This window comes from Streptomyces sp. CNQ329 (assembly GCF_000482585.1).
Genome location: NZ_AXVU01000022.1, coordinates 1 through 115,343 on the forward strand (window position 1 = coordinate 1; position 115,343 = coordinate 115,343).

Genomic DNA, 115,343 nt, shown 5'->3' on the forward strand with positions numbered 1-115,343 from the left:
CAGGCCGAGGAAGACGCCCACGTCGCCGATGGCGTACATCGTGCTCCCAACTGCTTCGGTGCGGTGCTGGCCAGGGAGTTGGCGCCGTACGCGCGCATCCACGTTATGCAGACCTGCCGCCCGCGAACGGCCGGGCATTGCGCTCGGCGAGGCGGTGGTCGGACCTCTCATCAGCGTCTCCAACGGCACCCCTCGGGCCCGGTGACACCACCCCCCAGGTCATCCGTTCGACAGGGGGGAACAGTCATGCCGGGCCCGGAGGCCAGCGGCCCTCTTGCAGGACCGCGAAAAACATAACGGGGGCGTCGCCGTACGAGGGTGCCCGAGCCCCGCGCGACCCCCGTACCCGGTGCCTGACGCCGACCGCCCGGGGCCGTACGGCGTCGTGCTCCGTCAGCCCGCGACCTCGGCCGCGAAGTGGTCCACCATCTCCATCGACTGATCGGCGTTGAGCCGGGGGTCGCACGGCGGCGCCGGGTGACCGTCGGCGGCCGTGGCGACGCTCTCGTGGCATTCGCACACGTCATACGGGGTGACTTCGAGGTGCAGCCCACCCGGGTGGTGCCCGGCCCGCCGCAGACTGCGGACGAACGTCGTGACCTCGGAGCGCAGATCGGGCAGCAGCCGGAACTTGGAGTTGCCGAGTTTCCGCGTGTTGCCGTGCATCGGATCGCACTGCCAGAGCACCGGTGAACTGGCCTCCGTCACCGCCTTGATGGCCGGGTCGATATGGTCCGCCGCGCCCTCGGCGCCCATGCGGAGAATGACACTGAGTCGCCCGTGCTCGCCTTCCGGATTGAGGGTGCGGACGACGTCGAATACGTCGTACGGAGTCGCGGAAGGGCCGAACTTCACGCCCACCGGATTCGCGATGGAACGCGCCCACTGGATATGCCAGTTCCATAGTCTGCGGGTGCGTTCCCCGATCCACACCAGGTGTCCGGTGGTGGCATAAAGCGTGTCGCGGCCCCGGGTCATCGGCTCCTCGTAATCACGGAGGAGAGCTTCGTGGGAAACGAATACCCGGTGTTTTCCCTGCGGTTCCTGGCGGAGGAGTTCCAGAGTTTCCGCCGAGGCGTGATAACTCTCCAGCAGACGCCACGGATCGGGCTTTCTGGCGTCGGCTTCCGGCGTGCGCCGGTTGACCGCGTCGCCGCGGTAGACGGCCAGCTCTTCGCCGCTGGGCAGCACTTCGGTGGGGCTGCTGCGCGGTTTGGCGTGCTGGCCGGCCATACGGGCGAGCAGGACGGCTTCCTTTCCGGTGCGTTCGGCGAGCCGGTCCGCCATGCGCTGGTAGAGCCGCAGCCGCTCCCCGACGTATTCCGGTTCGGCCATGTCGAACAGCTCTGCGCATTCGCCCACGTGCAGGAGGTGGGCGTCCCCGGCCTCCACACGGGCCAGGAGGCCGCGCAGCGCGAGCACGTCCGGCTGCTCGACGAGGGCGGGCTTGACGCCGAGTTCGGCGCGTGCCTGGCCGAGTTCCGGGTCGTATTCCCACGACGGTTGCTGGGCCGCGACAAGGCGGCTCCACGCGTCGAGGTGGGCCCGGTATGCGCTCTGTGCGCCGCCGGGCACCGACGTTTCGGCTAAAGAGGTGTCCTGATGGTCCATGAGACGGGGTTCCCCCACCGTGAGTCAGATGCCGGAGTGTTGGATTCCCCTCACTTTAACCGGGAGTCGGTGGTGTGCAAGTGAAGGCGAGATGGGGGGCGGATAACGGATCCAACCGCTGGCAGGAACCTGTTAACCAGGCCGCATTGTGATCAAGGGATGCCGTCCGCATACCCTGATCAGGAACTGTTTGCCGAGTCGATCGGACGGCTCGATAAGTGGGGGCAGCGGACAGTTGAGGAGCGTACTGAAGATCCCATGTGGGGAGCGGTTCGTATGACCGAAAGTGTCGTCGGACAAGCCGGTCGGTTACGGGAAGTGCGCAGCAGGAAAACGCGGTCCGAACTCGATGAACTCGAACCTGTAACGGGCAGTGCCGCAGCCCTGGCGGTGCATCTCGAAAATCACCCGACCGTCATTATGCCCATCGACTCGCTGATCCTCGGGAATACGCCGCGGCAGTCCGAGGAAAACGCCGAGCACATCCGGGTGCTCGCCGAGGCGGTGGACCGGCTGCCGCCGATCACGGTCCACCGGCCCACGATGCGGGTCATCGACGGGATGCACCGGGTCCGGGCCGCCCAGTCGAAGGGCTGGGAGGCGATCGAGGCCCGGCTGATCGACTGCGACGACGACACCGCGTACCTGATCGCGGTGCACGCCAACGTCACCCACGGCCTTCCGCTCACGCTGGCGGACCGGAAGGCCGCGGCCCGGCACATCGTCGGTATCCACCCGGAGTGGTCCGACCGGGCCATCGCCGCGGCGGCCGGGATCTCGCACAAGACCGTCGGCACCATCCGGGCCCGTACGACTGGGGAGATTCCCCACCTGGACACCCGGCTCGGCAAGGACGGCCGGATGCACTCGGTGAACACCGCGGCCAAGCGCCGCCAGGCTGCGGCGCTGATGCGGGCCGACCCGGCGGCGGGGCTGCGCACAATCGCACGGGCGACGGGGTTGTCCCCGTCCACGGTCCGTGACGTGGTGCAGCGGACGGGCCGGGGCGAGGACCCGGTGCCGGCCAGGTACAGAGACCCGGGCGCGGAGGCCGCGGCCGAGCGCTGCGAGGGGGACGACCCCGTCCGGGCGGACGGGGACCCGGGGACGCGGGTGCCGGTGCGGTCCGCCGGCGTGGACCGGGGCGCCGTGCTGGAGAAGCTGAGCAACGACCCGTCGGTCCGGTTCAGCGACTCCGGCCGCCAGGCCATCCGCTGGCTCCAGCGGCACGCGGTCGCCCCGGAGGCGATGCGCGACGTCGGCTCCAGCCTGCCCAAACACTGGGCGCCGGTGGTCGCCGACCTCGCCCGGAGCTGCGCCGCCGCCTGGGCGGTGCTGGCCGAGGAGCTGGAGCACCGCGTGCGAACCGACGCCGGCTGAGCCTGGTTGGACAGCGCCGCCGCGGCATAGAGTTCGCAAATCAAGCGTAATCACGCACTTCCTTTCTTTTCGGTTGTCAACCGAGCATGTCCGCAAACTCGTTGAGAGCTGGGTCGCATGCAGGGGAACGACGTTTTTCTCGCTGGCATAGGAACGGCCGCCACCGAAAGCGTGGCGACCGCAGAGGCGGTACGTCAGGGCTGGTACGACGCGGACGAGCGGGAGCGCGGCGGCCTGGAGTCCGTCACCGTCGCCGGCTCCGCCCCGGCGCCCGATCTCGCCGTGGAGGCCCCCAGAGTGGCGCTGGGCCGGTCAGGGCACTCCGCGGCCGACATCGGCGCCGCCTTCCACGCCCACATCCACTCGCCGGGTCCGGGGCGCTGGTCCGCGCAGCACTACATCAACCGCCACGCCGTCGAGCCGCGCCGGATGATCTCCGTCGAGGTCCGCAACGGGTGCGTCGGCTTCTTCTCCGGTCTGCGCCTGGCCATGAGCCACCTCCTGGCCGAGCCGGAGCAGCCGGCCGCGTTGCTCACCTGCGCCGACAACTTCGGCGCGCCGTCGGTGCACCGCTGGCGCGCGTGCGAGCAGTTCGTGCTGGCCGACGGCGGCGGCGCCGTGGTGCTCTCGCGCCGGCGCGGGTTCGCCCGGGTGGTGGCCATCGAGTTCGCCTCCGGCACCGGGCCGGCGCCGCGGCGGCGCGGCGCGCTCGGCTTCCGGGAGCGGATGGAGTACTTCGCCAAGAAGTCGTGGAACGGCGACGGCTCCCGGCCCGCAGAACCCGGCGCGGTGCTCGAAGACGCCGCGGAGCGGGCGCTGCAGAGCGCCGGGGCCGTCATGGACGACATCGCCCGGGTCGTCCACGACGGGTTCACCCGGCAGGGACTGCACGAGGTGGTCCTCGGCCCGCTGGGCATCGAGGAGGAGCGCAGCACCTGGGAGTTCACCCGGCGCGTCGGGCACGCGGGGCCGGTCGACCAGATACGCGGCCTGGCGCACGTATGGGAGGGCGGCGAAGTCGGAAAGGGGGACCGCGTGCTGCTGCTGAGCTGCGTTCCCGGAAGGGAAGCGGCATGCGCCGTGGTCGAGATTCTTGAGTCGGCTGACAGGTGAAGAGGGGTTGTCTCTAGTGCGAAAGCGGGGGAGCGTCACCTACCCGAGTACATTCATCGGCGATGCGATATACGCAACTGAACTCCCGGCGGATCTGCTGGGATCGCTCTTCGCCTCGTTACCGCGGGCGGATCAGCGCCGCAAGGGCATCGAATACGTCACGGGCCTGCTGCACACCCCGGGACGGAAATCGGCGCGGAACATGGCCAGCCGGATCGGCGGCCGGGCGGCGGACCAGAGCCTGCACCACTTCATCAACCAGTCCACCTGGGCGTGGCGGCCGGTGCGCCAGGCGCTCGCCCACTACCTCCTCCCGCGCTTTCCCGTCGACGCCTGGGTGGTGCGCAGGGCCCTGGTGCAGAAGGTCGGCGAGCACTCCGTCGGCGTCGCCCGCCGGTTCGTCCCGGCGGTGGGCCGGGTGCTCAACGCCCAGCAGGCCGTGGGCGTGTGGGCCGCGTCCGGGGAGCGCAGCACCCCCCTCGACTGGGAGCTGCACCTGCCGCAGGGCTGGCTCGACGACCCCGTGAGGCGACGGCGCGCGGCGATACCCGACGACGCCGTCCCGGAGAGCTACGCGGACCAGATCACCCGGCTCTGCCTCGGCCTGGTACACGACTGGGACCTGCCGATACGCCCCGTGGTGCTGGACGCCCGCGGGCTGAACGTGGGGACGATCGTCGGCGGGCTCGGCCGGGCCGGCATCCCCGTCATGGCCCGCGTGGACGAGTCGGTGCCGCTGATGGTCGCGGACCGCGCGCTCACCGGGCACCGGGTGTCCTCGCGGATCCCGGCGGGCGAGCTGATGCGCGCCTCCCGGGGCGCGCGGCGGCCGGTGCGGTGGTGGGACCACATGGCGGGCGGCGTACGCATGGGCCAACTGGCGGGCGTCACCGTCGGACTGGTCGACCGCGCCACCGGGTCGGCCCTGCCGCGCGGCGGGGGCAGCCTCACGCTGATGGGACTGACGGAGCGCGGCAAGCGCGAGACGCCGCAGCTCTGGCTCACCGACCTGCCGGCGGCGCAGCCCGCCCCGCTGCTCCGGCTGTGCACGCTGCTGAAGCGGGTCGATCACGACTACGCCGGCACCGCGAAAAGCGTCGGCATAGAAGACTATGTAGGCCGTTCATTCTGCGGCTGGCACCGGCACATGACACTTGCGTCGGTCGCCCACGCCGTTTCTCTGCTGCTGTCCGGAAACCGTGACATGGCACTGGCCGTGCCGTCCTGAACACGGCCGCCACCACCTGACGAAGTACGCCGGGGTGCGTTGCCGTGCAACCACCCGGCGCCACAGGATCACGCATGCCGCGTTCTCGCGGAAGGAGGACCGACACATGGAGGAAAAAGTCGCATTGGTCACTGGAGCGGCCGGGGGAATAGGTGCCGCGGTGGCCGCGGCACTGGGTGAACGCGGCGTACGCGTCGCCGCGGTGGACCTCGACGCCCGCCGCCTCTCCCAGACGGTGGAGAAGCTCGCCGCGGACGGCATGGCCGCGGAGGCGTTCCCCGCCGACGTCACCGACCCGGCGGACGTCGAGGACGTCGTCGGGTCGGTGGAGGACCGCCTGGGCCCCCTGGACTTTCTCGTGAACACCGCCGGCGTGCTGCGCCTCGGCGCGGTCTGCGAACTCACCGACCAGGACTGGTACACCACCTTCTCGGTGAACACCACCGGCGTCTTTCTGATGTCGCGCGCCGCCGTCGTCCGCATGGTGCCCCGCCGTCGCGGTGCGATCGTCACCGTGGCCTCGAACGCCGCGGGCACGGCCCGTACCGAGATGGCCGCCTACTCCGCTTCCAAGGCCGCCGCGACGATGTTCACGCGGTGCCTGGGGCTGGAGGTCGCCCGGTACGGCATCCGCTGCAACGTGGTGGCGCCCGGCTCGACCGACACCCCGATGCTCAGCTCCATGGGCGGCGGGGAGGTCGACCGCCACGGCCTGGTCGCCGGCCACCCGGAGGACTACAAGGTCGGCATCCCGCTCGGCAAGCTCGCCCAGCCGTCCGACGTCGCCGACGCCGTCGCGTTCCTGCTCTCCGACGGCGCGGGGCACATCACCATGCACAGCCTCACCGTCGACGGCGGCGCCACCCTCGGCGTGTAGCCGGGGCGTACCGGGGCGCAGCACACGGGGCCGGGGGCTCCACGCGGCCACCCGCACCGGGCGGGAGCCGACAGCACGTCACCAGCAACCGACGGCTCCCAGCGGGGGCCGGTCGACAACCACGGGAGCACCATGGCCGGCATTCCCACCACGGAGCCGTACGCGATGCCGAGCGCATACGACCTGCCCGAGAACATCGCCTCGTGGACCGTGCAGCCCGATCGCGCGGTGCTGCTCATCCACGACATGCAGCGCTTCTTCCTCAGGGCGCTGCCGGACTCGCCGCGGGACGAACTGCTCGCCAACGCCGCCCGGTTACGCGGGCACTTCACCACCCGGGGCGCCCCGGTGGCGTACACCGCCCAGCCCGGCGGCATGACCGCGCAACAACGCGGTCTGCTCAAGGAGTTCTGGGGCCCCGGCATGGACAGCTCCCCGGAGCACCGGGAGATCGTGCCGTGGCTGGCGCCCGCGGGCGGCGACTGGGTGTTCACCAAATGGCGCTACAGCGCCTTCTTCGCCTCCGACCTGCTCGCGCGGATGCGGGCGCAGGGGCGCGACCAACTCGTCGTCTGCGGCGTTTACGCACACATCGGGGTGCTGATGACCGCGGTGGAGGCGTTCAGCAACGACATCGAGACGTTCCTGGTCGCGGACGCCGTCGCCGACTTCACCGCCGACCGTCACCGGCAGGCGCTGGAGTACGCGGCCCGGTGCTGCGCCGTCGTGACCACCGTCAAGGAGGTCGTCTCATGACCCCGGACCCGCTCGGTCCCGTACTGGCGGCGCAGCCACCGCCGTTCGCCCTGCTCTACCGGCCCGAGTCGGGCGGCCCGGAGCGACTCGACGTGCTCGTCGGGCGGATGTCCGCCGCCGGCACCCTCGCCGGCGTCCCGCTGCCGCCCGCCGCCCCCTACCCGGGCGGCGCGCGGCACGACGCGCTGGTACTCGTGCCGTACCGGCAGATCGCCGAGCGCGGGTACGCCTGCGTGGACGACGGCGAGCCGCTGCTGACGATGACCGTGACCCGGCAGGACACCATGCCCCTGGCCGACGCGCTGCGCCGGCTGCCCGACGTGCCGACCGAGCTGACAGGCGGGCACTTCACGCCGGACGACGAGTCGTACGCGGCCACCGTGCGGGACGTCGTCGCGGACGAGATCGGCATGGGAGAGGGCGCGAACTTCGTCGTCAAGCGCTCCTACCAGGCCCGGATCCGGGACTACTCGACGCGGTGCGCACTGTCCTTCTTCCGCAGCCTGGTGGGCAAGGAGACCGGCGCGTACTGGGTCTACCTGGTGCACACCGGCACCCGCACGTTCGTCGGCGCCTCGCCCGAGCGGCACGTCAGCCTCGGCGACGGTGTGGCCGTGATGAACCCGATCAGCGGCACGTACCGCTACCCGCCCTCCGGGCCGGCGCTGGGCGAGTTGCTGGAGTTCCTCGCGGACCGCAAGGAGACCGACGAGCTGTACATGGTCCTCGACGAGGAACTGAAGATGATGTCGCGCATCTGCGACGGTGGTTCGCGGGCCGTCGGCCCGTACCTGAAGGAGATGGCGCGGCTCGCGCACACCGAGTACCTCATCGAGGGACGCAGCAGCCGCGACCCCCGCGACATCCTGCACGAGACGCTGTTCGCCCCCACCGTCACCGGCAGCCCGCTGGAGAGCGCCTGCAGGGTGATCGAGAAGTACGAGCCCGCAGGGCGCGGCTACTACAGCGGCGTCGTCGCCCTCATCGGCCGCGACGGGAGGGGTGCCCGCACCATGGACTCCTCCATCCTCATCCGCACGGCGGACATCGACGCCGAGGGGCGCATCGACATCGGCGTCGGCGCCACCCTGGTCCGGCACTCCGACCCCCTCTCGGAGGTGGCGGAGACCAAGGCCAAGGCGGGCGGCCTGCTGGCCGCGCTGGAGGGCGGGCGGCAGCCGTCGCTCGCCGACCACCCCAGCGTGCGCGAGGCCCTGGCCGGGCGCAACGCGACCATCTCCGGTTTCTGGCTGGCCGGCGGCGCCGCGGACGGCGCCGCGCCGCCGGCGCCGGCGCTCGCGGGGCTGAAGGTGGGCGTCGTCGACGCCGAGGACACCTTCACCTCGATGCTCGACGAGCAACTCCGCTCCCTCGGGCTGTCGGTGCGGGTGACGCGCTACGACGAGGACCACTCGTTCGCCGACCACGACCTCGTCGTCATGGGCCCCGGCCCCGGCGACCCGCGGGACGGCGGGCACCCGAAGATCGCCTTCCTGCGCGCGGCCGTCGACGCCCTGCTCGACGGGGGCCGCCCGTTTCTCGCCGTCTGCCTGAGCCACCAGGTCCTCAGCTCCCTGCTGGGCCTGGACCTGGTGCGCCGCGAGGTCCCCAACCAGGGGACGCAGCGGGAGATCGACCTCTTCGGCGAGCGGGAGACCGTCGGGTTCTACAACACGTTCGCCGCCCGGTGCCACGAGGACAAGGCCGAACTGCCCCGCGCCGGGCTGGTGGAGGTGAGCCGGGACCGGCACACCGGGGAGGTGCACGCGCTGCGTGCGCGCCGCTTCGCATCCGTCCAGTTCCACGCCGAGTCCGTCCTCACCCGCAACGGCCCGCGGATCCTCTCGCGGCTGCTGACCGACCTGCTCGGCGCATGAGGTGATGCCGTGTTCTTCCGCACGCTGGTCAAGCGCGTCCTGGTCGACGGGCTGCTAGGGCAGACGTGGGCCGCCCTCGTGGCCCTGGGCTCGTTCCACCTCATGGGCGCGATGAGGTGCGGCGCCGCTGAGCTCGTCCCCCCTCACGGGCGCGCTGAGGGACGGCGCCGCCGAGCGGAGCGGGGTCCGGCCGTACGCGCACGCGCCCGGAATTCCCGTGCGCTGAAGGTGCCGCGCCTTTCCGAGCCGCCGCCGGGACACCCCGAGCGGCTTCTTCCCGACGCCGCGCTGACTGAGCAGGAGGAATTGCTCCTGCGTCAAATGCGGCGGCGCCGGCCGTGATCCGGGATCCGCAGGTGCAGGCTTTTCGCGCTGACTTGACGGACCCCGCGGGCGACCGTTGACCGTGTTCCCTTTCCCTCGCGAAGCTGCTCGTTATGACTGATATCCCGATGGGGGAAGGCCCCCTCTTCGAAGTCCGCGCCGAGACCCGCGTCGCCGCCTCGGCGGCGGAGCTGTACGCGACCGTCAGTGACCTCCCGCGCAGCGGTGCGTGGAGCCCCGAGTGCCGGGGCGGCGAGTGGATCACCGGCGAGCCCGCGACCGTGGGCGCCGTCTTCCGTGGCCGGAACTACCGCAGCAAAGACGTCGTGGCCTGGGCGCCCGTCGTCCGCGGCGAGTGGGCCACCGAGTCCGAGGTCGTCGCCGCCGTGCCGGGGCGCCGGTTCGGCTGGTCGATGCGCAACCGCGCCGGACAGCGCCAGGAGAGCATCTGGTCGTACGAGATCAAGCCCGCCGGCGACGGCGCCGTCCTGGTGCACAGCTTCTGGATGGGAAAGGCCACCGAGGGCATCCGCGGCATTATCGCGAACATGTCGGAGACGGAAAAGAAGGAGTTCTTCGCCGACTGGGCGGTGAAGCTCAAGAGCGACATGGAGGCCACGGTCCAGCGCATCAAGGACGTCGTGGAGAAGAACTGAAGAACGGCTTCGGCGGCGCTTCCGCGCCGCCGGGTTCCCGAGGTATTCGCAGCCTTTTGCGCGAGAGGGCGGATGGAAATGCTGCTGCAACGCATAGGGAACAACGGTCTCCGGCTCGGGACGCTCTTCGAGCGCGCGGCGTCACGCTGTCCGGCGAACGTGCTGATCCTCGACCACGACCTGGACATCGCCCCCGGCCTCGGCCGGCGGGCCACCGTCGCGGAGGTGGCCGACCTGGTGGCGGACTACGCCTCCCGGCTGCGGGCCGCCGGTATCCGTCCGGGGGAGCGGGTGGTGGTCTACAAGTCCGACGGCTTCGACATCATGCTGCTCGCCTGTGCGGCCAACCGCATCGGCGCGGTGCCGGTGCTGCTCTCGCCGAAGCTCGACGGCGCGACCACCACCGAACTGGTCCGCCGCACCGACCGGCCCCACCTGCTCACCGATCAGGCCAAGCTCGACGACGAACTGCCCGAGGAGGTCTTCGGGCTGGCCGAGAGCGTGCTCCTGACCACCGGTCACCACCCGGACGCGGGGAAGCTCGCCGACCTGGCCGGCAGCCCCCGGGTGCCGGCGATCGCCATGCCGGCCGACCACCCGATGCTCATCACGCACACCTCCGGCACCACCGGCGTCCCCAAGCTCGCCGTGCACACGGCACGCACCATGCAGGCCCGGTACCGGCCGCAGCGGATGTCGATCCTGCCCTTCATCCGCCGGCGCGAGACGATCGCGATCCACGTCTCGTTCGTCCACTCGCGACTGGTCACCGCCCTGGCCATCTCCCTGCTGAACAGCTTCCCCGTGGTGGTGCTCCGCGACGGCGAACCGGAGCCGACGGCGGACCTGTTCACGCGGTTGCGCCCGGGCATCCTGGAGGCGCATCCCAACTCGTACATGAGCTGGGAGCCGCTGGCCGACGACCCGCGCGGGCCGCTTGCCAACGTGAAGCTCTTCAGCAGCACCTTCGACGCGATCCACCCGCGCACCGTGCACCGGCTGCTGCACGCCTCGAAGCGGCGGGCACCGCTGTTCGGGCAGATCTACGGGCAGAGCGAGATCGGCCCGGCGATGGTACGGGCGTTCACCAAGCGGCGCGCGCTGGACGCCGACGGCCGCTGCGTCGGCACCCCCGTACCCGGCATGACCGACGCCCGCGTCGTCAGCCGGGACGGCCGGCCGCCGTCGCGGGAGAACCCCGGGTTCATCGAGGTGCGCAGCGACGGGCGGATCAAGACCTACCTCGGCGAGCCGGAGCGCTACGCGCAGCAGCTCGACGACGGCTGGTGGCGGATGGGCGACGTGGGCTACCGGACGAAGTGGGGCTGTGTCCACCTGCTCGACCGCGAGGTCGACCTGATCCCCGGTTTCGGCAGCACCCTGGCCGCCGAGGACGCCCTGTTCGCGAAGCTCGACGCGCTCGCCGAGGTCGTCATCGTGCCCGGCGCCGACGGCACCGCCGTACCCGTCGTGTGCACCAAGGACGGCCGGCCGCTGGACCCGGAGACCTGGCGGAGCGCGGCGGCCGAGCTGCCGGCGATGGCCGACCCGGTGTACTACCGGCTGGCAGACCTGCCGCAGACCGCGACGAAGAAGATCAAACGACTGGAGCTGGCGCGGCAGCTGACCGCCGCCGGCTCGCCCGAGTAGGGGGCGTCCCATGGCGAGGATAGTTGTCGTCGGCGGCGGCATCGGCGGCCTGGCCACGGCCCTCAGCGTCGCAGGCCGCGGGCACCGCGTCGTCGTACTGGAGCGCAGCGACGAGTTCGCCGAACTGGGCGCCGGCATCCAGCTCGCACCGAACGGGATCCACGCGCTCGACCGCCTGGGACTCGGCGAACGGGTGCGCGCGGGCGCGGTGCACATCGACGAACTGCGGTTCATGGACGGCGTCAGCGGTGCGCACGTGAACAGCCTGCCGCTGAAGGGCGCGTACCGGCGCCGGTTCGGCAACCCGTACGTCGTCGTCCACCGCGGCGAGCTGTACCGGCTGCTGCTGGCCGCCTGCCGCGACTCGGACGCCGTCGAGCTGCGCGCCCGCGCCGATGTCACCGGCTACCGCCAGGACGAGTCCCGCGCCACCGTGCTGCTCGACACCGGCGAGCGGGTCACCGGCGAGGTGGTGATCGGGGCCGACGGCATCCACTCGGCGATCCGCCGGCAGCTCGTCGGCGACGGCGCGCCGCGCGTCTCGGGCATCACCGTGTACCGCACCATCATCCCGATGGAGCGGGTCCCGGAGGAGCTGCGCTGGAACGCCGTCACCTGGTGGGCGGGCCCCGGCTGCCACTTCGTGCACTACGCCATCGCCGGCGGGCGCTATCTCAACCTCGCGCCCAGCGTGGAGAACGGGGCCACGGAGGCGTTCGCCGGCATCCCCGCGCGCAAGGCCGACGTCCTGGCGGCCTTCGCCCCGCTCAGCGGCGTCGCGCAGCGGCTGCTGGAGCTGGGGGAGGAGTGGAAGTCCTGGGTGCTGATCGACCGGGACCCGGTGGACACCTGGACCGACGGCCGGGTGGCGCTGCTCGGCGACGCCGCCCACCCGATGCTCCACTACGCCGCCCAGGGCGCCTGCCAGGCGCTGGAGGACGCGGTGCGCCTCGGCGACCTGCTCGACGGCGGCGACGACGCCGTCGCCGAGCGGCTCCGGAAGTACAACGCGGAACGCCGCGAGCGTACGGCCGCGATCACCCGCCTCGCCCGGGACAGCACCCGGCTGTGGCACCCGGCCGGAGCCGCCGCCGCCGAGCGCAACGCGGCGCTGTCGCGGCTGTCGCCGACGGAGCTGCACGACTACGTGGCGTGGATGCACGGGCCGCGGGAGTTCGGCCGGGCCGCCGTGCCCGCCCTGCCCCGGACCTGACAGACGCGCGCCGGCCCGGCGGACGAACCCCTGACGGAGCACCAGAATCGGGACTCATGCTTGCTGCTTACCTGAACGAGTGCGGCCCCCCGGACGTCATACGCTTCGGTGAGGTGCCCGAACCGCGGCCGGGAGCCGCGGACGTACTGGTCGACGTCGACGTCACCACCGTCAACGTCGTCGACGCCCTCGTGCGCTCGGGGGCCTTCCCCGTACCGATGGACGTCCCCTTCGTCATCGGGCGCGACCTGGTCGGCAGGGTGGCCGGGGGCACCCCCGCCGGCACCGGGTTCGTGCCCGGTGAGTGGGTGTGGTGCAACAGCCTCGGCCACGGCGGGCGCCAGGGCGCCGCGGCCGAGCGGGCCGTCGTGCCCGCCCACCGGCTCTACCGGCTGCCCGACGGGGTGGACCCCGTGCACGCCGTCGCGCTGCTGCACCCGGCGGCCACGGCGTACCTCGGGCTGTTCATCCACGGCCGGCTGCGCGTCGGCGAGACGGTGGTGGTCGTCGGCGGCGGCGGGAACGTGGGCAGCGCGATGGTCGTGATGGCCGCGCACGCCGGCGCCCGGGTCGTCACCACGGCGAGCGCCCGGGACGCGGAGCGCTGCCGCGCCCTGGGCGCCGACGAGGTGATCGACTACCGCGATCCGGAGGCACAGAAGGCGCTACGGGCCGCCTGCCCGGCCGGCGCCGACCTCTACGCCGACACCTCCGGCCTCAACGACCTGGACACCGCCGTCGACCTGCTGGCGCGGCGCGGCCGGGCGGTCCTGCTCGCCGGCTACGAGACCCGGCCGACGCTGCCGGCCGGGGCGCTGTACGGGGTGGACCGCTCCCTCGTCGGCTTCGCCATCTCCAACGCCACGTCGGGGGAGCTGGCCGAGGCCGCCGCCACCATCAACCGGCTGATGGCGCGCGGAGCGCTGCACCCGCCCGGCACCGAGATCGTGCCCCTGAACGAGGCCGCCGAGTCGCACCGCCGGGTCGAGTCCGGTGACGTACGCGGCAAGCTCGTCCTGCGCGTACCCGGGCGCCGGCCGTCGCAGCGGACGGCGGGGCCGGAGCCCCGGCGTACCTGAGGGCGGTCGCTTCACCGATGTGCGGCGCGCGCCGGCGGATCTCCGCCGGCGCCCGCGACGCGTCCGGCCCGCGGCAACCGGAGGGTCCTGAACGTCGCGGCGGCTTCCGGACGTACGGCGAAAGCCGCGGCCGGGACGGGGAGCGATCCCCGTCCCGGCCGCGGCTCACCCCCGTGTCCGGCGGGGGCGGAGACCTACATCCGCAGGGCGGCGTCCAGGCGGAGGGACGCGCCGTTGATCATCGTGTTGCCGATGACGTGCTCGGCGAGCGCCGCGAACTCGTCGATCTCGCCGAACCGCTTGGGGTGCGGAAGCTGGGTCCGCAGCGCCGCCAGGGTCCGCTCCGACACGTCGTCGAGCACCGCCGTGTCGAAGAGGCCGGGAGCGATGGTGACCACGCGGATGGCGTGCTCGGCCAGCTCCCGGGCCAGCGGCAGCGTCATCCCCGCGACCGCCGCCTTGGAGGCGGCGTACGCGGAGAGCCCGATCTGCCCGTCCCAGGCGGTGATCGAGGAGGTGGTGATGATGACGCCGCGGTCCTCCTCGACCAGCGGGTGGGCGGTCATCCGCGGAACCGCGTGCCGGATGGTGTTGAACGTGCCGACCAGGTTGGTCTGGATGACCGACTGGAACTCCTCCAGGCCCATCGGCCGGCTGCCCATGATGCGCTTGGTGTAGATGCCGCCGGCGCAGCAGACGAGGGTGCGCAGCTCGCCCATCTCCGCCGCCGTGTCCATGAGCCGGACGATGGCGTCGTCGTCGTTGACGTCGCCCGCGACGAACGCCGCCCGTGGGCCCAGCTCGTCGGCGGCGGCCTTGCCGGACGCCTCGGAGCGCCCCATCACCACCACCCGCGCACCGGCCTTCACCAGCCGCCGTGCGGTCGCCAGCCCCATGCCCGTGGTGCCGCCGGTTATCACCGCCACCGTGTCTTTGACCTGCACAGCACTCTCCTCCGTCCGGAGTTGTGGGATTCCTCGGTCAGGAGTCTTTCGGCTCGTACCAGCGCACGACCGCCGCACCGGCGCTCATCCCGGCGCCCACGGACAGCACGGCGAGCAGGTCGCCGTCGCGGAACGGGCGCTCCTCGTGCGCCAGTGAGAGGGCCAGCGGGGCAGAGGAGGTGGCCGTGTTGCCCGTGAACCGGCCGTAGGTCGGCATCACGTCGGAGTCCACCCCCAGGGACTCGCTCAGCCAGGTCACCAGCTTGGGGTTGGCCTGGTGGACGAGGACCCGGTTGAGCTGCTCCAGCCGCACGCCGGCCTTGGCCAGCGCGGAGTTGAGGAGCTTCGGGCCCATCTCCATGACGACGTTCTTCACGCCGCGGCCGTTCATCCGGAAGTACTCGCCGTGCTCCGGCGTGTACGCGTACTCGGCCTTCGAGCCGTCGGCCCACAGGTCGAGGGCGAGGATGCCGTAGCCGTCGGGGACCTCGCCGAGCTGCACGGCCGCCGCGCCGTCACCGAAGAGCGGCGCCGTCTTGCGGTCCGCCGGGTCGATGCACCGGGAGAAGGTGTCGGCGCCGATCACGACCGGGCGCGCCACGATGCCCGCGCCGAACATCCCGGTGGCGGAGGCCAGCGCGGACAGGAACCCGGAGCAGCTGGAGTTGACGTCGAAGGCGGGCACGCCGGTCAGGCCCAGATTGTCCTGTACGTACGACGCGGTCGCCGGGGCCGGGCTGTCGGGGCTGCCGGTGCCCAGGACGATCAGGTCCGGCGGCAGGCCGGCCGGAGCGCTCGCAATCGCCCGGCGGGCGGCCTCCGTTGCGAGATCGGACGTCTTCATCTCCGGCGGCGCGTAGTGCCGGCTCTGGATGCCGGTCCGCGAGGTGATCCAGTCGATGTCGACGCCCGCGGTCGCGGCCACCGTCTCGTTGGTCACGGGCTCGCCGGGCAGATAGTGGCCGATGCCTAGTATTCCCACTGATTTCGTGGACCGGTTGATTGCCATGAAGGCTCCTTCATTTCTTTTCTGGGCAGGGCGGACTGGCACACGCGCAGCCGGGGATCAAAAAACAGCGGACCGGTTGCCCGGATACGGGCGAACGTGCGGTCGGCCTACCTGTCCTGAATCATCTTGCGTACGACGCTGAAGCGTTCGAACTGCCCGAGGGTGTCGCGTGCCGCCGGGGCCAGCATGAATTCGTCGACGCCGGCGTCGAGCAGTTCCGTCAACTGCTCGGCCGTTTCCTCTTCGTCGCCGACGACGGCGTACTTCATCAACCGCGGGCCGTTCTCCACGCCGAACTGGCCGCGGAAGAACTGCTCGGCCTCCCTTCGGCCCGCCACCCGGTCGTGCGTGACATGGGTGAAGACGACGAGCTTGGTGAGCGGCACCCGCGCCCCCTTTTCGGTGGCGTACCGGGCGATCGTCTCCTTCGCCCGGACCACGCCGCCCGGGCTGAGCCACATGGCGAGCCAGTCCGCGTCCCAGCGCACCGCCCGGCGGATCGCGGCCTCGGACCTGCCGCCGACGAACATCGGCGGCGGTGCCGCCGGCACCGGGGCGATCGGCGGCGAGGTGATCCCGGCCGCGTTGTGCGCGGCGTCGACGGACTCGCCGCGGAGCAGCGCGTGGACGACCTCAAGTGCGTCGTCAACCCGCTTGCCGCGGCCCTCCATCGGGATGCCGGCGGCCTTGAACTCCTTGGGGTTCTCCCCGCCGACGCCGACGCCGAGCACCAGCCGGTCGCCCGAGAGCACGGCGAGGGAGGCGATCTGCTTGGCGGCCCACACGGGCTGGCGCAGCCCCAGCAGCATGACGCCGTAGGCCACGCGCAGGCGCTCGGTGGTGGCGATCGCGGCCGCCAGCGAGATGCTCGATTCGAGCAGCGGGGTGTGGAAGGTCAGATGGTCGCCGACGAAGCCGAGCGAGAACTCCAGCTCCTCGGCCAGCCGGGCGCCGCGCAACAGCTGCGGCGCACCGGTACGGAACGGATCGAAACTGGGAAGCATGACTCCTAAATTGAAATCGGAGTGTGTTCCCGCTGCCGTGACCACGTCGAGCTCCTCTCACGGACCTGTGTGTCCTGGACGTGCGAAACCCACACTGAAAAGGACACCGCGAGAGAGGGAAAGAGTCCAACAGGGCCGGACGGGTCTGTCAGGTCATGCACATGGGCGTCAGCCGCCGGATGCGACCTGTGCTTCGATCCCGTCGAGCGCGTAGTTGAGCCCCAGATGGAAATTCGCTTCCCACCCGTACGCGAGCAGCTTGTGCTCGACGATGGTGGGGTACTGTTCCTTGCGGAGGTCCAGTTGCTCTTGGAACGCGGCGATTTCCTCGTCGCTCCACTGAATGCTGGACTGGCTCGTGGTGGCGCCCTGGACATGGTGCAGCAGGAGCCAGAAGGCGGCCGACACGTGCTGGCCCTTCAGCCCGCCGCGCACCAGCATCGCCTGCACGGCCTCCATCCACGCCAGGAAGTTCGGCCCGATCGCCGGCCGCATCGGCAGCGCCGAGGACCACGGGTGCCTCAGCAGCATGTGCCGGCACCCGGCGAGGGCGGCGACCACGTCCTCCCGCCAGCTGGCGCCGGGCTCCGCGGGGAGGGGGGCCTCCTCGAAGATGGCGTCGATGGCGAGGTCGAAGACGTCGTCCTTGGTGTCGATGTGCCAGTAGAGCGTCGTCGCGCCGACGCCGAGGCGTTCGGCCAGCCGCCGCATGGTGAGCCGGTCCATGCCCTCGTCGTCGAGGAGGGCGATGGCCCCCTCGGTGATCCGCTCACGCGACAGCGGGGGATCTTGACGAGCGGCCGACGGACGGCGCATCCAGATGCTTCGAGCCGCGCCGGTGTCCGCGTCCGGACTCCCCGGAGGCTTGCCAACGATGATCTCCACCGCCCTTCCTGACTCGACGTGCGACGGGCGACTCATCGTACAGTGATCGGCACCGTAGCCGTCGGGTGAGAACAGGTCGTGACCAGCGGCACCCCGCGCCGTCCGGGGACTGCGCGGGATGCCTGCGGATCACGTCGACGTGGTGTGCGCTCCGGCCTCAGTGCTCCAGCTTGACCTTCGGAAGGATCCGCTCCAGCGGCGCCGGCAGCCACCAGGCCCAGCGGCCCAGCAACTGCATGACGGCGGGGACGATCAGGCAGCGGATGATGACTGCGTCGACGAAGATCGCGACCGCCATGCCGAAGCCGATCTGCTGGAGGAGCACCTGGTCGCTGAACATGAACGAGCCGAACACCACGATCATGATGGCGCCCGCCGCGGTGATGACGGAGCCGGTGTGCGCCAGTCCCTCACGTACGGCCAGGGCGGTGTCCTTCGTCCGGACCCACTCCTCGTGGATGCGCGAGACCAGGAAGATCTCGTAGTCCATGGAGAGGCCGAAGACCACGGCGAAGATGAAGATCGGGATGTACGGCCCGATCGGTGTCGACTCCCCGAACACCCCGCCCTGGAACACCAGAACGGTGGCCCCGAGCGCGGCTCCGATGCTGATGAGGTTGAGCAGCGCCGCCTTGAGCGGGATCAGCACCGACCGGAAGACCACCAGCAACAGCAGCAGCGACAGCCCGACGACGACCGCGATGAACAGGGGCATCCGGCCGCCGACCTTGGTCGAGTAGTCCTCGGCGGACGCCGTGGAGCCGCCGACCAGGTACGTGGCGTCGGTGTCCGCCGCCACCCCGGGCAGCACGTCGGAGCGCAGGTGCTTCAGCAGGTCGGTGGTCTCCGAGTCCTGCGGGGCGGACTCCGGGTAGACCATCACGATGGCGGCCTTGCCGTCCTCCGTGGGCAGCGGCGGTGCGGCGGTGGCGACGCCCTCGGTGTCGGCGACGGCCGACACGGCGGTCGTGGCGGCCTGTTCGGGACCGCCCTCGCCGCCCTCGACCACGAGGAGCAGCGGGCCGTTGAAGCCGTCACCGAAGCCGTCGGCGAGGAGGTCGTACGCCTTGCGGGTGGTGGTGTCGGCCGCGTCGGTGCCCGCGTCGGCGAAGGCGAGCCGCATCTGGAAGACCGGCACGCAGAGCGCAGCCACGACCACCACGGCGGTCAGCAGCGCCGCGACGGGGCGCCGCTGGGCGCCGGCGGCCAGCTTGCGCCAGGCCGTGCCCTCGGTGCTCTTGCCCCTGGCCACGCGCTTGGCGGCCCGGGCGGTGAACTGGCGGGCGAAGCGATTGCCGAAGATGCCGAGCAGGGCCGGCAGCAGTGTCAGCGAGGCGATCATCGTCAGCAGTACGGTCATCGCGAGGGCCAGTGCCACGCCGCGCAGCGAGCCGAGGCCGAGGGTGACCAGGCCGAGCAGCGCCACGATGACCGTGCAGCCGGCGAAGAAGACCGACCGGCCCGCCGTGTCCAGCGAGTCCCTGGCGGCCTTGTCCGGCTCGACGCCCTCGGCCAGCTCGTGGCGGTACCGGGCGAAGATCAGCAGGGCGTAGTCGATGCCGACGCCGAGGCCGACCAGGACGATGACGTACTGGATCCACTCGGCGATGGTGAACGCCTGCGAGGCGAGCATGATGCCGCCGACCGCGGATCCGACGGCGAAGACCGCGGTGATCAGCGGCAGCCCCGCGGACAGGAGCGTGCCGAACATGAAGACGAGGATGACCAGGGCGGCGAGCAGGCCCAGCAGCTCGGCGGTGTACTCCTGCGACTCGGCCAGCTTCCGCGCCGCCTGGCCGCCGACCTCGACCTGGAGTCCGTCTCCCCCGGCCACCTGCGAGGCGTCGTAGATCGCCTCGGCGTCCTCCTTGGTGAACTCCTCGGCGGGGACGGTCAGCGCCACCGTCGCGTAGCCGACGGTGCCGTCCTCGGAGATGCCGGTCCCGTCCGCGTACGGGCTGTGGACGAAGGCGACCGTCTCCTCCTTCGCGACGCCGTCGAGCATGCTCTCGATGCGCTGCTCGACCTCGCCGCCGGCGAGCCCTTCCTCGTGGTGCAGGACGATCTGGATCGTGTCGCCCACCTCGCCCCCGCTGTGCCTGGCCAGGGTCTCCGCGGCCTGCTGGGACTCGGTGCCGGGCAGTGAGAAGTCCTCGCGGTAGTCGTCACCGAGCGCCGACGCGCCTGCCAGGATCCCCACGACCAGGAGCACCCAGACGCCCACCACCAGCCACTTTCTGCGAAGTGACGCGCCGGCGATACGTCCGATGACCCCTTCCTTGCGTTCGATGCGGGTGAGCTCTTCGGTGGCTGTCATGGTCTCCTCGGATTCCTTCGCTCGCATCTGGTCCGGCACGGAAAAAAAGCCGTGCCCCTGCCTGGAGCGGCAGAGGCACGGCTTGATGGACGCGTCACCGGTCGACCGCCCTGGTGCACGTCGCTGAACGATGCTCCAGTACTAGAACGTTGTACGAGGTACCGGAACAGTGTACCAGGGGGGCGGTCGGCACACAGGATGGGGCGTGTCGTTCGGGGAAACGGACAGGTCAGACGTCCATGGACATGTCGGAGAAGTTGTCGAGCACGTCCTGGACGGAGGCGTACTCGATCTTCGACTCGGTCTGCTGGAGCCCGAGCTGGAGAGCGGTGGTCACCTCCAGCACGCGCTGGGTCTGGAACTCCATCAGCGCGAGGTTGTCCTCGTGGACATGCTCTATCTTGTGCCGCGAGATGCTGCACGTCCCGTAGGGCGAGCCGTTCTCGGGCGAAAGCTGGAGCTTGACGCTCGCGCCGGTCGGGACGATGACGCAGCCCCAGTGGGCCAGCATGTTGTAGAGCTGGATCAGCGTGGTCTGCGCGCCGGAGTGCGAGGCGGAGCCCGACGCGAACACGCTCGCGGTCGTGGTCATCAGGTGCCCCGGCACCGCGATCGGCGCGGTGTGGTCGAAGAAGTGGACGATCTCCGGAGCCGGGCCGCCGAAGTGGACGGGGGAGCCGATCATGATGGAGTCCGCCCAGATCAGGTCCTCGTCCTGGACGAAGCCGTTCTCCTTCGTCTCCTCCGCCAGCTGCGCGTAGGCGTCCTTCGCCACCACCATCGTCTGGGGCAGCTCGGGGAACCGGCGCAGCCGAACCTCGGCGCCGGCCTTCTCGGCGTAGGCCGCGGCGGTGGTCGCGAGCTTGTGGACGTTCAGGCTCCGGGAGTGGTAGAGGATCGCAATCTTGACCATGAGACATTCCTCCTAGGCCGCCGCACATTCGAGTGCACCACTGCGCAGCGCTCGTCGATGCTATTGCTGGGAGAATCGACACGTTTCCGGTCGGGCCATAAGCATCGTCGGCGCCCGGCGGAGGCGTCCAGGTGAGCGCCGAATAGTTCGTCAGGTACGCGTTCCGGGACGGTGTCGGTATGGTAGCCGGGACCTGCGCAAACGGGTTCCTTCGCAGATGCACGGGGGCGTCGGCGGGCGACCTGACAGACTCACCGGAACGCCGTTGAGCAGCCCGTCCCGAGCGACTTCTACTGGACGTATGTCGAATTCTCACGGAAATGGAAAGTACGAACTGCCGCGCACACCGCGGGAACTCATCGAGGTGTGCGAGAAGGCATGGAACGACGGTAACTTCGAAGAACTCGACCACCTGTGGGAGCCGGGCGCCGTGCTCGTCGAACTCCCCGGGAAGACGCAGTCGATCCAGGAACTGCGGTCGTCGGGCGAGAAGTTGCACGTACGGTCCCTGTCCGCCGAGATGAACGTGCAGCAGGTCTACGAGGTCGGTGACCTCGCGCTCGTCATCACGGACTACGTGCACGAGGGCAAGGGGCCCGACGGCCGGCACATGCGGCTGGCGGGCACCGCGACCGACATCGTGCGGCGCGGCGGTGACGGCGTCTGGCGCTGCGTCATCAGCAACCCCGCCGGCATCGGGCGCGGCTGACCGCCGGCCGCCGACGGCCCAGAATCCAGGACGTCCCTTCGGTCGCAATCGAGGTTCCGCACATGCAGCCAGACGGGCAGGAAAAGAGCGGCAGGCCGTGGGAGCGCGCGGTCGACGTGCACCACCACATTCTCCCGGACTTCTACACCGAAGAACTGGAGAAGATGGGCGTACGGACGATGGTTTCCGGCATCAAGAGGCCGTCGTGGAACGCCGGGAGAAGCCTTGCCATGATGGACCGCCAGGGAATCCGGGCGGCCGTGGTGTGCGTATGGCCGGGCGTACCCCCGATGCTGGAGGAGAAGGCCGCCGCCGGTTTCGCGCGATGGGTCAACGAATACCTCGCGGAACTCGTGGCGGCCCATCCGGGGTGGTTCGGGGCCTTCGCCACGCTGCCGTTTCCGCACATGGACGCCGTACTGGAGGAGTTCCGGTACGCGGTGGGCCCGCTGGGCCTCGACGGGGTCGGCCTCATCAGCAACTACGCCGGCGTCTACGTCGGGGACCCCTCGATGGACCCGCTCTTCGCGGAGCTGGACCGCCGGCGCACCCCGGTGTTCGTCCACCCGACGGCCCCGCCGTACGGCGACCAGGCAACGGCGGGCCTCCCGCTGCCGCTCTTCGAGTTCCCCTTCGAATCGGTGCGGGTGGCCGCCCAGCTCCTCTACAACGGAGTGCTCGACCGCTTCCCGGACCTGCGGCTGATCCTGCCGCACGGCGGCGGGGGCGTCCCGTACTACGCCGGCCGGCTCGCCGCCGGAGCGGACATCACCCCGACGCTCGCCGACCGGCTGCCGGCGGACCCCGTCGGCTCGCTCCGGCGGCTCTACTTCGACACCGCCATGGTCGGCGACCGGCTGGCGCTGGCGGCCCTGCGGGCCTTCGCCGCGCCGGACCGCGTCCTGGTGGGGTCCGACTTCCCGGCGATGCCCGAGCCGTACATCCGCGGTGCCGGGCACCACGTCGTCGCGAACGCGGAGTTCACCACGGAAGAGAAGAAACGCGTGGACCACGAGAACGCCTTGGAACTCTTTCCTCGGTTCAACAAGGACGGAGAGTGAGCAGCTTGCTAAGCGAGGAGAAGGTTGCCGCCTACCTGGAGCGCATCGGGGCGCGCCGGCCGGAGAAGCTCGACGCGGCCGCGCTCCGCATGCTGCATGAGCGGCACGTGCTGTCGGTGCCGTTCGAGACGCTCGACTACCACTTCGGCCGGGAGATCTACCACAAGGACGAGCGGGCCGTCGACAAGATCGTCTACGAGCACCGCGGCGGTGGCTGCGGCGAGGTGAACACCAGCTTCTACTTCCTGCTCCAGGCCCTCGGCTTCCGCGCCAGACTGCACCACGGGCGGGTCTGGTTCGGCGGCCACCTGCACGGCCCGTACAACCACATCGTGGGCTCGGTGGAGATCGACGGCGAGCACTGGATCGTCGATGTCGGCTTCGGCAAGATCAGCCGGTACCCGCTGCTGCGCAACGACGGCACGCCGCAGAAGAACCGGCACGGCGAGTTCTCCGTCCGCAAGGTCGACGACCGCACCACGGACGTCTACCGCAACGGCAGGCCGCAGTACCGGTTCTACGAGGACGAGGTCGATCTGGAGCGGGACTTCGACCAGGTGGTCTGGTACTTCCGGTTCTCTCCCGACTCGCCGACGCTTCAGAACCTGGTCTGCTCCCGCCCCACGGAGGACGGCTGGGTGACGCTGAAGGACGACGTCCTGACGCTGGTCACCGGCGAGGAGCGGACCGTCGAGAAGCTCGCCGACGACGCCGAGGTGCTGGCGGCGTACGAGAAGTGGTTCGGGTTCAAGCTGGAGCAGCGCCCCGTGCCGAGCCCCTATGCGTCCACCGACCCCGCCCGGGTGATGTCCGTGGAGCAGGACTGACCCGGGCCCCGGTACGACGGGCCACAGCGGCCGGTCCGGTTGCGCAACCGCCTGCGCAACCGGGCCGCTTCGTGCTGTCCGTTGGCCGGCGGGCGCCGTACTACTGGCGAGTACTCCCGCGGGAGTAGCGACCGGCCCGGGTCGCCCCGGGCAGTAGGGCGGGTCTCGACCGCGGGAGCGAAGACATCCCCCGGGACGCGCGGGACTCTCGATACGTGCAGCACAGGACCAGCAGGCGTCCCGAACGGGTGGGGAGGTGACCGGGTAGCGGCGGCGCGTCCTCCACCCCGCGGCGGGCCCGCTTCCCCCGGCCGGGCCCGCCGAGCGGGTGGCCGGCGGCCGTGGACGACGGCCGTACGCTCCACCAGCCTGCGGACTCCGGTTCCCCCGGCCGGAGTCCGTGGTCCCCGGTCCGCCGGGCGGCGCGCCTCTCGAAGGCCGCCCGGCGGGGTTGCCACCGTCACCCCGGGCGCACCGGTGGGAATGACACGATCGGGCCGTCCGGGTGAGGATGAACCGCATGCCGTCACCGTTGTCGGGACAGGAAAGGCTCGTCCTGCCCCTGCGCAGGGATCTGCTGCTGGCGGCGGTCGTGGCGGCCACGGCGGTGGCGATCGCGCTGCTGGCGGAGGTCGAGGTGGGCGCCCACCGCCCGGATGAGCCGGGCTGGGTGCTGCTGGTGGCCGCCTGCGGTGCGCTCGTGTGGCGGCGGCAGGCACCGATGCTGACGTTCGCGGCGGTGATCGGCTGCCAACTCCCGTACCACGCGCTCCAGAACGTCCACAGCGCGCCCGTCCCGGCCACCGTCTTCGCCGTCTACTCGCTCGCCTTCGCCGGGCCCCGGCTGCGCACCGCGCTGGTCGTCGGCGGGATGCTCGCCGGGCTGATGGCGGTGCTGACGACGGTCGACATGAGCCGGGCCATGGACATCCTGCGGATCTCCGGCTGGGTCATCGCCGTCGCCCTGCTCGGCGAGGCGGTACGGGTGCACCGCAACTACCTCTCCGCGATCGTCGAACGCGCCGAACGGGCCGAGCGCACCAGGGAGGAGACCGCCGCCCGGCGGGTGGTCGAGGAGCGCCTGCGCATCGCCCGCGACCTGCACGACCTGCTGGCGCACAGCATCACGCTGATCGGCGTGCAGACCTCCGTCGCCGCCCACCTCGTCGTCTCCGACCCGGACCGGCTGGACCGCAAGGCGATCGCCGAATCGCTGGACGGGATCGCCGGCACCTGCCGCAGCGCCCGCGCGGAGCTGCGCACGACGCTCCAGGTGCTGCGCGCCGGCGAGGGCCAGGACGGCACGGGGCCGCTGCCCGGGCTCGCCGGTCTGGACGGGCTGGCCGAGGCGGCGGAGGCCGGCGGCGCGAAGGTGGCGCTGGCCGTCACGGCGGACCTGGAGGTGCCGCAGGCGGTGGGGGCGGCGGCGTACCGCATCGTGCAGCAGTCGCTGACCAACGCCGTGCAGCACGCCGGGCCCGGTGTGCGGGTGCTGGTCGAGGTGCACTACGACGAGGACGCGGAGGCGCTCTCGGTCTCCGTCACCGACGACGGCCCGGTCAGCCGCGGGGAGGCGCCGCGCCCGGCGGGCCCGCGCCGCGAGGGCTACGGCATCGCCGGCATGCGCGAACGCGCCCGGAGCGTGGGCGGGTTGCTTGACGCGGGCCACCGGCCGGGCGCGTACGGCTTCGCGGTGGCGGCCATGCTGCCCTGCGGTCAGGAAGCGGACCCCTGAGCGGCCCGCACCGCGCGGCCGGGACGCTTCCGGCGAGGATCTGACCCAACGACCGTCCGTCCTCCATCCGGCCGAGATTACCGGAGCGGACAGTTGAGGTGATCGAACGGACACCATGGGTGACCATGGTGAGCGCTCACCATGGGTGGTCACGGCGCGGGGGCGGCCTTTTTCTCCTGCTACCCGTACGCTGTGCTAGAGCCCGTACGTTGTGCCATAGCTCGCACATCGTGCTATGACTCGTACGTTGTATGTGTGGGGGGCAGTCGGGCTGAGGAGGAGGAGTGGATGGGGAAGCAGAGACAGGTCGTGGCTTCGGTCGGCTGGAACCACGCCCCCGGCACCGCGGTGGCCGGCAAACAGCAGGCCGCGCTGAGCGCGGCCCAGGAGTTACTGCTCGACGGCGGCTGGTCGGCGGTGACCCACCTCGCGGTGGCCAGCCGCAGCGGCGTCGGGCGCACGACGTTGTACCGCTACTGGCCGAACTCCGCCACCCTGATCCGGCAGGTGCTCAGCCAGATCTTCGGGGTGGAGCACGCCGTGCCGGCGGGGCGGCTCCGGGAGGACCTGATCGCGGAGCTGCAGACGGTCCGGGTCATGCTTCAGGATCCGACGCGCGATCGCGCGCTGCGGCTGCTCATCGACCGGTCGGCCATCGACCCGGCGTGCGCCAAGGTGCTCGACTCGTGCCGGCAGAAGGGGTCGGAGGTGGTGAGCGAGATCCTGAGCCGGGCGGAGGCCGAGGGGCGGCTGGTCGAGACGTTCGACCTCGACGAGGGGATCGAGCGGCTGCTGGGGCCGGTCATCTTCCGCCGGCTGTTCGGCGGGGAGGACTTCCCGGCCGAGGAGGTGCCCGCGCTCGTGGACGCGTATCTGCGGGTGAACCTCCGCGGATCCGCCGCCGCCTGACGGGGGCCTGCACTTTCACCGATCCTTCAGCGGGTCTGGATGTGCGAGGCGCACTCTGGTCACGCGATTTGTGGAACGAGATGCACCGGAGAGAGGCGACGTTGTTGGTGCTCTCGGGGGACCACCTGATCGACGCTTACAAGGGGGCATTCTGGTGAGCATTCTCGTGGAACTTAGCCGCTGCACAGTGCCGAGCGAATGGTCCGCCGACATCGCTCCCGACTACGCCCCGGCCCTCAACGACACCCTGATCGGCCGGGATCGGGAGATCGACGAGGTCCGGGCGAGGCTGGCGGCCCCCTGCTGCCGGCTGCTGACGGTCACCGGCCTGGCGGGCGTGGGCAAGAGCGCGCTCGTACGCGCCGTGCTGGCCGAACGTACGGGCAAGGATCCCGCCGCCGCTCTGAGCGTGGACCTGGCCGCCGCCGCGGACGCGGGCGGGGTCTGGGCGCGGGTCGCGGCGGGCCTGTGCCTGCCGCAGGACGGCGACGCCCGGGAGGCGGCCTGGACGGCGCTGGCCGAACGCGCCGCCGACCGCGAACTCCTGCTCGTACTCGACAACGGGGACCTGGCCGCACGCGCGGTCGCCGGGGACATCGCCGCGCTGCTCCAGCGCACGCCACGGCTGCGCGTGGTGTTCACCAGCCGGGTCACCCTCGACATCCACGCCGAGCGGATCTTCCCGCTCGGCCCCCTGTCCACCGGCGAGTCCGGCCCGTCCGCCGGCTCGGACGCGGCGCGGCTGTTCGTCGCCCGCCTCCAGCCCCACTACCGCTGGGCCGCCACGTCCGCCGCGGACCGCGACGGCATCGCGGAGATCTGCGCCCTGCTGGAGGGGGTGCCGCTGGCGGTGGAGGAGACGGCCCGCTCGGTCGGCGCGCTCAGCCCGCGCACGATGCTCAAGCGCATACGCGACGGCGAACAGCTCTACAGCAGGCGGCTGGTGGACGTGCCGTCCCGGCACGGTTCGATGAACGCCGCGCTCTCCTGGGGCGACGCCGCGCTCACCACCGGCGAGCTGCAACTGCTGCGCCGCCTGTCCGTCTGCGAGTCCACCTTCGACCTGACCCTGGCCCAGCACGTCGCGGGCCTCACCTGGGTGCAGACCGTGCAGGGTCTCGACGCGCTGGTACGCAAGAGCCTGCTGCACAGCGTCAAGCGCGAGGGCGCGGAGCCGGAGTTCCGGATGTTCCGCGCCACCCGGCACTACTACCGCAAACGGTTCGCCGGCGACCCCGCGGACCTGGCCGCCACCCGGGCGCGGCACGCCGCTCACACGAGGGAGTTCGCACTCCAGGCCCGGCAGGGGCTGCGGGTGCCCAAGGAACGCGAGTACTGGCTCGAACTCGTCGCTGAGCGCACGCCCGACCTGTACGCGGTGGCCCGGCGCTACCAGGAGGACGGCAACCACACGGCCGTCCTGAGGATGCTGCTGGCGCTGGAGGAGGCGTGGACGGTACACGATCTCCTCGGCATGGCCGGCACCCTGCTCGACGACTCGATCCCGGAACTCACGGGCACCGAGGCGGCCGAGGCCGCGGAGGCCGCCGCCCGCTGGTCGCTGACGGAAGGCGACCTGGGGCGCGCCGAGGAGTACATCGAACACCTCGGCCGCAGCCGCGACTTCGCCTCCCGCACCGCGGCCCTCCGCGCCGAGCTGATGCTCGGCCTCGGCGACGCCGCCGGAGCCGTACTGCAGGCCGAGTTCGCCCTCGGCGGGAAACCCCCGGGTGACCCGGTGGCCGCCGCCCGCCTGCTGCGCACCCTCGCCACCGCCCGCGCGGCACTCGGCCGGCGGCAGCCGGAGGAGCCGCTCGCGAAGGCGGCGCAGGGGCTGATGAACGCCGGCGAGCCGCGGCACGCGGCGCTGACCCTGGCCACCCTGGCCCGGGAGCAGCGCGGCGACGCCCGGGCCCGGGCCAGCGTCGGGGAAGCCGTGGAACTGCTGCTCGCGCACGCCGGTCCGGTACGGGACGTACGCGCCGTGCTGGTCACCGCCGCCGAGGCGGTGCCGGCCGACGGCGAGGCGTACCGGCGGCTGCGCGCGCTGGCCGACGAGATCCCGTGCCGGGGCGGCGACGCACCGCTGGGCGCGCTCGAGCGGGCCGCCGTGGCGGACCGCAGGGCCGTACTCGTCACCGCGCTGGCCACCCTGGCCGAGGAGGCGGGCGACGAGGAGGCCGGGCCGGACGACGGTCTGGAGCGGCTGACACACCGGCAGCGGCAGGTCGCGGAACTGGTGGCGGAGGGAATGACGAACCGGCAGATCGCCCGCGCGCTGGAGCTGTCCGAGTGGACGGTCGTCAACCACCTGCGCCAGGTGATGCAACGGCTCAACTGCCCCTCCCGGGTCCACGTGGCACGGATCGTGCAGGGGCGGGCCACCGCCCGGCTCTCCGGCTGAACACCCGTACCCCCTCGCCCCCCCCTCGCCGACCCCACCCGCCCTCCCCCCCCATCGACCCCCCTCGCCGACCGGCTGCCGACCCCCCACCCGCAAGCAGCGGGCCCGTCCGGATACCCCGTGATGCCCTTAAGTCCGGACGGGCCCGCTTTCCCTTGCCCGGACTCCCGCCGCGTACGCGGTCCGGCCGTCCGGACCACACGAAGGAAACCGCCGGCCCCCCGCGCGTCAGCGCGGTGACCGGCGGTTTCCGTCCGAGCACCGCCGTGCGGTGGCGGTGCCGTACGGTCGGCTCAGCTCGTGCGGTGGGCCGCGGCGACGGCCATGGCCCGCAGTTCCCCGGCCCACTCCGGGCGCAGCGCCCGCTCCGCCACGGCGATCGCCGTCCGGAGCCGCTTGTCGATGACCGTCTCGACGCGCTCCTTCATGCCCGTCGCGAGCAGCAGCTTGTGCAACTGCTCGGGGTCGGTGCCGCGCAGGTCCGTGCGGACGAGCGCGGCGACCTCGGGTTCCTCGTGCAGGGCGATGGACATCAGCAGCGTCATCTTGTGGCTGCTGAAGTCCAGCCGGGCCGACTTGCCGGTCTCGGCCTCCTCCCCGAACGCGTCCAGCAGGTCGTCCCGGAGCTGGAACGCCTCGCCGAGCGCGAGGCCGTACTCCTCCAGCGCAGGCCGCAGCGCCTCGTCGCCCGCCAGGGCCGCGCCCATCACGAGCGGCTGGGCCACGGTGTAGCGGCCGGACTTGAACAGCGCGATCCACCGGGCGAGATCGGGGTCCGGCACGCTGCGCGCGGCGCTGCGCGCGTCCAGGAACTGCCCCATCATCACCTCGGTGGTCAGGTCGGACCAGACCCGCCGGGCGTTCAGGGGGCAGTGCTCCAGCAGCCGTTCGGCCTGCACCAGCGCGAGGTTGCCCGCCAGCAGCGCGACGCTTTCGCCGTAGTGCCCGCTCTCGCCCTGCCAGCCGCGCTCGCCGTGCAGGTGCGCGTGCCGCCGGTGGGCGGTGGGCCGGCCGCGGCGCAGGTCGGCCTGGTCGATCACGTCGTCGTGCAGCAGCGCGGAGGTGTGCAGCAGCTCGACGGCCGCCGCCGCGTCGACCGGGAGGCCGGACTCCGGATCGCCGCCCGCGGCGAGGTAGCCGGCCAGCAGGAACGACGGGCGCAGCCGCTTCCCGCCGCCGCCGACCATCTCGGCGACGCAGTCGACGAGTTCGACGGAGGCGGGGTTCTTGGCGGCCCAGTGGGCCCGGTCCGCGGCGAGGAAGGCGGCGAGCCGCTTCTCCACCCGGGCGAGCATCGTCTCGCGAAGCCGCCGGGGCGCGGCGATCCGGGTCGTCGTCATGCCAGGCTCCCGGGCATCGCGAAGGTGATGTCCTCCTTGGTGGTGGTGAGGGTGTCCACGTCCCCATACCCGAGGTGGCGCAGCCGTTCCAGCAGCCCTTCCACCAGCACCTCGGGGGCGCTGGCGCCGGACGAGACGCCGACGGTACGGGCCTCGCCCAGCCACTCCGGGTCCAGTTCGGCGGCGTTGTCGACCAGGTGGGCGGGGGTGCCGTAGGAGCGGGCGACGTCCACCATGCGCTGCGAGTTGCTGGAGTTGGCGGAGCCGACCACCAGCACCACGTCGGTGCAGGCGGTCAGCGCCTTGACCGCGTTCTGCCGGTTGGAGGACGCGTAGCAGATGTCGTCGGAGCGGGGCCCGCGCAACTGCGGGAAGCGCTCCTCCAGGATGCCGACGATGCCGGCGGTCTCGTCGATCGACAGCGTGGTCTGCGTCAGGTACGACAGCGCAGCGCCCTCGGGGAGTTGAATCGACCGGGCCTCCTCCTCGGACTCCACCACGACGATGTGCTCGGGTGCCTCACCGACGGTGCCCTCGACCTCCTCGTGGTCGCTGTGGCCGATCAGCAGGATGGTGTCCCCGGCGGTCGCGAACCGCTTGGCCTCCTGATGCACCTTGGACACCAGCGGGCAGGTCGCGTCGATGACCTGAAGCTCGCGGCTCGCCGCGTTGCGGCGCACCTCGGGGGCGACGCCGTGCGCGGAGAAGACGCACACCGCCCCTTCGGGCACCTCCTCCTCGGAGTCGACGAACACGGCGCCGCGGTTCTGGAGGCCGTCGACGACGTACTGGTTGTGAATGATCTGTTTGCGTACGTACACCGGGGGGCCGTGCAGCTCCAGGGCACGTTCGACCATGCCGACCGCCCGCTCCACGCCGGCGCAGAAGCCGCGGGGCTCAGCCAGCACGACGCGCTTCTTCGGCTCGGTGTCCTTGCTGGTCATCAGGTTCTCCTGGGAATCGTCTGGTCGGGGCGAGGACGGCGCGGGCGATGGCCTGGGTGTCGGTGAGCGTCACCGACGCCACCGCCGGGCGGATCGCGGCGGCGGTCACGCCGTGCGCGGACTCGGCGGGCACGCCGACGGCGAACCGCCGCGGGTGCGGCGTCCCGTCGCCGCCGACGATGTGGAACGGCCGCCGGGTGACGGCGAGTCCGCCCGCGACGTAGCCGGTCCGGCCGGGTCCCAGTTCGTACGGGCGGCACTGCCCGGTGGCCAGCAGGTGCCGCAGCAGCGGGTCCGCGGTGCGGCGCAGGTCGACGCCGGGCAGCCGGCCCTCGATGAGGACGCGGGCGGTCTCGCGCGAGCCGGTGACCCGCGGCGACTCGCAGGCGAACATGCCCGCCTCCCGGTCGGCCGCCACCTGCATCGCCGGGCCGACGATCCGTACCACGCCGGCGTGTACGAGGGCGATCAGCTCCTCGGTGCGCCTGGCCGGCGGGCCGAGGGAGAGGTAGGAGTTGAGCGGTGTGAACCAGCCGTCGAGGTCACGGCGGCGCGACTCGCCGCCCAGGCCCGCGTGGTCGACCGCCAGGCGGACCTCGTCGCGCAGGTCGTGCAGCACGTCGAGGGCGGCCCTGACCGGCCCGCCCACGGTGTCCGCGCGGGTGTCGGCGCAGGCGTTGGCGCGGGTGTCGACGGCCCCGCGGGCGTCGCGGAACTCCGGCGTGCGCTCCGGCCGGTCGCCGCCGGGCAGCAGCGCGGTGTAGTACGCGGCCTCCATCTCCCGGGCGATGAGCGGCCACAGTGACTCGCGGAAGTCGAGCCGTTCGCCGTCGTCCTGCGCGCGGAGCCTGGCGATCAGCTCCTCGGTGAAGACCTGCGGCGTGTGCCGGCCGGCGGCGCCGTTGCCGTTCTCGCCGCCCGTGCCGTACGGCACCCCGCGGCGGGCGCCGCACAGGATGCGGGGCTCGCGGCCGGAGGGCCGGTAGCCGAGCCGGCCGTTCTCGCCGCGGAGGAACCGGCCGCCGCGGCCGGTGGTCAGCAGGGCCAGGTAGTCGAAGAAGTTCAGCCCGAGGCCGCGCAGGATCACCGGCTCACCCGGGGCCACCGTGCTCAGGTCGACGTCCGCCGGATTGGCCGGGTCGAGGTAGACGAGCCCGTACTCGGCGGCGAAGGCGGCGTGCTCGCGCTCCTGCGCGGTCGGCCGCACCGGCACCCGGCCCTGCGCGAGCACCACGGCGTCCAGGCCGGTCAGCCGCCGGCCGTTGTCGAGGACGACCTCCTGGGTACCGTCGGGCCCGTCGTCCAGCGACAGGGCGCGCGCCGCGTGCACCCGCAGGGCGACGGTCTCCGCGGCGTGCACGGCGACCCGGCGGAACACCCAGCGGTAGTAGCGGGAGGCGAGCGCCCTGGTCGGGTACGAGTCCGGGGTGAGGCTCCGCGCCTCGGCGGCGTCGGCGCCGGCGGTGCCGGACGCGGCCAGCGAGCGGGCCCACTCGTACAGGCCGGGTCCGGGGCGCTGCGGCGCACCGTCGAGCTCCGCGCTCTCGCCGGCGAACGCCGTCACCTGCCCGGCGACCGTGTTCAGCGGCAGCGAGCGGTCCTGCCGGGTGCGCCAGACGCGGCCCGCGCCGGCCGGATGGGGGTCTATGAGGTGGACGGTCACGGCACGCCCCGCGGCGAGCTTCCCGGCGTTCGCGGCGAGCCGTTCGACCACCGAAAGGCCGCGTGGCCCGGCGCCGACGACGGCCACCACGAGTGACTTCTCGCTCATCAAAGGATCTCCCTCTCCGGGGGAGGCCACCCCGGTCTGCGGCGCCTGCCGGCATCAGCCGCCGAGCAGTGGACGGATCCGGGCGGACGGCACCGGTACGGGGTGTTCGGGGTCGAGGGCGTTGAGGGTGAGCGCCAGGGCACGGCGGTTGTAGAGGACCGCGTAGTGCTCCGAGCGGTCCTTCCGGCAGGTGTCCTGGAGCGTGATGTTGGTGACCCGCGGCCCGTCCAGGAACGCCTGCCGGTAGGACGGGGTGATGACCTTGTCGTGCTTGCTGACGATGACGGTGTAGTCGACGCCGGGCAGGGTGCCGCCGCCCTCGTTCACCTCGCGGAGGTAGGCGGAGCCCTTCACCAGTTGCGCGGTGCCGGGGACGAAGCGGTCGACGGCGCGCCGGGTGGGGCCGAACCGGGTGAGGGCCGTGCCCATGCCGTTCGCGGTGCTGCCGTGGTTCGACGGCGACAGGCCGACGAGGGTGGCGACCTTCTCCGCCCCGCCGAACCGGCGCATGTAGTACCGGGTCACCGGGCTGCCCTGGGAGTGCGCGACGACGTCGACCTGTTCGGCGCCGGTACGCTCCAGCACGTCGTCGACGAACCCGGCCAGCAGGCGTGCGCTCGCCACGTTGTCGCCGAGGCCCTTCAGCCCACGGCCCTTCCTGCCGCCGTAGTTGAGGGCGAAGACGCAGTAGCCGTGGTTGACCAGCAGCGGCGAGAGCGCCGCCCAGCTCACGGCCGCCGTCATCGCCATGCCGTGCACCAGCACGACGGGCCGCGGATGCAGGTCGGTGACCTTGCGGTCGGGGTCGTTGGCCCCGGGCGGGTCGGCGTCGGGATCGGCCAGCGACAGGGTCAGCCCCGCGAGCAGGTTGTACGTGACGGGCAGATCGTGGGGGTTCTTCCGGGGCTCGGGAGGAGGCGCGAACCTCCGCGCCACCGCCGACAGCGCTCCGCCCACCCGTCGCCGTCCACCGGTCCTGGGCACTCCTGCGACTTTCGCCACTGCGAGTCACCTTCCACTCAGGGAGATCCCGACCAGCCATCCTGAACGCGCCCACAGGCCCGGCATAGCGGCTAATTCTTGCTAGCGGACGGGGCCCGCCTGCCATGCGGATTGCCATGTCGCCGCATGAATCGCACTCGTAGGCTGACCGGCACGACTCCGTCCGAGTGGAGGATTCAAGTATGCCCATTCGGAGACATCCGATGAACATCGGTGAGCTTTTCGACTGGCACACCGAACTCGACCGCCAGACGGTCACTTATCTCGACCGTCCTTTTGACATAGCACCGACTGGCGGTGTGCGCTACAACGCGGAATCACTTGCCATCCTGGTACGGGATTTCGCCGGTCGGCTCTATGCCGCTGGAGCGCGTTCGGGTGACCGGGTGGCCATCATCAAAGAGAACCACTTGGACATCACCCTCGCCGCGGCTTCCGCGGCCCGTATCGGCGCGCTGCCCGCCACCATCGCGGCACTCGGGGCACCCGAGGGGCACCGGGCGATGATCGAGCGGCTCGACCCCAGCGTGGTGGTGGTCTCGCCCGCGGTGCTGGAGCGGGCCGACGCCGCCGGGGTCAAACTCGGCGGCCCGCACGTGCAGTTCCTGGTCCTCGGCGAGCCGGGGCAGGGGGCGCCCGAGGGGGCGGTCGGCCTCGGCGACCTGGCCGGGGCGGCGGAGGCTCCGGTGCACATGCGCGGCCCCGACGAGCCCATGCTCGTCATGCACACCTCCGGCACCACGGGGGTGCCGAAGCTGGTGGTGCACTCCGGCAACAGCCTGCTCGGCGGCGCCGCCAAGCTGGAGCGGGTACGGATACCCGTGCTCGCCAGCAACCACAACACCGTCTACGCCTCCTCGATCTCCTTCGCCCACGGGCGCACGGTGACCTGGATGATGGGCCAGTTCTCGCTGTCGCCGCGCAAGCTCGTCGTCATCTCCCGGCACGACCCCGAGGGTGCCGCCCGGGTGCTCGCCGAGCACCGGCCCACCACGCTGGAGGCGTGCCCGAACATCTTCCAGCGCTGGGAGTCGCTCGCACACCAGAAGCCCGAGCTGTTCCACCAGGTCCGGCTGTACGTCGGCACGTTCGACGCGGTGCACCCGCGGACCGTACGCACCTTCCTGGAGGTCTCCCGGCGGCGCTTCCCACTGTGGGCACAGAGCTGGGGACAGAGCGAGGCGGGACCGATCTGCCTGACGGTCTACACCCGCAGGCAGGTGCGCCGTGCCGGCGAGGCCACGGCGGTCACCAGCCTGATCGGCCGGCCGGTGCCCGGCTTCGCCACGGTCAAGGTGGTCGACGTCGACACCGGCCGCACCCTGCCCAAGGGCGAGCCGGGGATGATGATGGTCGCCACCAAGGGCCGCTGCCTCGACTACCTCGGCGAGAGCGAGCGGTACCGGGAGAAGGCCGTCGGCAAGTGGTGGAACACCGGGGACATCGGCGAGTGGGCGGAGAACGGGCAGCTCAAGCTCATCGACCGCGAGGTCGACGTGATCCCCGGGATGAGCGGGATCGAGCTGGAGAGCGTCCTGCTGGACCGGCTGCCCGACGCCTCCGACGTCACCGTGCTCGGCACGCCCGGCGAGAAGCCGGTGCCGGTGCTCTGCATGAGCGGCAGCCGCGGCCTCGACCCGCAGGCGTGGCAGCGCGCGACGGCCGACCTGCCCGATCTGGGTGAGCCCCGGGTGATCCCCTGGGAGGACGTGCCCCGCACGGCGACCTGGAAGGTCCGCCGGCTGGAGCTGCGCGAGAAGGTGCTGGGCAGCACGACGACCATCGGCACCGGCCGCTGGACGTGAGCGCTTAGCGCCTCGGCGCGTACGGCCCCCGCGGCCCCGGTGTCCCCCGGCACCTGGGTCGCGGGACATCTCCCGGCGGCGGGCGGTGGTCAGCCCGCCCGCCGCCGGTGCAGTGCGAGATGGGTGAGCACCCCGGCCAGCAGCCCCCAGAACGCCGCCCCGACGTCGAGCAGTTCGACGCCGGAGGCGGTGACGAGGAACGCGACCAGCGCGCCGTCCAGCCGGTTCGGGTCGCGGGTGGCCGTGGCCAGCGCGCCGCCCGTCGCGCCCCAGCAGCGCGATGCCGGCGATGGCCGCCACCAGCGCGGCCGGGAGCACCGCGAACAGGCCGAGGAACGTCGAGCCGAAGATCCCGACGACGATGTAGCCCACGCCGGCCGCGACCCCGGCCCCGTACCGCCGGTCGGGATCCGGGTGCGCGGAGGGGCCGCTGCAGAGGGCGGCGGTGATCGCGGCGAGGTTGAGGGCGTGCGCCCCGAACGGGGCGAGCACCAGCCAGGCGGCGCCGGTCGAGGTGACCAGGCGGTCCGCGTCCGGCCGGTAGCCCGCGGCGTTCAGCACGGCGAGCCCGGGGGCGTTCTGCGACGCCATCGTGACCAGGAAGAGAGGCAGCGCGATGCCCACCGCGGCGTCCACGGTGAACTCGGGCGCCGTGAACGACGGGACGGCCACGCTCAGTTCGCCCGACCAGGTGCCGAAGCCGCCGCTGGCGGCGGTCCACGCGCAGCCCGTGAGCAGCGCGAACGCGGTCGCCCAGGACGCGGCGAAGCGGCGTCCCGCGAGGTAGGCGGCGAGCATCAGGACGACCAGGGTCAGGTCGCCGTCGGCGGTACGGAACAGCCGCAGCCCGAACTCCAGCAGGATGCCGGCCAGCGTGGCCGCCGCCACCTCCGGCGGCAGCAGCCGCATCAGCGTGCCGAAGAGCCGGCTGAGGCCCAGCAGCACGGTGAGCACGGCGGCGATCACGTACGCCCCGACCGCTTCCGCGAAGGAGTGCGTGGCCAGCGCGGTCACCAGCAGCGCCGCGCCCGGCGTCGACCACGCGGTCACCACCGGGGCGCGGTGCACCAGGCTCAGCAGCACACAGGTCAGGCCGCTGCCCAGGGACAGTGCCCAGAGCCACGACTCCAGTTGGCCCGCGCCGAGGTCCCCGGCGCGGGCGGCCTGCAGCACTACGGCCACCGGGCCGGTGTAGGAGACCACGACCACGATGACGCCGGCCACCACCGTCGAGACGGTGATGACCGGCCGCTGCCTCTCCGCCGGTGCCGCGTCAGGGGTCAAGGCGCGCTCCGGTCAGGCGTGTTCGACGAGCAGGTTGAGGCCGATCAGCACCGGCACACCCCACCGGTGCAGCCGGATGCCCAGCAGCCGGGCCCGCAGCACCTCGTGCCGCGCCAGCCCGGAGCGGGCCTGCACGAAGCGCATCACGTACAGCGGGATCACCGGCAGCACGAACCAGAACGGCACGGCGCCGAGCGCGATGCCCACGGCCACCGTCAGCGGCTCCAGCACGTGCACCGCCGCCACGACGCGCCGGTAGCCGGCGGCCGTGGTGAGGGTCGCCAGGTTGCGGCGGCCGGCCAGGCGGTCGCCCTCGACGTCGTTGATGTTGGAGTAGATCGACACCAGCAGGCTCCACAGTCCCACCAGTATGGTCTCCACCACGATCAGCCCGCTGCCGGAACCGTCGATGAGCGCGAACGGCAGCAGCACCGCGAGACCCGGGGTGAGCAGCACCAGCTCCTGCCCGCCGCGGTAGCTCACCTTCAGGCCGTACGAGTACTGGACGTTGCTCAGCAGCACCACCAGCAGCACGACGGCCGCCCACAGCGGCGGGTCCGGCGCCGTGACGTACGTCAGGGACCACAGGACGAGGCCCCACAGCGCGGCGGCCCAGCCGAACCGTTCCGCCTGCCGCACCGTCAGCGCGCCACTGAGCAGCGGCTTGCGTGACCGGTCGCGCAGCGCGCCCTGGTCCGGCGAGTAGTTGCGCTCGTCGCTGCCGTCGCGGATGCCGGTGACGTCGTCCAGCGCCACCGTGGCGGCGACCACGCCGACGTAGCCAGCGAAGTACAGCGCCAGCGTCACGTAGCTGCCCGGGTCGTCGAGCCGGGACGCGGGCAGCGCCGCGACGACGATGAAGGCGGCCAGGTAGTAGTCGTAGAAGGCGAGTTTGCCCAGGACGGTGTACGCCTTCAGGCGGCCTGTCGCGTCGCGGCGCGACGAGGACTCGGCTACGGTCATCGCTACCGCCCCTCAGCGCGGCCGGCGGCCGTAGGTGGAGATGAGGATCTGGCTCAGCCAGCGGTTCGCCGGGTCGGCCATCTCCTCCAGCGCCTCGTCGATACGGGCGTCGTCGAGGAGCCCGGCCCCGGTGATCCGCGGGCGCATGAACTCCAGCCAGAGCTGGTAGTGCCGGGCCTGCGGCGAGCCGCCCTGCATCATCACCGTCCGGCCCTCGGCGGACACGTCCTCCAGGCCGCACTCCAGCGCGGCCTGGAGGTCGTAGTGGCCGCCGCGGGGCTCGTGCCCCGACTCGCGCATCAGCCCGTACCCGGCCGTGCGGATGTCCTGGAGGAAGTCCTCGGAGACCACGCTGCGGAAGAGGGGCAGCGAGTCCGTGTCCTCCAGGAAGAGCCAGCCGCCCGGCTTCAGGGCGGCGACCATCTTGCGGACCGCCGCGGGGCGGTCGGGAAGGTGCTGTACGAGCATGCGGGAGTGCACCAGGTCGTAGCGCCCGGCAGGCAGGTCGTCGGCCGTGATGTCGACCTGGAGCACCTCGATGCCTTTTTCCTTCAGCCGCTCGAGGCGGCCGGTCTCCAGGTCGGCTGCCGTGACCCGGCCGCTGGGACCCACGAGTCCGGCGAGACGCTCCGCGGTGCCGCCGTGACCGGCGCCCACCTCCAGCACGGACCAGCCGGCGGACACGCCGATCCTCTCGAACCGCTCCGCCGTACCGGGATCCCAGATCGCCTCATTGGTGAGCAACCGTTCTGTCTCCTGATCCCACAGCGGGTCGAAGACATAGCGCTTGGCTGCCTGCTCGGAGATGGACACACGCGCCCCCAGAGTTAATCCGGCTTCGCGTTGGGAGCGTAGGAGTGGGAATTGCCGGGGGCCATGGCAAGTCCATGTCCCCGCCGCGAAACGGGCGGCAGATATCTGCCACCGGTGGGTCCCGGATTCTCTGCGTAGCCTGATGTGCCTCGCTTTCGTACGGACGCTACGAACGTAAGGATGCGGTGTTGCATACATTCATCGTCGGGTTGGGACGCTCCGGCCGGGAGCTCCATCTGCCGGTGCTGCTGCGGCTGCGGCACCGCTTTCCCGAACTCTTCTCCGTGGCGCCGCCGATCGGGTTCGACGTGCGGCCGGCCGGCGTGCCGGATGCCGGCCGGGACCGCCGCGACGAGCACCCCGGGATCCGGACGGCCGGCTCGCTGACCGAGGCCCGGGCGCAGCTCGACCCGGCGGCGACGCTCGTGCACGTGTGCACCCCGCCCGGCGAACGGGCCGGTGTGCTGACCGACCTCGGCGAGCTGGGGTTCGTCAACGTCCTGGTGGAGAAGCCGCTCGCGGACACCGTCGAGGCGATGGAGGAACTGGCGGCGGTCCGCGAGAAGTACGGGCTGCGGATGGCCGTCGTCGCGCCGTGGCTGCACAGCTCGCTCACCGCACGGCTCGCGGCGATCGTGGAGAGCAACCGCTTCGGCCCGCTGCGGCACATCGCCGTCCGGCAGCACAAGCCCCGTATCCACCGCACCCTCAACAGCCGCAGCCACGACACGGCCTTCGACGTGGAGCCACCGCACGCGGTCGGCGTCATGCTGCGGCTGGCCGGCGACGCCGAGGTGGTGCACGCCACCCTCACCGACGTGGACGTCGGTGGCCGGCGGGTGCCGGGCATGGGCGGGGCCGAGCTGACGCTGCGCCATCACTCGGGAGCGGTCAGCCAGCTCGAGTGCGACCTGACCTCGCCGCGCCGCGAGCGCCGGGTCGAGCTGGGCTTCGAGTCCGGCCGGGTGGTGGGCCACTACCCCGTCAGCAGCGAGGACCACTACGCCCACCTGACCGTCAGCCCGGTGGGCGGCACCCCGGCGGAGTCCGTCTTCCCCGACCTCGCCCTCGACGCCTGCCTGCTCGACACCTACCGGCACCTCGCCGGCACCGGCGGCGACGCCGCCGCGCTCGACGCGCAGGTGCAGCGCCAGATGCGCGTCGTGCGGCTGCTCGACGCGGCCAAGCACATGTCCGGTTCCAGGACGGAGTCCCCTGATGTCGGCTGAAACCCTTCCGCTGTGCGGCATCGGCGACGAGGCGGGCGCCTCGGCGGCGGTCCAGACCTCGGCCCTGAACGAGCTGGGCTGGCCGCTGATCGAGCTGCGCTCGGTGGACGGCACCGCCCTCGCGGACCTGGACGACGCCGCCTTCGCCGACCTGGCCGCGTCGGTGCGCGCCGCCGGTCTCGGCGTGCACTGCGTCGACTCCCGGATCGCGAACTGGGCCCGTCCCGTCACCGGCGACTTCGACGAGGACCTGCGTGAGCTGGACACCCTCGCCGAGCGCTGCGCCACGCTCGGCACCCGGTACGTACGCGTCATGTCCTACCCCAACGACGGGCTGAGCCCGGACGCGTGGCGCGCGGTGGTCCTGCGGCGCATGGCGACGCTGACCGCCCGGGCCGAGCGCGCCGGGCTCGTGCTGCTGCACGAGAACTGCGCCGGCTGGGCCGGCGCCAGCGCGGAGCGCATGCTCCAGCTCCTGCGCTACGTCGACAGCCCCGCGCTGCGCCTGGTCTTCGACACCGGCAACGGACCGGCCTACGGCTACCGCGCCTACGACCTGCTGCCCCGGCTCACGCCGTGGATCGAGCACGTCCAGATCAAGGACGCGGTCGTCGAGGGCGGCGAGATCCGCTACACGCTGCCCGGCCACGGCGAGTGCCGCGTGCTGGACTGCCTGCGCCACCTGCTGGACCGCGGCTACACCGGTGCGCTGTCGATCGAGCCGCACGTCAAGGTGCGCCCGCACGAGTCCGCGACCGCCGGCGACGACGAGACCCGGGCGGCCTTCGTCGCCTGCGGCCGGGCGCTGGAGGAACTGCTCGCCCGGATCGGCACGGTGGCCGTATGACGGCAGCGGGGGTACGGCTCTCGCCGGCGGATCGCGAACTGCTGCTCCACCTGGTCGAGTTACCGACCGCGGGGCCGATGGAGACCGGCCCGGACGCGGAGCCGTCGCGGCTGCACGAGGCGCAGACGCTCTACGCCAAGGCTGCCGCCGGACTGGGCTTCGACGTGGTGCACCACGCCGCGCCGGGCCCCGAGTGGCTGGACCGCCCGGACGTGCCCGCGCAGGTGCGCGACACGGCGCGGCGGGTGGACGGGTTCCTCGACGGCCAGCCGAGCCTGGTGCTTCGGCTCGGCGGCGCGCTGCCGCCGGAGCGGACCCTCATGTTCAACGTGCACCTCGACACGGTCGCCGGCGGCCCGCCGCCGCGGCTGGCGGGCGACCGCTTCCACGGCCGCGGTGCCGTCGACGCCAAGGGCCCGGCGGTCGCGCTGCTCGCCGGGCTGCGCGCGGCGGCGGCGCGGGTGCCGGGGCTCGGCACGGACGTCGGCGTGCTCGTCCAGGCGGTGGCCGGCGAAGAGGGCGGCGCCATGGGCGTCTTCGGCACCCGCCCGCTGGTCGAGCAGGGCTGGACGGGTCGGATCAACGTGTTCTGCGAGCCGACCCGCGGCCTGCTCGTGCCCCGCGCCACCGCGGCGGCCACCGCCCGCGTCGCCGTCGCCGGCACCGACTCCATCGACGACCACCCGGAGGCCGGCCACAACGCCTCCGTACTCCTCGGCTTCCTGGCCCAGCACCTCGCCCGCACCCTGCCCGGCGCGGTGCCCGAGGGCCGGGTCTGCGTCGCCGGGCTGCACACCGGCGACGCGCACAACAAGGTGTACGGCACCGGCGCGCTGCTGCTGAACCTGGCGTACCGCACCGGCGACGCCGGCCGGGCCCAGGAGCAGGCGCTCGAACGCGCCCTGCACGCCGGCGTCGAGGACTTCGCCGCGGCCTTCGGCGGGCTGCCGGACTTCGCCCGTACCGCCCGGGACGCCCGCCGGATCACCGAACTGGCGTGGCTCAAGCGCGGGCTGCCCGCGCTCGACAGCCGCGACCCCTGGGCGGAGCGGCTGCTGACCGGGGCCGGGCTGAGCTACGCCCCGGCGGACGCCCCCGCCTGCACCTGCGACGCCATCTGGACCCACGCCCTGCCGAACGCGCACACGGTCGTCTACGGCCCGGGAGACCTCGACGCCAACGGCGCCCACGCCGCGGACGAGTACGTCGACGCCCCGGACCTGGAGCGCTACGCCGACGGCGTCGCGTCCCTGGTGGCCGCCTTCGCCTCCGCTACGAACGGATCGCCATGACCCTGCTGCCGTATCACCAGCTCACCGACTTCACCACCGAGGTCTTCCAGGCCCACGACGTACCCGAAGCCCGGGCCCGTACCGCCGCCGAAGCGCTCGTCTACGGCGACCTGGTGGGCATGCGCTCCCACGGCCTGGCCAACCTCACCCGCCTCTACCTGCCGCTCTTCGAGTCCGGCCGGGTGGATCCCGCGGCCGAGCCCGCGGTGCTCGCCGACCGCGGCGCCACCGTGCTGCTCGACTCCGCCAAGGGCCTCGGCCTGTGGACCGCCGCGGAGGCCATGGACCTCGCCGTCGAGCGGGCCGGGCAGTACGGCATCGGCATGGTGTCCGTGCGCGACGCGACCCACCTGGGCTGCGCCGGCTTCCACGCCACCCGCGCCGTCGAGAACGGCATGATCGGGCTGGTCGCCTCCAACTGCGGCCGGCAGCGCATCGCGCGCCCACCGGGCGGCAGCGTCGCCATGCTGGGCACCAACCCGCTGGCCGCCGCCGCCCCGGCCGGTCCGGGGCAGGCCCCGTTCGTGCTCGACATGAGCACCACGGTCGCCCCCACCGGCAAGGTGCGCGAGGCGGCACGGGCCGGCCGGGCCATACCCGAGGGCTGGCTCCAGGACGCCGACGGCCGCTGGGTGACGGACCCGCACGCGCTCGACCGCGGCGAAGCCTTCCCGCTGTTCCTCGGCGGCCACCCGGAGACCGGCGGCTACAAGGGCTACGGACTGGCGCTGCTGGTCGAGGTGCTGGCCGCGCTGGTGCCCGGCGCCGGACTCGGCCCCGACCCCGAGGCGTACGCCGGCACCGGCGGCCCGAGCGGCCGGGACGACGACATCGGCTTCTTCGTCCTGGCCGTCGCCCCCGGCACGCTCCGCCCCGAGCAGGACTTCACCCGCCAGGCGGCCGGGCTCTTCGCCGCCCTCACCGGCAGCCCGACGCTGCCGGGGACCGACCGGGTCGCCTACCCCGGCTGCCGCGAGGCGGACCTGAAGACCGCCGCGCTGGCCGAGGGCGTGCCCGTGGCGGACGCGCTCCTCGGTGAACTGCGCTCCGTCGCCGACGACCTGGGGCTGAAGCCCCCGGAGGGAGACCAGCATGACCGGTGACGAGACGACCCGTCCGCTGCGCATCGGGCTGATCGGCCTGGGCGTCATCTCGCGCTTCTACGCCGCCGCCCTGGAGCAGCTTCCCGAAGTCGAGCTGGCCGCGGTGTGCGACCTGCGGGACGAGGCGCTTGCCCCGTACCGGGACCGCGTCCCCTGCTACACCGGCCACCAGGACCTGCTCGCGGCCGGCGGTCTGGACGCGGCCGTGGTCAACGTGCCCAACGACGCCCACGCGGCGGTCTGCGGCGACCTCGTCGCCGCCGGGCTGCCGGTGTGCGTGGAGAAGCCGCTGGCCACCCGGCTGTCGGACGGCCGCGCCCTGGTGCGCGCCGCCCGCGCCCGGAAGGTCGTGCTCTTCACCGCCTTCCACCGGCGCTACAACGGCAACGCGCTCGCGCTGCTGGAGGCCATCCCGCCCGGCGTCGGCATCGAGTGGATGGTCGTGCGCTACCTGGAGAAGATCGAGGAGCACGCCGGCGCCGACGCCTGGTACCTCGACGCCGACCGCTGCGGTGGCGGCTGCGTCGCGGACAACGGGCCCAACGCCTTCGACACCGTGCGCCAGTTCCTCGGCCCGGTCGAGCTGGAGAGCGCCGAGGTGATACGCGACGAGGCCGGCACCGACCGGCAGGCGAAGGTCTCGCTGACCGCCGCCTCCGGTGCCCGCGGCCGGGTGGAGCTGGACTGGTCGTACGAGGGCGAGCGCAAGGACGTCACGCTCCGGCTCACCGACGGCTCCCTGCACAGCGCCGACATGCTCGACGGCTACCCCGAGTTCAAGCAGTCGCTGTGGCACGAGTACCGCGGCATCGTCGCCGACTTCGCACAGGCCGTACGCGGCGGCGAGGACCGCGCCGAGGGCGGGCTCGCGGCGCTGGAGCTGGTCGCCGAGATCTACCGCAGGGAGAGTCCCGCGGGTGAGCAGAAGACGACGGGAGCCCTGAGATGAACGTGCAGGAGGACGGCGACAAGCTGACGGTCTCCGGGCGGCTGGTGAAGATCCTCGTCCATCGCCGCGAGGACCGCGGCATGGAGGTGGACGAGTGGGCCAGCCGCTGCGTCCGCCGCGGCGAGGTGCACGAACTCGTCACCACCGACCAGCACGACACCACCACCGGCGCGCGCGTGGACCGCGTCGGGTTCCTCGGCTTCGTGGAGATCGCCGGCGCCGGCGTCATCGACCGCGGCGACGAGGTGCTCATCGACGGCAAGCGGGTCGGCTCGGTCCTGGGCTTCGACTCCTGCCACTTCCCCAACCACTACAACATCCTCATTGCGGCCGATGTGACCCTCACCGGCCGGGAACTCGGCCTGCAACCGACCATGGAGGTGTCCTTTGGCCCCCAGCCGTGACCACGACGCCGCGCGGGGCGCCCCGTTCCCCGTACTGGAAAACATCCGCGGCCCGGAGGAGCTGCGCCGGCTGGATGCGGAGCAGCTCGGCGAACTCGCCGCCGAGATCCGCGACTTCCTCGTCGACGCGGTGTCACGCACCGGCGGCCACCTGGGACCGAACCTGGGGGTCGTGGAGCTGACCATCGCGCTGCACCGGGTGTTCGACTCGCCGAAGGACCGGATCATCTGGGACACCGGCCACCAGGCGTACGTCCACAAACTGCTCACCGGCCGCCAGGACTTCTCCCGCCTGCGCAAGCGCGGCGGCCTGTCCGGCTACCCCTCGCCGGCCGAATCCGCCCACGACTTCGTGGAGAACTCGCACGCCTCGACCGCCCTCTCGCACGCCGACGGCGCGGCCAAGGCCAACCGGCTGCGCGGCCTGGACGACCGGCACGTGGTCGCCGTCATCGGCGACGGCGCGCTGACCGGCGGCATGGCCTGGGAGGCGCTGAACAACATCGCCATCGACGAGGACCTGCCGCTCGTCATCGTCGTCAACGACAACGGCCGCTCCTACGCGCCCACCCTCGGCGGCCTCGCCCACCACCTGTCCACGCTGCGCACCAGCAGGGGCTACGAGCGGTTCCTCGCCTGGGGCAAGGACACCGTCCGGCAGACCCCGGTGATCGGCGACGCCCTCTTCGAGAGCCTGCACGGCATGAAGAAGGGGCTGAAGGACTTCGTCGCCCCGCAGGGCATGTTCGAGGACCTGGGCCTGAAGTACGTCGGCCCCGTCGACGGCCACGACACCGAGGCCGTCGAGACCGCGCTCCGCCAGGCCCGCGGGTTCGGCGGCCCGGTCATCGTGCACTGCCTCACGCGCAAGGGCGAGGGCTACCCGGCGGCCGAGCAGGACGAGGCCGACCGCTTCCACGCCGTCAGCGCCGCCAAGCCGGCGGGCGCCGGCGGCGGCACCCCCGCGACCTCCTGGACGTCGGTCTTCGCCGACGAGATCGTCAAGCTGGGCGCCGAGCGCGACGACCTGGTCGCGCTGACCGCCTCGATGTTGCGGCCCGTGGGGCTCAAGCAGTTCCAGACCGCGTACCCGGACCGGGTCTTCGACGTCGGCATCGCCGAGCAGCACGCGGTCACCTGCGCCGCCGGTCTCGCGCTCGGCGGGATGCACCCGGTCGTGGCGGTGTACGCGACGTTCCTCAACCGGGCCTTCGACCAACTGCTGATGGACGTGGCCCTGCACCGCCACGCCGTCACCTTCGTCCTCGACCGGGCCGGCGTCACCGGTGACGACGGCCCGAGCCACAACGGCATGTGGGACCTGTCCGTACTCCAGGTCGTCCCCGGTCTGCGGATCGCCGCGCCGCGCGACGCCACCCGGCTGCGCGCACTGCTGCACGAGGCCGTCGCCGTCACCGAAGGACCGACCGTGGTGCGCTTCCCGAAGGGTGCGGCGCCCGCGGACGCCGAGGCGGTCGGCACCTTCGGCGGCGTCGACGTGCTGGCCCGCGCCGAGGGCGAGCCGCAGGTGCTGCTCGTGGCCGTGGGCCCGATGGCCGGGCTGTGCCTGGAGGCCGCCGGACTGCTCGCCGCGCGCGGCGTACGCGCCACGGTGGTCGACCCGCGCTGGGTCAAGCCGCTGCCGGCGGAGCTGGTGGACCTCGCCGCCGGGCACCGGCTGGTCGCCGTGGTGGAGGACGGCGTCGAGGCCGGAGGCGTCGCCGGCGCGTTCGCCGCCGAGCTGAACCGGGCCGGTGTCCGGGTGCCGAGCCTCGGCTTCGGCCTGCCGGTCCGCTTCCCCGACCACGCCAGCCGGGCGGAGGTCCTTGAGGAGTCGGGGCTGACCGCCGCGGCCGTTGCCGAACGCATCGCCCCGACCCTGGCTGAGGAGCCCTCATGACCGCTGTTTCGCTGGGTATGCCGTCCGTTCCGCTGAAGCTGGCCGAGCGCCGGGTGAGCCGGCAGCTCCAGGTCGGCTCGGTCGCCGTGGGCGGGGACGCGCCGGTGTCGGTGCAGTCGATGACCACCACCCGTACGTCGGACGTCGGGGCGACGCTCCAGCAGATCGCCGAACTGACCGCGTCGGGCTGCCAGATCGTACGGGTGGCGTGCCCGACCCAGGACGACGCGGACGCGCTGCCGGTGATCGCGAAGAAGTCGCAGATCCCGGTGATCGCGGACATCCACTTCCAGCCGAAGTACGTGTTCGCGGCGATCGACGCGGGCTGCGCGGCGGTGCGGGTCAATCCGGGGAACATCAAGAAGTTCGACGACCAGGTGAAGGAGATCGCGCAGGCGGCCTCCGCCGCGGGGACGCCGATCCGGATCGGGGTCAACGCGGGCTCGCTGGACAAGCGGCTGCTGGCGAAGTACGGGAAGGCGACGCCCGAGGCGCTGGTGGAGTCGGCGCTGTGGGAGTGCTCGCTCTTCGAGGAGCACGGTTTCCGGGATATCAAGATCTCCGTCAAGCACAACGATCCCGTGGTGATGGTCAGCGCGTACCGGCAACTGGCGGCGCAGTGCGACTATCCGCTGCACCTGGGCGTGACCGAGGCGGGACCGGCGTTCCAGGGGACCGTCAAGTCGGCCGTCGCCTTCGGGGCGTTGCTGAGCGACGGGATCGGGGACACGATCCGGGTGTCGCTGTCGGCGCCGCCGGTGGAGGAGGTGAAGGTCGGTGCCCAGATCCTGGAGTCGCTGGGGTTGCGGGAGCGCCGGCTGGAGATCGTGTCGTGTCCGTCGTGCGGGCGTGCGCAGGTCGACGTCTACAAGCTGGCCGACGAGGTGACCGCCGGACTCGACGGCATGGAGGTGCCGTTGCGGGTGGCCGTGATGGGGTGCGTGGTCAACGGCCCCGGGGAGGCCCGGGAGGCGGACCTCGGAGTGGCCTCGGGCAACGGCAAGGGCCAGATCTTCGTCAAGGGTGAGGTGATCAGGACGGTCCCGGAGTCGAAGATCGTGGAGACGCTGATCGACGAGGCCATGAAGATCGCGGAGCAGATGGAGAAGGACGGCACCGCGCCCGGCGGCGCCGGCGAGCCGCACGTGGAGGTGGTCACCGGATAGTGCTGTCGGCGTTCCTTTCTGATTCGCCTCCATGCGGCGCCCGTCCGGGCGCGTGTCCACACGCTGGACTACGGCAGGTGCCGGCTGAAGAACCGATGGCGGCCGACTGGATGCCGGATGGTGCTCCGGAACCACCGCAGGTCGGGTGGGTGATTGCTGACCGCGAATGGGTAGTTTGACTTGTACCAGGGAACAGCATCCCTCGCGAGGGCTCGGCATTGATCAATGGGCCTGGTAACGTGGTTAGCTTGTGAAACCGCTTGTGCCGAACGGCGTGTTCGGTTACGCTCCCGTTAGAATCTCAGAGAGATTATCACGGGGGAGTGATCATCGATCGAGCCTCCGCTCACGTGCACGAGTTATCGGAAGGGTTCGAGAACGCGATGGAATTTTCCGTACTCGGTCCACTGCGCATGCACGAACAGGGGCGTTCTTATACTCCGACAGCGCCCAAACAACGACAACTCCTATCCTTACTCCTGCTCAACGCCAACCAGGTTGTTTCGACGCGCACGTGCATCGAGGAACTCTGGGAGGACACCCCGCCCAACACCGCGCTCTCGACCGTCCAGTCCTACATCCTCCAACTGAGACGCATCCTGCGCCGGGTGCCGAGGGTGGGCAGCCTCCAGGCGGCCCGCAGGATCCTGGAGACGCGCGACGGCGGGTACCTGCTCACGGTGCGCGGAGACGAGCTGGACACGTACAAGTTCGCCACGCTGGTCGCGCGTGGGCGGGCGAAATTACATGTGGACGACGTGGCGGCGGCCGACCTGCTGGGCCAGGCGCTGGCGTTGTGGCAGGGCTCGGTCCTGGCGGACGTCCAGGCCGGGCCGGTACTGCGAGCGTACGCGGTGGGCCTGGAGGAGGACCGCATGAGCGTCCAGGAACAGCGCATCGACGCCGACCTGCGGCTCGGCCGGCACCGGGAGGTGCTCGGTGAGCTGAGCTCCCTGACCACCAAGTTGCCGACGCGGGAGAGCCTGCAGGCCCGGCTGATCCTGGCGATGTACCGGTCCGGCTGGCGCAGCCAGGCGCTGGAGGTCATCCACCGGCTGCGCAAGACCCTCCGCGAGGAGCTGGGCCTGGAGCCCTCGCCGATGATTCGGCATCTCCAGCAGGCGGTGCTGACGTGTGATCCGGAATTGGACGATCTTTCGCGCGGTTCCGAACTGACCAAGGCGGATGCCGCGAGCCAACTGGAATCCCTCACGCCGGTGAGTCTTGAGCGGCACGCGCTGGCGTCGGCCGCCTTCGGCAGAGAGGTTTAGCGGAGCCTGGATTCCGCTTGCAAGAGAAACGCACCTTTGGGGTTGTGTCGAGGTTGGGGAGGACCTCGAGGTGATACCCCAAGGGTGCTTTTTCTGCGTCTAGGGGGAGGCCGGCCGACCCCGGCTAAAAGGATGCGTTGCCGGGCGCGGGACTCCGGCGCGGGACCGGATGAAGGGCGCCCGCGCCGGACGGTTCGGTGGCATCGCAAAAAGAACTGACGTAACCGGGAGACTCGATTCCGGTCCGGAAATTCGTCTTTCGGGGAAATCCGGGGGGCGAACCCGTTAATCCGTCGCCTCCGCTCATCCCGCTCGGTCCACCGGCCGTGGCACGGGGGAGCGTTCAGAGGGATTCCACATGGGCCGCGGATGGCACCCGGTGCCGGCAGTCGAAGACATAGCCGGCCGCCTCGACGATGTGCGCGTAGTCGAAGTCGTCGTGGTCCGTGGCGATCAGCACCACGTGCGCCGCCCGGATCTCCTCGTCCGAGATCTCCACCCGCACGATCCCCGTGTGCCCCGGGTCCTCCGAGACCACCGGGTCCGCGACCCGCACCTCGGCACCCTCCTCCAGCAGCTTCTCCGCGACGCGCACCGCGGGCGACTCCCGTACGTCGCTGGTGTTCGGCTTGTACGCCAGCCCGAGCATCAGCACCCGGGCGCCGTTGAGCGTCTGCCCGCGTTTGCCGAGGCCCCGGGTGAGCCGGCGGACCACGTACTCGGGCATCTGGGTGTTGAGCTCGTCGGCCAGCGCGACCATCCGGAACGGCTTGCTCAGGTCCTGCTCCACCTTCCAGGACAGGTACAGCGGGTCGACGGGCAGGCAGTGGCCGCCGACCCCCGGGCCCGGGGTGAAGCGCATGAAGCCGAACGGCTTGGTGGCGGCGATGTCCAGCGCCTGCCAGACGTCGACGCCGAGCGCCTCGCCGTGCATGGCCAGCTCGTTGACCAGGGCGATGTTGACGTGCCGGAAGGTGTTCTCCAGCACCTTGGCCATCTCGGCCACGCGGGTCGAGGGGGCCGGGACGACCTCGTCGACGAGGGAGCCGTAGAAGTCGGTCAGCCGCCGCCGCGAACGCTCGTCCACCCCGGCCACGACCTTCGGCGTGGTGGTGAACGTCCACCGGGTGTTCCCCGGGTCGATGCGCTCGGGGCTGTAGCCGAGGTGGAAGTCCGTGCCCGGCGCCAGCCCGGAGAGCCGCTCCAGCAGCGGGGCGAGGACGTCGTGGGTGGTCCCCGGGTAGCTGGTCGACTCCAGGGAGACCGCGGCCCCCGGCCGCAGCCAGCGGGCGAGGATCCCGCCGGCGGACTCGATGTACGACAGGTCCGGCAGACCGTCGCGCATCGGGGTGGGCACGGTGATCACCGCGATGTCGAAGCCCGCCAGGTCGTCCTGCTCCATCGTGGGCCGGTAGGCCCCGCTGTCCAGCAGCGCCGCGAGCCGCGCGGAGTCGATGTCGCCGACGTACGACTCGCCCACCGCGAGCTTCTTGACCCGGGTCTCGTCGACCTCGAAGCCGACGACCTCGTACCCGCGCTCCGCGGCGGCGACGGCCAGCGGCAGGCCCACGTAGCCCTGCCCCATGACGACGACCTTCGTGCCCATGCCCGTTCTCCCTAGTCGAAGAATTCGCACACTGAATCCGCTATGAACTCCACCTGGAAGTCCGTGAGATGAGGCCAGATCGGGATCGCCAGGTTGCGCGCGCTGACCTGCCGCGCCCGCGGCCAGTCCGTCCCCTCGGGGGCGTACTTCGCGAACGCCGGCTGGAGCGGCAGCGGCACCGGGTAGTAGATGTGCGAGCCGATCTGCTTCTCGGTGAGCCAGGCGCGCAGATCCTCGCGCCGCTCGACGAGCAGCGAGTAGACGTAGTAGCAGCGGCCGTTGCGGCCCGCGGGCGGCGCGACGAGGCCGCGGTCGGCGAGCGGGGCGAACCGCTCGGTGTAGTAGTCGGCGATCACGGCCCGGCGCTCCAGGCGGTCCTCGAATCCGGCCATCCGGTGCAGCTGGAAGGCAGCGAGGATCTCGTCGAAGCGGCTGTTCTGGCCGATCGCGTGGTGCAGGAACCGGGTGATGCCGTCCTGGCCGTGGTTGCGGAGCATCCGCACCCTGCGGGCCAGCTCCTCGTCGTCCGTCAGCACCATGCCGCCTTCGCCGGCCGTGCCGAACGCCTTGACCTGGAAGTAGGAGAACACCCCGAGGTCGCCCCAGGCGCCGGACGGGGTGCCGTCGAGGACCGCCCCCTGGGCGACCGCGGCGTCCTCGATCACCTTCAGCCCGTGCGCCCGGCCGATCTTGTTCATGGCCGGCATGTCGGCCATGATCGAGAAGACGTGCGCGGGCATCAGGGCTCGGGTGCGCTCGGTGATCAGCTCCTCGGTGCTCGCCGGGTCCATCACCATGGTGTGCGGGTCGACGTCGGCGAAGACCGGCGTGGCGCCGAGGTTCGCCACCGAACTGGCCACCGGCTGGCAGCAGAAGGCCGGGACGATGACCTCGTCGCCGGGGCCCACGCCCACGGCCTGGACGGCGAGGTTGAGCCCGCCGGTCCCGCTGGAACAGGCGACGACGTGCTCGACGCCCGCCGCGGCGGCCGTCTCGCGTTCGAGCTGCGCGGTGCGCCGGCCGAGGATGAACTTCTGCTCCTCGTCGGTGCCCACCTCGAAGAGCAGGTCCAGGAACGCCTGCCGGTCCTTTTCGAAGAGGTCGTCGGGGAAGAACGGGATGGTCACCGGCCGGCACCTCCGGCGTAGAAGTCGGCGATGGCCCCGCACACCACGTCCACCTGGTCCTCCGTGAGGTCCGGGTAGAAGGGCAGGGCCAGCGTGCGCTTGCAGGTCCGCTCCGCGACCGGCAGCACACCCTCGGGGTGCTCGGGTCCGGCGTAGCACGGCTGGAGATGGAGCGGGCGGGGGTAGTACGTCTCGGTGCCGATGCCGCGGGCGGTGAGGTGCTCGACGAGCGCGTCCCGCTGCTCGACCTCGATGAGGTACACGTAGAAGACCGGGTCGGAGGCCGCCGAACGGGGCACCAGGCGGGGTAGGGCGTGGATGCCCTCCTGCCCCCGCAGCCGCTCGTCGTACGCGGCCGCCAACTCCCTGCGCCGGACGATGTCGGCGTCCAGCCGGGTCAGCTTGGCCAGCAGCACGGCGGCCTGGACGTCGTCCATCTTGCTGTTGGTGCCGGAGACGCCGGAGAGGTTGGAGATGCCGGCGATGTGGTCCAGCGTCTTCCCCATCCGCCCGTGGTGGCGCAGGATCGCGGCCTGCTGGGCGATGCCCTCGTCGTCCGTCAGGATCATCCCGGCGTCGCCGAGCGCGCCGAGGGTCTTGGTGGGGAAGAAGGACAGCACCCCGCCGGCGCCCAGCAGTCCGGCGTGCACGCCGTCCCAGCGCATGCCGATGCCCTCCGCGCTGTCCTCCAGCAGCTTCAGGTCGTGGCGGCGCGCGAGGTCCGCCAGCCGGTCCATCGGAGCGAGCTGGTGGAACAGGTGCACCGGCATCACCGCGCGGGTCCGCTCGGTGACCAGGGACTCCGCCGAGTCCGGGTCCATGGCGTAGTCGCCGTCCGCCGTGATGTCGGCGAAGACGGGACGGGCGCCGGCCATCGAGACGGCGGACGCGGAGGCGAAGAAGGTGAACGTGGGCACGATGACCTCGTCACCCGGGCCGATACCGGCGGCCCGGAGCAGGAGGACGAGGGCGTCGGTGCCGCTGTTCACCCCGAGGGCGTGCCGGGCGCCGGTGTACTCGGCGATGGCGCGCTCCAGTTGTCCGACCTGGCGGCCGTGGGAGTATTTGCCCCGGTCGAAGACGGCGTTGATGTGGTCGCTGATCAGCGGCCACAACTCGGTGAAACTCCGTGCCTGGGAGAAGAACGGCACAGGTGGGGCCGCCGTTTCGGATTGGGTGAGCACCATACGGGTCAGCGTAGGGAGCGCTCCCGGAGGCCACCATGGACAAGTATTTGCCTGACCTGGACGAATCCGGGTGACAGGCCCCTGCCGTGTGCTTACGGACGTGGAACCGGCCCGTGCGTCCGCGCCGGGGGAACGCAGTCGCACGGGCCGGGGTCGGTGGGGCGGCGTCAGCCGGTCGGCTCCCTGACCGGCTCCGCAGCGGTGGGGTCGTCGCCCGTACGCACCGCGGACCTGCGCAGCGTGGCGGCGCACAGCAGCGCCGTTGCGCAGAGCACGCCGACGACGAGCCACAGGGACGGCTCCATCGCGTCGACGAAGGCGTCGGGGTAGGGCTGCGACGTGAGGTTGTCGGTCAGCTCGGCCTGGAGCACGGCGCCGACCGCGGCGGCGCCCAGGACCGTGCCGATCTGCCGCGCGGAGGTCACCACTCCGGAGGCGGCGCCGGCCAGGTGCGGCGGGACGTTGCGCATGGCAAGGGCGTTGGCCGGCGCGAAGACCAGGCCGATGGCGATGCCGAAGAGCACCATCCCGGGGATGACCGCCCAGGTGCTGGAGTCGGTGTGGCTGGTGGCGATCAGCACGGCGACGGATCCGGCGAAGACCAGCAGCCCCGGCACGATGATGGCCCGGGGGTCCAGCTTGTCGGCCCACTTGCCCGCGAACGGCGCGATGAAGAGCGAGACCAGCGGCGCCGGGCCCATGACGAGGCCGGCCTTGGTGGGGGAGAGGTCGAGTACGCCCTGGAGGTACAGCGCGTACGGCAGCAGCAGGCCCATGGACGCGAACAGGTTGGTCATCAGCACCACGTTCATGACCGAGAACCCGCGGTCGCGCAGCAGCGTGAACGGCAGCAGCGGCTGGTGCTCCTGCTGCGTGCGCTGCTGGAGGGCGAAGGCGAGCATGAGGAGCACGCCGGTGCCGCCGATGACGGGGATGCTGATGACCCCCCGGACCTCGCCCCAGTCGTACCGCTCGCCCTCGATGAGCGCGAAGACCACCAGGAACATGCCGACCGTGGAGAGCACCGTGCCGACCGGCTGGAACGAGGGGCGCTGCGGGGGCCGGGAGCCGGGAATGGTGCGCAGCGCGCCGACGATGGCGATCACGCCCAGCGGCACGTTGATCCAGAAGACCGACCGCCAGGTCAGCGCGTCCACGAAGATGCCGCCCAGGGTCGGCCCGGCGACCGCGGCGAGGCCGGCCACGGCGCTCCAGATGCCGAAGGCGGCGCCGCGTTTGTCCGGCGGGAAGACCGTCATGATGATCGCGAGCGTCTGCGGCATGAGCAGCGCCGCGCCCACGCCCTGCACCACGCGCATCGCGATGAGCTGTTCCGGGTTCTGCGCCAGGGCGCAGGCCGCGGACGCCACGGTGAAGACGACGACGCCGAGCACGAAGGCGTTACGGGCACCCATGAGCACGCCGAGCCGGCCCGCGAACAGCAGTAACGCGGCGAAGGCCAGGGTGTAGCCGCTGGTGACCCACAGCACCTCGTCGAGCGAGGCGTCCAGCCGGTCGATGATGTCCTGGTTGGCCAGGTTGACGATGGTCGTGTCGAGCACCGTCATGAAGAACGCCAGGATCAGGAAGGTCAGCACGACCCATGGGCTGGTGCGGGACTCCTCCGTTTGGGCAGGGCGCACGGGTAACTCCTTCGTCAAGCGGTTCAGTGAGGTTTGATCTGCCGCCAGGGCGAGTTGCGCTGGTAGCGCGGCAGCCAGACGGTGCGGCACATCAGTCGCAGCGGCGGCGGGAGAGCGGCGAGCACTTTGCGCCGGGTGTCTTCGGGTGCGCCGTCCAGCAGCCAGGGGACGTACGTCTCGGCCCGCGGCCCCAGCGCGCGGCGCTGGGCCGTCCGGAACGTCTCCCAGTCGGCGCGCGTCAGCACCTTCGAGATCATCGGCAGCACTTCCGTCTCCTGGTGGTCGAGGTGCGCCAGGAGCCGTTTGGAGAGGTCTTCTATGCGCTCACGCAGGACGACCGGGGAGCGGCTGCGCAACGCCAGGTCGACCGCCTCGATCATCCGGTCGAGGGTGCTGTTCGCGGCCTCCGAGTTCCGCAGCACGGACACGTCGGCCAGGCCGGCCAGCCGGGACCGGAGCCCCGGGCACGTGGCTCCCTCGGCCGTCTGGTGAACCCTCAGATAGTCCTTGAACGCGCTCCAGCCGGAAGCGAACGCGGAGTCGGCGGCGCAGTCGTCACCGGTGGCGCTCATGAGCAGGGTGACGTCCCGGCGGAAGGCGTCGTGCGTGGCGTACACCATCGTCAGGCCGCTGCCTCGGTTCGGCTGCCAGCGAAGGGAGCAGTTCACGAGTCGTCTCCTGCAAGTCGGCTCGGGCGCGGGCTACGCTGCCCGCGTTCGGGAGTCTCGCGTGGGCACCGGTGGATCGCACCCCCGGCACGGAGCATGTTGTCCCACAGATATGGGGCAGTATGCACCACCGCAGGTTGTGGTGCAATCTGTTTCGCAGAAGTGCCCGGCCGGCGTCCCCCGTACGGCCCTCAGTCCTCCTGTTCCACAACCGCCTTGGTGTACCGCATCGCCGCCTGGTTGATCGTCCCCAGCACCTTGCGCACGAACGCGCGGGCCTCGGCGAGCGGGGCGCCGGGTCCCAGGAAGTCCGTGACCACCGCCGGCTGGAGCACGATGGTCTGCCGGTTCACGGCCCGTACCCCGTCGGGGGTCTCCGTCAGCTCCCACTCCGCGGTGTGCGCGGCGATCAGCGCCGGCCGCCGGATGTGCTTGTAGACGATCCGCTTCGGGCCCAGGCTCACCCGCACCGACTCGGTGGTGTGCCGGGACCCGTCGAGTATCCGCGTCTCCAACTCCAGGATCTGGGTGCGCGGCGAGATGTCGGTCAGCTCCACCCGTACGACGTGCGGCAGTTCCCGCCACGCCTCGGCCCGCCAGAGGAACTCATGGACCTTCGCCGGCCCGGCCGCGATCTCCAGCTCGTCGGTGAAGGTGACGAGCACCTCGCCGATGCGGTCCGCCTGCTCGGCGGCCTGCTTCAGGCTCTCCAGATCGGTCTTGGCGTCGGCCTCGGCCGCCGCGCGGATCCAGGCCAGTTGCTCCGGGTCGTCGTCGACCGCCGCGTACGCCTGGTCGAGCACGACCTCGCAGCCGCCGTCGCCGGCGGCGTGGATACGCCACGTGCCGCCCTTGACGGCGACAGGGGAATGCGGGGCGATGTACCGGAAGCCGACGGTCAGTGCGTCCGGGTCCAGCCGGCGCCGTACGCCCCCGTTCGCGACTCTGCCGTGCGCCGTGGTCCACAGCCGCAGCGTGTCCTCACCGGGTCCCGCCGGGGCCTGTTCCACGTGCACGACGGAGGGGAACAGCCGGGGCCAGCCCGGCGCGTCGGCGAGCAGCCCGTAGGCGACGGTGGGCGGGGCCGCGACGGTGGTGGTGTGCCTGACGTGGTGGGTGTGCACCATGGTGGATCGACTCCCTCTCCGCCGGGAACATGTGACGGTCTCGATCCTGAAGAGGGCCAGTGAGGACTCGATCCGCTCTTGCTGGTGTCTCGACGGTGCCTGCCGTGACTCACCATCAGGTCTCCAGGTCAGAGAAGGATCATGGGGACGCCGTACGTCCATCGCTCGCTGGAGGTCCCGTGCCCGTACCGCCGCAACGAGACATCGACGCCACCCGCCGCCGCCTCGCGCAGTGGCTCGCCGACCGGCTGCCGGAGACCGGGGTCCCCGACGTCGGGGTGGAGGCGCAGCGCGGCCGGGGCTTCGGCCCCGAGATCCTCATGGCCGCCGCCGAGTGGGAACGGGCCGGAAAGCGCCGGGACTTCGTCGTACGGGTGGCGTCCCGGCGGCACCAGGTGCTGCCCGAGTCCCGGCTCGTCGACGAGTACCGGGTGCTGCGCGCCCTCGCGCCCACGCCGCTGCCCGTACCCGCGGTGCTGGGGTACGAGGCCGATCCCGACGTGCTCGGGGCGCCGTTCTACGTGAGGGAGCGCGTCGAGGGCTGGAGCCCCGCGGAGCGGCCCCCGTACCACCGGGACGGCGCGCTGGCCGAGCGCGACGAGGCCGGCCGGGCGGACCTGTGGTGGGCCGGCCTCGGCGTGCTCCGCCGGCTCCACGGCCTGGACCCCGACCGGCTGAACGTGGCCTTCCTGGAGCACGCCACCGGCGCCCCGAGCGGCCTGGAGGGCCAGCTCGCCTTCTACGAGCGGCACTTGGACCACTTCGCCGCCGACCGCTCCGGCGTCGTGCTCGCGGCCCTGGACTGGCTGCGCGAGAACCTCCCCGACCCGGCCGGGCCGCCCCGGCTGCTGTGGGGCGACGCCCGGCTTGCCAACATCGTCTTCCGGGACAGCCGCCCCGCCGCCGCGCTGGACTGGGAGATGGCCTTCCTCGGCCCGCCGGAGGCCGACCTCGCCTGGTTCCTCCACGTCGACCGGTACCTCGCCGGCGGCGGCCCCCGGCTGGCGGGCCTGCCGGACCGGCAGGCTACGATCGAGCGCTACGAGGAGTGGCTCGGTCGGCCGATCGCCGGACGGCTGCCCTGGCACGAGGTGTTCGCCGGCTTCCGCTTCGCCCTCGTCACCGCCCGTACCGGCCGGCTGCTGGCCGAACAGGGCCTGGTCGACGCGGGGTCGGAGACCCCCTTCGCACGTGACGCGGAGCGCCTGCTCGCCGCGACCCTCGCGCCCCTCGACGCCGTCGCCGTCTGACCACCGGAGGGCCGCGGCGCTCTCGACCTGCACCGGCGGTGGTGAAGCGGGCCCGTCACGGACACCCCCCTCGGCCTCGGGGTCGGCGGTACACTGCCGACTCTGGAACAAGATGTACGGGTAGCCACCGAAGGCGACCGTACGTGATCGTCAGCCAGCCCCGGCCCTCGGGGACACGCGGGATGGAGTCGTGTTGTCGTCTCACACCGACACGAGATACTCGGGCTTGGAGCGCGGACCGGATCCGAGAGCGGTACGCAGCCGGGCCGCGGCTCTCGACGCCGCGCGCGAACTGCTCGTCGAGCAGGGCTGGGCCGCCGTCACGCACGTCTCGGTGGCCGCCCGCAGCGGCGTCGGACGCACCACCCTCTACCGCCACTGGCCGGATCCGGCGGAGATGATCCGCGACGCCATCACCGAGGGCCTGACGATCTCGCACGTACGCTGCACCGGGGAGCTGCGGCGCGACCTGCTGGGCGAGCTGAACGTGCTGCGCCGCTGGCTGCACGAGCCGACCGCGGAGCGCGCGCTGCGCGCCGTCATCGAGCGCGTCAGCGTCGATCCGGCGTACGCCGAGCTGAAGAGGTCCCTGTACACCGCGGGGTCCGAAGGGCTGCGGGCGATCGTCGATGCGGCCAAGGAGCGCGGCGAGCTGCCCGCCGGGCTCGACGTCGACCTGGCGATCGACCAGCTCTCCGGGCCGTTGATGTTCCGCCGCCTGGTGGCCGAGCGGACCTTCGACGGCACGTTCGTGGAGTCGGTCGTCTCCTTCTTCCTGAGCGCGTACAGCGACGGCTCCTGAAGCCGCGGCGGCGGGCGGGGGAGTGTCGGCGTCCGGCCGTAGACTGCTCTCGTGGCAGGGAGGATCAACGACGAGGACGTACGGGCGGTCAGGAACGCGGTTCCGATCGACGCCGTCGTCTCCGAGTACCTGCAACTCCGCCCCGGCGGCGGCGGAAACCTCAAGGGCATCTGTCCCTTTCATGATGAGAAATCCCCTTCCTTCCATGTGAGCCCGGCCAAGGGGCTCTACCACTGCTTCGGCTGCCAGGAAGGCGGGGACACGGTCGACTTCGTCATGAAGGTCGAGCACCTGTCCTTCTCGGAGACGATCGAGCGGCTCGCCGCCCAGGCCGGTATCACCCTGCGGTACGAGGAGGGGGGCTACACCCCCGGCCGGCAGCAGGGCGAGCGCACCCGGATGCTGGAGGCGCACAAGGTCGCCGCGCAGTTCTACGCCGAGCAGCTCGGCTCGGCGGAGGCGGAGATCGGGCGCGGGTTCCTGGCGGACCGCGGCTTCGACCAGGCGGCGGCGGAGCGCTTCGGTGTCGGCTACGCACCGGCGGGCTGGGACCACCTCACCCGCTTCCTGCGCGGCCGGGGCTTCACCGACAAGGAGCTGACGCTCTCGGGGCTGTCGCAGGACGGGCGCCGCGGGCCCATCGACCGGTTCCGCGGGCGGCTGATGTGGCCGATCCGGGACATCACGGGCGAGGTCGTCGGCTTCGGCGCCCGGCGGCTGCGCGAGGACGACAACGGGCCGAAGTACCTGAACACGCCGGAGACCCCGATCTACCGCAAATCCCAGGTGCTGTACGGGATCGACCTGGCCAAGCGGGACATCGGCAAGCAGGGCCGGGCCGTCGTCGTCGAGGGGTACACCGACGTGATGGCCTGCCACCTGTCCGGGGTCACGACGGCCATCGCCACCTGCGGTACGGCGTTCGGCGGCGAACACGTGAAGATCCTGCGCCGGGTGCTGACGGACAACTCGCGCTCCGAGGTCGTGTTCACCTTCGACGGCGACGCGGCGGGGCAGAAGGCGGCGCTGCGCGCGTTCGAGGACGACCAGAAGTTCGCGTCCCGTACGTCGATCGCGGTCAGCCCGGGCGGCATGGACCCGTGCGACCTGCGGCTGGCGAAGGGCGGCGAGGCGGTGGAGCAGCTCATCGAGGAGCGCTCGCCGCTCTTCGAGTTCGCCATCCGCTCGTTCGTCAAGCAGCACAACCTGGAGACGGCGGAGGGCCGTTCGGCCGCGCTGGAGCAGGCGGCGCCGGTGGTGGCGCGGATCAAGGACGTCTCGATCCGGCACGACTACGCGGTGCAGCTCGCCGGGATGCTGGGGATCCTGGACGAGCGGTTCGTGGTGGACCGGGTGCGGCAGCTCGCGCGGTACGCGGCGCAGGGCGGCGCGGGCCGCGGCCGGGGCGGACCGGGCCAGGGCCCGGCGCAGGGCCCCGGGCCGGGTGGCCGGATGCCCGGCCGCGGCGCGGGCGCGGGCCCGGCCGGCTCCGGTCCCGTGGGCCCCACCGCCGCCGGCGGCCCGGCGCTGTACATGCGGACCCCGGCGCTGCACCGCGAGCGCGAGCTGCTGAAGCTCGCCCTCCAGCACCCCAAGCTGGTGGCCCCCGCCTTCGACGCCTACCTCGCGGACGAGTTCACCGCCGCCCCGTACGCGACGGTCCGGGCCGCCATCGAAGCGGCCGGCGGCGTGGCCGCGGCGGACGACGCCGCCGCCTACCTGGCCCGCGTCCGCGACGCGGCCCCCGACGACGGCGTCCGCTCCCTGATCACGGAACTGGCCGTGGAACCCCCGCGCAGCCGCCGCGAACCGGACGCGATCTACGCGGGCGAACAACTGGCGGGCGTCCGCCTTGCGGCGGTGGACCGCCGCATCGAGGACGTCCGCAGTACGGTTCACCGCCTGGGCACCCAGGGCCCGCCGGAGCAGTTCGCATCGGCGCAGCGCGAGTTGTGGACGCTCCAGCAGTACCGGGAATCCCTCCGCGCCCGCGGCGCGGCGGCGCTCTGACCGTCGCGGCACATGGGGGGCACCTCAGCCGTGTGACCAAGGGGTCACGCCGGGCGAGGAGTCGTGCTGCCCCGAGCGTGCGCATTCGTCCGTTGCGTAACCATCCGGTCACGGGCCGGGCACAAAATGTGGTCGCACGACCCTACTGTCAGGCGTGTGTCGTACCCCACACTGGGGGCGGTGCCTGAGTCCTCGGAGCGTGGCGGTGTTGCCCGGAAGGGGCGGCAAGCCGCCAGGGATCCGCAATCCACGATCGGGACGGAAGGCGGCGAGTACGCCGCAGCCGTTCCGCTGCCCCACGTCCCCGAACCGGCAGTGACCACCCTGGAGGTCGCCCCCGTGCAGACCCAGACCCTCAAGACTTCCGTACGGGCGGGGCGCGAGGGCGCGCCCGACGTCCTGACCCTGCCGAACGGGGCTCCGGCGGGGCTCGACGAGCCCGGCGCCGCGCATGAGCCGGCGCCCGTGCCGCCGCCGGCCTCCGCCGTGCGGCCCGAGCGCGGCGGGCCCACGTCCGATCTGTTCCGGCAGTATCTGCGCGAGATCGGCCGGATTCCGCTCCTCAGCGCCGCCGAGGAGGTGGAACTGGCCCGGCGCGTCGAGGCCGGGCTGTTCGCCGAGGAGAAGCTCGCCAACGAGCCGGACCTGGACACGCAGCTCGCGCTGGACCTGGACCGGCTCGTCGTGCTGGGCCGGATGGCCAAGCGCCGGCTGATCGAGGCCAACCTGCGGCTCGTCGTCTCCGTCGCCAAGCGGTACGTGGGCCGCGGGCTGACGATGCTCGACCTGGTGCAGGAGGGCAACCTCGGGCTGATCCGCGCGGTGGAGAAGTTCGACTACGCCCGCGGCTACAAGTTCTCCACCTACGCGACCTGGTGGATCCGCCAGGCCATGTCCCGCGCGCTGGCCGACCAGGCCCGGACGATCCGGGTCCCGGTGCACGTCGTCGAGCTGATCAACCGGGTCGTGCGCGTTCAGCGCCGCATGCTCCAGGAGCGCGGCTACGAGCCGACGCCCCAGGAGGTCGGCACCCATCTCGGGCTGCCCGAGGAGCGGGTGAGCGAGGTGCTGCGGCTGGCGCAGGAGCCGGTGTCGCTGCACGCGCCGGTCGGCGAGGAGGAGGACGTCGCGCTCGGCGACCTCATCGAGGACGGCGACGCCGCCTCCCCGGTGGAGTCGGCGGCGTTCCTGCTGCTGCGCGAGCACCTGGAGGCGGTGCTGTCCACGCTGGGCGAACGGGAGCGCAAGGTCGTGCAGTTGCGGTACGGGCTGATCGACGGCCGGCCGCGGACGCTGGAGGAGATAGGCCGCATCTTCGGCGTGACCCGCGAGCGGATCCGGCAGATCGAGTCCAAGACCCTCAACAAGCTGCGCGACCACGCCTTCGCGGACCAGCTCCGCGGCTACCTGGACTGACGCTCCCAGCGGACTGATCCGCGCGTCCGCACGACACGGGCCGGAGGGCTCCGGCCGTCACGCGCCGGAGCCCGCTTCGGCATGGGCGGAGCCGGTCCGGCCGGGCGGGCGCGTGGGGCCTGTGAAGGACCCCCGCCCGGCCGGACCGGGGTACGGGGGGCGCCTCGGTGAAGTTAGCACTGCCGGGGCGGCGTTGAAAGACTTTGCAAGCACCTTTCCCACGGGTTGACCGTGCTCTGACGCGCCCCTACCGTCATCGGGGAACGCGGATCCCGGATCGTCCTGCAAAATCTTGCGATCCTGGTTTCCCCCACCGATGCGGCTGTGGCGCGTCAGCTCTCCGAAGACCAGGAGGGTACACATGGCTCATCCGGTACGTGCGTGGCTGCGCGGCTCACGCCTGCTGCTCGGGACGGCTCTCGCCGGTCTCGTGCTCGGGCTGCTGCCCGCCGCGGCGACGCACGCCAGCGCCGAGGCGGTGACGGCAGAGACGGCGGAGACGGCCGCGGGGGGCGCTGTCATCGCCAACCTGTGGTCCTGGAACTGGCGGTCGGTCGCCGCCGAGTGCACCGACGTCCTCGGCCCCGCCGGGTATGCCGCCGTGTGGGTGGCGCCGCCCGCGGAGTCGCTGGCCCACCCGCAGCACCACTGGTGGGACGTCTACCAGCCGTACAGCTACGCCCTGAACGGCCGCCTCGGCAGCGAGGCCGACTTCACCGCCATGACCGCCGCCTGCAACGGCGCCGGTGTCGCCGTCTACACCGACGCCGTCATCAACCACACCGCCGCGCAGACCGGCACCGGCTACGCGGGCACCACGCTCGGCGACAAGTACGCGCCGCCCATGTACTCCCGGGCGGACTACAACGTCGACGTCTGCAACCGGGAGATCGCCGACTGGGACGACAAGTGGGAGGTGCAGCACTGCGAACTGCTCGGCCTGCCGGACCTGAAGACCGGCAGCGACTCCGTGCGCGACACGATCGCCGGATATCTGAACTCCCAGATCGCGCACGGCGTCTCCGGCTTCCGTATCGACGCCGCCAAGCACATCCCCGCGGCCGACCTGGAGGCCATCACCGGCCGGCTGGACGACACCGCGGCCGGTGCGCGGCCGTTCGTCTTCCACGAGGTCTTCCCCGGCAGCACGCCCGCACCCGACGAGTACTACGGCAGCGGCCGGGTGCTGGACTTCTTCTTCGGCGACCGGGTGAAGGCCGCGTTCCTCGGTGACATCGCCCAGTTGGAGAACCTCGGCCCCGACCAGGGGCTACTGCCCGTGCAGAACTCGGTGTCGTTCGTCACCAACCACGACACCGAGCGCAACGGCCGCCACCTGACGTACAAGGACGGCGACACCGCCGTGCTGGCCAACGTCTTCCAGCTCGGCTGGACCGACGCGCCGCCCACCGTGTACGCGGGCTTCGCGTTCGCCGGGAACGACGACTCGCCGCCCGCCGGCGCGGACGGCCTCGTCACCGGCACCGACTGCGACGCCGGCTGGTACTGCCTGGACCGCGACCCGCGGATCACGGGGATGGTCGGCTGGCGCAACGCCGCCGGCGGCGCCCAGGTCGGCGACTGGCAGTCGCCGCGCGCCAACGTCGTCGGCTTCGGCCGCGGCGACCGCGGGTTCGTGGCGCTCAACAACACGGGGGAGCCGGTGAGCCAGGAGTTCGGCACCGCGGTCGCGGACGGCACGTACTGCAACGTGCTCGACGACTGCGCGACCGACGTCACCGTCGCGGGCGGACGGGTCACGCTCGACCTGCCCGCCAAGGGGGCGGTCGCCTTCCACCCGTAGGGGGTCCGGGGGCTCAGCCCCCGGATCATCCTGTCTCCTTGCACCCGGGCCCGCGGAGCCGCTTGGCACCCGGGCCCGGCGGCGGAGCCGCTCACGCGGGCGCCGAGGCCGTCGAGCCCCGTACCACCAGCTCCGGATGGAAGACGAACTCCGCGTGCGGGGCCGGGGTGCCGCCGATCTCCTCCAGCAGGGCCCGCACCGCCGCCTGGCCCATCGCCGTCACCGGCTGGCGCACCGTCGTCAGCGGCGGGTCGGTGAAGGCGATCAGGGGTGAGTCGTCGTAGCCGACCACCGACACCTGCCGCGGCACCGCTAGCCCCCGCTGCCGCGCCGCGCGGATCGCGCCCAGCGCCATCATGTCGCTGGCGCACACAACCGCCGTGCAGCCGCGGTCCAGCAGCGCCGCCGCCGCGGCCTGCCCGCCCTCCAGCGAGTACAGCGAGTGCTCGATGTCGGCCCGCGCGTCGTCCTCCGGCACGGACAGGATGTCTCTCATGGAGTCGAGGAACCCCTCGACCTTCCGCTGGACGGGCACGAAGCGGCCCGGGCCGAGCGCGAGCCCGATGCGGCGGTGGCCCAGGGAGGCCAGGTGGGTCACCGACAGCCGCATCGCGTCCCGGTCGTCGGGGGAGATGAACGTGCCCTGGAACTTCTCCGAGTAGCCGTTGATCATCACGAACGGGACGCCCTTGGCGCGCAGCCGCGTGTACCGCTCCATGTCGGCGGTGGTGTCGGCGTGCAGCCCGGAGACGAAGACGATGCCGTCCACACCGCGCTCCACGAGCATCTCGGTCAGCTCGTCCTCCGTCGAGCCGCCGGGCGTCTGCGCCGCCAGCACCGGGGTGTAGCCCTGCCGGGTCAGCGCCTGGCCGATGACCTGGGCGAAGCCGGGGAAGATCGGGTTGTCCAGCTCGGGGATGAGCAGCCCGATCAGGCCCGCGCTGCGCCGGCGCAGTTTCACCGGCCGCTCGTAGCCGAGCACGTCGAGTGCGGCCAGCACGGCCTGCCGGGTGGTGTCCGCCACCCCCGGTCTGCCGTTCAGTACCCGGCTGACCGTGGCCTCGCTGACCCCGGCCTGGGCCGCGATGTCGGCGAGCCGCGCGGTCGCGGGACCTGACTGTTCCTGGCGCACGTCGTGTCCTCCCTGGTTCTCGGGTGTGACCGTAACTCCTTGCAGAAATTTCTTGCAAGGTCTTTCGGCCGCATGTCGATCCTGTTAGCTTCCTCGGCGTCCGGCGCCGCGCTGCGCGGTCACGGTTCCCTGCCTGAAGGAGAGTTCACTATGCGACGTGGCATAGCCGCCACCGCCCTGGCCGCTTCACTTGCGCTGACGGCCACGGCCTGCGGGGACGACGGGGACGGCGGCGGGAGCGCCGGCGGGCAGGTGACGATCACCTGGTGGGACACCTCGAACGCCACCAACGAGGCGCCGACGTACAAGGCGTTGATCAAGGAGTTCGAGAAGGCCCACCCGGACATCAAGGTGGACTACGTCAACGTCCCCTTCGACCAGGCCCAGAACAAGTTCACCACGGCCGCCGGCACCAAGGGCGCCCCCGACGTCATCCGGACCGAGGTCGGCTGGACCGCCTCCTGGGCCAAGTCGCAGTTCCTCGCCCCGCTCGACGGCACCGCGGCCCTGGCGAAGCAGGACGACTTCACGCCGTCGCTGCTGAAGCAGGCGCAGTACGAGGGCACGACCTACGGCGCCCCGATCGTCACCGACACCCTCGCGCTCCTGTGGAACAAGGACCTGCTGAAGAAGGCCGGCCACGACGCGCCCCCCGCCGACTGGGACCAGCTCATGGACGTCGCCGCCGACGTCGAGGACAAGACCGGCACCGACGGCTTCTGGCTCCACAAGGACCCGTACTACACGCTGCCGTTCCTCTTCGGCGAGGGCACCGACATGGTCGACGCCGGGGCACAGAAGATCACCGTCAACTCGCCCGAGGCCGTCACCGGCGTGGAGAAGGCCAGGGAGATCGTCGAGGCGCCGGGCACCGCCGACCTGGACGTCACCGCCGACGCGTACGCCCACATGCAGGACGCCTTCGTCAACGGCAAGGTCGCGATGATCATCCAGGGTCCGTGGGAGCTGACCAACGTCTACGCCGGTTCCGCCTTCAAGGACAAGGCCGACCTCGGTATCGCCCCCGTCCCGGCCGGCTCCACCGGCAAGGCCGGCGCCCCCACCGGCGGCCACAACCTCTCCGTCTACAACGGCTCCGACGAGGCGCACAAGGAAGCCGCGATCGAGTTCGTCGGCTGGATGACCTCCGCCGACACCCAGGCGAAGATCGCCCTGAAGAACGGCACCCTGCCCACCCGCGCCTCCGCCTACACCGACGAGGTCACGGCCGCCCCCGGCGTCGCCGACTACCAGCAGGTCCTCGCCGACACCGCCCGGCCGCGCCCCGCGCTGCCCGAGTACAGCACCCTGCTCGGCGACGACTTCGCGCAGAACCTCGCCGCCGTCCTCAAGGGCGACACCGGCGTGAAGGACGGACTCGACACCGTCGCGGAGAAGTTCGGCGAGCTGGTCCCCGACTTCGCGTAACACCGCGGCGGGCCGGAAGGGCACGGAAGTGATCAGCAGCCTGAAACAGTCGTACAGCCGCCACTGGTACGCCTACGCCATGGTGGCCCCGGTTGTCGCCGTCCTCGGCGTGCTCGTGGCGTACCCGCTGGGACGCGGCGTCTACCTGTCGCTGACCGACGCCACGAGCGACAACGTCGGCCGCACCATCGGTGTCAACAAGATCCCGGACAGCTTCTCCTTCGTCGGCTTCGACCACTACGTCGACATCCTCACCGGCAGCGCCGCCGACACCTTCTGGAAGCAGTGCGTCTGGACCCTGTTCTGGACCGCCGCCTGCGTCACCCTCCACTACGGCATCGGCCTGGTCCTCGCCGTGCTGCTCAACCGCAGGATGCGCGGGCGCACCCTGTACCGGCTGGCGCTGATCCTGCCGTGGGCGGTGCCGACGTTCGTCACCGTCTTCTCCTGGCGGATGATCCTCGCCGACGGCGGCGTGCTGAACTCCGCGTTCGCCTCCTTCGGGCTGCCGGAACCCGCCTGGCTCAGCGAGCCGTTCTGGCAGCGGACGGCGGCGATCGTCGTCAACACCTGGTGCGGCGTGCCGTTCATGATGGTCTCGCTGCTCGGCGGGCTCCAGTCGATCCCGCACGAGCTGTACGAGGCCGCCGAGACGGACGGCGCCACGCCCTGGCAGCGCTTCAGGCACGTGACGCTGCCGGGGCTGCGCGCGGTGAGCAGCACGGTGATCATGCTGGGCGTGATCTGGACGTTCAACCAGTTCATCGTCATCTTCCTGCTCTTCGGCTCCACCGCGCCCGACACCGAGATCCTGGTCACGTGGGCCTACCGGCTCGGCTTCGGCCAGACACCCCGGGACTACGCGGGCTCCGCCGCGTACGGCGTGATCATCCTGTCCATGCTCGTCGTGCTGGTGTCGGTCTACCGCCGCTGGCTGAACCGCAACGAGGGGGCGGCCGTCCGATGACCCGCTCTGCCACTTCCCGCCCGGCCCGCCCCGCCGCCTCCCGTCCGCGCCGCCGCGGCGAGCGCAGCACCGCCGCGTCCGTCGCACTGCACGGCACCTTGCTCCTGGCGAGCTTCATCGCGCTCTTCCCGGTCGTCTGGCTGGCGTGGATCTCGCTCGGCCCCGACAAGAACGACTTCCTGCACGCCGGCGAGATCGCCGGGAAGGCCGGCCTGTCGAACTACACCACCGTGCTGTCCGACACCGACTTCCTGCGGTGGGTCGGCAACTCGCTGATCGTCAGCCTCGGCACGTGCCTCATAGGCGTCTTCGTCTCCGCCAGCGCCGCGTACGCCGTCTCGCGCATGCGCTTCCCCGGCCACCGGCAGCTCATGTGGACGTTCCTGGTCACGCAGATGTTCCCGTTCGCGATCCTCATCGTGCCGCTGTACAACATCCTGGCCGGGCTCGACCTGCTGGACACCTACTGGGCGCTGATCGCCGTCAACCTCACCCAGGCCGTGCCGTACTGCGCCTGGCTGCTCAAGGGCTACTTCGACACCATCCCGCACGAGATCGACGAGGCCGGCCGGGTCGACGGGCTCACGCCCTTCGGCACGTTCTGGCGGCTGGTGCTGCCGCTGGCCCGGCCGGGCATGGCGGTCGCGGCGTTCTACACCTTCCTCACCGCGTGGGCGGAGTTCGCCTTCGCCTCGGTGTTCCTGCTCAGCTCCGACAAGTACACGCTGCCCATCGGCCTGGCGACCTTCGTCAGCGAACACGACCAGCAGTGGAACCTGATGGCCGCCACCGGCGTGCTCATCGCGGTCCCGGCGGCGGCGTTCTTCTACCTCGTCCAGCGCCACCTGGTGACCGGTCTGACGGCCGGCGCCGCCAAGTCGTAAGCCCGCGCGCCCATGCCCGTTCCGCACGCCTTCCGCCGCACCGCTCCCGCAAGCCACTGGTACGCGGCCCCCACCCGGCCGCCCGCCCACCGACGACCCGGGGAAGACATGACCCAGCACCTTGCCGCCCGCACGGCCGCCGACTCCGCCGACGCCCTCGACTGGTGGCGCGACGCGGTGATCTACCAGGTCTATCCGCGCAGCTTCGCCGACGCCGACGGCGACGGCACCGGCGACCTGGCCGGCATCCGCGCCCGGCTGCCGTACCTCGCGGGGCTCGGCGTCGACGCGGTGTGGCTCAGCCCGTTCTACGCCTCCCCGCAGGCCGACGGCGGCTACGACGTCGCCGACTACCGCGCCATCGACCCCGTCTACGGCACCCTCCACGACGCCGACGCCCTCATCCGCGACGCCCACGAACTCGGCCTGCGGATCATCGTGGACGTCGTACCCAACCACTCCTCCGACCGGCACGAGTGGTTCCGCCGCGCCCTCGCCGAGGGCCCCGGCTCCCCGCCGCGGGCCCGCTACCACTTCCGCAGGGGCAAGGGCGCGCACGGCGAACTGCCGCCCAACGACTGGGAGTCCATCTTCGGCGGCCCCGCCTGGACCCGCTGTCCGGACGGCGAGTGGTACCTGCACCTCTTCGCCCCCGAGCAGCCCGACTTCAACTGGGAGCACCCGGCGGTCGCCGACGAGTTCCGCTCCATCCTGCGCTTCTGGCTCGACATGGGCGTGGACGGCTTCCGCGTCGACGTCGCCCACGGCCTGGTCAAGGCCGCCGGGCTGCCCGACATCGGCGGCCCCGGGCAGCTCGGGCTGCTCGGCAACGCCGCCGTGCCGTTCTTCGACCAGGACGGCGTGCACGAGATCTACCGGAGCTGGCGGCGCGTGCTGGAGGAGTACCCGGGCCGGCGTATCGCGGTGGCCGAGGCGTGGACGCCGACCGTGGAGCGCACGGCCAACTACGTCCGCCCCGACGAGCTGCACCAGGCGTTCAACTTCCAGTACCTCGGCACCTACTGGGACGCCGCCGAGCTGCGCGGCGTCATCGACGCCTCGCTGGCCGCCATGCGCCCCGTCGGCGCGCCCGCGACGTGGGTGCTCTCCAACCACGACGTCACCCGGCACACCACGCGCTTCGCCAACCCGCCGGGCCTGGGCACCCAGTTGCGCTCGGCCGGTGACCCGGCCCTCGGCCTGCGCCGGGCCCGCGCGGCGACGCTGCTGATGCTGGCGCTGCCCGGCTCCGCGTACCTCTACCAGGGTGAGGAGCTGGGCCTGCCGGACGTCACCGACCTGCCCGACGAGGTGCGGCAGGACCCGGCGTTCGCGCGCGGGGCGGGGCAGGACGGATTCCGCGACGGGTGCCGGGTGCCGATCCCGTGGACGGTGACGGGCAGTTCGTACGGCTTCGGGGACGGCGGCAGTTGGCTGCCGCAGCCCGCGGGGTGGGGGGAGCTGAGCGTCGAGGCGCAGACCGGCGACCCGGGCTCCACGCTGGAGCTGTACCGCGCGGCGCTGGCGGTGCGGCGCGAGCACGCCGCCCTGGGCGCGGGGGACGGGGTGGAGTGGCTGCCGGCGCCGGAGGGGGTGCTGCTGTTCCGGCGCGCACCGGCGGACGGCGGCGCGGTGTTCGTCTGCGCGGCGAACACCACGGGCGCGGCGGTGCGGATCACCGTCCCGGCGGGGCGGCTGCTGCTGGCGAGTGCCGAAGTGGCGGGCGGGGAGTCCGGCGGCGCGGTGGAGGTGCCGGCGGACGCCACGGTGTGGTGGTCGGCACAGGACGCCTGAGCGGTACGCCGGGAAGGGCCCGTACGTCACGGGCACACGTCCCGCCAGGTAGGCCAAGGATCGCCGTGCCCCCGGCCGCCGGTTGCCGATAGCCTCGACAGGCTGGACTGGGGCGAGTACGGAGGCAGTTGATGCCGGGTCGGGAGACGGGGACACCGGAGGTCCGGAGCAGGCGGGGGAGACGTCGCGACCTGGGCGGCCGCCCCTTTCCCGCCATCGCGCTGGAGGCGACGGGAGGACCGCAGGAGACCCTTCAGGAACTGCGGGCGTGGGCCGAGCGCGAGGCCGAGGACGCCGTCGAGTGGTATCTGGCCGACAAACGGCGTAAGCGTCTGGGCTCCCGCATCGTCAGCGTGCTGACCATCCTGCTCGCCGTCGGCGGCACCCTGATCCCGCTGGCCAGCGTCCTGTCCGGTGGCCCGGCTCAGGGGTGGGGATACGTGCTGCTTGCTCTGGCCGCGGGCTGCAAGGGGTTCGACCACTTCTTCGGGATGTCCTCGGGCTGGATGCGTGACATCACCGCCGCACACAAGCTGCGCGGAGGGCTGAACGAGTTCCGGATGGCCTGGGCGGCGGAGCATCTCCGCGCCGCCGACGACGCCGCCGCGGACGGCACCCTCGACCCCGCGGCGCTGGAGCGCCGGCTCGCGCTGCTGATGTCGCTGGTCGAGGCCGTCCAACGGCAGGTGGAGTCGGAGACCGCGGAGTGGCTGAGCGACTTCCGCGCGGCGGCGCAGCAGCTCCAGGACAACGCCGGGCCGCCACCGGGCGCGGGAGCGTGAGGCGGGGGTGGCGACGGAGCGGATGCTGAGCGTCGTCCTGCCGGGCGGCGCGGAGCAGGACGTCGTCCTGGAGGCGCCCGACAACACGCCGGTGTCGATGATGGCGCAACGGCTCGGGCACTGGTGCCGCCGCCCACCGGGACCGCAGCCGCTGTTCCTCGCCGACGCCAGCCAGGTGCCCCCCGACGCCACGCTCGCGGACGTGCCCGTACGCCCCGGCACCCGGCTCTGGCTCGGCGAACCGCCCGCCGAACCGATGTGGAACCACGTCACGCCCGAGTTCATCCACCGCCAGCTCCTCAAGAAGGGCCTCGCGGAAGCGCGCGACGGCGGCACGCTCCTGGTCCCCCGCAGGCGAGGTGACGCGGACGCCATCAGGCCCGAGCGCAGTGGCTGGCGGCGGCTGCTGCCGGTCAGGCGACAGGATCCGGACAGGGAACTCGGCGACCAGCCGTGGTTCCAGGACCCCCGCAGCCTGCTCTTCGGTGAGGCACAGTTATGGCACCGGGACCCGGGCAGCGCGCCGTTCCTCCAACTCGTCCTGGGCTATGACTTCGACCTCCCCGATCTGAGGCGGCCGGTGCCGGTCATGGTGGACCTGCCCCACATCGGGGTCCTCGGTCTCGCCGGTGGTCAGGCCGGCGAGGCCGGCGCCTGGCTCGTCGCCTCCATCCTGGCCACGCACAGTCCCGCGGACGTCGACGTGCGCGTCCTGACCACCGGCCGGGACCGCCGCGTGTGGGACTTCCTCCGCCTGATCCCGCACGCCCCCTCGTCCGGCCCGCGGATCGCCTACGGCGCCGAGACGTCGGCCCGGCACATCAACGACCTCCTGAGCCGCGGCTCCACCCCGCCCGGAAGCCCTCAGCCGGCCGCGGCCGTGCTCGTCCTCGACGGGGCCCGCAAGCTGCGTGCGCTCCCGGCAGTCGCGGAACTGCTCCAGCACGGACCCGAGTACGCGGTGTTCTCGATCTGCCTGGAGGAGTACGCGCCGATGCTGCCCGCCGAGTGCCGCGCGACAGCCGAGATCGGCGCGAACCCCCGGCTGCTGCGGGAGGGAAGGCCGGTGCGGGAGGGGTGGAACGCACACCGGGCCGGCCGCGCACAGACCGATCGCATCGGCCGCATCCTGGCGCCCCTCCGCGACCCCGCCGTGTTCACGGAGCCGGCCAGCCCTCGCCTGCTCGAACTGCTCGACCTGCCAACGAACGACGTCGACGAGCAACGCCTGCGCTGGGCGGGGCCTTCCCCCGGGCTCTCCGCCCCCGTCGGCGAGTCCCAGGGCGTCCCTCTCGCCATCGATCTCGTACGCGACGGTCCCCACGCCCTCGTCGCCGGCACGACCGGCTCCGGCAAGACGGAGTTCCTGCGGACCTGGATCGCCTCCATGGCCGCCGCCCACCCGCCCGACGCCGTGTCCTTCGTGCTGGTGGACTACAAGGGCGGCAGTGCGTTCTCCGACTGTGTCCGGCTGCCGCACACCGTCGAGATGCTCTCCGACATCGACGGCTATCTCGTCGAACGCACCCTCACCGGCCTTGCCGCCGAACTCCGCAGGCGCGAGGGGCTGCTGGTGCGGGCCGGAGCCCGCGACATCACCGGCTACGCCGACCTCTACGCGGCCGGGGACGAACGCGCCCGTGACCCGCTACCGCGGCTGGTGCTCGTCGTGGACGAGGCCGCGGCGCTCATCAGCGAGTTGCCCGACTTCATCCGCGGCCTGGTGGACGTCGCGCGCCGCGGTCGCTCCCTCGGTGTCCACCTGGTGCTCGCCACCCAGCGGCCCCGCGCCGTGGCGACCACCGAGATCCGCGCCAACACGAACCTGCGCGTCGCCCTGCGCCTCGCGGGCGAGGGCGAGAGCACCGACGTGATCGACGCGCCGAACGCGGCCTGGCTCGACACGTCCGAGCCCGGGGCCGCGTATGTACGTACCGGCGCCGAGGCGCTCGTGCGGCTGCGTACCGCGCGGGTCGGCGTGCTGTCGGTGGTCGGCCCCGGCGACGAGTCGCTGGTGCGGGTGCGCAGGGCCTCGTGGGCGGGCGACGAGGACGGCGGCAGATCCCTCCGCGTCGAGCCGGAACCGACCGGGCGAACGGATCTCGCCATCCTCGTCGACGTCATCCGCGATTCCGTCGAGGCCGCCGGCATCCCCCGGCCCACGGCGCTGCTGCCGCCCCCGCTCCGCGAGGAGATCGACCTGGACGCGCTGTCCGACGGCCGGCCCGCGCCGGACGCGGACCCCGGGCGCTGGCCCGACCTGGTACCCGTGCCGATCGGCCTGGCGGACGCCCCCGACGCCCAGCGCCAGGATTTCGCGATGCTGGACCTGTCCGACAAGGCGCCGCTGTTCATCGCCGGCGGCCCGCGCAGCGGTCGCTCGCAGCTCCTGCGGACCGTGGCCGGCGCCGTCGCGCGCCGGCACAGCCTGGTCGACGTGCACCTCTACGGCATCGACTGCGGCAGCGGCGCGCTGCAGGTGCTCGGCGAACTGCCGCACTGCGGCGCAGTCGTCTCCCGCAACGAACGCGACCGGCTCACCAGGCTGCTGGACAGGCTCACCACCACCGTACGGGTCCGGCAGTCGCAGCTCGCCGCCGAGGCGTTCCCCGACGTCGCCGCACAGCGGCAGGCGGTGGCGACGCACCGGCGGATGCCGTATCTGCTGGTGCTCCTGGACGGCTGGGAAGGCTTCCAGGAAGCGCTGGAGGACGCGGAGCACGGCAAGTACGTCGACGACTGCCGCTGGCTCTTCCGGGAGGGGCCGAGGGTCGGCGTCTACCCGGTCGTCGCCGGCGGCCGGGCGGTGCTGCCCGCCTGGATCAGGAGGACGGCCGCGAACACGCTGGTGCTGCCGTTCAGTGACCGCCGCAACTACGAGGAGGCGGGCATCAACCCCCGCCGGGTACCGGAGTACCTGCCCCCCGGCCGTGCCCTTTCCGCCCAGGGCAGGGGCCGTACCGTCATGCAGGTCGCGCTCCTGCCCGGCGATCCCACGGCCCGCGGCCAGGCCGAGGCGCTGGCCCGGATCGGCGCGGCGGCCCGGGACCGGGACGCCGGGGTGGCGCTGACGCGGCGTCCGTTCCGGGTGGACCCGCTGGACTTCGCCGCCGACCGCTTTCATGTCGGCGGCGGCACGGGCCGGCCGGTGGGCCGCGACGCGGAGCTGGCGTGGCTGCGCGACAGGTACGCCACCGGCACCTCGGTCGCGCTCCTCGGCCCCCGCCGGGCGGGCAAGACGTGGGTCCTCGGCGAACTGGAGCGCCGCCTCGTCGCGGACGGCGCACGCCGGGTGCGCAAGCTCACCGTCCCGCACCGGGCCAGCCACGTCGACAACCCCGACGAGCTCGCCGCCCTCCTCGACCCCGCCGTGCGCGGCGCGACGAGCCCCGCCGAGGCCCTGCTCACCCGGGCCGGCCAGCGCGCGGCGCGCGCCGACCGGGAGGCGTTCCTGCTCGACGAGGTCGGCCGGCTCGCCGAGTACCACCCCGCGGCCGTCTCCTGGCTGCGCGACCTCGGCCAGGCGGGCGCGTGGCTCGTCTACACCGGCACCGAGAAGGACTGGCAGACCGTCGTACGGTCTGCTCTCACCGCCCCCGGCTCCAGCTTCGGCAACGACGTCGACAAGCGCATCCTCGGCCCCCTCGGCGAGCCGCACGCGCTGGCGTTCCTCACGGGCACGGCCGCGAACCTCGGCGTCGACATCGCACCCGACCGCGCGGGCGCGCGAATCCTCGCGCTGGTCGGCACCTGGCCGTTCTACCTCCAGGTGATGGGCGACGCGGTCGTACGCGCGGTCCAGGCGGACGACCGCCGCCCGCTGACGAGCGGTCCCGCACTCGAAGAGCTGTGCAGGCAGGAGCTGCTGATCGGGCGCAGCGAGCAGTTCCAGTCGCGCTGGGCGGAGATCGGCCCCGCGGGCCGTGCCGCGCTGCTGCACACCCCCGGCGCACCTCCGCCGCGGCCGGCGCCGGCGCAGCGGATGGAGCTGCGGGACGTGGGGCTGCTGCGGCCGGGGGACGTGTGGCTGGCGGACCGGCCGTTCTTCGACTGGATCGCGCTGAGCCAGGTGTCGCTGCGGGACGAGCGGTTACGGGGCGGGGTCCGCGGCGACGCCCGGCCCGCCGACGCCGCCGATCCGCCGCGGAACACCCCCGGGGCCGAGGGTCCCGCCACCGATGAGGAGTCAGCCACATGAGCCGCTTCCGGCCGAGCCGGGCCTACCAGCCCGAGCTGGACGTCCGGTTCCCCGGCGACCACGTGCCCGGCTGGGCGCGGCCCCTGGTCGAGGGCCAACTGCCCAACTCCGCCGCGTGGCTGGTGGAGCTGCCCCGCCGGGCGGGCAAGACGTGGCTGGCGCACGCCGTCGAACGGGCCCGCGCCGGCCGGCCGTCGCTCCGGGTGGACCTGCGCTCGGCCGCCGGGGCGGTACGGCGCCGGGGGCTCGGGTGTCTGACGGGCGGCAAGCAGCCGCCCCGGGTGGAGCCGGGGTGCGTGGTGCTGGTCGACGAACCGGCGCTGGCCCGCGGCGCGGACGGCGGCGGCCGGGCCCGTGCGCCGCACACCGCCCCCGACGCGCAGGGCGTGCCCGCACCCCCCGCCCTCGGCGGAGTCGATCCCGCGGCGCTCGCCGCCGGGCTGGAGCAGGTACGGGACGCCGGCGCCGTGCCCGTCGTCTTCGCCACCCCCGCCGAGCAGTTGCTGCTCGCCCCGCACCTCGGCGCCGACGCGCCCAAGGACGTGCTGCGCCCGCCGCGGCTCGCCGACGACGAATGCGCGCGCATGGCCGCCCGCGACCCGCAGTGGGCGCCCGGGGTCGTGGCGTTGCTGCGGGCGGCCGAACCGGGGTGGCTGCAGACCCCGTTCCTCCTCGAACTCGCGCTGCAGACCGCCGAGGAGCACCCCGCGCTCCGGGCCGACGCCGCGCGGCTGGCGACGGCCGCGTACGACGAGGCGTGCGGGCGGCACCAGTATGTGCCGCAGTGGTTCCACGACGGCCTCGCCGCCGAGCACCGCGCCGCGCTGCGCGCCCGGCGGTGGCACGACGCGGGGGTGGAAGTGGCCGTACGGGCCGCGCACATCCCGCCGGCGGACGACCCCGTGCTCGTCCGCCACCTGCCCGGCGTGCTGCGCATCCACCACGTCACCGACCTCCACCACGGCGGCGGGCTGCGCGCCAACGTCGACGCCAAGGACACCTCGCAGGCCGGGCAGCGGCTCGCGGAACTGGCCGGCGCCGGCTCACCGCTGGACGCGTACCTGGACCACGTACGCCAGCTCGCCGGCCAGGGCCGGGCGCCGCACCTCGTCATCGCCACCGGCGACCTCGTCAACCGGCCCGTCGACGCCGACGGCGAGACGGCGCTCGCCTGGCTGCGCGCGCTGCAGGACCAGCTCGCCGGCCACGCCGACCTGCGCCCCGACGACCCGCGGGTGCTCCTCACCGGCGGCAACCACGACGTGTCGTGGGAGCGGTGCCTGGAGGAGGACCCGCAGGCACGGCACCGCTGGTTCGCCCGCGTCTTCGCCGACTACCCCCACCCCGACCTGCACGAACCCGACCCCGCGGCCCGCCGGGTCTACGTCACCTATCCGGACGCCGGGCTGCGGGTCGCGCTCCTCGGCACCGCCGAGTCCGGCGGCGAACCGGCACACGACCGGGACCGCGAGCGGCTGGAGCGGTTCCGCGCGACGTACGTGGCGGCGGCGGACGCGGCGGACGCGGACGCCGTACGCCGCATCGTGCTGGAGTTCGAGCGCCACGACCCCGGCGTCATCGCCCGCGGCGTACTCGACCGGCTCACCCGCGAACCGGGCTACGTCACCCTGGCGGCCCTGCACCACCCGCTGTCGCCGGTGCCGGCGGTGGAGATCGCCCCGTACGCGGGAGTGGTCAACGCGGGCCAGGCGAAGTGGACGCTGGCGGAGGCCGGCACCGCCCTGGTCCTGCACGGCCACACGCACCTGGGCTTCACCGCGGCCGAACGCCTGCTGGGCACCGCCCGCCCCTGGACCACCCGCATCGCGGGCGCCCCGGCGCTGGGCAGCCGCGAGTCGGACGAGCGCAACGGGTACAACGAGGTCTTCGTCGCCCGCGAGGGCGGCGACCACGTGGTGGCACTCCGCACGGTCCGCTACGAGGCCGGCACCTGGACCCCGGGCCCCGCCGCCGGCTTCACGCCGGGCGCCCCGGACGAAACCCCGCTGACGGTCCTCTGCGGAGACCCCGCCTGACCCCGGGCATGCGGCCGAACAGCCGGACGGCCGGCGCGCGGTGCGCTCGACGGCACCGCGGGGCCTGGGGAGGTCCTCGGCCGGTTTCCGCGTCCTGCGACCGTGCCGTGCGGGGCTGATCGCCCGCCGTGCGGGGTCCATCGCCGCGTGACCTGCCGTGAGGGCACCCCGTGGCGCACGAGCCCGATCGGCCCGCGCGGCAAGCGTTCCCCGGACCGTGCCCCTACGACGCCCAGGTCCCGCAGCGGACCCGGCTCAGCCGCCCGCGGCACGGACCCCCGGACCGGGTCCCCGCGAGGCCCGTGTCCCGCGCCGGACCCGGCTCAGCCGTGCGCCGCTTCCTGCCCGGCCCGCAGCCCCTGCTGCTCCTCCGGGCCGGGGCCCGGCTCCGCGCCACCCGCACCGCCGGCCGCCGCCGCACCGTCCCCTTCGCCGGCGACAAGGCCCAGCGCACCCGGGTGCACGGACTCCCGCACCGCCGCGTACTGCTGCCGTACCGCCTGGCCCAGCGCCAGGTCCTCGTCCGCGTCGAACGTCTCGTGCGGTCCCGTCTCCCACACCGGCGGCGTCTCCGCGCCGAGCCGGCCCTCCGCGACGCCCAGGGCCCACGCCGCCTGGCGGGCGGCGCCGAGGGCCGCGTAGTCGGCGGACGCCGGGACCACGACCTGGGCCTGGAAGACGGCCGGCGCCAGCGCCTGCACGGCCGGGAGGCCCGCCGCGGCGCCGAGGAGGAAGACACGGCGTACGGTCACGCCCCGGGCGCGCAGCACCTCAAGGGCGTCCGCGAGGCCGCACAGCATGCCCTCGAACGCCGCGCGCGCCAGGTGCTCGGGGCGCATGCTCTCGCGGCGCAGGCCGTGCAGGGAGCCGGCGGTCTGCGGGAGGCTCGGGGTGCGCTCGCCGTCGAGGTACGGCAGCAGGACGAGCCCGTGGGCGCCGGGGGTGGAGGTCAGCGCCAGCTCGGAGAGCCGCTCCAGGTCGGTCGGCGCCAGGCCCAGCAGCTCGGCGGCGCCGCGCAGGGCGCGGACGGCGTTGAGGGTGTGGACGACCGGCAGGTGCCTGCCGGTGGCGTCGGCGAGCGCGGTGACGGTGCCGCCCGCGTCGGGCAGCGCCGCGTCGTGGACGGCGTAGACCGCGCCGGACGCGCCGAGGGTGACGACCGCGTCGCCGGCGCCGAGGCCGAGGCCGAAGACGGCGGCCATGGTCTCGCCGGTGCCGGCGGAGATCAGCAGTCCCTCGGGGGTGCGGCCGGCCGCCTCGGCGGGTCCGAGCACCTCCGGCAGGCCCGCCTCGTGACCGAGGGCCAGCTCGACGAGGTCGCGGCGCCACTCACCCGCGTGCGCGGACCAGTAGCCGGTGGTGGAGGCGGAGCCGCGGTCGGTGGTGCGGCGGGGCGGCTTGCCGAGCAACTGCCAGACCAGCCAGTCGTGCGGCGTCATGAGCTGCGCGGTGCGCTTGGCGTGGTCCGGCTCGGTGGCGGCGAGCCTGCGGAGCTTGGTGACGGGCAGCTTGGCGTCCGGCACGGCACCTACGGCTTCGGCCCACGCCGCCCGGCCGCCGAACTCGCCGACGAGGTCGGCGGCGGCGCCCTGGGCCCGCTTGTCGTTGCCGGTGAGCGCGTGGCGTACCGGCGCGCCCGTGGCGTCGAGCGGGATGACGGCGTGCTGCTGGGCGGCGACCCCGATGGCCTGCACGCCCTCCAGCACCCCGCCGTCCGCGGCCTCGCCGAGCGACAGGAGCCACGTCTGCGGATCGGCTTCGTAGGCCGCCGCCGTCTCGTCGGCGGACCCGGATACCGGGTGCGGGGCGTAACCCTGCTTGAGTACCGCGCCGGTGTCGGCGTCGCAGACGACGATGTTGGTGCCTTCAGGCGAGCTGTCCAGACCGGCGACTATCCCCATGCCGCAGATGATGCCCTATCGGCGGGGCGTCCCGGGCACCGGCGCGGTTTCGGCCGCGGGACCGGCCGGAACCGGCCGGAACCGGCCCGCCGGGCACGCGGCGCGAACCGCCGCGTGCACGGCGGGCGGCCCCGGGGTCAGGTGTTGGTCGTACCCCAGTCGTCGGGCTCCTCGCGCCGGCCGCGGCTGCCGTTCGCGTGTCCGTTGCCGTGGAGGAAGTGGACGCGCGAGGCGACGTTCTCCGGGACGACGTCCGCGAACTTCGTGGAGAGCGAACTCGCCGCCTTGGTCACGGCGTCCCGGCTGGTCAGCGCGGCGGCCTCGGCGGCGTTACGCACCGCGGGCGACTCGCTGAACTGCTGCGCCGCCTTCCGCAACTGCTCGTAGCGCTCGCGTCCCGCCCGGCTGCCCAGGACATACCCGACCGCGATCCCCGCAACGAAGCTCACCCGGTACCGCATGGTCTCCACCTTCCCTCGTACTGCCTCGACCGGGCTGTTCCGCCCTGCCGTCACCGATACGGGTACCCGGAGGAGCGGAGGGGTGAATACCGATTTCGGAGCGGACCCAGCCATGCGCTAATGTATGGCGAGCAGCACAGGAGCGCCCCCCGGGAGATCGGAAGGGCCTCCGTGCGGAGCAGTCCTCCGTAGCTCAATCGGCAGAGCAGCCGGCTGTTAACCGGCAGGTTACTGGTTCGAGTCCAGTCGGGGGAGCAGGTACGCGAAGGCCCCGACCGGGGCCTTCGCCCCTTTTTTCTGCCCGTACGCCCCCCATGGCCCCACCGCCGCCCCCCGGAACCGGAAGCGCCCTGCCCGCGTCCTTCCGGGCATGCGCAGCGGCCCGGCCCCCTCCCGACAACGGGGTCTCCGGGCGACAGATCGTATGAGCGGCTATGCTGCGGCAGACGGCGCGCACATCTGTACGTGACGCGCCGTACGGGGCGGTAGCTCAGCCGGTTAGAGCAACGGACTCATAATCCGTCGGCCGTGGGTTCGAGTCCCACCCGCCCCACCTGGAGACCCCTCAGAGGGATCGTTTCGACCCGCGGTTCCCGCTGAGTTCTCATCAGCGTCCGCTCCGTGGAGAGTCGCGGAGGCCGTGAGCCGGCCCGCTGCCGGCCCGGCCCCGAAGTCCGCCACACGGCGTTCGCCCCGCGCGGGGACGGCTCGCGCCGGCGGAAGGCGCCGGAGGCCCTGGACACCTCGGGCACGAACTCGGGCAGGAAGATGCCACCCCGGTCGGCCATGCCGGGGGCCGGGGACGGCGCGGACGGGTTCATCCCGGGCAGCGTCCCGCGCCGGCTGAAGGCCGCGGGGTGGCACCAGCCCTCGGGGGGAAGGGGGGGTAACCCCTACCAAGGACGGGGGGAACCCCGATCGTGCCGGGGCCGGAAGATTCGTACCTTCGTGGGTGTTACCGCCAGCGGTGCACACCGACCTCGGAGGACCCCGTGATGCAGCTCCCCAGCCCCCCGGCCGTCGCGGCGTTCGCCCGGTTCGTGGCCTGCGGTGGCGGTGTCGGGCTGGCCTCCAGCACTGCGCTCGTGCTGCTCGACGGGGCCCTGCCGATGATGGTCGCCAACGCGCTGATCACCGTGGTCTCGACGGTGCTGGCCACCGAGCTGCACGGCCGGGTGTCGTTCCGCAGCGGGCGCCGCGGCTGGCGCGTACACCTGCAGTCGGCGCTGACGGTCGCCGTGTGCTACGCCTTCACCACCGTCGCCCTCCTGGCTCTCCACGCGGCCCAGCCGAACCCCTCGGTCGCCGCCGAGCAGGCCGTCTACCTCTCCGCGTCGGCCCTCGCGGGCATGGGCCGCTTCGCGATACTCCGCGCGGTGGTCTTCGCCGACGCCCGCCGCACGCGCACCCCGGCCCTCGCCAAGGCGACCGTGACGATTGCCGCATAGCGCCTACGCGGGCTCGGACGCCGGTGCCTTCACCCGCGCTCGCCCGTGAGTCGGGCACGACCTCGCCGATGGTGCGGCGGATGCGCTGCGGCTCGGCTCTCCCGACCCGGTGCCCACGCGGCACTTGAGCGGAACGCGAGTAGCCGGGTGCACAGTGGTCACGCACGAGTTGGGCCTTGTCCCCGCGCGCGCCTCACCCGCCGACCGCGTCTGTCACATCAAGGGGCCGGAAGGTATCTTGATGCCGCGCACGGATCAAGGCGCCCGCAGTCGCCCGAAGTCCTCGGCCGTACCCTCACGGCTCTCCGGACCCGCTCTACCTGGCCATGGGCCAGCGGACCAGGGATGCACCGCGGGAAATCCCCGCCAATTTCCACCGGTAAGGAGCACATCGCCTCATGACCGAGCAGCACCGCCACGGCCTTCGTGTCGTGGATGACTTCTACCGTGCCCTGCGGGCCAAGGACATCGACGCGTTCGCGGAACTCTGGACGGCGGATGCGGTGTACCGGGTGCCGGCCACCCCGGACGGTGTGCCTGGTGAGTTCGCCGGGCGCGATGTCATCGTGGCCGGGCTGGGCGGGTTCTTCACGTTGTTCGGCGAGGTGCGGCTGACGTGGGACGCCGAGCCGATGGCGGACCCGCAGAAGGTGCTGGCCACCTGGACGATGGAGGTCGATCTGCTCGCCGGTGGCACCTACCGCAACCGGGGGGCCTCGCTCTTCCGCCTTGAGGAGGGCCGGATCGCGGAGTTCTCGGAGCACGTGGACACCGCCGCGTTCCTGTCGGTCTTCTCCGCCCGGGCGGGGGCGGTGCGCCGCTTCTTCGAGCTGTTGCAGGAGAGGGACTTCCAGGCGTGGTCCGAGCTGTGGCACGAGCACGGGACGCTCACCATGCCGTACGCGCCGCAGGGGCTTGCGTCCCTGATCGAGGGCAGGAGCGAGATCGCCGCGGTCTACCGGCGGCTGTTCGCGGTGTACGAGAAGGCCGAGACGGAGCTGACGGGTGTGCACCCGGCGGTGGGCTCCGATACGGTCTGCGTGCAGTACAAGGTCCGCGCAACGCTCCGCGGCGGTTCGGCATACGCCGGCGAGAACATCGCCCTCTTCCGCTTCCGGGACGGGCTGATAAGCGCGTGCCACGACTACTTCGACCCACGTCGCTTCCAGGACGTCGTCGACGCGCTGCCCGGCCCGCATCCGCGGTGAGCGGCAACAGATCACTCAGAGGAGAAGCAGGGCAATGAGTTCCGTGGACAAAGACTTACGAGGCGGGTCAAGCGGGGCGGCCGGGCCGGCCGGCGGGGACCCGCGGCGGTGGCTGGCGCTGGCCGTGGTGGCGGCCATGCAGTTCATGCTTGTCATGGATATCACGATTGTGAATGTCGCCCTCCCCGATATCCAGTCCAGCCTGGACTTCTCCCCCGAGAATCTGGCCTGGGTGGTCAACGCCTATGTCCTGGTGGCCGGCGGGTTCCTGCTGCTGGGCGGGCGCCTGGCCGACCTGTTCGGCCGCCGGCGCATGTTCATGGCCGGCGTGCTGGTCTTCGGCGTGGCCTCGGCCGCCTGCGGTGCTGCGGCCAACTCCGGGATGCTCGTCGCCAGCCGCTTCGTCCAGGGCCTGGGCGAGGCCCTGGCCGGGCCCGCGGCACTCGGCCTGATCCCCGTGCTCTTCCCCGACCGCAGCGAACGGATGAAGGCCCTGGGCATCTGGGGCGGCCTGTCGGCGGTGGCCGGGGCGGTCGGCTCGGTCGTCGGCGGCACGGTCACCGACCTGATCAACTGGCGCTGGATCTTCTTCGTGAACATCCCCATCGCGGTCATCGCGTTGATCCTGGTGCCGCGCGTGATGGCCGAGAGCCGCATGACCGGCAGGAGCCGCCGCCTGGACACGGTCGGGGCGCTCTCCGCGACCGGCGGCCTGGTCGCGGTGGTCTACGGCCTGCTCCAGGCCGCCGAACACTCCTGGGGCTCGGGCGAGGTACTCCTGCCGCTGCTCGGCGGCCTGGCCCTGCTGGTTTTCATGGTCGTCTGGGAGGCCCGCACCGCGGACCCGATGATCCCCCTGCGGTTCTTCGCCAACCGCACCCGCGTGACCACCAACGTGGTCAGCGTCGCCATCTTCGCGGCGTTCTTCACCTACATGTTCCTGTTCACGCTGTACGTCCAGCAGGTCCACGACTATTCCCCGATGAAGACGGGCCTCGCCTACATCCCCCTGACCATCATGGCGGTCGTCGGCGCGGGCACCGCCACCGTGCTCATGCCCCGCATCGGCGTGAAAGCGGTGATGGCCACCGCCTTCTTCGGCGGCGCCGCGGCCCTCCTTCTCGCCGCCGCCAGCTTCGCCGCCGACGCCACCTTCACCAGCGGCTTCATGCCCGGCCTGATCCTGTTCGGCTTCTTCAACGGCCTGGCCTTCCCCGCCCTGATCAACGGAGCACTGCACGGCGTCACCGGCCAGGACTCCGGCCTGGCCTCCGGCGTCCAGACCGCCATGCAGCAGACCGGCGCGGCCCTCGGCCTGGCCACCCTGGTCCCCATCGCCTTCCGCTACGTCACCGACCACATCGAAGACGGCACGTCCCCGGAAGTGGCCCAGACCGACGGATACGCACTGGCCTTCCGCATCGGCGCCGCCGTACTCATCGTCGCCGCGGTGGCCATCCTGGCGCTGCTGGAAAAGGTGAGCGCCGAAACCCGCGACCCGCTCGCCGAAGCAGCAGAGGCGGCCACCGGCGAGGAGGTTGTCGACCCCGCCCCCAGCCGGTGACCGCGGCCTACGGCATGGGGTTCATCTGAGGACCTTGCCCAGTACTTCCCGCTGGAGCGGGCCGAACTGGAAGTAGGAACCGACGTTGAACCACGTGTCGTCGGGCGACCATTTGACGATCGAGATGCTGAACCGCTCGCCGTCGTAGGTGTACGGCGTGCCCGTCACGAACCGCACGATCTCCGGCTCCACCCGGGGCCGGATGGTCGGCAGGTCCAGGCTGCGGGCGAAGCTGATGCGGTCGATCTTCGAGGATTCCCAGCCGAGGGTGGGGTAGGCCCTGAAGATCTTGCTGGAGGATTCCACCAGTTCTTCGTCCGGCTCCAGCACCCCGAACTCGTGCAGGAGCGACGAAATGGTCTTGGCCTCAAGGCCGTTCGGGAACGTGAAGAACGGGTTGATGGTCCGCTTGTGGTAGTCGATCGAGAGCATCGCGACTTTGTCCAGGCCGTGCCGGGCGAAGAGTTCGGCGTTGTCGGCCAGCGCGCGCGGCATGGAGGGGAGGGCGGCGAGCTGTGCCACCGTCTGCAGGTCACGGGGGAAGTGCACGTAGATCTTGTTGAAACCGGCGATGACCCCGAAGTCGATGAGGCATTCGTCGACGGAGACGCGCTCCTTGAGGTCGGAGAGCAGGGTACTGACGGGATGGTCGGTCTGCGGGACGAATCCGTGCGTCAGCGCATGGGTATAGGGATCGTCTATCGCCCGGGGCACCTGGATGGTGAGGTCGAGGTCTCCCGCGTGCCCCTCGCCGGCCGACGCGCTGAAGATGACCCCGCCCTCGAAGGGCCCGAACGCTTCCAGAATCGGCCGGACCGTGCCGGGTGAGCAGGTCAGGTTCAGCAGGCCGGCGGCCTCCTCGATGGCCGAGTGGACCGTTTCGATGTCGGCTTGTGCGGACATGTGCGTTCTCCTTTTGCGGCTTAACTGTGCGCGGTCTTCTCGGACACCAGTGCGGCGGCCTTGGCGGCGGTCCCGGCGGTGGCCAGTTCTTTGCCGTCCACCTCGACGCCGTACTGTTTCGTCAGGATCACAGCCAGCTCGATCAGGACCAGGGAATCCAGGTCGAGGCTCTGGAAGTCGGTGTTGGCTGCCGTGCCGGCGGGAACGTCGAAGTGGGTCGTGAGAACGTCGAGGACGGCTTCGGGCTGAACGGACGTGTGGCTCGTCATGGCGCTTCCTCTCCGGAGGAACGGCGGTCAGGCGAGGGCGATCTCCGGCCAGGTGATCGCGACAGAACCCCATGCCAGGCCGGCCCCGAAGGCAGTCAGGAGCAGCCGGTCGTGGAGCTGGAACCGGCCCTTCGCCGCGGCATCCGCCAGCGCCAGCGGAATGGAGGCGGCCGAGGTGTTGCCCACCTGGTCGATATGGCAGACCAGGCGTTCCCTGTCCACGCCCAGCTCTCGGGCCAGCGCATGCAGGATGCGCAGGTTCGCCTGGTGGCCCACCACATGGTCGACTTCGTCAACGCCCCAGCCCACCTTGGCGAGTACGGCTGACGAGGACTGCGCCATCCGGTTGACCGCGTGGGAGAAGATCTCCTTGCCGTGCATGTAGAGGTACTGGTCGTCCGGCTCTATCGGACGGATGGAGCGGGGCCGGGAGCCGTTGCCCGGGATGCCGACCAGGTCCTTGAGAGTGCCGTCCGAGCCCAGGTCCACCGTCTGTACCGCGCCGGCCTCGTCGCTGGTGCCGCGGCGCAGCGTCACGGCACCGGCGCCGTCGCCGAAGATCACCGCCGTGCCGCGGTCGGCGGGGTTGAGGAAGGGGCGGAAGGTCTCCGCACCGACGACGAGGGCGCGCTCGGCGTACCCGGCCACCAGGGCGGCGGACGCGGTGGCGAGCGCGTAGACGAACCCCGTGCAGCCGGCCGACACGTCCAGGGCGGCGACCGTGCCGAGGTCGAGCCTGGCGGCGACGTCCGGGGAGATGGCGGGGCACTGCTGGTCGGGGGTCGTGGTGGCCACGATCACCATGTCGATGTCGCCGAAGCCGCCGGAACCCGCCGACTTCAGTGCCCGGTGACCCGCCTCGACGGCGAGGTCGCTGGTGGCGACGCCGGGGTCTGCCCAGTGCCGCTGGCTGATGCCGGTGCGCTGGACGATCCATGCGTCGCTGGTGTCCATCCGGCGGGAGAGTTCTTCGTTGGGCACCGTCCGGGGCGGCACATAGGCGCCCAGCCCGGTGAGGACGGCGGCGGGCCTGCTCATCGCCCCTCACCTCCCCGAACGCCGTGCTCCGGCGAGGAGCCGAGGAGATGCACGACGGACGCCCGGGCCTGTATGCCGTGCAGGGCGCCGCTCAGCTCGGCGGACCGCCAGGTGCCGGACGCAGAGGGCAGCATCCGGGGCTGCTTGAGCCGGGCCGTCACCGCGTCGTCGCCCCGGACCGGCGGCGCGCTCGTGCCGGCCGTGATGCTGGCGCGCCGCATCCAGAGGTTGTTGCTGTCGGCCCGGTCGAGCCCGTCCAGCGTGTAGAGCAGGACCTGACCGAGCTGCATGGCGACGAGGAAGGCGTCGAGCATGGTGGCCCGCGCATCGTCCCGGGCGGCCTCCGTTCCGTCCGGGATCAGCGCGACCCGAGCGGACGCCTGAAGGCTCTCCTCGCCGTCGCCCGTGACGTTCACTCCGGTGAGCAACTGCTGCCGCGCACCGCACGGGACGCCGTAGGGCCGGTCGTTCCAAGGGCCGGGCAGTTCCTGGGCAAGGTGGTACGTCCTGCGGGTGCCGCTCGCGCGGTGACCCGCGCCGTGCACCGCGTGCACCCGTGCCGAGAGCGAGCCGACGCGGCAGTCCAGGGTGGTCGACCACGTCTCGCCGCCGGTCTCGGCGGTGACGAGCCGGCCGCTCACCGGGAATGTCTCCAGGCCCTCCTCGTCCGGGCTCGAACCGGCCTTCATGTCGACGGACCGCACCTCGAAGCGGGCGCCGGGGCCGAGCGCGTACGTGTGAGCCGCGTACAGGCCGGTGAGCTGGGCGGCGAAGAGCATGACGTCGATGGAGCTGAGATGGGGCTTCTGCTGGCGTTCGCCTTTGCGGGACCAGGCGTCGGGCATGGCGAGATGGGCCATGGCCTCGATGCCCGCGGCGCCTGCGGCGCCCGGCGATATCGTGAGATCGGTCAGCGAGTGTTCGACCCGTTTGAATCCTTCGCCGAGGAATCGGCTGTCGCGGGGGCCGAGGAAGTCGTCGATGGACGCGAATTCGAGGGATGGCACAAGGGCTCCTGTTCCCGTCGAAGAACCACTCCTGCGCGCTCGGCGGCGGGAGTGGCCGGCGCTCACCGCGTCAGGCGGTGAAGGCCTCGGCGATGGCGTAGCTGTCTTCGTACATGTGGTAGCGCGTGATCTTTTCGTCGACGACGGTGAAGTGCAGCGCATAGGCATGGCTGAAGGTCTTCTTGGTGGCCAGGACGCCGAAGGCGGACTCGGCCAGGACCACCGCGTGCTGCCCGTCGATGAGGCGGGCATGCAGAACAAAGCTCTGCGGCTCGGTGAGCACCTCGGGAAAGATCCCGAAGAACGCGGAGATCTCCTCTTTGGTGGAGCGGGTACCCGTCCAGGGCACGTCCGGGCTTCCCGCCACCCGGAAGTCCACCCGGTCGGCGAACAACTCGAGCAGACCGGGCAGATCGCCCGAGGCGAACCTCTCGAAGAACAGGTCCACGATCGCCCCGGTGGCCGTCCGCTGCTGCACTGTCGTCATGTCAACTCTCTTACGTGAGATAGGACTGGGGTTTACCGGGCGGCAAGGGCGGCGCGCCCCGCCAGGTGGATCGCCGTCATCTGGGCGACGCGCCCGCCCAGGTACTCGGCCGTGGCGATATCCGCCTTGTGCACGTCCTCCGCGGGCAGGTCGCCCAGCAGGGTGCCGGCGGCACCGTTGAAGTAGCCCAGGCGGTTCAGGTCGTCCTCGCTCTCATGGCTGAGGTGCCAGCCGGGCAGCAGCCCCAGGCTGACCCAGATCATCCCGTGCTGGGCGCCCAGGGTCGCGAAGTAGCCCAGGGTGGTGTCCTTGTCGCCCGCCTTGCAGGCACTGATCGTGAACCCCGACCCCAGCTTGTCCTTCCACGCCTGCCGCCCCCAGCGTTTGTTGGTCGTCTGGGCGAAGCTGTGGAACTGCCCCGACGCCGATCCCATGTAGGTGGGCGCCCCGAAGACGATCGCGTCGGCCTCGTCCAGGGCCGCCCACTTGGCATCGTCCATGACCTCGACGGTCACCATGGACACCTGGGCGCCCGCACTCTCGGCACCGGCCTGGACGGACTGCGCGAGCACCTCGGTATGGCCGTTGCCGGAGTGGTAGGCAATGGCCATTTTCGGTGTTTCTACCATTGATTGTTCTCCTCTCAGGATGCGCCGCATCCGTTCACGTGCGGGTGCGGGGGCGATTCACGAGCGGGCCGCGGCGCGCTCGTGCTCCATGCGGAAGTCCTGACGGTCGTACTCCTGCCGGGCCAGTTCGATGGCCTCGGCCGTGCCCATCACGGGCGTCCACCCGAAGATTCCGGCGATGGTCTCCAGCCGCTCCGCCATGGAGCCGCTGACCACGTGGTACGGGATCTGGAGCTCTTCCAGCGTGGCGAGCAGCATCCTGTCGATGGTCGTGCGGAACTCGTTGTTCATCGGCCGGTGCCCGTCGGCCGTGATCGGCAGCTCGTGGCGCAGGTGGACATACGCGTCGTAGGTGGCCTTGACGTGCTGCTTGAAGACCTGGCCGTACTGCTCGACGACCTTGCCGAAGAAGACCATCTCCTCCTTGGTCGTGGCCGCGAGGCCGTTCCCGCCCGTGGCGGTGGCGTTGGGGTTCATGCCGTACCGCAGCCTCCCCTCCCCGTACAGCCACTCCTGCAGGGAGGATCCATCAGAGATGAAGTCGTTGCCGAGCAGGGCTTCTTGCACGGCACGCCCGGTATGGCGGCGCATGGTCAACTGGAGGAACTGTGCCGGCGTCACGTCCGCCAGCCTCACCCCCGGCAGCGCCTGCGGCATGATCTCCCGAATCGTGCGGGCCAGCGAGCGCGGCATGCCGGTGTAGTGCGACAACGCCATTACCGTCGAGGTCTTGCCCGAGGAATACGTCCCGGACACGGAAATCTTCATAGGGGTCTCCAGCTCCGAGGCAGCACCTTGCCGGCCGCAAGACGCCGCCTCATGGGCGACAGTCACTGAGGACATGCGAAAAGGAGTCCGCGCACGGCCGGTCGCGCGACCTTCGTCGCGGTCGGACGGCCTGGGGGATCAGGTATATGCAGGCGGCACTCGGTCGTTGCCGCGCGTGGGGCAGCGCCTCACGCCTGATGCGCATCCGCTCCTGTCGGTGCAGGCCGGGGGCTCGGTGCTCAGTTCCCCGACGTGGACCAACTTTCGGGCAGGGAAGATCCGCCGCAATAGTGACACGTTCCCCAGCGCACGCCAAGCGCGCCCGTCTGTGACGCAGATCACGCCAACCGTGGGGTTCTGCGGGCCCTCGGAGGGCAAAGGTTTTGCCCGTAGTCGATCTGTCCGGTTGCTCAGGTGACGCCGAGGGCTCTCGGCGGGTTTCGCCCGACTGCTGCAGCCGCTGCCGCTGGTGAGCGCTGCTCCCGGTATGCGGGCCGTCAGCCGGTCAGCGTACGGGCGGGGTGCCCACCGGAAGGAAATCCAGCGGTGGAGAGTCGAGGTTCCGGTACGGCGCACGCGGGTCGACGCCCGCGTGGCGCAGGGCCGCCGCGACCGCGTCGGCCTTCGGCCCGTCGCCTCCGCCGAGGGCGTGGTCCACCAGTCCGGTGGCGACGGCCATGGCACGGTGCTCCCCGAAGCTCAGTCGCCGGCCCGCCCCTTCCGCCGCGGGCGGTTCCCAGGCGACGGCGGTGCCGGGCGCGAGCCTTGCGGCGAAGGCGGACACACCCGCGCCCCGGCCCTGCAGGCCCGAGCACGACGAGGCCACGTCCACCGCCGCGCTCCAGTCGCCGGAGCCCAGATAGACCACCAGGCCGTCGCGGCGAGGGAGGAACGCCGACGACGAGCTGACCTTGGCCCGGTACGGGACCCCCCGGTCCTCCAGGCGGCGGAGCACCGCCGACCACACGGCGGGCACGGCTTCGGCGGTGTCGAGGTGCACGTACACCCGCAGCAGGGGTGCCCCGCCAGGACCGCCCCGGCTGCCGTCGGCCAGGAAGTAGCCCGGTGACAGGGCGGGCCTGGCGGCGGGCAGCGCGACGCTCACCCGGCCCTCGTCCGCCTCTCCCCGCACGCGTTCGGCCGGCACCCGGACACGCACGCCCCCGATGTCGGCGAGCAGTTCCCCCGCCCGCCATTCCGCCGGCCGCGCACGTACGACCGTGTCCCGGTGCGGCATGGCGGCCAGGAGCCGGGATTCGACGGCCGGGTCCCGCCGGGCACCGGACATCCAGGTCTCGGGCCCGAGCGCGAGCCCCGCGTGCAGCCGCTCGTAGACGGCGAGTTGCAGCCGCATCCGGAGGTGTTGCGGTCCCTCGGCGACCAGTTCCTCCCCCCAGGCCAGGGCCGAGCGTCCGCCGCGGCGGACGGACACCCGGGACAGCGCGTCCCTGACGGCGCCGGGCAGCGGATCATCCGCGTGGGTCATCGAACCCCTCCGTCCCTGTGAGCCTGGCGAGGTCCCCGGGGGCCAGGAGAGCGGTCCGGGCCATCCCGAACACGGCGTGGTGGAACGCCCCGAGCCGCACCATGCCGGCGCCGTGGGTGAGCAGCCGGTCGAGAAGGTGCCATCCCGCGAACGACGCGGCCCGCTGCGGCAGACCGGGGTCGTCCGGTGCCCGGACCGCGCAGTAGCCGCGCCAGAACGCCGTCATCAGCGGCTGCACGCCTGCCAGTTCGGCGGCCACCTGCGCCGGGCCGCCGGCGGGGCGCTCCCCGGCGCGGGCCGGCCGGTACGCGGCCGCCATGGCCTCGAACAGCCACTCGCCCAGCACCGCGCCGATGTCGCGTGCGGCGTCGGCGACGCGGAACTCCTCCCAGTCCACGAGATAGGCCGTGCCGTCGAGGAACAACACCTGATCCAACCGGACATCGCAGTGCGCCGGGACGCAGCGGACCTCGCGTTCCCGGCGGCGCAACGCCCGCACGGCGTCACAGAGCCCGGCATCCCGCTGCAGCAGCCGCCACAACTGGATCTCGGCCCCGCTCGCACCCGTGTACCAGGACAGCGGGATGGCCTCCAACTGCTCCGCCGGCGGGAGCACCAAGGTCCCGGGGTCGAGCGACGCGTCCTCCTGCGGCCCGGGTGGCGGGGCCCGGTGGAGCGAACCGACGGCCTCGCCCACGTCCCGGGCGGCACCGGGCCCGAAGCGGCTCTTCCGCACCAGCTCGTCCGCGGTGACCGCGGGCGCCAGCAGTTCGTGGACCACCAGGCGCTCCTCTTCGTCGACACCCAGGAGCGCCGGCCGGTGCACACCCGGAAGGTGCAGGTTCTCCACAGCGCGTACCCGCGCCAGGCCCGGGACGGTCTCGCGCTTGACGAAGACGCCGCGGCCCTCGGACGTCATGCCGGAGCACTTGTCGTGACGGCCCGGATGTGCCGCCACCGATTCCGGCACGAGCGCGCCCAGGCCGAGTTTCGCCAGACAGGCGTCGACGATGCCGAGATCGAGTACGGGCGCATTCCACGGCCGGATCATGCAGTGCATTCTGCTGCCGTGACATACACGCGATATACGCGCCCGCTACGTTCCGCGGAGAACCGCGGCAAAGTCGGCGGCAGTCTGCCCTAAGGTGTTGAGCGTGCCGACCGATATCACCGAGGCGGGACGTACTCTTGCCGACCCCCACGCCTATGCCGAGGAAGTCAGGCTGTATTCGGCGCTTTCGCTGCTGCGCCGGGAATCTCCGGTGCACTGGGTCGACGCGCCCGGATACAACCCGTTCTGGGGAGTGACGCGGCACGCCGACATCCAGGACGTCGAGCGCCGCAGCGCCGTCTTCCGCAACGGACCCCGGCCGATGCTCGTCAGCAGCGCGATGGACGAGATCAACCGCCGGCGGGAACGCGCCGATGCACTGCTGCGCCCGCTCGTGCACCTCGACGGCGCCGAGCACAGCACGATGCGCTCGGTCACCGCCGACTGGTTCCGGCCGCCGAGGCTCAGGCGCCTCGACCGCACCGTGCGCACCCTCGCGCGTCGTGCCGTCGACCGCATGGCGCGGATCGGGAATTCCTGCGACTTCGTCGGCCAGGTCGCGGACGTCTACGCCCTCCAGGTCCTGCTGTCCCTTCTCGGGATTCCCGAGAGCGAACACGAGACGCTCTTCCGTTTCACCCCTGCCGCCCGCCGCTCGCTGTCCCGCCGGGACAGGCAGGCGGCGATGGACGACTTCCACGCCTACTTCTCGGAGCTGGCGGCACGTCGCCGTGGCCATGCCGCGGACGACCTGGCCTCGGTCATCGCCAACGCCGACATCGCCGGCCGGCGGCTCACCCCGCGCCAGACCCTCGCCCAGTACGTCATCATCATCGCGGCCGGCCACGACACCACCAGCGCCACCCTCGCGGGCGGCCTGCACGCACTCATCGGGCACCCCGGCCAGCTCCGCCTGCTCCGCGACGATCCGGGATTGCTGGACACGGCGGTCGAGGAGATCATCCGCTGGGTCACTCCCGTCAAGGCGTTCATGCGGACGGCGGTGGCAGACGACGCACTGCGGGGCGTGCGCATACGAAGGGGTGAATCGCTGCTGCTGTCGTACCCCTCGGCCAACCGCGACGCCGAGGTCTTCGAGCGTCCGGACGAGTTCGACGTCCGGCGGCGGCCCAACAAGCACCTGTCCTTCGGGTACGGCGTCCACCACTGCCTGGGCGCCGCGCTGGCACGCATGGAGATACGCGCGTTCTTCGCCGAACTCGTGCCCAGGCTCCTGTCCGTGGAACTCGCGGGGAAGCCGGAGCTGATCAGGACCACCTTCTCCGGCGGGCTCAAGTACCTCCCGATCCGGTACTCCCTCGCTCCCGCGCGGCAGCGCGACGGAAAGGGCCCTCATGCCTGTGCCGACCGGTGAGACCGCGTACGGGCCCGTCCGCGGGGACGCCTTTGGCATGCAACTGGCCGATGCGGTGCGCCATGAGCGGCCGGAGACGGCGTTCGTGGAGCGTTCCGACGGTCTGATCATCCCGTCCGGGGCGGCGCAGTGGCTGGACGGGGAGGGCGACTGGCCGCCGGAGGTCCGCGCGTTGCTGGGCCGCGCCCGCGGCCGCGTGCTCGACGCGGGCGCGGGCGCGGGCAGGCACGCCGTGCATCTGGCCCGAAGGAACCACGACGTCACAGCGCTCGACAACTCGGCTCTGGCGCTCGAACTGTGCGAGCGGCGAGGCGTCGCCCGTACCGTGCTCGGCGAGCTCGCCTCCGTCGCCGCCCTCTTCCACGGGGCGCCGCCGTTCGAGACCGTACTCCTGCTCGGCAACAACGTGGGGCTGCTGGGCTCCGAGGCGATGGGGGCCGGGATTCTGCGCCAGGTGCACGCGATCACGTCCGACGACGCGGTCATCCTCGCCGAAGGCAGGTGCCCCGTCGACGGCGGTGCCGAGAACTCCGCGTACGTGCAACGCAACCGGATGCTCGGCAGACTCCCCGGCGAACTGCGGATGCGTATCCGCTACCGGACCACGGCCACGGACTGGTTCCCGTACCTGTTCTGCACTCCCTCGGAACTCGCCGCGATCGCCTCGGCCGCCGACTGGACGACGGCGGAGTTCACCTCCTTCCGCTACCCGCACGACTCCCCACGGCAGGCCCCGCTCTCCTACACGGCCGTCCTGCGTAAGAGCGCACCGGACGGTACCGCCGCGGGCCCGGCGGTGCCGTGACGGCACCGCCGGGCGAGGCGGCGGTCCTCAGCTCCCGCCGGACTTCTCCACGATGACGTCGCCGAGGACCAGGTAGTCGATCTCCGTGCGCAGGAAGCAGGACAGCGCGTCCTCCGGCGAGGCCACGATGGGTTCACCAGCCACGTTGAAGGAGGTGTTGAGGAGACAGGGCACCCCGGTGAGAGCGGTGAACGACCGGAGCAGACCGGCCAGTGCGGGGTTCTGCCGCGAACTCACCGTCTGGATCCGCGCCGTGCCGTCGACGTGGCAGGCGCCGGGGATGCGTGCGCGCCACTCCTGCCGTACCGGGAAGACGAACGTCATGTACGGGGACCGGGTCTTCTTCCCCATCTCGAACACGGAGGGGGCGTCCTCCTCCAGGACGACCGGGGCGAAGGGGCGGAACGGCTCCCGCCGTTTCACCCGCAGGTTGATGATGTCCTTGATATCCGCATGCTGCGGGTTGGCCAGGATGCTGCGGTTTCCGAGGGCACGCGGCCCGTACTCGACCGGGCCCTGAAACCATCCGACGACGTTCTTGCCCACCAGCAGCTTCGCCGCCTCGTCCGCGACCGCCCCCTCGGGGACCACGTACCAGGAGACCTCGTCACGACGGGCAAGGAGCGCGGCCAGCACGTCGTCCTCATCGAACGAAGGCCCCAGATACGGGGAATGCTCGGCGACACCCTCGCCTCCCCTGCGCGCTCCCGCGACGCAGAGCGCGGCGCCGATGGCCACGCCGGGGTCGCTGGCTCCGAAGCTGACGTGCATGTCCCTGAACGGGGACTGGTTGAGCATCTTGGTGTTGGCCACACAGTTGAGCGCCAGCCCGCCTTCGACGATGAGCGTGTCGAGGCCCGTTGCCGCCGCCAGCGCGCGCACCTGATGCGCCGTGACGGCCTCCACCAGGTGCTGGACCGCCGACGCCACCTTGACCCGGTAGTCGAAGCCCTCCCGCGTGTCCGGGCTCCCGTCGAAGAGCATGTCGAACAGGGCGCCGTACGCCTGAGCGTCCGCCGGCGCGGAGATCGAGTAGCCCCCGCCCTCGTGCAACTCGACGAGGCGGTCGAGGAGCACGTTCCGGGCCGGCGGGCTCCCGTACCCGGCGAGCCCCATCACCTTGTACTCGTCGCAGTTGGGCACGAACCCCAGATAGCGGGTGATCTTCCCGTAGAACAGGGCCAGGGAGTCCCGCATGGCGACGGTGCCCCGGTCGCGTTGCCGGATCACGCCGTCGTGGATCTCGCCCGTGATCGCGGACGCGTGCTCGGCACGCCCGTCGCTCACCAGGAACGCGGCGTGCCTGACGCCGGAGACGTGGTAGCCGCACATGGCGTGGGCGAGGTGGTGTGACACCGGGACCAGCTTGTTCGGGTCGACGTCATACCCGGTGCGCGCCACGAAGTCCGCGTGGATCGCCTCCGCGCTCAGCATGCCCGTGTACAGCTCCCCGAGCCGGTGCAGGTGGTCGAAGGTCCCGCTCAGCGGCATCCTCGCCCGCAGTACCTCCCCGATCATCCCCTCCATCACGGGGCGGGAGAAGCTCCACGGAAAGGCGAAGACGTCGACCTGCTCAAGGGAGATCCCCGCCTTCCGGAGGCACCATGCGAGGGCCCGGGCCGGGAAGTCGGCGGTCTTCTTCATCCGGCTGAGCCGCTCCTCCTCGACCGCGGCGACCAGCTCGCCGTCCACGACCAGCGCCGCCGCCGCATCGTGACCGATCAGCAGGTGCCGGTCCACACCCGCGGCACCGTAGTGGCGACGGAACAGCTCGGCCGCCCGGGTGAAGCCGTTGTACCCGAGGACTATCACGGAACACTCCTCCTCCCTTGTCTGCGGACGGAAGCGAGACGCCACCACAGGGGCGGCGCCTCGCTCCGCTCATGCGGAAGCTCGTGACCTCAGGTCACTCCGTGCCGTCCGGTGCGGACAGCGAGCAGGTGGAACAGCAGCTCGGGTTCGTGGGCCAGCAGTCGGTCCAGCCCGGGCTCTCCTCGACACCACTCAGCGCGGTGGCGACCAGCTCCTCCCAACTGGCTTCCGGGGCACTCTCGGTGGTCAACTCGGCGGTTGCGGTCTCGGGGGGCATCCCTTCTCCTCTCTCGGTCACCTACATGAATCGATCAGGTCCCACCGGGGGTGGGCCGCTGATCGACAACCTGCCGACGCCGCGCTTGTGCGACGTCGTAGCCCAACTCGGCGGCGAGACGGCTCATCCGGCGCACCATCTCCTCCGGCAGGCCCCACGCGGGGTCGAAGCGCACGGGGCCCGGGTCCGGAACAGGTCTGAGCCGTGCGTGCGTGAGGAAGGTGCGGTCGCCCCCGTACAGGCCGCCCGCGGGACCGAAGCCGGCGAACCGCCACCGCTCCGTCCGCAGCATCCGCGCGATCACCGCCTCGCCCGAGTCCAGGCCGAGCCAGTCGAGAACGGCCGGCAGCGTCGTTGCGGGACTGCGCACCAGGTCCTCGCCGCGCACGCGCATCCACTGCCGCCGGGGCAGGGCGGCGAGCCGGTCCCGGATGCGGCTGTGCGCCAGGTACCAGGAGGAGGCCGCACCCACCAGGCGGACCGCACGGTGGGTGTAGAGCTTCGGTTCCTGGGCGTGCATCGAACGCTGCGTCGTCACGGGGTGCCGCGTCAGGTGCAGATATCTGGCGTTCGGGTAGTGGTCCAGGCAACGGGCGAGCGTTTCGTCCGTGGCCACGGTGTCCGGTGACTTCTCCGCGCCGACGAGCGGAGCGATCTCCTTAAGGAGGTGGGCCAGGACGCGCGGGGCCGCCCAGTCGGGCCGCCGTGCCAGCCATGCGCCGGCGCGGTCGACCGCCTCCGGTGTCTGTTCGCCCTCGTGGACATCGGCGATGGCCCGGTACAGCCCGCTCAGCCGTCCCCGGTGCAGCTCCGGCGGGTATCCCTTCGCCGTGCCGCCGCGGATCAGATCGCGCACGGTCGCCTCGGCGAACACCAGCAGTTCGGGGAATCCGTAGATCTGCGGGTGGCCGGAGAGCAGCGCCAGCGTGATCGTGGAGAAGGAGCGGGGCGGCGCCAGTACGAAGACCGGCTCCGGGTGTGCCCGCCGCCCGGGAACTGCTTGCCGCACCCGTGGTGGCGGGGTCACGTGACCGTCTCCTTCGGGTAGCCGACGGCGAGGGTCAGCAGATGGCGTCTCCCGGCCTGTTGCCGTCCCGCCGCGACGGTCGCCCGGTGGCAGCTCCGGCCGAACACCCAGCCGCCCAGCCCCGCGGAGAGCGCCGCCAGCCACAGGGCGTGGGTGAGCGCGCCCGCCCCCACCAGGTGCCGGGGGTAGTCGGCCCGGGCGCCGCGGGCCGTGCCGCAGACGAGGAAGAGGACGGGGGCGTCGGTGTAGTGGTCGGCGAGCAGCGGCAGCCAGAGGCCGTCGGTCAGCGGTTGCGTCTCCGCCGGCGTGGCAAAGGAAGCCCGCGGGGGTCCCCCCGGCGACCGGCGTACGACGATGACGGCGTACTCCTGCTCCTCGGCCGGCACGGGCCTCACCCGCCGGTGGGTCGCGAACGCCGTCGCCAGGAGTGCGCGGACCCGGTCCTCGGCGACCGGCCGCTCGGTGAAGTCGCGGACGGTACGGCGCCCGTCGAGCGTCTCCGCCGGCGGAAGCGGCACCGGCGGGCCGGCGCCGCCCGGAGCGGGCCGCCGAGAACCGGCACCGGCGGTCGGCGCACGGTGGCGGGTGTCCTCCGCGTACTCCACCACGTCGGCGATCGGCAGCAGCGTCATGCGTCCTCCTCCGGTGCCGCGCCTGCCAGGCCCGCCACCGCCGCCACGCACTCGGAGTCCTGATCCAGTTGCAGGAGATCCGGCAGATCCTCCGGCCAGGTCGCCGCGAAGGACGCGGTCAGCCCGTACCCCTGTGCGGCGACGGTCAGTTGCGTCGCCGCGAAGCCGGCGTCCAGGTGTGCCAGCCGCCACGAGAAGTACCCGTACCTCGGGTACAGCCGGCCGACGGTCGCCACGAGGACGACCGCCGCGGTGACGTCGACCGCGTCGAGCCCGGTGGCCGCGAGCACATCCTTCAGCGGCACCGCGTCGGAGCGGACCGACAGCATGCGGTGGCCGACGTCGTCGTAGGAGAAGACCGTGCCCGGCAGCCCGAACGGATCCGCTTCCGTCACCACGTACAGCTCCACCGAGCCGCGCCCGCCGCTGCTGGGCGCCCAGCGCCGGGGTCCGGCCCGGCCGGTGCCCGCGCCGACGAGGCCCGCGGTCCGCGTGATCAGGCCGGCGAGCCGCGCGGACGGCACGGGCACCGCCCCGCTCTGCGGCAGGGCGCGGTGCATCGGGGGGAGATCCGGTTCGGGCGGCAGCTCACGGGACGGGACCGACATCCGCCGGGGGCGCTTGTGCAGCAGCGCCTGAAGCCGCTCCTGCTCGGGGGCCAGCAACCGCGACTCGGCGCCCAGCCCGGCCGGTGGCAGGGCCTGGGACCACTCGTAGCCGTCGATGAGCCGTGCCTGCTCGCCCGGCTCCGCGTGTGCCGGGCACGTTCCGGCCACCGCGGTCCCGTCCGCCTCCTCGTCGCAGTCGCCGTCGGGGACGAAGAGACGGCGCTCGGTGGTGTAGTCGGAGAGGGAGGTCCGCAGCAGGGTGTGCAGCGAGCACACCGCCGTCGTACGCGCCAGCACCGCCAGCACCTCCGTGGCCGCCAGCCCGGCCAGCAGGTTCCGCTCCGCCGGGCCGCCGTCCACGAGGACCGTGCCGAGGGTGTCGTAGTCCTTCCGGAAGCAGGCGGCGCACGACGGGTCGCCGGGGTGGAACAGCGGTCCTGCCTCCACCGCGTCGCGGGCGTAGGCGATCCGCAGCACCGGGACCCCCGCGGCGGTGGCGGCCCGCACCAGGGAACCGACCGCCTCCGGCCGGCCCGGCGGGTCGAGGACCACCGCCAGGGAGTTGCCGGCCGGGCCGCCGGCGGTCTCGACCGTCCCCACCCCGCTCGCGGTGAGATCCGCACGCACTCGGCGTACCAGCTCCGGGTCACCGCCGGCCGTGAGGAGCACACGCGCGCCGGCGAGTGCGTCCAGAAGCTCCCCGGTCTCGCGGTACCCGCCCGCGGTGGCGAGGAGACGGGAGTAGAAGACCGCGCTCCCGTCCGGCAGGTCGCCGTCCGTGCGTGCGTCCTCGACGACGCCCCAGTCGGTCAGCAGCCGCACCGCCTGCCGGATACGCGCCGGTGCGACGGAAAGCTGCGCGGACGCCTCGTCCACGAGGCGCACTCCGTCCAGCAGGGGCAGCAACCGGGGCACGAACTCCTTGGCGGTCTCCCCGTTCAGCAGGAGGCGATGAGGCCCTCCTTCGATCACGACTCCCGCCGGGACGACGACCGCCGCCAGGCCGCGGCACAGCGCCGGAAGCCGCTCGGAGCCGCTCACGGCCGCTCCGCCTTCCCGGCGACGGATGCGGGGCTGCGGGTCAGCGCCGCCCGCAGGCTCGCGTGGCGTTCCTCCGCACCTGACCCGCCGCAGCGGGGGCAGCCGTGCACCGGGACGACACGGTCCGTCCGCAGGCCCCATGCGTCGAGCCGGAGGGTGGTGACCTCCCCCGTGCGCCCGGATGCGAGCGCACCGCCCGCGACCGCGGCGGCGAGCCGGGCGTGGTGCGGGAGGTGGCCGGCGGGGCCGCGGCCGGGGTCCTGGTCGTAGACCGCGTGCAGGGCTGCCGTCACCGCCCGCTGCGGGTCGTGCTGCCGCTGCCGCTCCCGGTAGCACAGGAAGCACGGCCGCTGCGGCGGGCGGACGAGAGGACCGATCCGCACCGCGATGCCGTCCATGATGACCGGCAGCCAGGGCGTCGTGTGCCGGTGGGCCAGTTCGTCGGCCCGTCCGGACAGGCTCGGCTCCGGGCGCCACGCGACGACGACCACCGCATCCGGAGAGCCCTCGAACCCGCGGTCGAGGTCCGTGACGGGGAAGGTCTCCGCGTCCGGCAGGTCTGCGGCGAGCAGGCGGGCGGTGTGCTCGCCGAACCCGCCTGCTCCTGTCACACGTACGGCACTGGCCACGGGTTCAGCTCCTCCTCCGGACGGCTCGGAAACCCCATCAGCTCCGGTGCGGCATACAGCCGCGGATGTGCGCGGTACTGGGCGTCCCGGTGGAACGTCAGCGGCTGCAGCGCCGGGACGATCACGCAGACGGCGGTCAGCCCCGCCTCCTGCAACTCGCCGGTGGTCCGGTCCACCGCGACGACCTGCTGTCCGCGCGCCGTGAACCCCTCGACCAGATCCCCGAGGGCTTTTTGCGCGTCCGGGGCCAGGGCGGGCCGGGCGTCCGGGAGGCGGGGCCGGCGCGCCGCGCCACCGTTCCGTTCCGGCAGCAGGAAGCCGAAGGCGGCCCGCCTCTCCCGCCTCCCCATCTCGTCCGCACCCGCCATGACCGTCCTGTGGCTTTCCCGGTTGGGCCGGTGGTGCAGGGCCCGTCCGGTGACCGCCTCCAGCAGCGACTTCGCGGCGGCCTCGGCCAGGCTGCGACCGGTGGCCACCGTCATGCTCCGGGCGCACCGCTCGTCGTACTCGGCCACCTGGAGGCAGCACACCGTGGGAACTCCGACATCGGTGGTGGCGTCGAAGAAGTGCGTCTCGATGAACTGCCGGTCGCACATCTCCAGGAGCGCGGCCAACTCCCCGGCCGGGGCCGGAAACCGTATCGGGTGGAGCGGGAGCTGCTGGAGCCAGGTGAGTGCTGCCGCGTCCCGCTCGGCCACTTCGCACAGGCCGCGGAAGACGGCCTCCACCGGATCCGTGTGCACGGCATATCCGGTGGAGATGCGGTACCAGAAGTTCTCGGAGTCGCGTACGGGGCCTCCGTAGCAGGTCATCACCGAGGGCACCCACGTGTCCTCGCGGGAGGTCAGCTCGAAACCCCGCCGCCATCGGATACGTGCCTCGGGCCGGTACCGGGTCAACGGGCACCGGCCGCTTTCGTACTCACGAGCCGAGCATCTCGGCAACGCGGCCAGGTCGAGGACGGGACCGTCGAGTTCGGCGGCGCGGGCCAGGACCTCCGGCCCGCCGGGAAAGCCGGCGCCCGCGTAGCGCTCGGCCGCCTCGGCGATGGCGGTCAGCCGGGCCAGATCCGGATTGTCCACGGCTCGGCCGGAACCGCTGAACTCGTCCGCCCTGTCGATACCGGGGGCGGCGCCGACATGCGCCGTGGCCAGCGACAGCCGCCCGAAACCCCGCAGTTGTGCCGACGCTGTCACCTCGGATATCACCCCGTAGGGGGAGACAAGGCGCCCGAGGCGCATCGCGAGGATCTCCGAGAATTCGCTCGTTCCCACATCTGCGACTGTAGTCGGCGGCATACGAATGGCATACGAAGGAAATACGGCGCACCCGTGCACTGCCCCGGGCCCGCGCCATTGCTTTAACCTGGTTTCGCCACCGGGTGCGAAGGCGCCCGACGCACACCACGTATTGCTGCAGGGGAGGCACGACATGACGCAGGCCGCAGACGCCATGCCGGAGCAGTCGGAGTTGTCGCGTGAGGCGTCCGCCGGGGCCGTCTGGCAGATTCCTCCCCAGGTCTGCCGCATCACCCGTTTCCTCGGCGAGGACCTGTCGGGAACGCTGCTGGAACGCGCCCTGGCCGTCCCCGGGGAGGAATTGGCTCCCGCCCGGATTCGAGGCGGCGAACTCGAGCCCTCGATCCGCCGCTCCCGCACGCGTCACCGCTTCGGCGCCCCGGAGTTGATGAGGGTCATCGGGTCCGTGTGCGACCGTCTGGAGCGGACTCTGGGTATCGCGTGCCGGGACGTCGAGCCCCGTTACAGCCTCAACGTCCACAACGACGGTGACTTCTACCGTCCTCACCAGGACGTGGGCCGGGGGGCGCCGACCGGCGACGTGGAGAAGGTCCTGACCTTCGTCTACTACCTGCACCGCACGCCGGCGCCGTTCACCGGAGGCGCGCTGCGCGTCTACGACGCCGCGGCGCCGGTGCACGCGGGGGGCGCGTTGACGCCGCAGGACTGCAGCTACCGGGACGTCCCGCCGGAACACGACAGCATTGTCTTCTTCCCGCCCACGACCCTGCACGAAGTGCGGCCCGTGTCCTGTCCGTCCAACAACCCCGCCGACAGCCGCTTCGCCATCAACGGATGGCTGTGCCGCCGCATTCAGGAATCCTCTGACGTGCCGCGGTGACGCGTTCCTTTTCGCCGTGAACCGGCGTCCTGGAACACCGGGAAACCGAGAGGCCCGGCGCTGCCGTTAAGCAGCGCCGGGCCGATCCCGCGCCGGCCCGCAGGCGCACTCGGCAGAACCCGGGGAACGCCGGCGGGACACGGCGGGTATCCTTCTCAGTCCGCCACGAACGTAGTGATCTGAGTGGTGTGCGCCATGTTCATGGTGGTGATCGGGATGGCGTTTCCTGCCTCGGCGATCTCCGCCGCGGACAAGTCCTCGGGCGTGGCGTAGGCGGTGTATCCCTCAATCAGTTCTGCGGCGTTCATGGCACTCCCTGAATGCGTCGAGACATGGCGGCCGTTCCAGGAAAAGGAAGGCACGTGTGGACATTCGCAGTGAACCACGCGCGTAAGAGGGGAGGCCAGGGGTGCGGGCGAAAACGTATGTCTCGCGTATGTTCTGATACGTCACCGCGCCGGAGTCACCGGTGGGATGAATGCAGGGTTCCGGAAGAAACGCGTCCGGGCACGAAAACGGCCGTGTCCGGCTGCTTGCACAGGGACGCGCACGAGGCCGGTCGCGCGGACCTCACACCTCCAGCCCCAGCGCCGAGGCGAACTTCCCGGGGGTCAGTACGGCGGACCGCCCGATACCGGCCGCGGCGCGTTCCACCGCGGTCAGCCCGGGACGGCCTTCGGCCCCGGCGAACATCCGGTCGATCAGGTGCCATCCGGCGAATCCGGTTGCACGGGCGGCGAGCCCGGGGTCGGCGGTGGTTCTGGTCTCCCGGTAGCCCTCGCAGAAGGCCACGGTCCGGGTACGCAGCCGGTCGAGCTCCCGCACACCGCGCTCGACGACTTCCTGATGCGACAGGGGACCGGGCCCGGCCACACCGGGATCCAGCTCCCTGGACGGGATCTCCAGCACGGCCCGATAGAGCCACTCACCCGCGAAACTCCCCAGGTCACGAGCCGGATCAGCGATCCGGAACTCCTCCCAGTCACAGAGGTGGAGGGTGCCCTCGTGCAGGAAGAACTGGTCGAGACGCAGGTCGCAGTGGGCCGCCGTCCTCTCCGCGTGCGCCTCGTCGGCCCGCAGTGCGCGCAGCGCACCCGCGAGGGCCGTGTCCGGCTGCAGCATGCGCCATCCCTCCACGCAGCCTCCGCTGGACTTGACGAAGTAGTCCAGCGGCAGGCCGTCGAAGAATTCGAGGGGCGGCAACCGCGGCAAGTCGGTGTCCAGCGCCGGCTGATGCTCCGGGGGCAAGGAGTGCACCAGGCCCACCAACCGTCCTGCCCGGTTCGCGAGTTCGTCGCCGAACTCCTCTGCCGCGGCAAGCTCGTGCCCCGAACGAGCACCCTCCAGCCACTCGAACGCGATGGTCTGTTCCTCCTCGTCCCAGCCCAGGCAGACGGGGGTGGTCAGGCCGTCGGGCCACCCTCCGGCCACGGCGATCCGCTCGAAGTCGCACATGCGGCGGAAACGCCGCACGGCGTCGGGCCGGCTGCCGGTCAACTGCTTGACGAAGACACGGCGACCCGAGCTGGTCGTGACCGCGTGGTTCGCGTTGCGCCCGGGGGGAGACACGCCGTCATGCCCCTTCGGTTCGCCGAGTCCCAACCGGTCCATGAGACGGCGTGCGGACGAGGGAACCGCGAGGTCGCCGGTCACGCGTGCGGCCAAGCCGGGGCGAGGGTGCCGTTGAGGACCTGCTGCTGGAGGATTCTGAGGGAGTGCATGGGCTCCAGGCCGAGTTCGGTGATGAGGTTCTGGCGCAGAGCGTGGTAGACGCGGAGGGCTTCGCAGCGGTGTCCGGCGTGGTAGTAGGCGCGCATGAGCAGGGCGTGGGTCTGTTCGCGGACGGGGTGGTCGGCGGCGAGGGTGCCGAGCCGGGAGATGGCTTCGGAATGGCGGCCGGCGGCGATCAGCAGTTCGCCGCACTCTTCGTGAGTGCGCAGGCGGAGTTCTTCGAGTCGTGCCGTCTCGGCTTCGAGGAGGGCGCCGCTGGTTCCGCCGAGTGCGGTGCCGTGCCACAGGCGCAGTGCGGCGTCGTACTCGCCGATCGCGCGGTGCGTCTGCTGCTCCGTCGCGAAGCGGTGTGCCTGGTCGACGCGTGTGGTGAAGCGGTCCAGGTCCAGTTCGCCGGGTGTCACGCGAAGCGTGTAGCCGGAAGGGCGGGTGAGGAGGGTGTGGGGCGAGGTGGCGCCGAGCTTCTTGCGCAGCTCCGATATGAGGGTGCGTACACGCATGTCAGGTGAGGCGGGCAGCGCTTTCCCCCAGAGCGCGTCCATGATCCGGGGTACGGAGACCGACTGGTTGGCGCGTAAGAGCAGGAGGGCGGCTAAGGACCGCTGTTTGCCGTTCAGCCGGAGCCAGCCCGCCCCGGTCCTGACCTCGACGACACCGAGCACCTGATACGCCACAGAACAAGTCATGCCACATCCGCTCCGGAGGATCAGCCACACGTCAAACGGCAGTCAGCCACGCTCCCATCCGCCGCTCCTTCCGCGCTTGTAAGTTCGTGCGCGATCCCCGTGCCCGTGTGCAAGGCCGGGAACCGTGACCCGGCAGGCCGGCCCGGGGGGCGTGAGGATTCTTGGGGCGGGGAGAACCGCGGGGGGCGGTTGTTCGTCTTTGTCTGCAGGTCGCACGGTGTCGGGCGAGTGCCGGTGCCGTGGCCGGGACGACCGTGACGATGTGCAGGGGGCGCCGTGGGGAACCGTCCGACGGATTGGCACGTGCTGGACTTGGATGACGATCCGACGCCGGGGGATCCGGAGCGGGTCAAGCAACTCGCCCGTGAGCTGCACGACTTCGCCGACGACGTGGCGGACGCGCTGCGCCAGATCAAGGGCATGGCGGGCGAGGATGCGCTGCTGCGGTGGGCGGGGAAGACGGCGAAGGCGTTCCAGGACGAGTTCGAGGAAGTTCCCAAGAATCTGAAGAAGCTTCAGCGGTCGTATGACCTTGCGGGGGATGCGCTGGCGGCGTACTGGCCGAAGCTGGAGCGTGCGCAGTCCTTGGCGGACAAGGCGCTGGCGAAGGGGCGGGAGGCGCGGAGTGATCTGACCGCTGCCAATGGGCGGCTCGACTCCGCTGATTCCTGGGTGGAGCGGGCGACGAAGAAGACGGAGGAGTACGACGAGAAGGAGGGCAAGGAGAAGCCCGACGAGTCGGAGGTGCGGGCCGCGGCCCGTAACGCCACCGACGCCAAGTCCGCCCGTGCCTCCGCCCAGACCGCCGTCGACAACGCCGAGTCCGGCCTCGAAGCGGCCAAGAAGATGGCCGCCGACGCCAAGAAGATGCGTGAGGACGCCGCGTCCGAGGCCAAGGACAAGCTGGAGGAGGCATCCGACGCCGGTATTCAGAACCGGAAGTGGTGGGAGAAGGCGGTCGACTGGGTCAAGGACAACTGGGACACCATCGTCAACGTCTGCAAGGTCATCGTCGCCGTCCTCGGCATCGTCGTCCTGATCATCGGCGGCCCCCTCGCCTGGGTCGTGCTGGCCGCCGCCCTCGTCGTCCTCGCCGACACCCTCTACAAGTACATGAACGGCGAAGCCTCCCTCTGGGACGTGGCCTTCGCCGCGCTCGACTGCATCCCCGGCATGAAGGGTCTGACCACCCTCGGCGGCCTCGCCAAGGGCCTCAAGGGAGGGCTGGCCGCAGTCAGGGGCGGCATGAAGGGCATGAAGGCCGCCGTCTCCGGGCTCGGCAAGACGATGCAGGCCATGGGCCGCTCCATGAAGAAGCTCTTCACCTGCGGTGACCCCATCGACGTGGCCACCGGGCAGATGGTGATGTCGATCGAGGACCTCACCCTCCCCGGGCTCCTGCCCCTCGTGCTGCAGCGCAGTCACCGTACGGGCGTCGGCGCCGGGCGGTGGTTCGGGCCGAGCTGGGTGTCCACGCTCGACCAGCGGCTCATGCTCGACGACGACGGGCTCCGGCTCGTCACCGAGGACGGCATGGTGCTGTACTACCCCGTGCCCGCCGCCGGTGAGGCGGTGGCACCCGTCGTCGGGCCGCAGTGGCTGCTGACGTGGGACGGCAGTCCGCAGGGCGCGATCACGGTGCGGCAGCCCGAGGCCGGCCGGTCGCTCACGTTCACGCCCGACCCCGGCGGCCGTGCGGGGGAGCTGGTGCTCTCCGCCGTCGTGGACCGCAACGGCAACTCCCTTCAGGTCCGCTACGCCCGGGACGGTGCGCCCGCGGAGCTGGTCCATCACGGCGGCTACCGCGTCGGGCTGACGTGCGCCGACGGCCGCGTCACCGCGCTCACCCTGCGCAGTGATCCGCGGGAGCCGGTCCTCCTGCGCTACCGGTACGACGACCGCGGCAACCTCACCGGCGTCGTCAACTCCTCCGGCCGGCCGCAGCGTTACTCGTACGACGACGAGCGCCGGATCACCGGCTGGTGCGACCGCTCCGACGTCTGGTACCGCTACGTCTACGACGACCTCGGCCGCTGCGTGCGCACCGGCGGCGACGACGGGGTGCTGGCGTACACGTACGCCTATGACGACGAGACCCGCACGACCACCGCCACCGACTCGCTCGGCCACGCCACCGTCTACCGCTTCGACGAGTCCTTCCAGCTCGTCGCCGAGACCGATCCGCTGGGCCACACCACCACCCGGACCTGGGACGCCTTCCAGCGCCTCGCCTCGCTCACCGACCCGCTCGGCCGCACCACCCGCTACCGCTACGACGCCGCCGGCAACCTCAGCGAGATCGAGCGTCCCGACGGCGGCGTGCTCGCCGTGGAGTTCAACGAACTCGACCTGCCCGTCAAGGTGATCCGCCCCGACGGCACCTCCTGGGAGTACGCCTACGACGACCGCGGCAACCGGCGGGCCGTCACCGACCCGCTCGGCGCCACCACCGTCTTCACCGTCGACGAGCGCGGCGCCACCACCGGCATCACCGATCCCCTCGGCAACCGCCTCCAGGCCGTCGACACCGACGCCGCGGGTCTCGTCGTCGCCGCCACCGACGCGCTCGGCGCGCGGCGCTCCTTCACCCGTGACGCGTTCGGCCGCATCACCGACCTGACCGACCCCTTCGGTCAGGTCACCAGGGTCGGCTGGACGGTGGAGGGCCAGATCGCCTGGCGCGAGCTGCCGAACGGCACGAGCGAGCGGTGGACGTACGACGCCGACCGCAACCCGCTGGAGTACATCTCCTCCACCGGCCGCCGCACCGTCTACCGCAACACCCACTTCGATCTGCGCGCCGCCGAGGAGGACCAGGACGGCACCGCGCACCACTTCACGTACGACAGCGAGCTGCGGCTGACCGAGGTGCGCAACGCCTCGGGGCAGCGGTGGAGTTACCGCTACGACCCGGTCGGCAACCTCGTCGAGGAGACCGACTGGGACGGCCGCACCCTGCGCTACCGCTACGACGCCGGCGGGCAGTTGGCCGAGCGGACCAACGGCGCGGGACAGACCACGTCCTTCGCGTACGACGCGCTCGGCAACGTCAGCGCCATGACGGCCGACGGCGTCGTCACCACCTACCGCTACGACCCGCTCGGCCGCCTCGTGCACGCGGCCAACCCGGACGTCGAGCTGAGCGTCGAGACCGACGCAGCCGGGCACATCCTCGCCGAGTCGTGGAACGGCAGGACCGTCGGCTTCGCGTACGACGCGGCGGGCCGCAGGACCGAGCGGCGCACGCCGTCCGGGGCGGTGACGCGCTGGACGTACCGGCCGGCGGAGCGCTCCGCCATCCAGCACATCGGCGGCACGGACGTCACCTTCGGCTACGACGCCGCCGGGCGGGAACTGGAGCGTGTCCTCGGCGAGGCCGCGGTGCTCACCCACCGGTGGGACGGCGACCTGCTGCGTACGACGCAGGAGCTGACGGCCCTGGCCGGTACGGGCTCCGCGCCCGGCGCGGGCGGAGCCCCGCTGCAGCGGCGCACCTACGTCCACCGCGCCGACGGCTTCCTCGCCGGCGTCAGCGACCTGCTGCGCGGCGACGTGGACTACGAGCTGGACGCCGCCGGCCGGGTCACGGCCGCGCGCGGCGGCGGCCGGGACGAGTCGTACCGCTACGACGGCCTCGGCAACCTCCTGTGGTCCGGCATCCCCGACGCCGCGGCCGGCGACGACGCCGGGCCCGGCGAGCGGACGTACAGCGGCACCCTCATCCAGCGCGCCGGCCGCACCACGTACGTGCACGACGAGCAGGGCCGCGTGACACGGCGCAGCACCAAGCTGCTGTCCGGCGGGCGGCGCGAGTGGCGCTACACCTGGGACGCCGAGGACCAGCTCACCGGCGTCGTCACCCCCGACGGGCGGGAGTGGCGGTACACGTACGACCCGCTGGGCCGGCGCGTCGCCAAGCGGCTGCTCGGCGGCGACGGCGAGAGCGTCGTGGCGGAAGTGCTCTTCTTCTGGGACGGCGACCGGCTCGCCGAACAGACCGACGGCACGGCCAGCACGGTGTGGGACTGGGGCGAGGGGCACACGCCGGTGGGGCAGCGGGTGCGTACGCCCGCCGCGTACGCCTCGCAGGAGGAGATCGACGAACGGTTCTACGGGATCGTCACCGACCTCGTCGGCACGCCGGAGGAACTGGTCGACGCCACCGGCACCGTCGTCTGGACCCGGCACGCGACGGTCTGGGGCGTGCCGGCGGGCGGGGGCAGCGGCGGCGTCGAGTGCCCGCTGCGCTTTCCCGGCCAGTACTACGACACCGAGACCGGGCTCCACTACAACCGCCACCGCTATTACGAGCCGGCCACCGGCCGCTATTTCAGCCCCGACCCGCTGGGCCGTACCCCGGCGCCCAACCACCACGCCTACGTGCCCAATCCGCTGCAGTGGACCGACCCGCTCGGCCTGCGCGCGCCGTGCATGGTGGACCTCTACCACGGCACGTTCGGCAAGGCGGCCGACAACATCATGGCCAATGGCGTCGACGTCCATTACGGCACCAGGAACATGGACTTCGGCCGCGGCGGCTTCTACCTCACGAACGACCCGGCGCAGGCGCTCACCTGGGCCAAACGCCTTGCCCGGCGCGAGGGTGACGTGCCGGCGGTCCTCCACTTCCGGGTACCGCGCAGCGAGCTGGACAACCTGAACAGCCGGATCTTCACCGGCCCGAGCAACGAGCTGAACGACATGCTCCGAGCGGGCAGGAGCGGTGGCCCGATGCACGACTACGACATGGTCGAAGGCCCCATGCTGAGGAATGTGGGAGACTTCCTGAACGGTGCCCCGCCGCGCCTGGAAGGGCACCAGATCGCCATCTTCACCGACCGGGCGCAGGACGTATTCAACAATGCCGAGATCACCCGGCACGGACCGCCGACAGGATCATGACGGAAGAATTCACGACGGAACTCGACGACGGAATGCTGAAGTATTTCCGGGACATCGCCGATGTCATGGTGGAGCGCATCGGCATTTCCCGGGCCGAGGCCGTGGCCCGGATCAACAAGGCGTACGGGGGCGCGGACATCGAGCCGTATCCCGACATCATGTGCCACGAGCTGCCCGAATACTGGGCCTACGGCCTCTACTACGCCGGCAACGTGCCGTACTGGGAGCCGGACGCGGATCCCTCCGGCTGGGAGGTGCGCGAGGCGCCGCCGAAGGGCGGGCCGGAGTGGACGCTGCCGGAGGAGTGAGCGCGGCGGCCCGCGCGGGGGTCAGAGGCGCTCGTGGAGCAGGCGGGACAGCTCCGCGCGGCGGGTCTTGAGGGTCGCGGTGCGCGGGAGTTCGGCCAGCGGGAGGTGGACGGGCGCGCCGAGCTGCGGGTAGTCGGCGGTGGCCGCCTGCCAGCGGGCGGGGACCAGGGGCTTGTCGTCGCGGGTGCACAGGACGGGCACCGGTTCGGCGTCGGGGCCCGGGACGACGACGAGTTCGACGAGTTCGCCGAGGCGGTCGAGGACGGCGTCCTCGATCTCCAGGAGGGAGCCGACGCCGGGGATGGTGTCGATCTCGCGGTCGAGCAGGTGGAGGCAGCCGGCGCGGGTGCGGTACCCGACGTCGCCGGTGCGCCACCAGCCGTCGTGGACGTTCTCGTCGTAGCGGTCCTGTTCGCCGTGGTAGGTCTGGGCGATGCCGTCCCAGCGGACCTCGATGAATCCGGGGTTCGCGGCGGAGACCTTCCGGTCGTTCCGGGAGACGACACGCACCCGGGCGCTGCCCGGCAGCGGGAAGCCGACGCAGCGGCCGTCCATGTGCCGGGTGTCGCGGCGGAAGTAGGGGCGGCCCACGGCGGGGCCCACCTCCGACTGGCCGTAGATCTGGAAGAACTGCGGGGCGCGGCGGCGGGAGGCGTCCAGCAGGCGGCGTACGGTGCGCGGGTGGATGGCGTCGAAGGTGGAGGAGAAGTACTTCACGGACGCGAAGGGCTCGCGCGGGTCCGCGGCCAGGCCCTCCCAGGCGAGGAACGAGTTGGGCAGGGCCTCGACGAGGCCGGGGCGGTTCCTGAGGAAGAACTCCGCGACGTCCTCCGGCTCGTGCTTGGACAGCAGAAGCGTCGGCATGCCCTTCAGCAGCGCCAGCGTCATCGCCGCGAACAGCCGCGAGTGGACGAACGGCACGCTGACGGCGACCGTCTCGCGCCGGCGCATCAGCGCGAGCACGGCGAGCTGCGGGCGCAGCCGGGCGCGCATCGTGCGCGGGGTGTGGACGACCAGCTTCGGTACGCCGGTGGTGCCCGAGGTGTGCGTGATCATCGCCGGCTCGTCCAGCCCCTGGAACACCGGCGGTACGGGCGGGGAGCCGGCGAGCCGGGTCAGCGACGCCACGCCGCGGCCGGCGCCCGTCACGCCGATCACCGACGCGGTCAGCTCGTCGAGGGGCAGGCCGGCCAGCTCGGCGAGCTTCGGGCCGTCGGTCAGCAGGTGGGGGAGGCGCGGTCCGTGCAGCCGCCTGAGGAGGGCGGCGACCGTGGACGGGGGCAGGGCGGGGGAGAGCATGACGGGGATCGCGCCGAGCCGCGCGGTCGCGGTGGCGAGCAGCCAGGCGTCGAAGTTCGCCCGCTTGTGGACGACGACGTGCGCCCCGGCCCGTACGCCCGCCGCGGCCAGCCTGTTCGCCAGATCCGCCGCGAAGGACGCCACTTCGGCCACCGTCAGCCGGCGGCCGGCCTCGGGCAGGGCGTCGAGGTCGTGGTCGAGCGTCAGCAGGGTGGCGCCGTGCTTCGCCGCGGCTCTCTCCGGCACCGTACCCAGATAGAGGCCGCGCTTGTGGTTCGGATTCTGGCTCATGATGCCCTCCGCCCAGACCGGCGTCACGTTCGGTCACCGAGGGCGGCGGTGCCGCCCGGAGTCGCGCGCCGACAGTGTGGGGTGGCGGACTGGGGTCCCGGCAGAGGGCACCTTGGTGCTCAGTTGAGGATTCGTCACGGGAAGGGCGACATACAAGACACGCCTGACCTCTCGGGCGCCCTCGTGGGGGTGTGAGGACGCGTTCGATTGCCAGTTCGCATAGCGGTGTCCGGCGCATGCGGCCCGAGGGCGGTGCCCGGGCCCCGCGGGCCCGTCGCCAGGTGACGCAACGTGACGGGCCCGCGGGCGGGTCGGCCTCGCTCAGGTGGGCAGGACGCAGCCCGTGGACGCCGTCGCGAACGGCTCGCCCGACGCCGTGAGCGCGCCGCTCTCCGCGTCCACGGTGAACACGCCGATGGTGCGGCCCCGTTCGTTGGCCGAGTAGAGCAGCGCGCCGTCGGGCGACAGCGTGATGTGCCGCGGCCAGTCACCGCCGCACGGCACGGTGTCCACCAGACTCAGCGCCGCGCCCCCGTCCTCGACGGAGAGCCGGGCGACGCTGTTGTGCCCCCGGTTGGAGAGGTACACGAACCGGCCGTCCGAGGAGATCGTGATCTCCGCGGGGGCGTTGCCGCCGGGATCCACGTCGCCGGGGAGGGTGGACAGGCTCTCCAGCCGGGTCAGCCCGCCGGTCGCCGCGTCGTGGGCGTACGCCGTGACGGTGCTGTCCAGTTCGTTGGCCACGTAGGCGTACGTGCCCTTCGGGTGGAAGACCATGTGCCGCGGCCCGGCGCCCGGCACCGCCTTCGCCTCGGAGACCGGCGACAGTGCGCCGCTGCCGGTGTCGAGCGCGTAGGTGTGGACGGAGTCGGTGCCCAGGTCCACGGCGTAGACGAAGCCGCCGGCCGGGTCGGTGACGATCTGGTGGGCGTGCGGGCCCTCCTGGCGGTCCGGGTCGGGCCCCGAGCCGGAGTGCTGGACGAAGCCGGTGCGCTCGCCGACGCTGCCGTCGGCCTCGATGGCGTGCACGGCGACGCTGCCGCTGTTGTAGTTGGCGCTGAGGAGATACCCGCCGCCGGGGTGCACCGACAGATGCGTGACGCCGGCGCCGCCGGTGGACTGCACGCCGCCGAGCGCGCTGAGCGCGCCGTCCGCGCCGACGGCGTACGCCCGTACGCCGCCCTCGGGCCAGCTTCCGACCGTGGAGTAGAGGACGTCGCCGGCGGGGGAGAGGGCGAGGAAGTCGGGGTTGGTGACGTCGCCGAAACCGCCGCCGCTCTCGGCGAGGGCACCGGTGGTGGTGTCGTAGGTGCAGGCGAGGATGCCCTGACCGTAGGTGCCGAGGTAGAGCGGACGCTGGGCGAGGGGGCGGGGGCCGGGCCGCGGGGTCTGCGCCGGGCCGGCGTGGGCGGCGCCGACGCCGGCGGCCCCGAGGGCGCCGGCACCTAAGCCGGCGGCGCCGAGGATCAGCGAGCGGCGTGAGGGACGGGACGGCATGGAAGACCTCCAGTGGGGGATGGAGTGACGAATGGGTGGCATGTCCCGGCCATGAGCATGCCGGGGACGCCGGGGCGGGTCAACGGCGCCGGAAGGCCGCCCGCGACGGCGGGGCGTGCGGAGGCCCCGCCGGCGGGCGACGCCGCGCGGAGCCCCCCGCCCGCGGGCGGGGGGCTTGGGGGGACGCCTGTGCCGTGGCGGCGGCGCGCCCGGGGTACGCCGGCCTCGGGGGACGGCGGGCCGCGGGTGCACCGGCTCCGGGTGACGGTGCGCCGCGGGTACGTCCGTTCCGTACCGTCGGCTCCTGGGCGGGCCGGGTCCTCACCACTCCTCGGCGCCGGCCGCCTCCGCCGCGATGGTGGTGGACTCGCCGTGCCCGGTCCGCACCACCGTCTCCGGGGGCAGCGTCAGCAGCCGTGCGCGGATGGACGCCTCGATCGTCGGACGGTCGGAGTAGGAGCGGCCGGTGGCGCCGGGACCGCCCTGGAAGAGGGTGTCGCCGGTGAAGACGGTGCCCAGGTCCGGGGCGTACAGGCAGACGGCGCCCGGCGCGTGGCCGGGGGTGTGCAGGACGGTCAGCTCCGTGCCCGCGACCGACAGCGTCCCGCCGTCGGCGAGGTCGGCGTCGGGGGCGCGGTCGGGGTGGGTCATGTCCCACAGCACCCGGTCGTCGGGGTGGAGCAGGACCGGGGCCCGGTACTCGTCGGCCAGCGTGGGGGCGGCGTCGATGTGGTCGTCGTGGGCGTGGGTGCAGACCACGGCGGTCAGGCGGCGGTCGCCGACGACGGCGGCGATGGCGTCGGCGTCGTGGGCGGCGTCGATGACCAGCGCCTCGGTGTCGTCGCCGACGATCCACACGTTGTTGTCGACGTCCCAGGTGCCGCCGTCGAGTGAGAACGTACCGGAGGTGACCAGGTGGTCGATCCGGGCGGGGCTCACAGGATCACCACGGAACGCAGCACGTCGCCGGCCTGCATCCGGGCGAAGGCGGCCTCCACGCCGTCCAGTTCGATGGTCTCGGAGACGAAGGCGTCGAGGTCGAGACGGCCCTGCCGGTAGAGGTCGATGAGCATGGGGAAGTCGCGGGACGGCAGGCAGTCGCCGTACCAGGAGGACTTCAGCGCGCCGCCGCGGCCGAAGACGTCGAGCAGCGGCAGTTCCAGCTTCATCTCGGGCGTCGGCACACCGACGAGGACCACGGTCCCGGCGAGGTCGCGGGCGTAGAACGCCTGCTTGTACGTCTCCGGGCGGCCGACCGCCTCGATGACGACGTCGGCGCCGTTGCCGCCGGTCAGCTCCCGTACCGCCGCGACGGGATCGGCGGCGCTCGCGTCCACGGTGTGGGTGGCGCCGAGGCCGGTCGCGGTGGTCAGCTTCCGCTCGTCCACGTCGATCGCGATGATCTTCCCGGCGCCCGCCAGCCGCGCCCCCATGACGGCCGCCCCGCCGACACCGCCGCAGCCGATGACGGCGACGGAGTCGCCGCGGCCGACGTTGCCGGTGTTGAGCGCGGCGCCGAGGCCGGCCATCACGCCGCAGCCCAGCAGCCCGGCCGCGGCGGGGGACGCCTCGGGGTCGACCTTCGTGCACTGGCCGGCGGCGACGAGGGTCTTCTCCGCGAAGGCGCCGATACCCAGCGCGGGCGACAGTTCGGTGCCGTCCTGGAGGGTCATCTTCTGCGTGGCGTTGTGGGTGTCGAAGCAGTACCAGGGCCGGCCCCGCTCACACGCCCGGCACCGGCCGCACACGGCACGCCAGTTGAGAATGACGAAGTCGCCGGGCGCCACGTCCGTGACACCGTCGCCGACGGACTCCACGACACCGGCGGCCTCGTGGCCGAGGAGAAAGGGGAAGTCGTCGTTGATGCCGCCCTCGCGGTAATGCAGATCGGTGTGGCACACCCCGCACGCCTGCACCGCCACCACCGCCTCGCCGGGCCCGGGGTCGGGCACGATGACGGTGGCGATCTCCACCGGCTCGTTCTTCGCACGCGCGACGACGGCTCGTACGTCCTGGGGCATGAGCACTCCCTTCGTAGCGGGGCTCATACAGTACGTCCCCCGCCCCGCGGGGGCGGCCAGGCGGGCGGACGGGGAGCGGCCTGGCGAGGGGGAGGGGCCCGGGGGTGGATTGCTCCGGCTCAGTTCCCGGAGCCGACGATGGCGGTCACGCGGATCTCCACCCGCATGGCGGCGAGGCCGAGGACCGTGACGCCGGTCTCGGTCCAGATCGGCTCGCGTTCGCCGAGGCGGCGGCGGAACTGCTCGGCCATGACCGCGTTGTGGTCGTCGCCGATCGCGTCGGCGCCCGGAGCGACCTTGTGGTAGGAGTTGACGTGGATGACGTCCTGCCAGGTCGCGCCGACCGTGGCGAGCGTACGCTCCACGTTGTCGAACGCCTGGACGATCTCGTCCTCCAGGGAGTCGGGGATGACCAGGTCGTCGTCCACCCCGGCCTGGCCGGAGATCTCGACCCGGTCTCCGACGCGGACGGCCCCGCTGTAGCCGAGGGCCGCGTTCAGCTTCTCGCCGTAGCCCGGGGTGACGCCGAAGGTGACGGTGCTCATGGAGCTTCCTCTTCCTGTTCCAGGGGTGCGTTTCCTCAAGCTTGAGTTCACGCGTAAAGTGATCCTAGCAAGGAATGACTTCAAGCGCAAAGTGATCGCTGGCGCTGCCGGGGGCGGGACGATCCACCGGAGGGCGGAGCGGTCCATGAGCGGCACGGGAGGGTTCATGAGCGGCACGAACCAGCACGAGGGCGGCGAAGAACCGCGATGGCTCGATGAGCAGGAGAAGGAGGCCTGGACAGGGCTGATCTCCCTCGTCCTGCTGCTGCCCGGCAAGCTGGAGCCGCCGCTGCGGCAGGAACACGGCCTCACGCTCTTCGAGTACCTCGTGCTCAGCCACCTGTCCGAGGCCCCGCGGCGCAAGCTGCGGATGGGAGAACTCGCCTTCCTCGCCAGCGGGTCGCTCTCCCGCCTGTCGAACGTCGTCAAGCGCTGTGAGCAGCGCGGCTGGATCGTGCGCGCGCCCGACCCGGACGACGGCCGCTACACCCTCGCCGAACTCACCGACGCCGGCTTCGACGTCGTGCACCGGGCGGCCCCCACGCACCTGCGCGCCGTGCGCCGCGTCGTCCTCGACTCGCTGGACACGGCCGACCAGAAGGCCCTCGCCCGCATCGCGGAGAAACTCCGCATCGTCCCCGACGGCCTCGGCTGACAGCCGTCCCGCGGCGAACGCAACGGGGCCGTGAGGCGGCGCGGACGACGCCTTCTCCCGGCCCCGGACACCTGGGTCCTGCGCTCGATGGACCTCGCCGCGGGCGCCGGCCCCACCCGGGGCAGCGGCAGCGGACGCGTGACCGGTCGCCGGCTTCCGGTCGGGCGGGGGACGCGGTCGTGGCGAACGCCGGCGGTGCGTCGGCGTGACGGTCGGCCGGATCGTCCCCCTACCCCGAGGAGCCCGGACGTCAGGTGCTGTTCGACCGGCCGACGTAGAGGTTGCGGGCGCGGTAGTAGGTGTCGCCGGAAGGTCCGGGGGAGCCCGAGGAGCCTTCCATCTGCAGATTGATGATGATCCACATGGGGGCACCGACGAAGTTCGAGGCGCGGTGCTGACCGACCCAGGCGCCGTCGAG

96 protein-coding genes, 2 tRNA genes and 1 pseudogene (1 of these 99 running past the window's edge) are annotated in these 115,343 nt (G+C 72.0%); 50 read left to right on the forward strand and 49 right to left on the reverse strand.

Annotated elements, in window-relative coordinates:
* Positions 1-393: 393 nt before the first annotated feature.
* Positions 394-1,611, reverse strand: coding sequence for a 3-deoxy-7-phosphoheptulonate synthase (locus I003_RS32405; RefSeq protein ID WP_078564073.1), 1,218 nt, complete (start codon positions 1,609-1,611; stop codon positions 394-396).
* 420 nt (positions 1,612-2,031) lie between these two features.
* On the opposite strand from I003_RS32405, the gene I003_RS0116460 reads away from it, so the two are divergent.
* The 11 genes from I003_RS0116460 to I003_RS32415 all read left to right on the forward strand — a co-directional run bounded on the left by I003_RS0116460 (position 2,032) and on the right by I003_RS32415 (position 13,764).
* Positions 2,032-2,991: a ParB/RepB/Spo0J family partition protein gene (locus I003_RS0116460; protein ID WP_051368274.1), complete on the forward strand. Its 960-nt coding sequence runs from the start codon at positions 2,032-2,034 to the stop codon at positions 2,989-2,991.
* A gap of 171 nt (positions 2,992-3,162) precedes the next feature.
* Positions 3,163-4,104 (forward strand): ketoacyl-ACP synthase III family protein, encoded by a 942-nt coding sequence (locus I003_RS0116465; RefSeq protein WP_199784308.1) that lies wholly within the window; start codon positions 3,163-3,165, stop codon positions 4,102-4,104.
* 16 nt (positions 4,105-4,120) lie between these two features.
* On the forward strand, positions 4,121-5,332 hold the full coding sequence (locus tag I003_RS32410; RefSeq protein WP_486584256.1) for an IS701 family transposase: 1,212 nt from the start codon (positions 4,121-4,123) through the stop codon (positions 5,330-5,332).
* A 106-nt stretch (positions 5,333-5,438) separates the two neighbouring features.
* Entirely contained in the window at positions 5,439-6,209 is a 771-nt protein-coding gene (locus I003_RS0116475; RefSeq protein ID WP_027772527.1) for a 2,3-dihydro-2,3-dihydroxybenzoate dehydrogenase, read from the forward strand.
* Between the two features lie 132 nt (positions 6,210-6,341).
* Entirely contained in the window at positions 6,342-6,965 is a 624-nt protein-coding gene (locus I003_RS0116480) for an isochorismatase family protein (protein ID WP_027772528.1), read from the forward strand.
* A complete protein-coding gene (locus I003_RS0116485) occupies positions 6,962-8,842 on the forward strand; it encodes an anthranilate synthase family protein (RefSeq protein ID WP_027772529.1) in 1,881 nt (626 codons plus the stop codon). The genes I003_RS0116480 and I003_RS0116485 overlap by 4 nt, the downstream gene beginning before the upstream one ends.
* A gap of 9 nt (positions 8,843-8,851) precedes the next feature.
* Positions 8,852-9,184, forward strand: coding sequence for a DUF6059 family protein (locus I003_RS36920; RefSeq protein ID WP_027772530.1), 333 nt, complete (start codon positions 8,852-8,854; stop codon positions 9,182-9,184).
* Positions 9,185-9,279: 95 nt separating this feature from the next.
* Complete coding sequence (locus I003_RS0116495; RefSeq protein ID WP_027772531.1) at positions 9,280-9,822, forward strand: SRPBCC family protein; 543 nt, start codon at positions 9,280-9,282, stop codon at positions 9,820-9,822.
* 78 nt (positions 9,823-9,900) lie between these two features.
* The gene (locus I003_RS0116500) at positions 9,901-11,472 is read left to right on the forward strand and encodes an AMP-binding protein (protein ID WP_027772532.1); all 1,572 of its coding nucleotides are present in this window, start codon (positions 9,901-9,903) and stop codon (positions 11,470-11,472) included.
* 10 nt (positions 11,473-11,482) lie between these two features.
* Positions 11,483-12,685 carry an FAD-dependent oxidoreductase gene (locus I003_RS0116505; RefSeq protein ID WP_027772533.1) on the forward strand — a complete coding sequence of 401 codons (1,203 nt, stop codon included), beginning with the start codon at positions 11,483-11,485 and terminating at the stop codon, positions 12,683-12,685.
* A 56-nt stretch (positions 12,686-12,741) separates the two neighbouring features.
* Positions 12,742-13,764, forward strand: a complete 1,023-nt coding sequence (locus I003_RS32415) for an NADPH:quinone reductase (RefSeq protein ID WP_037720993.1) — start codon at positions 12,742-12,744, stop codon at positions 13,762-13,764.
* 194 nt (positions 13,765-13,958) lie between these two features.
* On the opposite strand, the gene I003_RS0116515 is transcribed toward I003_RS32415, so the two are convergent.
* The 6 genes from I003_RS0116515 to I003_RS32430 all read right to left on the reverse strand — a co-directional run bounded on the left by I003_RS0116515 (position 13,959) and on the right by I003_RS32430 (position 20,836).
* Positions 13,959-14,708, reverse strand: a complete 750-nt coding sequence (locus I003_RS0116515; RefSeq protein ID WP_027772534.1) for an SDR family NAD(P)-dependent oxidoreductase — start codon at positions 14,706-14,708, stop codon at positions 13,959-13,961.
* Positions 14,709-14,745: 37 nt separating this feature from the next.
* Positions 14,746-15,717, reverse strand: a complete 972-nt coding sequence (locus tag I003_RS0116520) for a ketoacyl-ACP synthase III (protein ID WP_037720995.1) — start codon at positions 15,715-15,717, stop codon at positions 14,746-14,748.
* Between the two features lie 107 nt (positions 15,718-15,824).
* The gene (locus tag I003_RS32420; RefSeq protein ID WP_051368277.1) at positions 15,825-16,721 is read right to left on the reverse strand and encodes an LLM class flavin-dependent oxidoreductase; all 897 of its coding nucleotides are present in this window, start codon (positions 16,719-16,721) and stop codon (positions 15,825-15,827) included.
* 168 nt (positions 16,722-16,889) lie between these two features.
* On the reverse strand, positions 16,890-17,606 hold the full coding sequence (locus tag I003_RS32425; RefSeq protein ID WP_486584250.1) for a TetR/AcrR family transcriptional regulator: 717 nt from the start codon (positions 17,604-17,606) through the stop codon (positions 16,890-16,892).
* Between the two features lie 157 nt (positions 17,607-17,763).
* Positions 17,764-19,923, reverse strand: coding sequence for an MMPL family transporter (locus I003_RS0116535; RefSeq protein ID WP_051368278.1), 2,160 nt, complete (start codon positions 19,921-19,923; stop codon positions 17,764-17,766).
* 229 nt (positions 19,924-20,152) lie between these two features.
* Positions 20,153-20,836 (reverse strand): NAD(P)H-dependent oxidoreductase, encoded by a 684-nt coding sequence (locus I003_RS32430; protein WP_051368279.1) that lies wholly within the window; start codon positions 20,834-20,836, stop codon positions 20,153-20,155.
* A 301-nt stretch (positions 20,837-21,137) separates the two neighbouring features.
* Between I003_RS32430 and I003_RS32435 the strand changes: the two genes are divergently transcribed.
* From I003_RS32435 to I003_RS0116570, 6 genes are all read left to right on the forward strand, one after another.
* Positions 21,138-21,545: a DUF4440 domain-containing protein gene (locus I003_RS32435; RefSeq protein WP_158688990.1), complete on the forward strand. Its 408-nt coding sequence runs from the start codon at positions 21,138-21,140 to the stop codon at positions 21,543-21,545.
* A gap of 62 nt (positions 21,546-21,607) precedes the next feature.
* A complete protein-coding gene (locus I003_RS35610) occupies positions 21,608-22,606 on the forward strand; it encodes an amidohydrolase family protein (RefSeq protein WP_051368281.1) in 999 nt (332 codons plus the stop codon).
* Positions 22,603-23,433 (forward strand): arylamine N-acetyltransferase, encoded by an 831-nt coding sequence (locus I003_RS35615; RefSeq protein WP_051368282.1) that lies wholly within the window; start codon positions 22,603-22,605, stop codon positions 23,431-23,433. Before I003_RS35610 ends, I003_RS35615 begins: the two co-directional genes overlap by 4 nt.
* A gap of 520 nt (positions 23,434-23,953) precedes the next feature.
* On the forward strand, positions 23,954-25,168 hold the full coding sequence (locus tag I003_RS0116560; protein ID WP_027772538.1) for a histidine kinase: 1,215 nt from the start codon (positions 23,954-23,956) through the stop codon (positions 25,166-25,168).
* Between the two features lie 288 nt (positions 25,169-25,456).
* Positions 25,457-26,077 (forward strand): TetR/AcrR family transcriptional regulator, encoded by a 621-nt coding sequence (locus I003_RS32445; protein WP_051368283.1) that lies wholly within the window; start codon positions 25,457-25,459, stop codon positions 26,075-26,077.
* Between the two features lie 154 nt (positions 26,078-26,231).
* On the forward strand, positions 26,232-28,481 hold the full coding sequence (locus I003_RS0116570) for a winged helix-turn-helix domain-containing protein (protein WP_158688991.1): 2,250 nt from the start codon (positions 26,232-26,234) through the stop codon (positions 28,479-28,481).
* A 293-nt stretch (positions 28,482-28,774) separates the two neighbouring features.
* Here I003_RS0116570 and I003_RS0116575 read toward each other — a convergent pair whose 3' ends face one another.
* The 4 genes from I003_RS0116575 to I003_RS32455 are packed head-to-tail and all read right to left on the reverse strand — an operon-like array spanning position 28,775 to position 33,520.
* Entirely contained in the window at positions 28,775-29,821 is a 1,047-nt protein-coding gene (locus tag I003_RS0116575; protein ID WP_027772540.1) for a polyprenyl synthetase family protein, read from the reverse strand.
* Positions 29,818-30,765, reverse strand: coding sequence for a 4-hydroxy-3-methylbut-2-enyl diphosphate reductase (locus I003_RS0116580; RefSeq protein WP_027772541.1), 948 nt, complete (start codon positions 30,763-30,765; stop codon positions 29,818-29,820). Before I003_RS0116580 ends, I003_RS0116575 begins: the two co-directional genes overlap by 4 nt.
* Complete coding sequence (locus tag I003_RS32450) at positions 30,719-32,536, reverse strand: FAD/NAD(P)-binding protein (protein ID WP_078564085.1); 1,818 nt, start codon at positions 32,534-32,536, stop codon at positions 30,719-30,721. The genes I003_RS0116580 and I003_RS32450 overlap by 47 nt, the downstream gene beginning before the upstream one ends.
* A gap of 54 nt (positions 32,537-32,590) precedes the next feature.
* Positions 32,591-33,520 (reverse strand): esterase/lipase family protein, encoded by a 930-nt coding sequence (locus tag I003_RS32455; RefSeq protein ID WP_486584251.1) that lies wholly within the window; start codon positions 33,518-33,520, stop codon positions 32,591-32,593.
* A 221-nt stretch (positions 33,521-33,741) separates the two neighbouring features.
* On the opposite strand from I003_RS32455, the gene I003_RS0116595 reads away from it, so the two are divergent.
* A complete protein-coding gene (locus I003_RS0116595; protein WP_486584252.1) occupies positions 33,742-35,343 on the forward strand; it encodes a class I adenylate-forming enzyme family protein in 1,602 nt (533 codons plus the stop codon).
* A gap of 89 nt (positions 35,344-35,432) precedes the next feature.
* Here I003_RS0116595 and I003_RS36925 read toward each other — a convergent pair whose 3' ends face one another.
* From I003_RS36925 to I003_RS32460, 4 genes and pseudogenes are all read right to left on the reverse strand, one after another.
* Complete coding sequence (locus I003_RS36925; protein WP_486584257.1) at positions 35,433-35,753, reverse strand: benzoate/H(+) symporter BenE family transporter; 321 nt, start codon at positions 35,751-35,753, stop codon at positions 35,433-35,435.
* A pseudogene (locus tag I003_RS34905) lies at positions 35,671-36,570 on the reverse strand (benzoate/H(+) symporter BenE family transporter); the annotation flags it as partial. The gene I003_RS36925 and the pseudogene I003_RS34905, both read right to left, overlap by 83 nt.
* A 69-nt stretch (positions 36,571-36,639) precedes the next feature.
* On the reverse strand, positions 36,640-37,590 hold the full coding sequence (locus I003_RS0116610; protein WP_027772544.1) for a UbiA family prenyltransferase: 951 nt from the start codon (positions 37,588-37,590) through the stop codon (positions 36,640-36,642).
* 12 nt (positions 37,591-37,602) lie between these two features.
* A complete protein-coding gene (locus I003_RS32460) occupies positions 37,603-38,403 on the reverse strand; it encodes a class I SAM-dependent methyltransferase (protein ID WP_051368286.1) in 801 nt (266 codons plus the stop codon).
* Positions 38,404-38,591: 188 nt separating this feature from the next.
* Between I003_RS32460 and I003_RS36930 the strand changes: the two genes are divergently transcribed.
* The 9 genes from I003_RS36930 to I003_RS32470 all read left to right on the forward strand — a co-directional run bounded on the left by I003_RS36930 (position 38,592) and on the right by I003_RS32470 (position 48,564).
* Entirely contained in the window at positions 38,592-39,632 is a 1,041-nt protein-coding gene (locus I003_RS36930; RefSeq protein WP_158688993.1) for a Gfo/Idh/MocA family oxidoreductase, read from the forward strand.
* The gene (locus tag I003_RS32465; RefSeq protein WP_037720997.1) at positions 39,622-40,479 is read left to right on the forward strand and encodes a sugar phosphate isomerase/epimerase family protein; all 858 of its coding nucleotides are present in this window, start codon (positions 39,622-39,624) and stop codon (positions 40,477-40,479) included. The genes I003_RS36930 and I003_RS32465 overlap by 11 nt, the downstream gene beginning before the upstream one ends.
* Positions 40,476-41,771: a M20/M25/M40 family metallo-hydrolase gene (locus tag I003_RS0116630; protein WP_027772546.1), complete on the forward strand. Its 1,296-nt coding sequence runs from the start codon at positions 40,476-40,478 to the stop codon at positions 41,769-41,771. The genes I003_RS32465 and I003_RS0116630 overlap by 4 nt, the downstream gene beginning before the upstream one ends.
* On the forward strand, positions 41,768-42,874 hold the full coding sequence (locus tag I003_RS0116635; RefSeq protein WP_051368288.1) for an Ldh family oxidoreductase: 1,107 nt from the start codon (positions 41,768-41,770) through the stop codon (positions 42,872-42,874). The genes I003_RS0116630 and I003_RS0116635 overlap by 4 nt, the downstream gene beginning before the upstream one ends.
* Positions 42,864-43,823, forward strand: a complete 960-nt coding sequence (locus I003_RS0116640) for a Gfo/Idh/MocA family protein (protein ID WP_037720999.1) — start codon at positions 42,864-42,866, stop codon at positions 43,821-43,823. The genes I003_RS0116635 and I003_RS0116640 overlap by 11 nt, the downstream gene beginning before the upstream one ends.
* Positions 43,820-44,227: a DUF6917 domain-containing protein gene (locus tag I003_RS0116645; RefSeq protein ID WP_027772549.1), complete on the forward strand. Its 408-nt coding sequence runs from the start codon at positions 43,820-43,822 to the stop codon at positions 44,225-44,227. The genes I003_RS0116640 and I003_RS0116645 overlap by 4 nt, the downstream gene beginning before the upstream one ends.
* Positions 44,211-46,127 carry a 1-deoxy-D-xylulose-5-phosphate synthase gene (gene dxs, locus I003_RS0116650; RefSeq protein WP_051368289.1) on the forward strand — a complete coding sequence of 639 codons (1,917 nt, stop codon included), beginning with the start codon at positions 44,211-44,213 and terminating at the stop codon, positions 46,125-46,127. The genes I003_RS0116645 and dxs overlap by 17 nt, the downstream gene beginning before the upstream one ends.
* Positions 46,124-47,293 carry a flavodoxin-dependent (E)-4-hydroxy-3-methylbut-2-enyl-diphosphate synthase gene (ispG, locus tag I003_RS0116655; protein WP_037721000.1) on the forward strand — a complete coding sequence of 390 codons (1,170 nt, stop codon included), beginning with the start codon at positions 46,124-46,126 and terminating at the stop codon, positions 47,291-47,293. The genes dxs and ispG overlap by 4 nt, the downstream gene beginning before the upstream one ends.
* 383 nt (positions 47,294-47,676) lie before the next feature.
* The gene (locus tag I003_RS32470) at positions 47,677-48,564 is read left to right on the forward strand and encodes an AfsR/SARP family transcriptional regulator (protein WP_078564106.1); all 888 of its coding nucleotides are present in this window, start codon (positions 47,677-47,679) and stop codon (positions 48,562-48,564) included.
* Positions 48,565-48,907: 343 nt separating this feature from the next.
* Here I003_RS32470 and I003_RS0116665 read toward each other — a convergent pair whose 3' ends face one another.
* From I003_RS0116665 to I003_RS0116690, 6 genes are all read right to left on the reverse strand, one after another.
* A complete protein-coding gene (locus tag I003_RS0116665; RefSeq protein WP_027772552.1) occupies positions 48,908-50,170 on the reverse strand; it encodes a nucleotide sugar dehydrogenase in 1,263 nt (420 codons plus the stop codon).
* 11 nt (positions 50,171-50,181) lie between these two features.
* Positions 50,182-51,297 (reverse strand): DegT/DnrJ/EryC1/StrS aminotransferase family protein, encoded by a 1,116-nt coding sequence (locus I003_RS0116670; protein WP_027772553.1) that lies wholly within the window; start codon positions 51,295-51,297, stop codon positions 50,182-50,184.
* Entirely contained in the window at positions 51,294-52,484 is a 1,191-nt protein-coding gene (locus I003_RS0116675; protein ID WP_027772554.1) for a DegT/DnrJ/EryC1/StrS aminotransferase family protein, read from the reverse strand. The genes I003_RS0116670 and I003_RS0116675 overlap by 4 nt, the downstream gene beginning before the upstream one ends.
* A 167-nt stretch (positions 52,485-52,651) precedes the next feature.
* Complete coding sequence (locus I003_RS32475; RefSeq protein WP_158688994.1) at positions 52,652-54,127, reverse strand: MFS transporter; 1,476 nt, start codon at positions 54,125-54,127, stop codon at positions 52,652-52,654.
* A 23-nt stretch (positions 54,128-54,150) separates the two neighbouring features.
* Positions 54,151-54,795, reverse strand: coding sequence for a hemerythrin domain-containing protein (locus I003_RS0116685; protein WP_051368291.1), 645 nt, complete (start codon positions 54,793-54,795; stop codon positions 54,151-54,153).
* Positions 54,796-54,986: 191 nt separating this feature from the next.
* Positions 54,987-55,922, reverse strand: a complete 936-nt coding sequence (locus tag I003_RS0116690; protein WP_051368292.1) for an aromatase/cyclase — start codon at positions 55,920-55,922, stop codon at positions 54,987-54,989.
* Between the two features lie 179 nt (positions 55,923-56,101).
* Here I003_RS0116690 and I003_RS0116695 point away from each other — a divergent pair, with 179 nt between their 5' ends.
* From I003_RS0116695 to I003_RS0116715, 5 genes are all read left to right on the forward strand, one after another.
* Positions 56,102-57,172: a phosphotransferase family protein gene (locus I003_RS0116695; RefSeq protein ID WP_027772557.1), complete on the forward strand. Its 1,071-nt coding sequence runs from the start codon at positions 56,102-56,104 to the stop codon at positions 57,170-57,172.
* Between the two features lie 226 nt (positions 57,173-57,398).
* Entirely contained in the window at positions 57,399-57,974 is a 576-nt protein-coding gene (locus tag I003_RS0116700; protein ID WP_027772558.1) for a TetR/AcrR family transcriptional regulator, read from the forward strand.
* 51 nt (positions 57,975-58,025) lie between these two features.
* Complete coding sequence (gene dnaG / locus I003_RS0116705) at positions 58,026-59,984, forward strand: DNA primase (protein WP_027772559.1); 1,959 nt, start codon at positions 58,026-58,028, stop codon at positions 59,982-59,984.
* A gap of 315 nt (positions 59,985-60,299) precedes the next feature.
* Positions 60,300-61,400: an RNA polymerase sigma factor gene (locus I003_RS0116710; protein ID WP_027772560.1), complete on the forward strand. Its 1,101-nt coding sequence runs from the start codon at positions 60,300-60,302 to the stop codon at positions 61,398-61,400.
* 361 nt (positions 61,401-61,761) lie between these two features.
* Positions 61,762-63,204 (forward strand): alpha-amylase, encoded by a 1,443-nt coding sequence (locus tag I003_RS0116715; protein ID WP_027772561.1) that lies wholly within the window; start codon positions 61,762-61,764, stop codon positions 63,202-63,204.
* 91 nt (positions 63,205-63,295) lie between these two features.
* Here I003_RS0116715 and I003_RS0116720 read toward each other — a convergent pair whose 3' ends face one another.
* Complete coding sequence (locus I003_RS0116720; protein WP_027772562.1) at positions 63,296-64,336, reverse strand: LacI family DNA-binding transcriptional regulator; 1,041 nt, start codon at positions 64,334-64,336, stop codon at positions 63,296-63,298.
* A 150-nt stretch (positions 64,337-64,486) separates the two neighbouring features.
* Here I003_RS0116720 and I003_RS0116725 point away from each other — a divergent pair, with 150 nt between their 5' ends.
* The 7 genes from I003_RS0116725 (at position 64,487) to I003_RS0116755 (ending at position 76,425) form a co-directional block, all read left to right on the forward strand.
* On the forward strand, positions 64,487-65,764 hold the full coding sequence (locus I003_RS0116725; RefSeq protein WP_027772563.1) for an extracellular solute-binding protein: 1,278 nt from the start codon (positions 64,487-64,489) through the stop codon (positions 65,762-65,764).
* Between the two features lie 79 nt (positions 65,765-65,843).
* A complete protein-coding gene (locus tag I003_RS0116730; RefSeq protein ID WP_486584258.1) occupies positions 65,844-66,731 on the forward strand; it encodes a carbohydrate ABC transporter permease in 888 nt (295 codons plus the stop codon).
* Positions 66,728-67,615 carry a carbohydrate ABC transporter permease gene (locus I003_RS0116735; RefSeq protein ID WP_027772565.1) on the forward strand — a complete coding sequence of 296 codons (888 nt, stop codon included), beginning with the start codon at positions 66,728-66,730 and terminating at the stop codon, positions 67,613-67,615. Before I003_RS0116730 ends, I003_RS0116735 begins: the two co-directional genes overlap by 4 nt.
* A gap of 108 nt (positions 67,616-67,723) precedes the next feature.
* A complete protein-coding gene (locus I003_RS0116740; protein WP_027772566.1) occupies positions 67,724-69,409 on the forward strand; it encodes a glycoside hydrolase family 13 protein in 1,686 nt (561 codons plus the stop codon).
* Between the two features lie 131 nt (positions 69,410-69,540).
* Positions 69,541-70,191, forward strand: coding sequence for an SLATT domain-containing protein (locus I003_RS0116745; protein ID WP_027772567.1), 651 nt, complete (start codon positions 69,541-69,543; stop codon positions 70,189-70,191).
* A gap of 22 nt (positions 70,192-70,213) precedes the next feature.
* Positions 70,214-74,389 carry an FtsK/SpoIIIE domain-containing protein gene (locus I003_RS0116750; protein ID WP_027772568.1) on the forward strand — a complete coding sequence of 1,392 codons (4,176 nt, stop codon included), beginning with the start codon at positions 70,214-70,216 and terminating at the stop codon, positions 74,387-74,389.
* Positions 74,386-76,425 (forward strand): metallophosphoesterase family protein, encoded by a 2,040-nt coding sequence (locus tag I003_RS0116755; protein ID WP_027772569.1) that lies wholly within the window; start codon positions 74,386-74,388, stop codon positions 76,423-76,425. The genes I003_RS0116750 and I003_RS0116755 overlap by 4 nt, the downstream gene beginning before the upstream one ends.
* A 323-nt stretch (positions 76,426-76,748) precedes the next feature.
* Here the strand turns inward: I003_RS0116755 and I003_RS0116760 are convergent, their stop codons facing one another.
* Positions 76,749-78,326, reverse strand: a complete 1,578-nt coding sequence (locus I003_RS0116760) for an FGGY family carbohydrate kinase (RefSeq protein WP_027772570.1) — start codon at positions 78,324-78,326, stop codon at positions 76,749-76,751.
* Positions 78,327-78,463: 137 nt separating this feature from the next.
* Positions 78,464-78,787 (reverse strand): hypothetical protein, encoded by a 324-nt coding sequence (locus I003_RS0116765; RefSeq protein ID WP_027772571.1) that lies wholly within the window; start codon positions 78,785-78,787, stop codon positions 78,464-78,466.
* A gap of 182 nt (positions 78,788-78,969) precedes the next feature.
* On the opposite strand from I003_RS0116765, the gene I003_RS0116770 reads away from it, so the two are divergent.
* The 5 genes from I003_RS0116770 to I003_RS0116795 all read left to right on the forward strand — a co-directional run bounded on the left by I003_RS0116770 (position 78,970) and on the right by I003_RS0116795 (position 83,007).
* Positions 78,970-79,042 (forward strand) — tRNA-Asn (locus tag I003_RS0116770).
* Positions 79,043-79,266: 224 nt separating this feature from the next.
* Positions 79,267-79,340, forward strand: a tRNA-Ile gene (locus tag I003_RS0116775).
* Between the two features lie 439 nt (positions 79,341-79,779).
* On the forward strand, positions 79,780-80,235 hold the full coding sequence (locus I003_RS0116785) for a hypothetical protein (protein WP_027772572.1): 456 nt from the start codon (positions 79,780-79,782) through the stop codon (positions 80,233-80,235).
* Between the two features lie 398 nt (positions 80,236-80,633).
* Entirely contained in the window at positions 80,634-81,443 is an 810-nt protein-coding gene (locus tag I003_RS0116790) for a nuclear transport factor 2 family protein (protein WP_027772573.1), read from the forward strand.
* A 136-nt stretch (positions 81,444-81,579) separates the two neighbouring features.
* Complete coding sequence (locus tag I003_RS0116795; RefSeq protein ID WP_486584259.1) at positions 81,580-83,007, forward strand: MFS transporter; 1,428 nt, start codon at positions 81,580-81,582, stop codon at positions 83,005-83,007.
* 21 nt (positions 83,008-83,028) lie between these two features.
* Here the strand turns inward: I003_RS0116795 and I003_RS0116800 are convergent, their stop codons facing one another.
* The 9 genes from I003_RS0116800 to lxmK (I003_RS32485) all read right to left on the reverse strand — a co-directional run bounded on the left by I003_RS0116800 (position 83,029) and on the right by lxmK (I003_RS32485) (position 90,645).
* The gene (locus I003_RS0116800; protein ID WP_027772575.1) at positions 83,029-83,910 is read right to left on the reverse strand and encodes an aromatic prenyltransferase; all 882 of its coding nucleotides are present in this window, start codon (positions 83,908-83,910) and stop codon (positions 83,029-83,031) included.
* Between the two features lie 20 nt (positions 83,911-83,930).
* On the reverse strand, positions 83,931-84,179 hold the full coding sequence (locus I003_RS0116805) for an acyl carrier protein (RefSeq protein ID WP_027772576.1): 249 nt from the start codon (positions 84,177-84,179) through the stop codon (positions 83,931-83,933).
* 27 nt (positions 84,180-84,206) lie between these two features.
* Entirely contained in the window at positions 84,207-85,217 is a 1,011-nt protein-coding gene (locus tag I003_RS0116810; RefSeq protein ID WP_027772577.1) for a beta-ketoacyl-ACP synthase III, read from the reverse strand.
* Positions 85,214-86,224 carry an AvrD family protein gene (locus I003_RS0116815; RefSeq protein WP_027772578.1) on the reverse strand — a complete coding sequence of 337 codons (1,011 nt, stop codon included), beginning with the start codon at positions 86,222-86,224 and terminating at the stop codon, positions 85,214-85,216. The genes I003_RS0116810 and I003_RS0116815 overlap by 4 nt, the downstream gene beginning before the upstream one ends.
* Before the next feature lie 70 nt (positions 86,225-86,294).
* Positions 86,295-86,711, reverse strand: a complete 417-nt coding sequence (locus tag I003_RS0116820; RefSeq protein WP_027772579.1) for a nuclear transport factor 2 family protein — start codon at positions 86,709-86,711, stop codon at positions 86,295-86,297.
* Positions 86,712-86,743: 32 nt separating this feature from the next.
* Entirely contained in the window at positions 86,744-87,322 is a 579-nt protein-coding gene (locus tag I003_RS0116825; protein WP_027772580.1) for a flavodoxin family protein, read from the reverse strand.
* Between the two features lie 75 nt (positions 87,323-87,397).
* The gene (locus tag I003_RS0116830) at positions 87,398-88,096 is read right to left on the reverse strand and encodes an AAA family ATPase (RefSeq protein WP_486584253.1); all 699 of its coding nucleotides are present in this window, start codon (positions 88,094-88,096) and stop codon (positions 87,398-87,400) included.
* 517 nt (positions 88,097-88,613) lie between these two features.
* Positions 88,614-89,594, reverse strand: a complete 981-nt coding sequence (locus I003_RS32480; RefSeq protein WP_051368293.1) for a T3SS effector HopA1 family protein — start codon at positions 89,592-89,594, stop codon at positions 88,614-88,616.
* Positions 89,578-90,645 (reverse strand): class V lanthionine synthetase subunit LxmK, encoded by a 1,068-nt coding sequence (gene lxmK, locus I003_RS32485; RefSeq protein ID WP_051368294.1) that lies wholly within the window; start codon positions 90,643-90,645, stop codon positions 89,578-89,580. The genes I003_RS32480 and lxmK (I003_RS32485) overlap by 17 nt, the downstream gene beginning before the upstream one ends.
* A gap of 103 nt (positions 90,646-90,748) precedes the next feature.
* Between lxmK (I003_RS32485) and I003_RS32490 the strand changes: the two genes are divergently transcribed.
* Together I003_RS32490 and I003_RS32495 are read left to right on the forward strand one after the other, a co-directional pair.
* Positions 90,749-92,020: a cytochrome P450 gene (locus I003_RS32490; protein WP_106966304.1), complete on the forward strand. Its 1,272-nt coding sequence runs from the start codon at positions 90,749-90,751 to the stop codon at positions 92,018-92,020.
* The gene (locus tag I003_RS32495; protein ID WP_158688995.1) at positions 92,001-92,825 is read left to right on the forward strand and encodes a class I SAM-dependent methyltransferase; all 825 of its coding nucleotides are present in this window, start codon (positions 92,001-92,003) and stop codon (positions 92,823-92,825) included. The genes I003_RS32490 and I003_RS32495 overlap by 20 nt, the downstream gene beginning before the upstream one ends.
* A 27-nt stretch (positions 92,826-92,852) precedes the next feature.
* Here I003_RS32495 and I003_RS0116855 read toward each other — a convergent pair whose 3' ends face one another.
* From I003_RS0116855 to I003_RS0116885, 7 genes are all read right to left on the reverse strand, one after another.
* Complete coding sequence (locus I003_RS0116855; RefSeq protein WP_027772582.1) at positions 92,853-94,637, reverse strand: carbamoyltransferase C-terminal domain-containing protein; 1,785 nt, start codon at positions 94,635-94,637, stop codon at positions 92,853-92,855.
* Between the two features lie 94 nt (positions 94,638-94,731).
* On the reverse strand, positions 94,732-94,914 hold the full coding sequence (locus I003_RS0116860) for a hypothetical protein (RefSeq protein WP_027772583.1): 183 nt from the start codon (positions 94,912-94,914) through the stop codon (positions 94,732-94,734).
* Between the two features lie 34 nt (positions 94,915-94,948).
* Positions 94,949-95,941: a sulfotransferase family protein gene (locus I003_RS0116865; RefSeq protein ID WP_158688996.1), complete on the reverse strand. Its 993-nt coding sequence runs from the start codon at positions 95,939-95,941 to the stop codon at positions 94,949-94,951.
* Entirely contained in the window at positions 95,938-96,573 is a 636-nt protein-coding gene (locus I003_RS0116870) for a nitroreductase family protein (protein WP_027772585.1), read from the reverse strand. Before I003_RS0116870 ends, I003_RS0116865 begins: the two co-directional genes overlap by 4 nt.
* On the reverse strand, positions 96,570-98,222 hold the full coding sequence (locus I003_RS0116875; protein ID WP_027772586.1) for a nitroreductase family protein: 1,653 nt from the start codon (positions 98,220-98,222) through the stop codon (positions 96,570-96,572). Before I003_RS0116875 ends, I003_RS0116870 begins: the two co-directional genes overlap by 4 nt.
* Positions 98,219-98,851, reverse strand: a complete 633-nt coding sequence (locus I003_RS32500; RefSeq protein WP_158688997.1) for a TOMM precursor leader peptide-binding protein — start codon at positions 98,849-98,851, stop codon at positions 98,219-98,221. Before I003_RS32500 ends, I003_RS0116875 begins: the two co-directional genes overlap by 4 nt.
* Positions 98,830-100,125, reverse strand: a complete 1,296-nt coding sequence (locus I003_RS0116885; protein ID WP_158688998.1) for a YcaO-like family protein — start codon at positions 100,123-100,125, stop codon at positions 98,830-98,832. Before I003_RS0116885 ends, I003_RS32500 begins: the two co-directional genes overlap by 22 nt.
* Positions 100,126-100,282: 157 nt before the next feature.
* Here I003_RS0116885 and I003_RS34275 point away from each other — a divergent pair, with 157 nt between their 5' ends.
* Positions 100,283-100,990, forward strand: a complete 708-nt coding sequence (locus I003_RS34275) for a 2OG-Fe(II) oxygenase (protein WP_486584254.1) — start codon at positions 100,283-100,285, stop codon at positions 100,988-100,990.
* A gap of 155 nt (positions 100,991-101,145) precedes the next feature.
* On the opposite strand, the gene I003_RS36105 is transcribed toward I003_RS34275, so the two are convergent.
* From I003_RS36105 to I003_RS0116905, 3 genes are all read right to left on the reverse strand, one after another.
* Positions 101,146-101,298 carry a hypothetical protein gene (locus I003_RS36105; protein WP_158688999.1) on the reverse strand — a complete coding sequence of 51 codons (153 nt, stop codon included), beginning with the start codon at positions 101,296-101,298 and terminating at the stop codon, positions 101,146-101,148.
* Between the two features lie 262 nt (positions 101,299-101,560).
* Complete coding sequence (lxmK, locus tag I003_RS0116900; protein ID WP_027772588.1) at positions 101,561-102,601, reverse strand: class V lanthionine synthetase subunit LxmK; 1,041 nt, start codon at positions 102,599-102,601, stop codon at positions 101,561-101,563.
* A gap of 38 nt (positions 102,602-102,639) precedes the next feature.
* Complete coding sequence (locus I003_RS0116905; protein ID WP_078564094.1) at positions 102,640-103,407, reverse strand: AfsR/SARP family transcriptional regulator; 768 nt, start codon at positions 103,405-103,407, stop codon at positions 102,640-102,642.
* A 303-nt stretch (positions 103,408-103,710) separates the two neighbouring features.
* On the opposite strand from I003_RS0116905, the gene I003_RS32510 reads away from it, so the two are divergent.
* A complete protein-coding gene (locus tag I003_RS32510; RefSeq protein ID WP_051368300.1) occupies positions 103,711-108,309 on the forward strand; it encodes an RHS repeat-associated core domain-containing protein in 4,599 nt (1,532 codons plus the stop codon).
* Positions 108,306-108,617 (forward strand): hypothetical protein, encoded by a 312-nt coding sequence (locus I003_RS0116915; RefSeq protein WP_027772590.1) that lies wholly within the window; start codon positions 108,306-108,308, stop codon positions 108,615-108,617. Before I003_RS32510 ends, I003_RS0116915 begins: the two co-directional genes overlap by 4 nt.
* Before the next feature lie 21 nt (positions 108,618-108,638).
* On the opposite strand, the gene I003_RS0116920 is transcribed toward I003_RS0116915, so the two are convergent.
* From I003_RS0116920 to I003_RS0116940, 5 genes are all read right to left on the reverse strand, one after another.
* Complete coding sequence (locus I003_RS0116920; protein ID WP_486584255.1) at positions 108,639-110,207, reverse strand: class I adenylate-forming enzyme family protein; 1,569 nt, start codon at positions 110,205-110,207, stop codon at positions 108,639-108,641.
* Positions 110,208-110,528: 321 nt separating this feature from the next.
* Positions 110,529-111,704, reverse strand: coding sequence for a lactonase family protein (locus I003_RS0116925; RefSeq protein ID WP_027772592.1), 1,176 nt, complete (start codon positions 111,702-111,704; stop codon positions 110,529-110,531).
* A gap of 321 nt (positions 111,705-112,025) precedes the next feature.
* On the reverse strand, positions 112,026-112,643 hold the full coding sequence (locus tag I003_RS0116930) for an MBL fold metallo-hydrolase (protein ID WP_027772593.1): 618 nt from the start codon (positions 112,641-112,643) through the stop codon (positions 112,026-112,028).
* Entirely contained in the window at positions 112,640-113,725 is a 1,086-nt protein-coding gene (locus I003_RS0116935; RefSeq protein WP_027772594.1) for an S-(hydroxymethyl)mycothiol dehydrogenase, read from the reverse strand. Before I003_RS0116935 ends, I003_RS0116930 begins: the two co-directional genes overlap by 4 nt.
* 119 nt (positions 113,726-113,844) lie before the next feature.
* Positions 113,845-114,270, reverse strand: coding sequence for a Rid family hydrolase (locus tag I003_RS0116940; RefSeq protein ID WP_027772595.1), 426 nt, complete (start codon positions 114,268-114,270; stop codon positions 113,845-113,847).
* Between the two features lie 166 nt (positions 114,271-114,436).
* On the opposite strand from I003_RS0116940, the gene I003_RS0116945 reads away from it, so the two are divergent.
* The gene (locus tag I003_RS0116945; RefSeq protein ID WP_199784309.1) at positions 114,437-114,925 is read left to right on the forward strand and encodes a MarR family transcriptional regulator; all 489 of its coding nucleotides are present in this window, start codon (positions 114,437-114,439) and stop codon (positions 114,923-114,925) included.
* Positions 114,926-115,175: 250 nt separating this feature from the next.
* Here the strand turns inward: I003_RS0116945 and I003_RS0116950 are convergent, their stop codons facing one another.
* Positions 115,176-115,343 carry the final stretch of a family 16 glycosylhydrolase gene (locus I003_RS0116950; RefSeq protein WP_027772597.1) on the reverse strand. It continues 657 nt past the right edge of the window, so 168 of the gene's 825 nt are visible here — the last part of the coding sequence; the start codon falls outside the window, past its right edge — the gene reads right to left on this strand; it ends in the stop codon at positions 115,176-115,178.

Coding starts and splice junctions, on each gene's coding strand:
- I003_RS32465 (WP_037720997.1), top strand. CDS start 39,622: ATGTCGGCTGAAACCCTTCCGCTGTGCGGCATCGGCGACGAGGCGGGC.
- I003_RS0116940 (WP_027772595.1), bottom strand. CDS start 114,270: ATGAGCACCGTCACCTTCGGCGTCACCCCGGGCTACGGCGAGAAGCTG.
- I003_RS0116740 (WP_027772566.1), top strand. CDS start 67,724: ATGACCCAGCACCTTGCCGCCCGCACGGCCGCCGACTCCGCCGACGCC.
- I003_RS32495 (WP_158688995.1), top strand. CDS start 92,001: ATGCCTGTGCCGACCGGTGAGACCGCGTACGGGCCCGTCCGCGGGGAC.
- lxmK (WP_027772588.1), bottom strand. CDS start 102,601: ATGGACCGGTTGGGACTCGGCGAACCGAAGGGGCATGACGGCGTGTCT.
- I003_RS0116560 (WP_027772538.1), top strand. CDS start 23,954: ATGCCGTCACCGTTGTCGGGACAGGAAAGGCTCGTCCTGCCCCTGCGC.
- I003_RS32415 (WP_037720993.1), top strand. CDS start 12,742: ATGCTTGCTGCTTACCTGAACGAGTGCGGCCCCCCGGACGTCATACGC.
- I003_RS0116475 (WP_027772527.1), top strand. CDS start 5,439: ATGGAGGAAAAAGTCGCATTGGTCACTGGAGCGGCCGGGGGAATAGGT.
- I003_RS0116665 (WP_027772552.1), bottom strand. CDS start 50,170: ATGGGCACGAAGGTCGTCGTCATGGGGCAGGGCTACGTGGGCCTGCCG.
- I003_RS0116500 (WP_027772532.1), top strand. CDS start 9,901: ATGCTGCTGCAACGCATAGGGAACAACGGTCTCCGGCTCGGGACGCTC.
- I003_RS0116485 (WP_027772529.1), top strand. CDS start 6,962: ATGACCCCGGACCCGCTCGGTCCCGTACTGGCGGCGCAGCCACCGCCG.
- I003_RS32445 (WP_051368283.1), top strand. CDS start 25,457: ATGGGGAAGCAGAGACAGGTCGTGGCTTCGGTCGGCTGGAACCACGCC.
- I003_RS0116795 (WP_486584259.1), top strand. CDS start 81,580: ATGCAGTTCATGCTTGTCATGGATATCACGATTGTGAATGTCGCCCTC.
- I003_RS0116760 (WP_027772570.1), bottom strand. CDS start 78,326: ATGGGGATAGTCGCCGGTCTGGACAGCTCGCCTGAAGGCACCAACATC.
- I003_RS0116915 (WP_027772590.1), top strand. CDS start 108,306: ATGACGGAAGAATTCACGACGGAACTCGACGACGGAATGCTGAAGTAT.
- I003_RS0116480 (WP_027772528.1), top strand. CDS start 6,342: ATGGCCGGCATTCCCACCACGGAGCCGTACGCGATGCCGAGCGCATAC.
- I003_RS0116800 (WP_027772575.1), bottom strand. CDS start 83,910: ATGTCCGCACAAGCCGACATCGAAACGGTCCACTCGGCCATCGAGGAG.
- I003_RS35610 (WP_051368281.1), top strand. CDS start 21,608: ATGCAGCCAGACGGGCAGGAAAAGAGCGGCAGGCCGTGGGAGCGCGCG.
- I003_RS0116820 (WP_027772579.1), bottom strand. CDS start 86,711: ATGACGACAGTGCAGCAGCGGACGGCCACCGGGGCGATCGTGGACCTG.
- lxmK (WP_051368294.1), bottom strand. CDS start 90,645: ATGATCCGGCCGTGGAATGCGCCCGTACTCGATCTCGGCATCGTCGAC.
- I003_RS0116805 (WP_027772576.1), bottom strand. CDS start 84,179: ATGACGAGCCACACGTCCGTTCAGCCCGAAGCCGTCCTCGACGTTCTC.
- I003_RS0116595 (WP_486584252.1), top strand. CDS start 33,742: ATGAACATCGGTGAGCTTTTCGACTGGCACACCGAACTCGACCGCCAG.
- I003_RS34275 (WP_486584254.1), top strand. CDS start 100,283: ATGACGCAGGCCGCAGACGCCATGCCGGAGCAGTCGGAGTTGTCGCGT.
- I003_RS0116810 (WP_027772577.1), bottom strand. CDS start 85,217: ATGAGCAGGCCCGCCGCCGTCCTCACCGGGCTGGGCGCCTATGTGCCG.
- I003_RS32450 (WP_078564085.1), bottom strand. CDS start 32,536: ATGAGCGAGAAGTCACTCGTGGTGGCCGTCGTCGGCGCCGGGCCACGC.
- I003_RS0116765 (WP_027772571.1), bottom strand. CDS start 78,787: ATGCGGTACCGGGTGAGCTTCGTTGCGGGGATCGCGGTCGGGTATGTC.
- I003_RS0116640 (WP_037720999.1), top strand. CDS start 42,864: ATGACCGGTGACGAGACGACCCGTCCGCTGCGCATCGGGCTGATCGGC.
- I003_RS32470 (WP_078564106.1), top strand. CDS start 47,677: ATGGAATTTTCCGTACTCGGTCCACTGCGCATGCACGAACAGGGGCGT.
- I003_RS0116925 (WP_027772592.1), bottom strand. CDS start 111,704: ATGCCGTCCCGTCCCTCACGCCGCTCGCTGATCCTCGGCGCCGCCGGC.
- I003_RS0116690 (WP_051368292.1), bottom strand. CDS start 55,922: ATGGTGCACACCCACCACGTCAGGCACACCACCACCGTCGCGGCCCCG.
- I003_RS0116790 (WP_027772573.1), top strand. CDS start 80,634: ATGACCGAGCAGCACCGCCACGGCCTTCGTGTCGTGGATGACTTCTAC.
- I003_RS0116635 (WP_051368288.1), top strand. CDS start 41,768: ATGACCCTGCTGCCGTATCACCAGCTCACCGACTTCACCACCGAGGTC.
- I003_RS32435 (WP_158688990.1), top strand. CDS start 21,138: ATGTCGAATTCTCACGGAAATGGAAAGTACGAACTGCCGCGCACACCG.
- I003_RS0116715 (WP_027772561.1), top strand. CDS start 61,762: ATGGCTCATCCGGTACGTGCGTGGCTGCGCGGCTCACGCCTGCTGCTC.
- I003_RS0116645 (WP_027772549.1), top strand. CDS start 43,820: ATGAACGTGCAGGAGGACGGCGACAAGCTGACGGTCTCCGGGCGGCTG.
- I003_RS0116460 (WP_051368274.1), top strand. CDS start 2,032: ATGCCCATCGACTCGCTGATCCTCGGGAATACGCCGCGGCAGTCCGAG.
- I003_RS0116730 (WP_486584258.1), top strand. CDS start 65,844: ATGGTGGCCCCGGTTGTCGCCGTCCTCGGCGTGCTCGTGGCGTACCCG.
- I003_RS0116755 (WP_027772569.1), top strand. CDS start 74,386: ATGAGCCGCTTCCGGCCGAGCCGGGCCTACCAGCCCGAGCTGGACGTC.
- I003_RS32405 (WP_078564073.1), bottom strand. CDS start 1,611: ATGGACCATCAGGACACCTCTTTAGCCGAAACGTCGGTGCCCGGCGGC.
- I003_RS0116505 (WP_027772533.1), top strand. CDS start 11,483: ATGGCGAGGATAGTTGTCGTCGGCGGCGGCATCGGCGGCCTGGCCACG.
- I003_RS36105 (WP_158688999.1), bottom strand. CDS start 101,298: ATGAACGCCGCAGAACTGATTGAGGGATACACCGCCTACGCCACGCCC.
- I003_RS0116935 (WP_027772594.1), bottom strand. CDS start 113,725: ATGCCCCAGGACGTACGAGCCGTCGTCGCGCGTGCGAAGAACGAGCCG.
- I003_RS0116575 (WP_027772540.1), bottom strand. CDS start 29,821: ATGACGACGACCCGGATCGCCGCGCCCCGGCGGCTTCGCGAGACGATG.
- I003_RS0116675 (WP_027772554.1), bottom strand. CDS start 52,484: ATGGTGCTCACCCAATCCGAAACGGCGGCCCCACCTGTGCCGTTCTTC.
- I003_RS32480 (WP_051368293.1), bottom strand. CDS start 89,594: ATGACCCACGCGGATGATCCGCTGCCCGGCGCCGTCAGGGACGCGCTG.
- I003_RS0116825 (WP_027772580.1), bottom strand. CDS start 87,322: ATGGCCATTGCCTACCACTCCGGCAACGGCCATACCGAGGTGCTCGCG.
- I003_RS0116750 (WP_027772568.1), top strand. CDS start 70,214: ATGCTGAGCGTCGTCCTGCCGGGCGGCGCGGAGCAGGACGTCGTCCTG.
- I003_RS32420 (WP_051368277.1), bottom strand. CDS start 16,721: ATGCTTCCCAGTTTCGATCCGTTCCGTACCGGTGCGCCGCAGCTGTTG.
- I003_RS0116905 (WP_078564094.1), bottom strand. CDS start 103,407: ATGACTTGTTCTGTGGCGTATCAGGTGCTCGGTGTCGTCGAGGTCAGG.
- I003_RS0116735 (WP_027772565.1), top strand. CDS start 66,728: ATGACCCGCTCTGCCACTTCCCGCCCGGCCCGCCCCGCCGCCTCCCGT.
- I003_RS0116630 (WP_027772546.1), top strand. CDS start 40,476: ATGACGGCAGCGGGGGTACGGCTCTCGCCGGCGGATCGCGAACTGCTG.
- I003_RS0116495 (WP_027772531.1), top strand. CDS start 9,280: ATGACTGATATCCCGATGGGGGAAGGCCCCCTCTTCGAAGTCCGCGCC.
- I003_RS0116610 (WP_027772544.1), bottom strand. CDS start 37,590: ATGACCGTAGCCGAGTCCTCGTCGCGCCGCGACGCGACAGGCCGCCTG.
- I003_RS0116860 (WP_027772583.1), bottom strand. CDS start 94,914: ATGCCCCCCGAGACCGCAACCGCCGAGTTGACCACCGAGAGTGCCCCG.
- I003_RS0116580 (WP_027772541.1), bottom strand. CDS start 30,765: ATGACCAGCAAGGACACCGAGCCGAAGAAGCGCGTCGTGCTGGCTGAG.
- I003_RS0116870 (WP_027772585.1), bottom strand. CDS start 96,573: ATGACGCTGCTGCCGATCGCCGACGTGGTGGAGTACGCGGAGGACACC.
- I003_RS0116920 (WP_486584255.1), bottom strand. CDS start 110,207: ATGAGCCAGAATCCGAACCACAAGCGCGGCCTCTATCTGGGTACGGTG.
- I003_RS0116535 (WP_051368278.1), bottom strand. CDS start 19,923: ATGACAGCCACCGAAGAGCTCACCCGCATCGAACGCAAGGAAGGGGTC.
- I003_RS0116725 (WP_027772563.1), top strand. CDS start 64,487: ATGCGACGTGGCATAGCCGCCACCGCCCTGGCCGCTTCACTTGCGCTG.
- I003_RS0116745 (WP_027772567.1), top strand. CDS start 69,541: ATGCCGGGTCGGGAGACGGGGACACCGGAGGTCCGGAGCAGGCGGGGG.
- I003_RS0116520 (WP_037720995.1), bottom strand. CDS start 15,717: ATGGCAATCAACCGGTCCACGAAATCAGTGGGAATACTAGGCATCGGC.
- I003_RS0116945 (WP_199784309.1), top strand. CDS start 114,437: ATGAGCGGCACGAACCAGCACGAGGGCGGCGAAGAACCGCGATGGCTC.
- ispG (WP_037721000.1), top strand. CDS start 46,124: ATGACCGCTGTTTCGCTGGGTATGCCGTCCGTTCCGCTGAAGCTGGCC.
- I003_RS32430 (WP_051368279.1), bottom strand. CDS start 20,836: ATGGTCAAGATTGCGATCCTCTACCACTCCCGGAGCCTGAACGTCCAC.